This is a genomic window from Streptomyces sp. 7R007, assembly GCF_054850255.1.
This window is the reverse complement of sequence record NZ_JBTWMV010000022.1, coordinates 54,318-136,148: the sequence shown is the minus strand read 5'-3', so window position 1 is coordinate 136,148 and position 81,831 is coordinate 54,318. Positions and strand designations below refer to the sequence as shown.

77 protein-coding genes and 1 riboswitch (1 of these 78 cut by a window edge) are annotated in these 81,831 nt (G+C 71.8%); of the genes, 46 read left to right on the top strand and 31 right to left on the bottom strand.

Annotation, left to right across the window (positions count from 1 at the left end; genetic code table 11):
- Positions 1 to 109: 109 nt before the first annotated feature.
- The 10 genes from ACYF6T_RS27075 to ACYF6T_RS27030 all read left to right on the top strand — a co-directional run bounded on the left by ACYF6T_RS27075 (position 110) and on the right by ACYF6T_RS27030 (position 10,138).
- Positions 110 to 718 (top strand): CDP-alcohol phosphatidyltransferase family protein, encoded by a 609-nt coding sequence (locus ACYF6T_RS27075; protein ID WP_461699601.1) that lies wholly within the window; start codon positions 110 to 112, stop codon positions 716 to 718.
- A 114-nt stretch (positions 719 to 832) separates the two neighbouring features.
- Positions 833 to 3,328, top strand: a complete 2,496-nt coding sequence (locus tag ACYF6T_RS27070; protein ID WP_461699599.1) for a sugar phosphate nucleotidyltransferase — start codon at positions 833 to 835, stop codon at positions 3,326 to 3,328.
- A 98-nt stretch (positions 3,329 to 3,426) separates the two neighbouring features.
- Positions 3,427 to 4,326 (top strand): DUF881 domain-containing protein, encoded by a 900-nt coding sequence (locus ACYF6T_RS27065; RefSeq protein WP_461699597.1) that lies wholly within the window; start codon positions 3,427 to 3,429, stop codon positions 4,324 to 4,326.
- A gap of 12 nt (positions 4,327 to 4,338) precedes the next feature.
- On the top strand, positions 4,339 to 4,671 hold the full coding sequence (locus tag ACYF6T_RS27060) for a small basic family protein (RefSeq protein WP_003988855.1): 333 nt from the start codon (positions 4,339 to 4,341) through the stop codon (positions 4,669 to 4,671).
- Positions 4,672 to 4,676: 5 nt separating this feature from the next.
- Positions 4,677 to 5,543, top strand: a complete 867-nt coding sequence (locus tag ACYF6T_RS27055) for a DUF881 domain-containing protein (protein WP_461699587.1) — start codon at positions 4,677 to 4,679, stop codon at positions 5,541 to 5,543.
- A 130-nt stretch (positions 5,544 to 5,673) separates the two neighbouring features.
- Positions 5,674 to 6,486: an FHA domain-containing protein gene (locus ACYF6T_RS27050; RefSeq protein WP_461699586.1), complete on the top strand. Its 813-nt coding sequence runs from the start codon at positions 5,674 to 5,676 to the stop codon at positions 6,484 to 6,486.
- 42 nt (positions 6,487 to 6,528) lie between these two features.
- A complete protein-coding gene (gene ftsR / locus ACYF6T_RS27045) occupies positions 6,529 to 7,266 on the top strand; it encodes a transcriptional regulator FtsR (RefSeq protein WP_461699585.1) in 738 nt (245 codons plus the stop codon).
- Between the two features lie 90 nt (positions 7,267 to 7,356).
- Positions 7,357 to 7,830 (top strand): bifunctional nuclease family protein, encoded by a 474-nt coding sequence (locus tag ACYF6T_RS27040; protein WP_004002801.1) that lies wholly within the window; start codon positions 7,357 to 7,359, stop codon positions 7,828 to 7,830.
- 261 nt (positions 7,831 to 8,091) lie between these two features.
- Positions 8,092 to 8,733 carry a MerR family transcriptional regulator gene (locus ACYF6T_RS27035; protein WP_461699583.1) on the top strand — a complete coding sequence of 214 codons (642 nt, stop codon included), beginning with the start codon at positions 8,092 to 8,094 and terminating at the stop codon, positions 8,731 to 8,733.
- 49 nt (positions 8,734 to 8,782) lie between these two features.
- Positions 8,783 to 10,138, top strand: a complete 1,356-nt coding sequence (locus ACYF6T_RS27030; RefSeq protein WP_461699582.1) for a DNA polymerase IV — start codon at positions 8,783 to 8,785, stop codon at positions 10,136 to 10,138.
- A gap of 344 nt (positions 10,139 to 10,482) precedes the next feature.
- Here ACYF6T_RS27030 and ACYF6T_RS27025 read toward each other — a convergent pair whose 3' ends face one another.
- On the bottom strand, positions 10,483 to 10,872 hold the full coding sequence (locus ACYF6T_RS27025; RefSeq protein WP_461699581.1) for a PRC-barrel domain-containing protein: 390 nt from the start codon (positions 10,870 to 10,872) through the stop codon (positions 10,483 to 10,485).
- Between the two features lie 113 nt (positions 10,873 to 10,985).
- Positions 10,986 to 11,082: riboswitch (glycine riboswitch) on the top strand.
- Positions 11,083 to 11,258: 176 nt separating this feature from the next.
- Between ACYF6T_RS27025 and gcvP the strand changes: the two genes are divergently transcribed.
- Positions 11,259 to 14,144 carry an aminomethyl-transferring glycine dehydrogenase gene (gene gcvP, locus ACYF6T_RS27020; protein WP_461699579.1) on the top strand — a complete coding sequence of 962 codons (2,886 nt, stop codon included), beginning with the start codon at positions 11,259 to 11,261 and terminating at the stop codon, positions 14,142 to 14,144.
- Positions 14,145 to 14,216: 72 nt separating this feature from the next.
- Here gcvP and ACYF6T_RS27015 read toward each other — a convergent pair whose 3' ends face one another.
- The 4 genes from ACYF6T_RS27015 to ACYF6T_RS27000 form a co-directional block, all read right to left on the bottom strand.
- Complete coding sequence (locus tag ACYF6T_RS27015; protein WP_461699577.1) at positions 14,217 to 15,464, bottom strand: ABC transporter ATP-binding protein; 1,248 nt, start codon at positions 15,462 to 15,464, stop codon at positions 14,217 to 14,219.
- Complete coding sequence (locus tag ACYF6T_RS27010; RefSeq protein ID WP_461699576.1) at positions 15,461 to 16,435, bottom strand: ABC transporter permease; 975 nt, start codon at positions 16,433 to 16,435, stop codon at positions 15,461 to 15,463. Before ACYF6T_RS27010 ends, ACYF6T_RS27015 begins: the two co-directional genes overlap by 4 nt.
- A complete protein-coding gene (gene modA / locus ACYF6T_RS27005) occupies positions 16,432 to 17,250 on the bottom strand; it encodes a molybdate ABC transporter substrate-binding protein (RefSeq protein WP_461699575.1) in 819 nt (272 codons plus the stop codon). The genes ACYF6T_RS27010 and modA overlap by 4 nt, the downstream gene beginning before the upstream one ends.
- A 217-nt stretch (positions 17,251 to 17,467) precedes the next feature.
- Positions 17,468 to 17,863 (bottom strand): TOBE domain-containing protein, encoded by a 396-nt coding sequence (locus ACYF6T_RS27000; protein WP_461699573.1) that lies wholly within the window; start codon positions 17,861 to 17,863, stop codon positions 17,468 to 17,470.
- 110 nt (positions 17,864 to 17,973) lie between these two features.
- On the opposite strand from ACYF6T_RS27000, the gene ACYF6T_RS26995 reads away from it, so the two are divergent.
- Positions 17,974 to 18,582, top strand: a complete 609-nt coding sequence (locus ACYF6T_RS26995) for a DUF1707 SHOCT-like domain-containing protein (RefSeq protein WP_461699572.1) — start codon at positions 17,974 to 17,976, stop codon at positions 18,580 to 18,582.
- 562 nt (positions 18,583 to 19,144) lie between these two features.
- Here the strand turns inward: ACYF6T_RS26995 and ACYF6T_RS26990 are convergent.
- A complete protein-coding gene (locus tag ACYF6T_RS26990) occupies positions 19,145 to 21,100 on the bottom strand; it encodes an APC family permease (protein WP_461699571.1) in 1,956 nt (651 codons plus the stop codon).
- 834 nt (positions 21,101 to 21,934) lie between these two features.
- Between ACYF6T_RS26990 and ACYF6T_RS26985 the strand changes: the two genes are divergently transcribed.
- The 5 genes from ACYF6T_RS26985 (at position 21,935) to ACYF6T_RS26965 (ending at position 27,799) form a co-directional block, all read left to right on the top strand.
- Positions 21,935 to 23,395 carry a glycoside hydrolase family 43 protein gene (locus ACYF6T_RS26985; protein ID WP_461699570.1) on the top strand — a complete coding sequence of 487 codons (1,461 nt, stop codon included), beginning with the start codon at positions 21,935 to 21,937 and terminating at the stop codon, positions 23,393 to 23,395.
- A 181-nt stretch (positions 23,396 to 23,576) separates the two neighbouring features.
- The gene (locus tag ACYF6T_RS26980; protein ID WP_461699569.1) at positions 23,577 to 24,869 is read left to right on the top strand and encodes an extracellular solute-binding protein; all 1,293 of its coding nucleotides are present in this window, start codon (positions 23,577 to 23,579) and stop codon (positions 24,867 to 24,869) included.
- A gap of 9 nt (positions 24,870 to 24,878) precedes the next feature.
- Complete coding sequence (locus ACYF6T_RS26975) at positions 24,879 to 25,877, top strand: carbohydrate ABC transporter permease (RefSeq protein WP_461699568.1); 999 nt, start codon at positions 24,879 to 24,881, stop codon at positions 25,875 to 25,877.
- The gene (locus ACYF6T_RS26970) at positions 25,874 to 26,695 is read left to right on the top strand and encodes a carbohydrate ABC transporter permease (protein ID WP_461699567.1); all 822 of its coding nucleotides are present in this window, start codon (positions 25,874 to 25,876) and stop codon (positions 26,693 to 26,695) included. Before ACYF6T_RS26975 ends, ACYF6T_RS26970 begins: the two co-directional genes overlap by 4 nt.
- Before the next feature lie 51 nt (positions 26,696 to 26,746).
- Entirely contained in the window at positions 26,747 to 27,799 is a 1,053-nt protein-coding gene (locus ACYF6T_RS26965) for an endo-1,4-beta-xylanase (protein ID WP_461699566.1), read from the top strand.
- Positions 27,800 to 28,180: 381 nt separating this feature from the next.
- Here ACYF6T_RS26965 and ACYF6T_RS26960 read toward each other — a convergent pair whose 3' ends face one another.
- The 3 genes from ACYF6T_RS26960 to ACYF6T_RS26950 all read right to left on the bottom strand — a co-directional run bounded on the left by ACYF6T_RS26960 (position 28,181) and on the right by ACYF6T_RS26950 (position 30,647).
- Positions 28,181 to 29,230, bottom strand: a complete 1,050-nt coding sequence (locus ACYF6T_RS26960; protein ID WP_461699564.1) for a LacI family DNA-binding transcriptional regulator — start codon at positions 29,228 to 29,230, stop codon at positions 28,181 to 28,183.
- Positions 29,231 to 29,445: 215 nt separating this feature from the next.
- Entirely contained in the window at positions 29,446 to 29,652 is a 207-nt protein-coding gene (locus ACYF6T_RS26955; RefSeq protein WP_461699562.1) for a DUF5999 family protein, read from the bottom strand.
- Positions 29,653 to 30,062: 410 nt separating this feature from the next.
- Positions 30,063 to 30,647, bottom strand: coding sequence for a hypothetical protein (locus tag ACYF6T_RS26950; RefSeq protein ID WP_461699561.1), 585 nt, complete (start codon positions 30,645 to 30,647; stop codon positions 30,063 to 30,065).
- Positions 30,648 to 31,197: 550 nt separating this feature from the next.
- Between ACYF6T_RS26950 and ACYF6T_RS26945 the strand changes: the two genes are divergently transcribed.
- The gene (locus tag ACYF6T_RS26945) at positions 31,198 to 32,715 is read left to right on the top strand and encodes a glutamate--cysteine ligase (protein WP_461699560.1); all 1,518 of its coding nucleotides are present in this window, start codon (positions 31,198 to 31,200) and stop codon (positions 32,713 to 32,715) included.
- 21 nt (positions 32,716 to 32,736) lie between these two features.
- On the opposite strand, the gene ACYF6T_RS26940 is transcribed toward ACYF6T_RS26945, so the two are convergent.
- Entirely contained in the window at positions 32,737 to 34,509 is a 1,773-nt protein-coding gene (locus ACYF6T_RS26940; RefSeq protein WP_461699559.1) for a substrate-binding and VWA domain-containing protein, read from the bottom strand.
- Between the two features lie 188 nt (positions 34,510 to 34,697).
- Between ACYF6T_RS26940 and ACYF6T_RS26935 the strand changes: the two genes are divergently transcribed.
- On the top strand, positions 34,698 to 35,498 hold the full coding sequence (locus ACYF6T_RS26935; protein ID WP_461699558.1) for a CPBP family intramembrane glutamic endopeptidase: 801 nt from the start codon (positions 34,698 to 34,700) through the stop codon (positions 35,496 to 35,498).
- On the opposite strand, the gene ACYF6T_RS26930 is transcribed toward ACYF6T_RS26935, so the two are convergent.
- Positions 35,488 to 36,300, bottom strand: a complete 813-nt coding sequence (locus ACYF6T_RS26930; protein ID WP_461699557.1) for a PhzF family phenazine biosynthesis protein — start codon at positions 36,298 to 36,300, stop codon at positions 35,488 to 35,490. The genes ACYF6T_RS26935 and ACYF6T_RS26930 overlap by 11 nt on opposite strands.
- A 136-nt stretch (positions 36,301 to 36,436) precedes the next feature.
- On the opposite strand from ACYF6T_RS26930, the gene ACYF6T_RS26925 reads away from it, so the two are divergent.
- Both ACYF6T_RS26925 and ACYF6T_RS26920 read left to right on the top strand, forming a co-directional pair.
- Positions 36,437 to 37,222, top strand: coding sequence for a cyclase family protein (locus tag ACYF6T_RS26925; protein ID WP_461699556.1), 786 nt, complete (start codon positions 36,437 to 36,439; stop codon positions 37,220 to 37,222).
- Positions 37,219 to 38,844 carry a thiamine pyrophosphate-binding protein gene (locus tag ACYF6T_RS26920; RefSeq protein WP_461699555.1) on the top strand — a complete coding sequence of 542 codons (1,626 nt, stop codon included), beginning with the start codon at positions 37,219 to 37,221 and terminating at the stop codon, positions 38,842 to 38,844. Before ACYF6T_RS26925 ends, ACYF6T_RS26920 begins: the two co-directional genes overlap by 4 nt.
- 20 nt (positions 38,845 to 38,864) lie before the next feature.
- Here ACYF6T_RS26920 and argG read toward each other — a convergent pair whose 3' ends face one another.
- Positions 38,865 to 40,319: an argininosuccinate synthase gene (argG, locus tag ACYF6T_RS26915; RefSeq protein ID WP_461699610.1), complete on the bottom strand. Its 1,455-nt coding sequence runs from the start codon at positions 40,317 to 40,319 to the stop codon at positions 38,865 to 38,867.
- Positions 40,320 to 40,454: 135 nt separating this feature from the next.
- Here argG and ACYF6T_RS26910 point away from each other — a divergent pair, with 135 nt between their 5' ends.
- Positions 40,455 to 41,102, top strand: coding sequence for a PadR family transcriptional regulator (locus ACYF6T_RS26910; RefSeq protein WP_461699554.1), 648 nt, complete (start codon positions 40,455 to 40,457; stop codon positions 41,100 to 41,102).
- A 97-nt stretch (positions 41,103 to 41,199) separates the two neighbouring features.
- Here the strand turns inward: ACYF6T_RS26910 and ACYF6T_RS26905 are convergent, their stop codons facing one another.
- Positions 41,200 to 41,628 (bottom strand): type II toxin-antitoxin system Rv0910 family toxin, encoded by a 429-nt coding sequence (locus ACYF6T_RS26905; protein ID WP_461699553.1) that lies wholly within the window; start codon positions 41,626 to 41,628, stop codon positions 41,200 to 41,202.
- A gap of 118 nt (positions 41,629 to 41,746) precedes the next feature.
- Positions 41,747 to 41,935 (bottom strand): hypothetical protein, encoded by a 189-nt coding sequence (locus ACYF6T_RS26900; protein WP_461699611.1) that lies wholly within the window; start codon positions 41,933 to 41,935, stop codon positions 41,747 to 41,749.
- Positions 41,936 to 42,134: 199 nt separating this feature from the next.
- Between ACYF6T_RS26900 and ACYF6T_RS26895 the strand changes: the two genes are divergently transcribed.
- The 3 genes from ACYF6T_RS26895 to ACYF6T_RS26885 all read left to right on the top strand — a co-directional run bounded on the left by ACYF6T_RS26895 (position 42,135) and on the right by ACYF6T_RS26885 (position 44,958).
- On the top strand, positions 42,135 to 42,689 hold the full coding sequence (locus ACYF6T_RS26895) for a Clp protease N-terminal domain-containing protein (protein WP_461699552.1): 555 nt from the start codon (positions 42,135 to 42,137) through the stop codon (positions 42,687 to 42,689).
- Between the two features lie 46 nt (positions 42,690 to 42,735).
- Positions 42,736 to 43,791, top strand: a complete 1,056-nt coding sequence (locus ACYF6T_RS26890) for an EamA family transporter (protein ID WP_461699551.1) — start codon at positions 42,736 to 42,738, stop codon at positions 43,789 to 43,791.
- A 222-nt stretch (positions 43,792 to 44,013) separates the two neighbouring features.
- Positions 44,014 to 44,958, top strand: coding sequence for a DMT family transporter (locus ACYF6T_RS26885; protein WP_461699550.1), 945 nt, complete (start codon positions 44,014 to 44,016; stop codon positions 44,956 to 44,958).
- Here ACYF6T_RS26885 and ACYF6T_RS26880 read toward each other — a convergent pair.
- Positions 44,940 to 45,626 carry a pyridoxamine 5'-phosphate oxidase family protein gene (locus ACYF6T_RS26880; RefSeq protein ID WP_461699549.1) on the bottom strand — a complete coding sequence of 229 codons (687 nt, stop codon included), beginning with the start codon at positions 45,624 to 45,626 and terminating at the stop codon, positions 44,940 to 44,942. The genes ACYF6T_RS26885 and ACYF6T_RS26880 overlap by 19 nt on opposite strands.
- Before the next feature lie 64 nt (positions 45,627 to 45,690).
- On the opposite strand from ACYF6T_RS26880, the gene ACYF6T_RS26875 reads away from it, so the two are divergent.
- On the top strand, positions 45,691 to 47,022 hold the full coding sequence (locus ACYF6T_RS26875) for an aminotransferase class I/II-fold pyridoxal phosphate-dependent enzyme (RefSeq protein ID WP_461699548.1): 1,332 nt from the start codon (positions 45,691 to 45,693) through the stop codon (positions 47,020 to 47,022).
- On the opposite strand, the gene ACYF6T_RS26870 is transcribed toward ACYF6T_RS26875, so the two are convergent.
- Entirely contained in the window at positions 46,999 to 47,985 is a 987-nt protein-coding gene (locus tag ACYF6T_RS26870; protein WP_461699547.1) for a DMT family transporter, read from the bottom strand. The genes ACYF6T_RS26875 and ACYF6T_RS26870 overlap by 24 nt on opposite strands.
- Positions 47,986 to 48,059: 74 nt before the next feature.
- Here ACYF6T_RS26870 and ACYF6T_RS26865 point away from each other — a divergent pair, with 74 nt between their 5' ends.
- Positions 48,060 to 48,962, top strand: coding sequence for a LysR family transcriptional regulator (locus ACYF6T_RS26865; protein ID WP_461699546.1), 903 nt, complete (start codon positions 48,060 to 48,062; stop codon positions 48,960 to 48,962).
- A gap of 10 nt (positions 48,963 to 48,972) precedes the next feature.
- Here the strand turns inward: ACYF6T_RS26865 and ACYF6T_RS26860 are convergent, their stop codons facing one another.
- Positions 48,973 to 49,440, bottom strand: coding sequence for a pyridoxamine 5'-phosphate oxidase family protein (locus ACYF6T_RS26860; RefSeq protein WP_461699545.1), 468 nt, complete (start codon positions 49,438 to 49,440; stop codon positions 48,973 to 48,975).
- A gap of 139 nt (positions 49,441 to 49,579) precedes the next feature.
- Between ACYF6T_RS26860 and ACYF6T_RS26855 the strand changes: the two genes are divergently transcribed.
- Positions 49,580 to 50,230 carry a cysteine hydrolase family protein gene (locus ACYF6T_RS26855; protein ID WP_461699544.1) on the top strand — a complete coding sequence of 217 codons (651 nt, stop codon included), beginning with the start codon at positions 49,580 to 49,582 and terminating at the stop codon, positions 50,228 to 50,230.
- Between the two features lie 2 nt (positions 50,231 to 50,232).
- Here the strand turns inward: ACYF6T_RS26855 and ACYF6T_RS26850 are convergent, their stop codons facing one another.
- The gene (locus tag ACYF6T_RS26850) at positions 50,233 to 50,730 is read right to left on the bottom strand and encodes a Rieske (2Fe-2S) protein (RefSeq protein ID WP_461699543.1); all 498 of its coding nucleotides are present in this window, start codon (positions 50,728 to 50,730) and stop codon (positions 50,233 to 50,235) included.
- Positions 50,731 to 50,848: 118 nt separating this feature from the next.
- Here ACYF6T_RS26850 and ACYF6T_RS26845 point away from each other — a divergent pair, with 118 nt between their 5' ends.
- The 7 genes from ACYF6T_RS26845 to ACYF6T_RS26815 all read left to right on the top strand — a co-directional run bounded on the left by ACYF6T_RS26845 (position 50,849) and on the right by ACYF6T_RS26815 (position 56,929).
- Positions 50,849 to 51,613, top strand: a complete 765-nt coding sequence (locus ACYF6T_RS26845) for a HipA family kinase (protein WP_461699542.1) — start codon at positions 50,849 to 50,851, stop codon at positions 51,611 to 51,613.
- On the top strand, positions 51,610 to 52,059 hold the full coding sequence (locus ACYF6T_RS26840; protein ID WP_461699541.1) for a DUF3037 domain-containing protein: 450 nt from the start codon (positions 51,610 to 51,612) through the stop codon (positions 52,057 to 52,059). Before ACYF6T_RS26845 ends, ACYF6T_RS26840 begins: the two co-directional genes overlap by 4 nt.
- A 125-nt stretch (positions 52,060 to 52,184) precedes the next feature.
- On the top strand, positions 52,185 to 52,946 hold the full coding sequence (fabG, locus tag ACYF6T_RS26835) for a 3-oxoacyl-ACP reductase FabG (protein ID WP_461699540.1): 762 nt from the start codon (positions 52,185 to 52,187) through the stop codon (positions 52,944 to 52,946).
- Positions 52,947 to 52,957: 11 nt separating this feature from the next.
- A complete protein-coding gene (locus ACYF6T_RS26830; RefSeq protein ID WP_461699539.1) occupies positions 52,958 to 53,710 on the top strand; it encodes an SDR family oxidoreductase in 753 nt (250 codons plus the stop codon).
- Between the two features lie 207 nt (positions 53,711 to 53,917).
- On the top strand, positions 53,918 to 55,501 hold the full coding sequence (locus ACYF6T_RS26825; protein WP_461699538.1) for an ABC transporter substrate-binding protein: 1,584 nt from the start codon (positions 53,918 to 53,920) through the stop codon (positions 55,499 to 55,501).
- 106 nt (positions 55,502 to 55,607) lie between these two features.
- Complete coding sequence (gene ung / locus ACYF6T_RS26820) at positions 55,608 to 56,291, top strand: uracil-DNA glycosylase (RefSeq protein ID WP_461699537.1); 684 nt, start codon at positions 55,608 to 55,610, stop codon at positions 56,289 to 56,291.
- Positions 56,292 to 56,407: 116 nt separating this feature from the next.
- The gene (locus ACYF6T_RS26815; RefSeq protein ID WP_461699609.1) at positions 56,408 to 56,929 is read left to right on the top strand and encodes a hypothetical protein; all 522 of its coding nucleotides are present in this window, start codon (positions 56,408 to 56,410) and stop codon (positions 56,927 to 56,929) included.
- A 17-nt stretch (positions 56,930 to 56,946) separates the two neighbouring features.
- Here ACYF6T_RS26815 and ACYF6T_RS26810 read toward each other — a convergent pair whose 3' ends face one another.
- Together ACYF6T_RS26810 and ACYF6T_RS26805 are read right to left on the bottom strand one after the other, a co-directional pair.
- Positions 56,947 to 57,432, bottom strand: a complete 486-nt coding sequence (locus tag ACYF6T_RS26810; RefSeq protein WP_461699536.1) for a hypothetical protein — start codon at positions 57,430 to 57,432, stop codon at positions 56,947 to 56,949.
- Positions 57,433 to 57,583: 151 nt separating this feature from the next.
- Complete coding sequence (locus tag ACYF6T_RS26805) at positions 57,584 to 58,105, bottom strand: DinB family protein (RefSeq protein WP_461699535.1); 522 nt, start codon at positions 58,103 to 58,105, stop codon at positions 57,584 to 57,586.
- A gap of 111 nt (positions 58,106 to 58,216) precedes the next feature.
- Between ACYF6T_RS26805 and ACYF6T_RS26800 the strand changes: the two genes are divergently transcribed.
- Positions 58,217 to 59,122, top strand: coding sequence for a Gfo/Idh/MocA family protein (locus tag ACYF6T_RS26800; protein WP_461699534.1), 906 nt, complete (start codon positions 58,217 to 58,219; stop codon positions 59,120 to 59,122).
- Here the strand turns inward: ACYF6T_RS26800 and lnt are convergent.
- Both lnt and ACYF6T_RS26790 read right to left on the bottom strand, forming a co-directional pair.
- On the bottom strand, positions 59,046 to 60,611 hold the full coding sequence (lnt, locus tag ACYF6T_RS26795) for an apolipoprotein N-acyltransferase (protein ID WP_461699533.1): 1,566 nt from the start codon (positions 60,609 to 60,611) through the stop codon (positions 59,046 to 59,048). The genes ACYF6T_RS26800 and lnt overlap by 77 nt on opposite strands.
- Before the next feature lie 66 nt (positions 60,612 to 60,677).
- Positions 60,678 to 61,151: a nuclear transport factor 2 family protein gene (locus ACYF6T_RS26790; RefSeq protein WP_461699532.1), complete on the bottom strand. Its 474-nt coding sequence runs from the start codon at positions 61,149 to 61,151 to the stop codon at positions 60,678 to 60,680.
- A gap of 194 nt (positions 61,152 to 61,345) precedes the next feature.
- Here ACYF6T_RS26790 and ACYF6T_RS26785 point away from each other — a divergent pair, with 194 nt between their 5' ends.
- Positions 61,346 to 62,086 (top strand): SDR family oxidoreductase, encoded by a 741-nt coding sequence (locus tag ACYF6T_RS26785; RefSeq protein WP_461699530.1) that lies wholly within the window; start codon positions 61,346 to 61,348, stop codon positions 62,084 to 62,086.
- 92 nt (positions 62,087 to 62,178) lie between these two features.
- Here the strand turns inward: ACYF6T_RS26785 and ACYF6T_RS26780 are convergent, their stop codons facing one another.
- On the bottom strand, positions 62,179 to 62,358 hold the full coding sequence (locus ACYF6T_RS26780) for a hypothetical protein (protein ID WP_461699529.1): 180 nt from the start codon (positions 62,356 to 62,358) through the stop codon (positions 62,179 to 62,181).
- Positions 62,359 to 62,542: 184 nt separating this feature from the next.
- Between ACYF6T_RS26780 and ACYF6T_RS26775 the strand changes: the two genes are divergently transcribed.
- Positions 62,543 to 63,238: a restriction endonuclease gene (locus tag ACYF6T_RS26775; protein ID WP_461699528.1), complete on the top strand. Its 696-nt coding sequence runs from the start codon at positions 62,543 to 62,545 to the stop codon at positions 63,236 to 63,238.
- Here ACYF6T_RS26775 and ACYF6T_RS26770 read toward each other — a convergent pair.
- The gene (locus ACYF6T_RS26770) at positions 63,171 to 64,325 is read right to left on the bottom strand and encodes an acyltransferase family protein (protein ID WP_461699526.1); all 1,155 of its coding nucleotides are present in this window, start codon (positions 64,323 to 64,325) and stop codon (positions 63,171 to 63,173) included. The two genes, ACYF6T_RS26775 and ACYF6T_RS26770, sit on opposite strands and share 68 nt — an antisense overlap.
- A 34-nt stretch (positions 64,326 to 64,359) precedes the next feature.
- Positions 64,360 to 64,656, bottom strand: a complete 297-nt coding sequence (locus tag ACYF6T_RS26765; protein ID WP_461699607.1) for a winged helix-turn-helix transcriptional regulator — start codon at positions 64,654 to 64,656, stop codon at positions 64,360 to 64,362.
- Between the two features lie 179 nt (positions 64,657 to 64,835).
- On the opposite strand from ACYF6T_RS26765, the gene ACYF6T_RS26760 reads away from it, so the two are divergent.
- The gene (locus ACYF6T_RS26760) at positions 64,836 to 65,435 is read left to right on the top strand and encodes a carboxymuconolactone decarboxylase family protein (protein WP_461699524.1); all 600 of its coding nucleotides are present in this window, start codon (positions 64,836 to 64,838) and stop codon (positions 65,433 to 65,435) included.
- On the opposite strand, the gene ACYF6T_RS26755 is transcribed toward ACYF6T_RS26760, so the two are convergent.
- Both ACYF6T_RS26755 and ACYF6T_RS26750 read right to left on the bottom strand, forming a co-directional pair.
- Entirely contained in the window at positions 65,404 to 66,279 is an 876-nt protein-coding gene (locus tag ACYF6T_RS26755) for an undecaprenyl-diphosphate phosphatase (RefSeq protein ID WP_461699523.1), read from the bottom strand. The genes ACYF6T_RS26760 and ACYF6T_RS26755 overlap by 32 nt on opposite strands.
- A 147-nt stretch (positions 66,280 to 66,426) precedes the next feature.
- Entirely contained in the window at positions 66,427 to 66,897 is a 471-nt protein-coding gene (locus ACYF6T_RS26750; protein WP_461699522.1) for a winged helix-turn-helix transcriptional regulator, read from the bottom strand.
- A gap of 115 nt (positions 66,898 to 67,012) precedes the next feature.
- On the opposite strand from ACYF6T_RS26750, the gene ACYF6T_RS26745 reads away from it, so the two are divergent.
- The gene (locus tag ACYF6T_RS26745) at positions 67,013 to 68,185 is read left to right on the top strand and encodes a thiolase family protein (protein WP_461699521.1); all 1,173 of its coding nucleotides are present in this window, start codon (positions 67,013 to 67,015) and stop codon (positions 68,183 to 68,185) included.
- Between the two features lie 16 nt (positions 68,186 to 68,201).
- Here ACYF6T_RS26745 and ACYF6T_RS26740 read toward each other — a convergent pair whose 3' ends face one another.
- The gene (locus ACYF6T_RS26740; RefSeq protein WP_461699520.1) at positions 68,202 to 68,963 is read right to left on the bottom strand and encodes a TVP38/TMEM64 family protein; all 762 of its coding nucleotides are present in this window, start codon (positions 68,961 to 68,963) and stop codon (positions 68,202 to 68,204) included.
- Between the two features lie 309 nt (positions 68,964 to 69,272).
- Here ACYF6T_RS26740 and tuf point away from each other — a divergent pair, with 309 nt between their 5' ends.
- Positions 69,273 to 70,442, top strand: a complete 1,170-nt coding sequence (gene tuf, locus ACYF6T_RS26735; protein WP_461699518.1) for an elongation factor Tu — start codon at positions 69,273 to 69,275, stop codon at positions 70,440 to 70,442.
- Positions 70,443 to 70,472: 30 nt separating this feature from the next.
- Complete coding sequence (locus ACYF6T_RS26730; RefSeq protein WP_461699517.1) at positions 70,473 to 71,318, top strand: spermidine synthase; 846 nt, start codon at positions 70,473 to 70,475, stop codon at positions 71,316 to 71,318.
- Here the strand turns inward: ACYF6T_RS26730 and ACYF6T_RS26725 are convergent.
- Both ACYF6T_RS26725 and ACYF6T_RS26720 read right to left on the bottom strand, forming a co-directional pair.
- A complete protein-coding gene (locus ACYF6T_RS26725) occupies positions 71,280 to 72,578 on the bottom strand; it encodes an MFS transporter (protein ID WP_461699515.1) in 1,299 nt (432 codons plus the stop codon). The two genes, ACYF6T_RS26730 and ACYF6T_RS26725, sit on opposite strands and share 39 nt — an antisense overlap.
- A 46-nt stretch (positions 72,579 to 72,624) precedes the next feature.
- Entirely contained in the window at positions 72,625 to 73,665 is a 1,041-nt protein-coding gene (locus ACYF6T_RS26720; protein WP_461699514.1) for a hypothetical protein, read from the bottom strand.
- 167 nt (positions 73,666 to 73,832) lie between these two features.
- On the opposite strand from ACYF6T_RS26720, the gene ACYF6T_RS26715 reads away from it, so the two are divergent.
- A complete protein-coding gene (locus tag ACYF6T_RS26715; protein WP_461699605.1) occupies positions 73,833 to 74,270 on the top strand; it encodes a DUF4442 domain-containing protein in 438 nt (145 codons plus the stop codon).
- Positions 74,271 to 74,500: 230 nt separating this feature from the next.
- Here the strand turns inward: ACYF6T_RS26715 and galU are convergent, their stop codons facing one another.
- Positions 74,501 to 75,454 carry a UTP--glucose-1-phosphate uridylyltransferase GalU gene (gene galU, locus ACYF6T_RS26710; RefSeq protein WP_461699513.1) on the bottom strand — a complete coding sequence of 318 codons (954 nt, stop codon included), beginning with the start codon at positions 75,452 to 75,454 and terminating at the stop codon, positions 74,501 to 74,503.
- 390 nt (positions 75,455 to 75,844) lie between these two features.
- Here galU and ACYF6T_RS26705 point away from each other — a divergent pair, with 390 nt between their 5' ends.
- The 3 genes from ACYF6T_RS26705 to ACYF6T_RS26695 form a co-directional block, all read left to right on the top strand.
- Complete coding sequence (locus ACYF6T_RS26705; protein ID WP_461699512.1) at positions 75,845 to 77,797, top strand: RICIN domain-containing protein; 1,953 nt, start codon at positions 75,845 to 75,847, stop codon at positions 77,795 to 77,797.
- A gap of 882 nt (positions 77,798 to 78,679) precedes the next feature.
- Positions 78,680 to 81,151: a beta-glucosidase family protein gene (locus ACYF6T_RS26700; protein ID WP_461699511.1), complete on the top strand. Its 2,472-nt coding sequence runs from the start codon at positions 78,680 to 78,682 to the stop codon at positions 81,149 to 81,151.
- Positions 81,148 to 81,831, top strand: the beginning of a protein-coding gene (locus ACYF6T_RS26695; RefSeq protein WP_461699510.1) for a carboxylesterase/lipase family protein. It continues 870 nt past the right edge of the window; the window shows 684 of its 1,554 coding nt (coding positions 1-684); the start codon lies at positions 81,148 to 81,150; the stop codon falls past the right edge of the window. Before ACYF6T_RS26700 ends, ACYF6T_RS26695 begins: the two co-directional genes overlap by 4 nt.

Below are 81,831 nucleotides of genomic sequence, written 5' to 3'. Positions count from 1 at the left end.
TCCTTTTAGAGCTCTGGCTCTTGGGCACGCAGCCCAAGAGCCAGAGCTTTTTTGCGTTGAGGTAAGGTCAGGGGGCATCGTCGGTACGTTTCCCACAGGAGGCCCCCGGGTGGAGGTCCAGGAGACCCGCGTCCAGACGGACCGGGTCCTCACCATCCCCAACATCCTCAGCATGGCGCGGCTCGTCGGCGTGCCGCTCTTCCTGTGGCTCATCCTGAGGCCCGAGTTCGGCGGTCCCAAGAGCGACGGCTGGGCGCTCCTCGTCCTGGCTCTGAGCGGCGTCAGCGACTACCTGGACGGCAAGCTGGCGAGGCGGTGGAACCAGATCAGCAGCCTGGGCCGGCTGCTCGACCCGGCGGCCGACCGGCTCTACATTCTCTCGACCCTGGTCGGCCTCACCTGGCGCGAGATTCTGCCTATCTGGTTGACCGCTGTACTTGTCGCGCGAGAGCTGGTCCTGCTGGTGATGGTGGGCATCCTCAGGCGTCACGGCTATCCGCCGCCGCAGGTGAACTTCCTCGGCAAGGCGGCCACGTTCAACCTGATGTACGCCTTCCCGCTGCTTCTGCTCAGTGACGGAAGTGGATGGATCTCGTCACTCGCTGCTATTTTCGGATGGGCGTTCGCAGGATGGGGTACAACCCTCTACTGGTGGGCAGGAGTCCTCTACGTGGTACAAGTCCGCCGCCTGGTCCGTGCGGACGCCATGGCCGACTGAACTCGTCGAGTATCCGGTCGTAGTGGCTCGATGGCCCCTGGCGGAAAAGTGCGCGACAATCTGGACGGGTGAAGTCGGCTAGACCGTCGTCTCTTAGAGGAGGACGCTTCCGACATGAAGGCCGTCGTGATGGCCGGAGGCGAAGGCACGCGCCTTCGCCCCATGACCTCAAGCATGCCCAAGCCGCTCCTGCCGGTGGCCAACCGGCCGATCATGGAGCATGTGCTGAGGCTGCTCAAACGGCATGGGCTGAACGAAACTGTCGTCACTGTCCAGTTCCTGGCCTCCTTGGTCAAGAACTATTTCGGTGACGGTGAAGAGCTCGGAATGGAGCTCTCCTATGCCAATGAGGAGAAGCCACTCGGTACCGCCGGAAGCGTCAAGAACGCCGAAGAGGCGTTGAAGGACGATGCTTTCCTCGTCATCTCCGGTGATGCCCTGACCGACTTCGACCTCACCGAGCTGATCAATTTCCACAAGGAAAAGGGCGCGCTGGTCACCGTCTGCCTGACGCGTGTGCCCAATCCGCTGGAGTTCGGCATCACGATCGTCGACGAGGAGGGCAAGGTCGAGCGCTTCCTCGAGAAGCCGACCTGGGGGCAGGTCTTCTCCGACACCGTGAACACGGGCATCTACGTCATGGAGCCCGAGGTCTTCGACTATGTCGAGCCCGACGTTCCCGTCGACTGGTCCGGCGACGTCTTCCCGCAGCTGATGAAGGAAGGCAAGCCGATCTACGGCTATGTCGCCGAGGGCTACTGGGAGGACGTCGGCACGCACGAGAGCTACGTGAAGGCGCAGGCCGACGTCCTGGAGGGCAAGGTCGACGTCGAGATCGACGGTTTCGAGCTCTCTCCCGGCGTGTGGGTGGCGGAGGGGGCCGAGGTGCATCCGGACGCCGTTCTGCGCGGGCCGCTCTACATCGGCGACTACGCCAAGGTGGAAGCCGGCGCCGAAATCCGTGAGCACACGGTGGTCGGCTCCAATGTCGTCGTCAAGAGCGGGGCCTTCCTGCACAAGGCCGTGGTGCACGACAACGTGTACGTCGGGCAGCACAGCAATCTGCGCGGCTGCGTCGTCGGGAAGAACACCGACATCATGCGGGCGGCGCGGATCGAGGACGGCGCGGTCATCGGCGACGAGTGCCTGATCGGTGAAGAATCGATCGTGCAGGGCAATGTGCGGGTCTACCCGTTCAAGACCATCGAGGCCGGTGCCTTCGTCAACACCTCGGTGATCTGGGAGTCCAGGGGACAGGCGCACCTCTTCGGCGCCCGTGGCGTCTCCGGGATCCTCAACGTGGAGATCACTCCCGAGCTCGCCGTGCGGCTCGCCGGCGCCTACGCGACGACCCTCAAGAAGGGCTCGACCGTCACGACGGCGCGCGACCACTCGCGTGGTGCCCGTGCCCTCAAGCGGGCGGTCATCTCCGCGCTCCAGGCCAGCGCCATCGACGTACGGGACCTGGAGAACGTACCGCTGCCGGTGGCCCGGCAGCAGACCGCGCGCGGCAGTGCCGGCGGGATCATGATCCGGACCACGCCCGGGGTGCCGGACTCTGTGGACATCATGTTCTTCGACGGTCAGGGCGCCGATCTGTCGCAGGCCAGCCAGCGCAAGCTGGACCGGGTGTTCGCGCGGCAGGAGTACCGGCGGGCCTTCCCGGGAGAGATCGGCGACCTGCACTTCCCGGCCAGCGTCTTCGACTCGTACACCGGCTCGCTGCTGCGCAACGTGGACACGACCGGCATCTCGGAGTCCGGGCTGAAGGTCGTCGTCGACGCGTCGAACGGCAGCGCCGGCCTCGTGCTGCCCAGCCTGCTCGGCAAGCTGGGCGTGGACTCGCTGACCATCAACCCCGGTCTCGACGAGTCCCGGCCGACGGAGACCGCGGACATGCGGCGCTCGGGGCTGGTACGGCTCGGTGAGATCGTGGCGTCGTCGCGGGCCGCGTTCGGCGTCCGGTTCGATCCGGTCGGCGAGCGGCTGTCGCTGGTCGACGAGAAGGGCCGGATCATCGAGGACGACCGCGCCCTGCTCGTGCTGCTCGACCTGGTCGCCGCCGAGCGGCGCAGCGGGCGAGTGGCCCTGCCGGTGACGACCACGCGTATCGCCGAGCAGGTCGCGGCGTATCACGGCACGCAGGTGGAGTGGACGACCACCTCGCCGGACGACCTCACCCGGGTCGGCGGCGACGACTCGACCATCTTCGGCGGCGACGGCAAGGGCGGCTTCATCGTCCCCGAGTTCAGCAGCGTCTTCGACGGCACGGCGGCCTTCGTACGGCTCATCGGCCTGGTGGCGCGGACGCAGCTCACGCTCAGCCAGATCGACGCCCGCATCCCCAGGGCGCACGTCCTCAAGCGCGATCTGGCGACTCCGTGGGCCGTCAAGGGGCTCGTGATGCGGCGGGTCGTCGAGGCGGCCGGAGACCGCTTCGTGGACACCACGGACGGCGTGCGGGTGGTCGAGACGGACGGGCGGTGGGTCATGGTGCTGCCCGACCCGGCGGAGGCGGTCACGCATCTGTGGGCCGAGGGGCCCGACGACGCCTCCGCCCAGGCCCTGCTCGACGAGTGGTCGGCCGTCGTGGACAGCGCCGGCCGCTGAAAGACGCGGCACGCGTGCGTGCCGGACAGGTGTCCCCAAGGGGCCCTGTCCGGCACGCCGGTGGGGCCATTCGGAGGTAGTGGTCGCGACGTGCGACGATGTGCGGCATGCCGCAGCAGCCCCCCGTTCGGAGCACACCCACGCGCCCCTCGCGGCCGGACGCGTCCATGTTCCTGCTCACCAACGTCATGGACCACAGCCTCGACGACGGATACGCCGAGGCGGCCGCCCGCAAGAAGGCCGCGGGGGCCGGCGGCATGCCGAAGACCCTCCGGGCCCGGCTCGGTCTCGCGGCGGGTCTGGTGCTCGCCGCTCTGGTCGTCACGGTCGGGGCGGCGCAGGCGCGGGTGGCCGCTCCCGTCGTGGCCAAGGAGCGCCAGGAGCTGATCGACCGCATCGACCGGGAGACCTCGGCGGCCGACAAGCTCGAACACTCCGTCGACGAGCTGCGCGACGACGTGAGCGCCCGCCAGCGGGAGGCCCTCAAGCACAGCGGCGGCAGCGACCAGACGGAGCTGGTGAGCATCCTGTCCGGTGCGGTCGCCGTGCACGGCCCCGGGGTGAAGCTGGTCGTCAACGACGCCAAGGAAGCCTCCAGCGGCGGCAACGGCAACCCGCGCGAGACGGACGGTTTCTCCGACACCGGGCGGGTGCGCGACCGGGACATGCAGCGCGTGGTCAACGGGCTGTGGGAGTCGGGCGCCGAGGCCATCTCCATCAACGGGCAGCGGCTGACGGCGCTGTCGGCGATCAGGGCCGCGGGTGACGCGATACTGGTCGACAACAGGCCGCTGGTGCCGCCGTACACGGTGCTCGCGGTGGGGGACGGCAACAGGCTGAGCACCAGGTTCCAGAACAGTGCCGACGGCCTGTATCTGCACGCCCTGCAGGAGAACTACGGCATCCGGACGGCCATCTCCACCGAGAGCGACCTCCGGCTGCCCGCCGCGCCGAGCGTGATCGTACGTACAGCACAGCCGAAAACCGAGAAAAACTGAGAAGGGCACATCGTGATCGCCGTACTGGGCCTCGTCGTGGGAGTCGTGGCCGGACTGTTGGTCCGGCCTGAGGTTCCGGCGGTCGTCGAGCCTTATCTGCCGATCGCCGTGGTCGCGGCGCTCGACGCCGTCTTCGGAGGTCTGCGGGCCATGCTCGACGGCATTTTCGACGACAAGGTCTTCGTGGTGTCGTTCCTGTCGAACGTGGTCGTGGCCGCGCTGATCGTCTTCCTGGGCGACAAGTTGGGCGTGGGCGCCCAGCTGTCCACGGGTGTCGTGGTCGTCCTCGGGATCCGGATCTTCTCCAACGCCGCGGCGATCCGCCGGCACGTGTTCCGGGCGTGAGGCCGATGAGCGACAAGGAAGAGACGCCGGGGAACCCGCTGCGCAGGGAACTGCCCGAAGAGGTGCCCGCCGAGGTGCAGGTGCCCGCCGAGGCGGCGGAGGAGGCCCCCGAGGCCGTGGCGCCCGCCCCCGGGGACACACAGCCCGAGCTGACCGGGCGGCAGCGGCTGGTGAAGGGGCTGTGGCCGCCGCGCGTGAGCCGGGCCCAACTCATCGTCGCCGTGCTGTTGTTCGGCCTCGGTTTCGGTCTGGCCGTGCAGGTCGCCTCGAACAGCGACAGCGACAGCGCGCTGCGCGGGGCCCGGCAGGAGGATCTTGTCCGGATCCTCGATGAACTGGATGACCGTACGCAGCGTCTTGAGGACGAGAAGCAGGGGCTGGAGAAGCAGCGCGACGAGCTGGAGAACAGCTCCGACCAGGCCGAGGAGGCCCGTAAGCAGACGGTCGAGAAGGAGAGGCAACTCGGCATTCTGGCGGGCACGGTGGCCGCCCAGGGACCCGGCATCACGATGACGATCGAGGACACGAAGGGAACGGTCGAGGCGGACATGCTGCTGGACGCGATCCAGGAGCTGCGCGCGGCGGGCGCGGAGGCGATCCAGGTGAACGGTGTGCGGGTGGTCGCGAACACCTACCTCACCGACTCCGGCAAGAGCGTGGACGTCGACGGGAACAAGATCAACGCGCCCTATCGTTTCAAGGTCATCGGCAAGCCGGAGGACCTCGAACCGGCGCTCAACATCCCTGGAGGCGTGGTGCAGACTCTCGAGAAGGAGCAGGCCACCGTTACCGTCGAACGGTCGACCAAGATCGTCGTGGACGCCTTGCGAGCGGCGAAGCAGCCTGACTACGCTCGGTCGTCCTCCCAGTGAACCGGGGGTGCATGGGGGACGTCCGGCGAGGGCATGAGGTTGCGGGGGGTCGGCGCACCGAAGAGGTGGTGCGTGGTGGAAACTGTCTGGTGGATACGGACGTTGTGAGAATGTCCGGGTCGGCCGGTGTATGCAATCAGGGTTCGTCCTGCCCCACGGGCGGGTCTGTTTCGGTCAAGGGGAATCGCCCGTGAAGTTGTTTGCGAAGTTGTTCGGCAAGAGCGCGCGAGAGGGCAGCGACAACGCCACCGCTCGCCATCGCGCACAGCCAGACGCGGAAGGCCAGCGTCCGCTGTTCCGGGACCAGGTCGCGGGTCCGGGCGCGCCGTCGGTTGACCCTGCACAGTCCGGAGGCATAGGTTTCGGGCAACCGTCAACCTCAAGTACGGGTGGAGGGTTTTCCCCTATGTCGGCCCTTGTGTGTACGAGGTGCGGTAACCGCAACGCGGAGAACAGCCGCTTCTGCTCCAACTGCGGCGCGCCGCTGCGGGCGGGCGCCGCTGCCGAGCGGCCGTCCGAGACCACGTCAACGATCTCCATCTCCGGCCTGGAGGCGTACGACGCCGAGGCCACCGGCCAGACGCAGCTGCCGGCGCTCTCGCCCGAGGCGCAGGCCGCCGTCGACGCGCTGCCGCTGGGCTCCGCCCTGCTGGTCGTGCGCCGCGGTCCGAACTCCGGCAGCCGCTTCCTGCTGGACGGCGACCTGACCACGGCCGGCCGTCACCCGCAGAGCGACATCTTCCTGGACGACGTCACCGTCTCGCGCCGGCACGTGGAGTTCCGCCGCGCCCAGGACGGGTCGTTCACGGTGGCCGACGTGGGCAGCCTCAACGGCACCTACGTCAACCGCGAGCGCATCGACCAGGTCGCCCTGCACAACGGCGACGAGGTGCAGATCGGCAAGTACCGGCTGGTGTTCTACGCGAGCCAGCGGGGCTACTGACCCTCCCCCAGACTCCGTCCGGGGAGACCCCAGGGAAGGTCCATGCTTCGAACACCGAGCGGCGGTGCCGGCCACGGTACCGCCGCCACGGACAGTGGGCTGATGAGCATCGGCACAGTGCTGAACGTGCTGCGCGACGAGTTCCCCGAAGTCACCATCTCCAAGATCCGCTTCCTGGAGTCGGAAGGGCTCATCGAGCCGCAGCGCACCCCGTCGGGGTACCGCAAGTTCAGCGCGGACGACGTCGAACGTCTCGGTCACGTGCTGCGGATGCAGCGGGACCACTACCTGCCGCTCAAGGTGATCCGGGAGCACCTGGACGCCATGGAGCGCGGCGAGGCCCTGCCCCTGCCCGCGGTGGGCCGCCAGCGGGACGGCGAGCCCGTTCCGGAGCCCGCGGAGGGGCCCACGGCGGCCCGGATCGGCCGCTCCGAGCTCATGGCCGCCGCCGGGATCGGCGAGGCGGAGCTGGCGGAGTGGGAGTCGTACGGGCTCCTGGCCCCGCTGCCGGACGGCGCGTACGACGCGGAGGCGGTCACTGTCGCCACGCTCGTGGTGGAACTGGGCCGGTTCGGGATCGAACCGCGTCACCTGCGGGTGATGAAGGCCGCCGCCGACCGCGAGGCCGGCCTGGTGGACCAGGTCGTCGCCCCGCTCAAGCGGCACCGCAATCCGCAGACCAGGGCCCATGCGGAGGCCCGCACGAAGGAGCTGGCGGCGCTCACCGTGAGGCTCCACGCGGCGCTCGTGCAGACCGCTCTCGGCGTGCGTCTGCCCTGAGCCCGGCCCACGCCCGTGCCGGAGGCCGGATCGGGGTCCCGTTTCCTGCCCGACTACCCAAACGTCCCGGGCACGGCCTAGGGTTGCTGTGTGAACGAGCTCGATGTCGTAGGTGTCCGGGTCGAAATGCCCTCCAACCAACCGATCGTGCTCCTGCGTGAAGTGGGAGGCGACCGCTACCTCCCCATCTGGATCGGGCCGGGGGAGGCGACGGCGATCGCCTTCGCCCAGCAGGGCATGGCCCCCGCCAGGCCGCTGACCCACGACCTGTTCAAGGACGTGCTGGAGGCCGTCGGCCAGGAGCTCACCGAAGTGCGCATCACGGACCTGCGTGAGGGCGTCTTCTACGCCGAGCTGGTCTTCGCCAGCGGCGTCGAGGTGAGCGCCCGCCCGTCCGATGCCATAGCGCTGGCCCTGCGCACCGGAACGCCGATCTACGGCAGTGACGGCGTGCTCGACGACGCGGGCATCGCGATCCCTGACGAGCAGGAGGACGAGGTGGAGAAGTTCCGCGAGTTCCTCGACCAGATCTCGCCCGAGGACTTCGGCACCAGCAGCCAGTGAGACGGGACCGGCCCGGCGGACGTATGACTTCGTGACGGGCCGGTTCACGGGCGGTTACGCCTCAAATGCCGGCAATTGCCAGCGGCGAGTGAGAGCGTCTTGCGGCCTGCTTGCAGCGCATTCGGCTAGCCTTTCCCCGCGGTTGGGTACGGGAAACCACTCTCAGGGTGATTATCACTCGGCGTGCCGAGTGTGGCGGTCGTTGACGCACCCCTGGTGGCTGCCTACCGTCGAGAAGGCAGGTCAAGGACGGAGGTCGGCGTGAGCAGCAGCGGCGACGGTACGGCTGGGGGTGCCCCCGGACGGAGTTCGGGGGCGAGCGGTCCGTATCCGCTTCACAGCAGTGCGGCCGGTCACGCTCCGCAGCGACCGACGGCCGTGCCGAGCGGAGGGGCGACGTCCATGGCGTCCGAGCAGATCGGCTATCGCGGCCCGACGGCCTGTGCGGCCGCCGGCATCACCTACCGGCAACTCGACTACTGGGCGCGCACCGGGCTGGTCGAGCCCAGCGTGCGGCCCGCCTACGGGTCGGGGACGCAGCGGCTGTACAGCTTCCGGGACGTCGTCGTCCTGAAGATCGTCAAGCGGTTCCTGGACACCGGTGTGTCCCTGCAGAACATCCGCACCGCCGTCCAGCACCTGCGCGAGCGGGGCTTTCGCGACCTGGAGCGCATGACGCTGATGAGCGACGGCGCCACCGTCTACGAGTGCACGTCGCCGGACGAGGTGCACGCGCTGCTCCAGGGCGGCCAGGGCATCTTCGGCATCGCCGTCGGCGTGGTGTGGCGGGACGTGGAGAGCGCGCTGTCGCAGCTGCACGGCGAGCGCATCGACACCGGCGAGACGCTGGTCGGTCACAACCCGGCGGACGAACTGGCGCGGCGGCGCAACCGGGCGGTGTGACGCCGGCGCCGAGGGGGCGTTGTCAGTGGCGTAGGGCAGCATCGGATATGTGAGAAACGCGCCCACCATCCTGCATCTCGACATGGATGCCTTCTACGCCTCGGCGGAGCAGGCGTCCAAGCCGAGTCTGCGCGGGAAGGCCGTCATCGTGGGCGGGCTGGGGCCGCGCGGGGTGGTGGCCACGGCCTCGTACGAGGCGCGGGTCTTCGGGGTGCGGTCCGCGATGCCGATGGCCCAGGCGCGGCGGCTGGCGCCGAACGCCGCGTACCTGGTGCCGCGGTTCGGGTTCTACCGGGCGATCAGCGAGCAGGTGATGGGGCTGCTGCACGAGCTGTCGCCGCTGGTGGAGCCGCTGAGCCTGGACGAGGCGTTCGTGGACCTGGAGGCCGGGGGCGCGGCCTGGGACGAGGCGTCGGCCCGGCTGGTGGGCGAGAAGCTGCGCGCCGACATACGGGCGGTGACCGGGCTGACGGGGTCCGTCGGGCTCGCCGCCTCCAAGATGCTCGCGAAGATCGCCTCCGAGGAGGCCAAGCCCGACGGGCTGGTGGTGATCCAGCCGGGGACCGAGCGGGCGATGCTCGGGCCCATGCCGGTGCGGACCCTGCCGGGGGTGGGGCCGGCGACGGGGGACCACCTGCGGCGGGCCGGGATCACCACGGTGGACGACCTCGCGGAGGCGGGCGAGGACGAGCTCGTACGGCTGCTCGGGAAGGCGCACGGGCAGGCGCTGTACGCCATGGCGCTCGCGCACGACGAGCGGCCCGTGGTGGCCGAGCGGGAGGCGAAGTCGGTGTCGGTCGAGGACACCTACGACGTGGACATCCACGACCGGATCCGGGTGGGCATGGAGGTGCGGCGGCTGGCGGACCGGTGCGTGCGGAGGCTGCGCGGGGCCGGGCTGTCGGGGCGGACCATCGTGCTGAAGGTGCGGCGGTACGACTTCTCGACGCTGACGCGGTCCGAGACGTTGCGGGGGCCGACGGATGATCCGGCGGTGGTGCGGGAGGCCGCGGCGCGGTTGCTGGAGTCCGTGGACACGACGGGTGGGGTGCGGTTGCTGGGGGTGGGGGTGAGCGGGCTGGCCGACTACACGCAGGAGGACCTGTTCGCGCAGGCGGCGGGGGAGAGCGTGGAACTGGATGTGGAGGAGGCGGAGGAGGAGTCCGCCGAGGTGCGGGATGTCGTGGTGGAGCGGCGGTGGCCTGCGGGGCATGACGTGCGGCATGCCGTGTTCGGGCATGGGTGGGTGCAGGGGAGTGGGCTGGGGCGGGTGACGGTGCGGTTCGAGACGCCGGGGTCGGAGCCGGGGCGGGTGCGGACGTTTCGGGCCGACGATCCTGAGTTGACGTTGGCTGAGCCGTTGCCGTTGGTCGTGGATGTGGGTGCCCACCCGCACCACCCATGACAGTTTCGTCGTCGGGTGCGGGTGGCCCTTGCGGGGGCTGAGCGCCGCCGGCGGCTGCCGGAGGGTGAGTGGGGCGGCTGCGGCTCGGCCTTGCGGTCAAGCGGGCGGGTGGAGTCGGCCGGGGGCCGGGGGCCGCAGGTGGTGGGTGGAGTCGGCGGGCGTCGGGTTCTTGGCTGCCGTGGTGGGTGGAGGCGGCCGGGGCGCGGGTCGTAGGCCGCCGGGGTGGGTGGAGGCGGCCGGGGGGTGGGTTGTGGGCCGTCGTGGTGGGGGAGTCGGCCCGGGGGGCGGTTGTTGGGCGGCTGTTGTAGGGGGAGTCGGGTGGGGGCCCTCGGATGGTGTGGGGGTCAGGGGTCTTCTGGGGTGGTTGTTACGTCTTCTGTTGTTGCCAGGGTGCCGAAGTCCCGGTCTGTGGGCGGGGGTGGGGGCGTGTGGAGGCCGTAGTGGTGGTAGAGCTGGAGTTCCTGGTCGGGGGAGAGGTGGCGGCCCACGCCGAAGTCGGGGGCGTCCCTGATGAGGGAGCGGTCGAAGGGGATGTGGAGGGTGCCCTCGACCAGTTCGCTGGGCTCCAGGGGGACGAAGGCGTCGCGCGAGAAGAGGCCCGTGCGTATGGCCGCCCACTCCGGCACGCCGGTCGCGTCGTCGAGGTAGACCTCGTCGATGGTGCCGATCTTGGTGCCGTTGCGGTCGAACGCCTTGCGGCCGATCAGGTTGCGCGGATCGATGTCGGTCTGCACGGGCCCTCCTCTTGGTCGCAACTCATTCGTAAGCACTACAAAAGAGCACATTGGAGCAAGCGGCCACTCGAAGTCCGGTCCGATGTGCTCACTGGTAGGCTGACAGCGGCTGCTGACCCCGTGCGGGAGAGTCCTCCGGGCACTGTCCGGAGGCGCCGAAGGAGCAAATCCTCCCCGGAATCTCTCAGGCCCACGTACCGCACGGACGAGGTCACTCTGGAAAGCAGGGCGGGTGTCGACGGCTTCCGCTCTCACCGACGGTGAAAGCCGGGAGCTCTCGGGCGACCCGGTGAAGCTCTCAGGTTGAGATGACAGAGGGGGAGGCCGTCCGGGTACCCGCGCCGTGGTGCCCCTCGAAGGTCGCGTCAGACCAGGAGGCCTCCGCAATGACCGCCCACCGCACTCCGCTCTCCGAGCTTGAGAAGGGAATCCCCTTCGAGCAGCGTCACATCGGTCCCGACCACGAGGCGCGGGCCAAGATGCTCGCGCACGTCGGGTACGGCTCGCTGGACGAGCTGACCGCCGCCGCCGTGCCGGACGTGATCAAGAACGCCGATGCCCTGGAACTGCCGCAGGCCCGCACCGAGGCCGAGGTGCTGGCCGAGCTGCGTTCGCTCGCCGACCGCAACCAGGTGCTCGACTCCATGATCGGGCTCGGCTACTACGGCACCTTCACGCCCCCCGTCATCCTGCGCAACGTGATGGAGAACCCCGCCTGGTACACGGCCTACACGCCGTACCAGCCGGAGATCTCGCAGGGCCGCCTGGAGGCGCTGCTCAACTTCCAGACCATGGTCGCCGACCTCACCGGCCTGCCCACATCCGGCGCCTCCCTGCTCGACGAGGGCACGGCCGCCGCCGAGGCCATGGCGCTGTCCCGGCGCATGGGGAAGAACAAGAAGGGCCTGTTCCTGGTCGACGCCGACGCCCTTCCGCAGACCATCGCCGTCATCGAGACGCGCGCCGAGCCGACGGGCGTCGAGGTCGTCGTCGCCGACCTGAGCGACGGCATCCCGGCCGACATCGCCTCGCGTGAGATCAACGGCGTGCTCCTCCAGTACCCCGGCGCCTCCGGAGCCGTACGCGACATCAAGCCGGTCATCGACCAGGCGCACGAGCTCGGCGCCCTCGTCACCGTCGCCGCCGACCTGCTCGCCCTGACGCTGCTGAAGTCGCCCGGCGAACTGGGCGCGGACATCGCGGTGGGCACCACCCAGCGGTTCGGCGTGCCGATGGGCTTCGGCGGGCCGCACGCCGGCTACATGGCCGTACAGGAGAAGTTCGCGCGCAGCCTGCCCGGACGGCTCGTCGGGGTGTCCGTGGACGCGGACGGCCACCAGGCGTACCGACTGGCGCTGCAGACCCGTGAGCAGCACATCCGGCGGGAGAAGGCCACCAGCAACATCTGTACGGCGCAGGTGCTGCTCGCCGTGATGGCCGGGATGTACGCCGTCTACCACGGGCCCGAGGGGCTCAAGGGCATCGCGCGGCGCACCCACCGGTACGCCACCATCCTCGCCGAGGGCCTGAAGGCCGGCGGCGCCGAGGTCGTGCACGGCGCCTACTTCGACACGCTGACCGTGCGGGTGCCGGGCAGGGCCGGCGACGTCGTGGCCGCCGCGCGCGAGAACGGCGTCAACCTGCGTCTCGTCGACGCCGACCACGTGTCGATCGCCTGCGACGAGACGACAAGGCGGGCCCAGCTCGCCGCCGTGTGGGCGGCCTTCGGGGTCGAGGGCGACGTCGAGTCACTGGACGCGGTCGCCGGGGAGACCCTGCCGGGCGGCCTGCTGCGCGACGACGACTTCCTCACCCACCCCGTCTTCCACCAGCACCGTTCCGAGACCGCGATGCTGCGCTACCTGCGCCGGCTCGCCGACCGGGACTACGCGCTCGACCGGGGCATGATCCCGCTGGGCTCCTGCACGATGAAGCTCAACGCGACGACCGAGATGGAGCCGGTCACCTGGCCCGAGTTCGGGCAGCTGCACCCCTTCGCGCCCGCCGAGCAGGCGCAGGGGTACCTGACGCTGATCCGGGAGCTGGAGGAGCAGCTCGCCGAGGTCACCGGCTACGACAAGGTGTCCCTGCAGCCCAACGCCGGTTCGCAGGGCGAGCTGGCCGGACTGCTCGCCGTCCGCGGATACCACCGGGCCAACGGTGACGAGCAGCGGACCGTGTGCCTCATCCCCTCGTCCGCGCACGGCACGAACGCCGCCAGCGCCGTGATGGCCGGGATGAAGGTCGTCGTCGTGAAGACCGCCGAGGACGGCGAGATCGACGTCGAGGACCTGCGGGCGAAGATCGAGCAGCACCGCGACGAGCTGGCGGTGCTGATGATCACGTACCCGTCCACGCACGGCGTGTTCGAGGAGCACGTCGCCGACATCTGCGCGCAGGTGCACGAGGCCGGCGGCCAGGTGTACGTCGACGGCGCCAACCTCAACGCGCTGGTGGGGCTCGCCAAGCCCGGGCACTTCGGCGGCGACGTCTCGCACCTCAACCTGCACAAGACCTTCTGCATCCCGCACGGCGGCGGCGGTCCGGGCGTCGGCCCGGTCGGCGTGCGGGCGCACCTGGCGCCGTATCTGCCGAACCACCCGCTGCAGCCGGAGGCCGGGCCCGAGACGGGCGTCGGGCCCATCTCGGCCGCGCCCTGGGGGTCCGCCGGCATCCTGCCGATCTCGTGGGCGTACGTCCGGCTCATGGGCGGCGAGGGGCTGAAGCGGGCCACGCAGGTGGCGGTCCTCAGCGCCAACTACATCGCCAAGCGGCTGGAGCCGCACTACCCGGTGCTGTACACCGGGCCGGGCGGGCTCGTCGCGCACGAGTGCATCATCGACCTGCGGCCGCTGACCAAGGCGACCGGCGTGAGCGTCGACGACGTGGCCAAGCGGCTCATCGACTACGGCTTCCACGCGCCGACCATGTCGTTCCCGGTGGCCGGCACGCTGATGATCGAGCCGACCGAGTCCGAGGACATCGTCGAGCTGGACCGGTTCTGCGACGCGATGATCGCCATCCGGGCGGAGATCGAGAAGGTCGGCACGGGGGAGTGGCCGGCCGACGACAACCCGCTGCGGGGCGCTCCGCACACGGCCGCCGCGCTGGGCGGGGCGTGGGAGCACGCGTACACGCGCGAGGAGGCCGTCTTCCCGGCCGGTGTGTCGGCGGCCGACAAGTACTGGCCGCCGGTGCGGCGGATCGACCAGGCCTTCGGTGACCGGAACCTGGTGTGTTCCTGCCCGCCGTTGGATGCGTACGAGGACTGAGGTCGCGGACGAGAAAGGGGCCCCGCTCAGGCGGGGCCCCTTTCGTCTGCCGTACGCCGTTGCCGTCGCGCGTTACGCCGGATAGGCGTGTGTCTGCGTCGCCTTGACCGTCGCCCACACCTCCGCGCCGGGGTGCAGGCCGAGTTCGGCCGCGGCGACCGTGGTGAGGTCGGCGGCGAGGGGGAGTTCGCCGGTGAGGTCGGCGCGGATCTGGTCGCCGTGGGTTTCCAGGCCGGCGACCTGGCAGCGCCAGAGGTTGCGCGCGCTGGAGCCGGTGGGGCGGTCGCGGTAGAGGGTGACCGCGCTTGGGGGGAACGCGACGAAGACCTCGCCGGAGAGGGTCTCGGTGGTGGTGATGGACGGGCCCGCGTCCAGGGTGATGGTGTGGCCGTCCGAACGGCCCTTGTAGAGGTTCAGGCCGACGAGCTGGGCGATGTAGTCCGTACGGGGGCGGCGGGCGATGTCGGACGGGCTGCCCTCTTGGACCACGCGGCCGTGTTCGATCACCACGAGACGGTCGGCGAGGACCATGGCGTCCAGGGGGTCGTGGGTGACGAGGATCGCCACGGCGTCGAACTCGGCCAGGTGATGGCGGAGTTGGGCGCGGACTTCCAGACGGGTGCGGGCGTCGAGGGCGGCGAGGGGTTCGTCGAGGAGGAGCAGGCGGGGGTGGGTGGCGAGGGCTCGGGCCAGGGCGACGCGTTGGGCCTGGCCGCCGGAGAGGTGGCGGGGCTTGGTGCCGGCGTGGTCGGCGAGGCCCATGCGGGTGAGCCAGGCGGTGGCCTGGGCGCGGGCTTCTGCTCGTGTGGCGCCCTGGCAGCGGGGACCGAAGGCGACGTTGTCCAGGGCGGTGAGGTGGGGGAAGAGGAGGTAGTCCTGGAAGACGACGCCCACGGGGCGGGATTCCGGGGGTGTGTGGGTGAGGTCCGTGCCGTCGAGGTGGAGGTGGCCGTCGGAGAGGGGGAGGAGGCCGGCTAGGGCGCGCAGGGCGGTGGTCTTGCCGGCGCCGTTGGGGCCCAGGAGGGCGAGTACCTCGCCTTGGGTGGCGGTGAGGCGGAGGTCCAGGCTGAATCCGGGGCGGGTGAGGAGGAGGCGGGTGTCGAGGGCGGGGGACGAAGGCTGGTGCGGGTGAGGGGTGGGCGCCCCGCCTTCGGCCGGGCTGTGGTTTCCACCCGCACCGCCCGTGCCGGTTTCGGATGCGGGTGCGGCTGGCCCTTGCGGGGGCTGAGCGCCGTCGGCGGCTGCCGGGTGGGTCTTCTTCATCGTGCCGCCAAGCTGTCCTCGTCCGTCTCGTGCCGCTGCCTTCTTGTCCGTGCTCATGCCGTCATCCAGCGGTCCCGCAGACCTGCCAGTACCGCGATGGAGACCGCCAGGAGGGTCAGGCTGAGGGCGATCGCCGCGTCGGGGTTGTTCTGGAGGGCCAGGTACACCGCCAGGGGCATGGTCTGGGTGCGGCCGGGGAAGTTGCCGGCGAACGTGATCGTCGCGCCGAACTCGCCCAGCGCTCGGGCCCAGGCCAGGACCGCGCCGGCGGCGATGCCGGGGGCGATCAGAGGGAGCGTCACGCGGCGGAACGCCGTGAAGCGGGAGGCGCCCAGAGTCGTGGCCGCCTCCTCGTAGCGGGGGTCGGCCGCCCGCAGCGTGCCCTCCACGCTGATGACCAGGAACGGCATCGCCACGAACGTCTCCGCGACGATCACCCCTGCCGTGGTGAACGGCAGCGTGATGCCGAACCAGGAGTCCAGCCACTGGCCGACCACGCCGTTGCGGCCGAGGGCGAGCAGGAGGGCCACGCCGCCCACCACGGGGGGCAGCACGAGCGGCAGCGTCACCAGGGCGCGGACCAGGCTGCGGCCGGGGAACTCCGTGCGGGCCAGCAGCCAGGCCAGCGGGACGCCGATCACGAGGCTCGCCGCGGTCGACGCCGTCGCGCAGACGAGGGACAGGCGCAGGGCCTCCCAGACCTCGGCGCTCGTCAGCTGGTCGGGGAGCGTGCTCCAGGGGGCGCGCACGAGGAGGGCGATCAGGGGGAGGAGCAGGAAGGCCAGGCCGACGAGGGCGGGGAGGAGGAGGGGGAGGGGGACGCCTCGGAAGGTGCTTCGGGGGGCGCCCCGGAAGGTGCTTCGGGGGAGGCCCCGGAAGGTGCTTCGGGGGAGGCCCCGGAAGGGGTTTCGGGGGACGCCCCCACCGCCCCGGCCGGGGCGTCTTTCCGCCGGTCCCCGTCCACGGCGTCGCCGCGGCGCGCCCTCCAGGGTCTCCGCCGGGGTGTCCGTCCGGTCCTCGGAGGTCATGGCTTGAGGAACCCGGCCCCGGTCAGGACCTTCTGGCCCTCGGCGGACCTCACGAGCGCGATGAACGCCTTGGCGGCCGTGGCGTTGGGCGCGTTCTTGAGGAGGGTGATCGGGTAGTCGTTGATCGCGTCGGCGGACTCGGGGAACTCCACGCCCTCCACCTTGTCACCCGCCGCGTTCACATCGGTCCGGTACACGACCGCCGCGTCGGCCTCCTTCAGTTCGACCTTCGTCAGGGCGCTCTTGACGTCCTGCTCGTAGGAGACCGGCGTGAGCTTCAGATCGCCGGCCGCCAGGGCCTTCTGCGCGGCGGCGCCGCAGGGCACCGTCTTGTCGCACAGCACGACCTTGAGGCCCGACTTGGCGAGGTCCTTGAGGGAGGAGACCTTGTCCGGGTTCCCCGGCAGGGTCGCGATCTCGAGCTGGTTGCGGACGAAGGTGACCGGCGTGGTGGCGTTGTCCTTCTTGTCGGTCACGAGCGCCATGGTCTTGGTGCTCGCGGCGGCGAAGACGTCGGCCGGCGCGCCTCCGGTGATCTGCGCGGCGAGCGTGTCGCTGCCGCCGAAGCTGAAGTTCACCTTGGTGCCCGGGTGTTCCTTCTCGAACTCCTTGCCCAGGGTGGTGAAGCTCTCCTGCAACGAGGCCGCGGCGAACACCGTGACCGTGCCCGACAGCTTCGGCGACGAGGAGGCGTCGGACGCGCCGGAGCCGGAGTCCGAGTCGGAGGAGGAGCAGGCGGTCAGGGCCAGCAGTGCCGCGGCTCCGGCACCGGCCACCTGCAGGGTCCGGCGGGTCCGGCGTACGGGTCGGGTCATCACGGGGCCACTCCCTCTGTCACTCCGGTGGAAGAACCCGCAAGGGCTCCTGTGCGCCGATCATACTGGCGCATATGCAAGGTGTAAGTCTCCTGTCGCATCGCATGAGCTGGAGTGAACAGGGGATGGGGGGTGCATGTGCGTTCGTACGGGTGGGCGTGTGGGCCCCTTGTGGCCGGTGGGTCTCGTGGGTCAGGGGGGCCGGGGGGGCAGAGGGTCAGGTGCGGTCGATGTGGACATTTGTCGACTTCACTCGGGCCGTGGCCTCCATGCCCACCTCCAGGCCCAGTTCCTCGACCGCCTCGCGGGTCAGCAGCGACACGAGGCGGTGCGGGCCGGCCTGGATCTCGACCTGGGCCGCCACGTCGCCGAGCTTGATGGCGGTGACGATGCCGGGGAACGCGTTGCGGACCGAGGTGTAGGAGGTCTCTTCCTCCGTGCTGCCGGACCTGGCCAGTTCCACCGAGAACGCCGCCAGGTCCCGGCCGTCGATCAGTCGCCGCCCGCCCTCGTCGCGGTGGGTCGCCACCCGGCCGGCGTCCGCCCAGCGGCGCGCGGTGTCGGGGCTCACGCCGAGCAGTCGTGCTGCCTGGCCGATGGTGTAGGACTGCATGCGGCTCACGATAGGGCCGGGAACCGGGCGTCGGGGATGCGGGGTTGAGCCTCGGGTGTAACGCGATATAGCGTTAGTTCGAGGTGGCGGTCGGCGGGATCGGAGTGATCATGGCGAGTGAGTCGTCGGGGACCGGTGAGGCGGCGCTCTCGCTGCGCGCCTCGCACGCGGACCGGGACCGGGTGGTGGAGGTACTGCGCGTCGCGGCCGGGGACGGCCGGCTGACCGCCGAGGAACTGGACGAGCGGGTCGAGGCCGCGTTGACCGCCCGTACGGTGGGGGAGCTCGCCGCGCTGACGACGGATCTGCCGGCGGTGGCGGGCGGGGCCGCGGTCGCGGTGAAGGACGTCGACCGGATCCGTCAGCAGGGGGGTTCCGCGCGGCGCGGCGACGGCTGGGCGGTGCCGCGGCGGCTGGAGGTCGAGTCGGAGTGGGGAGACGTGACGCTCGACTTCACCGATGCGGTGATCACGTACGACACCCTGAACGTCGATCTCGACATGCGGGGCGGGACGCTGCGGCTGGTGACGCGGCCGGGGGTCGTGGTTGACACGGACGGGCTGGAGATCGGCTACGCCAAGATCAAGTCCCGCCCGGCGGGCGACGCGGTCGGGCCCGTCGCACTGCGGGTCGTGGTGAGCGGCCGTATGAGCTTCGGCCGGGTGGTCGTACGACCGCAGCGGCGCGGATGGGGCAGAAAACCCTCACCGGCGCCCTGACGGGTTCGGCAGGCGGGACGTGACTGGCGGGCGCAGCCGGTCCTCGCGCGACGCCCCGGGCTCGTTCGGTACGTCCGCCGCGACGCGGACGCAGCCGGTACGGCCTGGGCGTCCGGGCTCACCTCGTGGGGACTCGGCGATGCGGGCTCAGCTCGCGGGAACCCGGCGGCCCGGGCTCTGCCGGTGGGCGTGTGGTGGTGTGGAGTCTGCTGGTCCCGGTACGGCGATGCGGGGTCAGCCGGTGCGGCTTGGGGGCGGATGCTCCGCTGGTTGGAAGTCGGTGGTGTGGGCTGAGTCGGTGGGCGCGTGGTGGCGTGGAGTCTGCCGGTCTTGCTACGGGGGTGTCAGCCGGTGCGGCTTGGGAGGCGGAAGCTCAGCCCGTTGGAAGACGGCGGCCCGGGCTGTGCCGGTGGGCGTGTGGTGGTGTGGGGTCGGGCGGGAGGGCTGGGGAGGGGCGGATGCTCAGCCCGTAGGGAGCGGCGGTGCGGCCTGGGAGGCGGGGTTCAGTCCGCGGAGAGTTGGCGGTGTGGGCTGGAGGCCGTACCGCTCGGCGGGGCGGGGGTCAGCCTGTGTGGACGCGGGGGCGGCGGGCCCTGTCCGGTTCTGCTTCGCGTAGGACCTCTCGGGTGACCGGGGCGACCTCGCCCTGGCCGAAGAGGAAGAAGCGCAGGAAGTTGGAGAAGGGACTGCCCTCGGTCCACTCGAAGTAGATGTGCGGGGTGCACCCGGTCGAGTCGCGCACGTGCAGCAGCAGCGCCGCGAGGGCGTTGGGGATGGACGCGGACTCCACGGTCAGGACCCGGTAGCGGTTGTGCAGGACCTCGCCACGCACCGTCAGGCTCGCCTCGAACTCGGACGGGTCGGTGACCGTGACCTCGACGAAGACGAAGTCATCGTGCTCGGGAAGGTCGTTGTCGGCGCGGATCTGGTCGACCTTGTCGCGGTACTCGGCCTTGTCCCGCCGCCCGGGCTCGTTGGCGATGAACCGTATCTTCCGGCTGGCCATGTCCCGCACGAAACGTTCCGCCATCGGGTCCAGGGTCACGCTCGTCACGCGCAGCTCGAAGGCGCGGGCCAGCCGGGACAGCAGGGAGACCAGGATGATCGCGGCGATGAAGCAGGCGCCGATCTTCACACCGTCGGGGCGCTCGATGACGTTCACGACCGTGACGTAGAGCAGGACCGCGGAGACCAGCCCGAAGCCGACCGTCCAGCCGCGCTGTCCGGCGCGGCGGGCGGCGATGGTCACCGCGATCCCCGCGGAGGACATCAGCACCAGCACACCGGTGGCGTACGCACCGCCCTGGGCGTCGACGTTCGCGTCGAAGACCCAGGTGACCAGGAAGGCCGTCAGGGTGAAGACGATGACCATCGGCCGGACCGCGCGCGCCCAGTGCGGGGCCATGCCGTAGCGGGGCAGGTAGCGCGGCATCAGGTTGAGCAGGCCCGCCATGGCGGAGGCGCCGGCGAACCACAGGATGGCGATGGTGGAGATGTCGTAGACGGTGCCGAAGGCGTTGCCGAGGTACTCGTGCGCCAGATAGGCGAGGGCGCGGCCGTTGGCCTGGCCGCCCGTCTTGAACTCCTTCTCCGGAATCAGCACCGTGGTGATGAAGCTGGTGGCGATCAGGTAGACGCTCATGATCAGGGCGGCGGCCGTCAGCAGCTTCTTGGTGTCCCGGATGCGTCCCTTGGGGCTCTGCTCGGTGTCGTCCGGGTCGCCCTGGACGTGCGGCATCACCGCCACACCGGTCTCGAAGCCGGAGAGACCGAGGGCCAGCTTGGGGAAGACGAGCAGGGAGACGCCGATCATCGCGAAGACGTTCCCGTGCTCGGCGGTCAGGGCGTGGCTCCAGTCGGTGACCACGTGCTCCGCGGTGATCACGTGCCAGAACCCGACCGCCACGACCACGGCGTTGAGACCCAGGTAGGTCACCACCAGGGCGACCGCGACGCCGATCGCCTCCAGGAAGCCCTTGAGGAAGACGGCGCCGAGCAGGGCGATCAGGACGAGCGTGATCAGCATCTGCTTGTCGTGCAGGACGCTGGTGAGGTGCGGGTTCTCCACCAGGTGGGTGGAGGCGTCCGCAGCCGAGAGGGTGATGGTGATCAGGAAGTCGGTGGCGGCGAATCCGAGCAGTGTCAGGACGAACAGCTTGCCCTGCCAGAACGACAGCAGCCGCTCCAGCATCGCGATCGAGCCCTCGCCGTGCGGGCTCTCCTCCGCGACCCGCCGGTAGACCGGCAGGGCGCCCGCCAGGGTGACGATCACGAGGACGACGGTGGCAACCGGGGAGAGCAGGCCAGCGGCCAGGGCGGCGATGCCGGGCTGGTAACCGAGCGTGGAGAAGTAGTCGACGCCGGTCAGGCACATGACCCGGTACCAGCGCTGTCCTTTGTGCGGGGGCTCGGGTTCCGCGTGCGGGCCCTGCGGACCGTGCCCCTTGCCCATGTCGGACAGGCCCTCCAGCATCCAGGTGCGCAGGCGACTGGGCGCGGGTTGTTCCGTCGTGGCCATGGGGGTGCTCCTGATGTGCGTCTCAGCGTGCGGTCCGGCCTCACGCGGACGGCGGCACCAGCGTAAGCGGAGCGTGACGCACGGGCCCACGGATGACGGGCCCGCAGGCGTCAAGCTTGCGTTAAGACTGGTGATGTCGGCCTTGGGAGGACATGGGGCGAGCGCGCTGCGTCACGGTGGACGCCGACTGCGCTGCACGGGGGACCGGGGCGCGCGCCTCGGACGCCCGCGAGCCGGGCCTGCTCCAGGTCCAGGGGCGCCGGAGCCGGCGGTGGGCCAGGTCGTCGGAGGGGACCGGCAGGCCGTGGCCGTGGTGGCCGGCCAGACGGTCGCGGTCCGCGCCGAGACGGGCGGCGAGGCCGCGGCGCGTTCGGCGTGATCGAGTTCCGGGTCGATGCCTGAGCGGCGGACCGCGGGCGCGAGGTCGAAGTCCTGGGCGACGAGGGTGACGACCACGACCGACGTCGGCAGGACGAGGACCAGGGGCCGTTCGGACAGCGCGGTGCCGGACCGGGTCGCCTTCGGCACGCACAGGGCGGCGGGCGACGGGCGGCGGGGCGACTCGCCGGGTGCCGGCCCAGGTCGGCACGGGCGAGCACACCACCGTGCCGTACACGGCGTGCAGGTAGGGCCGGATGCGGGCGCAGATGAGCCGGTCGCCCCGGCCGGCCGGACTTCCCGGCACGCCGCTTCACCCTGCTCGGTCCCGGCACGCCGCATCACCCTGCTCGGTCCCGGCTATTCGCACAGCATGGGGTGTTTACGGGATCCCCGGGGCTTCGTAAGGTTCGTCCGCGAGATCGAATGTTTCGATCGTTCGGAGGGCCGAGGCGTATGCGAACGTACGAGAATCCCGTCATCGGAGGTTTCCACCCCGACCCCAGCGTGTGCCGGGTCGGCGCGGACCACTACCTGGTCTGCTCCAGCTTCGAGTACTTCCCCGGCGTCCCGCTCTTCCACAGCCGCGACCTGGTGCACTGGCGCCAGATCGGCAACGTCCTCGACCGGCCGGGGCAGTTGGACCTGCCCGACGGCACCCGGCCTTCGGGCGGCATCTACGCCCCCACGCTGCGGCACCACGCCGGCCGCTTCTACATGATCACCACGAACGTCGACGCAGGCGGCACCTTCCTGGTCCACGCCGAACGGCCGGAAGGCCCGTGGTCCGACCCGGTCTGGATCGACCTGCCCGGCATCGACCCCGACCTGGCCTGGGACGAGGACGGCTCCTGCTGGTGCGCCGTCTCCGGGGTGCGGCTCGCGCGCATCGACCCGGCGACCGGGAAGGTGCTGGAAGGACCGTTCCCGGCCTGGTCCGGGACCGGGATGCAGCATCCGGAGGCACCGCACCTCTACCGGATCGGCGGGTGGTGGTACCTGCTGCTCGCCGAGGGCGGCACCGCCCACGGCCACAGCGTCTCCGTCGCCCGGGCGCGCTCGGTGCGCGGCCCGTGGGAACCGGCGCCGGCCAACCCCGTCCTGTCCCACCGCAGCACCGACCTGCCCATCCAGTGCACCGGCCACGCCGACCTCGTCCAGGCGGCGGACGGCACCTGGTGGATGGTGCTGCTGGGCACCCGGCCACGCGGGTACTTCCCGTCCTTCCACGTCCTGGGCCGGGAGACGTTCCTGACGCCGGTCGAGTGGGTCGACGGCTGGCCGACGGCCGGTCCGGTGCGGGAACGGCACACCGCGCCGGCGGCCTGGCACCCGTTCCCGCCCGAGCCGGCGCGGGACGACTTCGACGCCCCCGCACTGGCGCCGCACTGGATCTCCCCGCGCAGCCGGCCGGCCGGCTCGTGGTCGCTCGCCGAGCGGCCGTCGTGGCTGACGCTGCACGCCACCGGCGACAGCCTCGACCGGCCGGGGCACACCTTCGTCGGGCGCCGGCAGCAGCACCCGCGGTGCCGGATCACCGCCCGCCTCGACCCCGGGACGGCGCGCTGCGGGCTGTCGGTGCGCATGGACGAGGGCCACCACTACGACCTCGAGGTCGCCGGGGGAGCGGTGCGCGTGATCGCCCGGATCGGACCCGTGCGGCAGGAACTCGCCCGGCGGTCCCTGGCGTCCGGGCCGGTCACGCTGGTCGTCGAGTGCTCGACGGAGGCGTCCTCCGTCGCGCCCGACACGATCGCCCTCGGCGTCGAAAACGACGAGCCACTCGCCGAGTTGGACGGCCGCTACCTGTCCACACAGGTGGCCACCGGCTTCACCGGCCGGGTGATCGGCATGTACGTCACCGAGGGCAGCGCGGCCTTCGACTGGTTCGCCTACGAGCCCCGCAGCGGCGACTGACCGGGCCAACGCCCCACACCACCGCGCGTCTTGACCGCAGATTCACCGCGTACAAGGGGTTGCCACCCTTTGGGAGCTGTCTCTAGGGTGCGGCAACAACGAAGCTTTCTGGATCATCTCCGAAACTTTCGGTCCCAGCGGACGGTCGTGGACGCGCCGTCCCTACCCCAAGGAGCGCACAATGGGCGACCGGGCACTGTCCCGCCGCGGGTTCCTGGCGGCCTCCGCCGCGGCCGGTCTGGGCATGACGGCACTGAGCGGATGCGGCGGAGACTCGGACGGAGGGTCGTCGGACGGGACGACCACGATCGAATGGTGGAACATCTCCACCACCGAGCCCACCAAGACCGTGTGGGCCGGACTGGCCAAGAAGTTCGAGGCGCAGAACCCCAAGGTCAAGCTGAAGATCGTGCAGTTGGAGAACGACGCCTACAAGTCGAAGATGACGGCGCTGACCGCCTCCGGGAAACTCCCGGACATCTTCCACACCTGGGGCGGCGGCGTGCTCCAGCAGCAGGTCGACGCCGGGCTCGTCGAGGACCTCTCCGACAAGACCAAGCCCTGGTCCGACGGCCTGCTCTCCGTCGCGAAGCAGCCGTACATCATCGACGACAAGCTCTACGGCATCCCGTTCGACATCGGCATGATCGGGTTCTGGTACAACAAGGCGCTGTTCAAGCAGGCCGGCATCAGCGAACCGCCCACCACGTGGGGCGGCTTCCTCGAAGCCGTCTCCAAGCTGAAGTCGAAGAACATCACCCCCATCGCCCTCGCGGGCAAGGAGAAGTGGCCCGGCATGTACTACTGGGCCTACCTCGCCATGCGCACCGCCGGCATCGACGCCCTGAAGAAGGCCAACGACGACAAGGACTTCACCACCCCCGGGCTGGTCCAGGCCGGACAGCACCTCCAGGACCTGGTCAAACTCCAGCCGTTCCAGAAGGGGTTCCTCGGCGCCGCGTACTCCACCCCGACCGGGCAGGCCGCCACCATGGGCAACGGCAAGGCCGCCATGGAGCTCATGGGCCAGTGGGCGCCGGTCGTCGAGGCCGACTCCGGCAAGGGCCTCGGCTCCGACCTCGGCTTCTTCCCCTTCCCGGCCGTCGAGGGCGGAAAGGGCGCCATCACCGAGGTGTTCGGCGGCGGCGGCGGACACGCCCTGCGCAAGGGCGCGCCCCAGGCGGCGTACGACTTCCTGAAGTTCTTCGCCTCCGAGGCGACCGACCTGGAACTGGTCAAGAAGACCAACACCCTGCCCATCGTCTCGGGCGCCGAGAAGGGACTCTCCGACCCCAACACCAAGGCCGTGCAAGCCCAGTTGAAGGCCGCCACCGGCTTCCAGCTCTACCTCGACCAGGCGTACGCCCCCGCCGTCGGGCAGGAGGTCAACGACAGCGTCGCCGCCCTCATCGCCGGCTCCAAGTCCCCCGAGCAGGTCACGCAGTCCATCACCAAGACCGCGAAGGAAGCGTAGTAGCCGGCGATGACCTCCACTTTCCTTCCGGACAAGCGGACGGGCCCCGACGTCGCCCTCGCCTCCCCCGCCGCCGGGCGGGGACGGGGACGGGCGCGCCGGCGCCTGGTGAACTGGCTCACCGCGGTCGGCTTCCAGGCGCCCGCGCTGGTGTTGTTCATCGGCCTGGTCCTGCTGCCGATGCTGTTCGCGCTGTACGCCGCCTTCTTCCGCTGGGGCGGCTTCGGCATGCCCTCCGACTACGTCGGCGGCGACAACTTCACCCGCCTCTTCCAGGACGACGTCTTCCTCGGCGACCTGTGGCGGTGCGCGCTCCTGGTCGGCCTCTCGCTCGTCCTGCAACTGCCGTTCGCACTGGCCATGGCGGTGGCGCTGAACCAGAAGCTGCGCGGCCGGGCCGTCTACCGCATGCTCTTCTTCGCCCCCTACGTCCTGTCCGAGGCGATCACCGGCGTGCTGTTCAGCATGGTCTTCGCCCCGGACGACGGGCTCGCCGACCACTTCCTGGGGGCCGTCGGCCTGGACGGGCTCGGCGGCGAGTGGTTCGCCGACCCCTCCTACGTCATGGCGACCCTCTTCCTCGTCATGATCTGGAAGTACTTCGGCTTCCACATGATGCTCTACCTGGCCGGACTCCAGTCCATCCCGGCGGAGTTGACGGAGGCCGCGCTGATCGACGGCGCGGGCCCCTGGCAGCGCTTCCGCAACGTCACCCTGCCGCTGCTCGCGCCCACGATCCGCATCAGCGTCTTCCTGTCCGTGATCGGGTCCATCCAGCTCTTCGACCTGGTCTGGGTGATCACCCAGGGCGGACCCGACCACCACTCCGAGACGATGGCCGTGACCATGTTCCAGTACGGCTTCAAGCGCTACCAGGTCGGCTACGCCAGCGCGATCAGCGTGGTCATGTTCGGCATCTGTCTCGTCTTCGCCCTCGCCTACCAGCGGTTCGTGCTCCGCCGCGACCTCGAGGGAGCCACCACGAACATGAGGGGAGACGGCAGGTGAAGACCCTGCGCAAACTGCCGCTGCACGTCGTCCTCGTCGCGGTCGGCGCGGTGGTGGTCGTACCGCTGCTGTACGCCGTGCTGTCCGGCTTCAAGTCGACCGACGAGCTCTCCCGCAACCCCTTCGGGCTGCCCGAGCACTGGCTGACCGGGAACTACACCGACATCCTCGGCTCGGGCGACTTCTGGCGGCTGCTCGGCAACAGCACCCTGGTGGCGGTGGCGACGACCGTGCTCGTGGTCGCCGTCTCCGCGCTCGCCGCCTTCTCCTTCGCGCGGTTCGCGTTCCGTGGGCGGGAGGTGCTGTTCACCTTCTTCACCATGGGGCTGATGTTCCCCTTCGCGGTCGCCGTCCTGCCGCTGTTCCTGATCCTGCGGTCCATGGACCTGCTGGACAACCCGCTCGGCGTGATCCTCCCGCAGGCGGCCTTCGGGCTGCCGATGACGATCATCATCCTGCGCGGCTTCTTCCGGCAGATCCCGGGCGAACTGGAGGAGGCGGCCACGCTCGACGGGTGCAGCGCCTTCGGGTTCTTCTGGCGGATCCTGCTGCCGATGGCGCGGCCGGCCCTGGGCACGGTCTCGGTGCTCGCCGTCGTCGCCAGCTGGAACAACTTCATGCTGCCGCTGCTGGTGTTCACCGACTCCAAATGGTGGACGCTGCCCCTCGGCGTCGTGCAGTTCCAGGGCCAGTACTCGGCGGAGTACGCCCGTGTGTTCGCCTACCTCGTCCTGGCGATGGTTCCCGCCCTCGCCCTCTACTCGGTCGCCGAGCGCCAGCTCGTCGGCGGCCTGACCGCCGGCTCCACCAAGGGATGACACCGCCGGCGGACGTACGGCCCCACACCACACACCGTGAGGAGTCGCACCATGCGCACGACCACCCGACTGAGACTCACCGGAGCGCTCGCCGCCGTCCTGGTGGCGGCCGGCCTCGCCGCCGGACCGTCGGCCCAGGCGAGTCCCAGGCAGCCGACGCTCGCGGAGCTGGCCCAGCGCCACGGCCGCTACTTCGGCAGCGCGACGGACAACCCCGAACTGACCGACAGCGCCTACACCTCCCTGCTCGGCAGCGAGTTCGACATGATCACGCCCGGCAACGGCATGAAGTGGTACGCCACCGAGCCGCAACAGGGCGTCTTCGACTGGACCAACGGTGACGAGATCGTCGACCTCGCCCGGAAGAACCACCAGCGGGTACGCGCCCACACCCTGGTCTGGCACAGCCAGCTGCCGGACTGGCTGACCAGCCGCGACTGGACGCCGGACGAGCTCAGGGCGGTCCTGAAGAAGCACATCCAGACCGAGGTGCGGCACTACCGGGGCAAGGTGTACTCCTGGGACGTCGTCAACGAGGCGTTCAACGAGGACGGCACCTACCGGGAGACCATCTGGTACAAGACGCTCGGTCCCGGCTACATCGCCGACGCGCTGCGCTGGGCCCATCAGGCCGACCCGCACGCCAAGCTGTACCTCAACGACTACAACATCGAGGCCGTGGGCCCGAAGTCCGACGCCTACTACCGGCTGGCGCAGGAGCTCAAGGCGCGGCACGTCCCGCTCGACGGCATCGGCCTGCAGGCCCATCTGGCCCTCCAGTACGGCTATCCGGCCACCCTGGAGGACAACCTGCGCCGCTTCGCCAAGCTCGGCCTCGACACCGCGCTCACCGAGGTCGACGTGCGGATGATCCTGCCGGCGACCGACGAGAAGCTGGCCGAGCAGGCGGACTGGTACCGGGACCTGACGTCGGCGTGCCTCGCCGTGCGGCGCTGCGTCGGCATCACGATCTGGGACTACACCGACAAGTACTCCTGGATCCCGGCGTTCTTCGAGGGCGAGGGCGCGGCGCTGCCCTGGGACGAGCAACTCCAGCCGAAGCCGGCCTACTTCGCGATCAGGCAGGCGCTGGGCGGGAAGTAGCGGAACCAGGAGCGGTACCTGGGCCGCGACGCAGCGCGACGAAGCGCGACGGAGCCGGGGGAGAGGCGCCTCGCCGCGACAGGGTGGCGGCGAGGCGCCTCGTCGTACCGTCCCGGGCCGCGCTTGGTCGTACTGTCTCGGGTGGCGCTTGGTCGTATCGTCCCGGGCCGCGCTTGGTCGTACTGTCTCGGGCGGCGCCTGGTCGTACTGTCTCGGGCGGCGGGTCGTACCGCCCGGTTGGCGCCTGGTCGTACCGTCCTGGGCGGCGCCTGCTGATGCCGTCCTGGGCGGCGCCCGGTGATGCCGTCCCGGGGGCGATCCGACACGGCTCCCGGGCGGGGGCTCGCCGTGCCGGGCGCCGGGCCTGCGCGGCGTCGGGGTTCACGTCGTGCGGGATGCCGTGCTGGAGCGGATCACCAGTTCCGTGCCCAGCTCCACCCGTGCGGCGTCGGGGCGTTCGTCGCGGGCCAGGCTCAGGACCGTGCGGACGGCCAACTTGCCCATTTCGGCGAGGGGTTGGCGGACCGTGGTCAGCGGCGGGGCCGACCAGCGGACCTCCGGGAGGTCGTCGAAGCCGACCAGGCTCAGGTCCTCCGGGACCCGCAGACCCCGCCGGCGCAGCGCCTCGATCGCGCCGAGGGCCATCTGGTCGCTGGCCGCGAAGACGGCGGTCGGCGGCTCGGGCAGGTCCAGCAGGGCGTTGCAGCCGGTGAAGCCGGACTCGGGGTGGAAGTCGCCGGGAACGACCAGGCTCTCGTCGACCGCGATGCCGGCGCCCTCCAGTGCCGCGCGGTAGCCGTCGAACCGGGCCCGGGAGCACAGCAGCCGGGGCGGGCCCGCGATCAGACCGATCCGGCGGTGGCCCAGCGAGAGCAGGTGCTCCGTGGCCGCCATGCCGCCGGCCCAGTTGGCGGCGCCGATGGTGGGCACGTCGAGGGCGGGGGAGCCCGCCGGGTCGACGACCACGAGCGGCACGCCCAGGGCGCGCAACTCCTCGTGCAGCACCGGCTCCAGGGCCGAGGTGACGAGGACGACGCCGTCGGAGGCGCGGGCCCGGAGGTTGCGCATCCACTCGCGGGCGTCCCCCGAGCGCCCGTGGATCGCCGACACCACCGTGCCGACGCCGGCCGCGTGCGCGACCTCCTCCACTCCGCGGATGATCTCCACCGCCCAGGGGCTGTCGAGGTCGTTGAAGACCAGGTCGAGCAGGGTGGCGGCCCGGGCGCCCGGAGCGGCGGGCCGTCTGCGGTAGCCGTGCCTGAGGAGCAGGTCCTCGACGAGTGCCCGGGTCCTGGGCGAGACGTCGGAACGGCCGTTGACCACCCGGGAGACGGTCGGCACCGACACCCCGGCCTGCCGGGCGATCTCCGTGATCGTCACCCTGCCCCGGGCCCCGGCCGGCTCCTCGGCGCCGGCCTCCCGTGCTGCCACGTCCCCCACCTCCGTCGACGCCCCCGCGAAACTTCCAGGAGTCTTCCGGAAGACAGGCGTTGGTGGGAAGGGTGATCACCGCCGTGACCCCGGTGGGCACACGGGACTACGGACCGTGATCGCCGCCCGACACGCGTCGGGGCCGGCTCGCGGCGTGTGTCCGCGACCGGCCCCGCAAGTGCTCCGGGCGGCTGTGGTGCGCCGCCCGGCGGTGCTCAGGCGGCCGTCATCACCTGGCTGGCGCCCAGTGGGCGGTGCGGGTCGATGATCTGGCCGTTCGGCAGGAGCTCACCGGTGTCCTCGAAGAGCAGAACTCCGTTGCACAGCAGGCTCCAGCCCTGCTCCGGGTGGTGCGCCACGAGTCGGGCGGATTCCCGGTCGGCGGAGTCTGCTGAGGGGCACGGTGGCTGGTGCTGGCACATTGATGGGATCTTTCGCTCTGTCGTGATGTGTGTGATGGCTGTCGTGTCTGTCTCGCGGCTTGAAGCTTCGTTCATGGCCGCCCCCCGTTGAAGATAAGTCGGTCTGCACCCAGTGTTGCCCTACGGGCGTCAATCCGCAGGGATTTCGCCGCACCGCTTCTCACAGGTTGAGGACGCGTCACCCGGCCGGACGGTTCAGTCCAACTGCACTGTCACTTCGGGTGGTTCGACGTGGTCGCATGGGGCTAGTCCGGACCGGTCGGAGACGTTTTCCGGCTCTTCCGAGCAACTAATCGCTCGGACGAGCGCATAGGTGTCGATCGCCGTTTCGACGCCGCCGGAAAAACGCGTCGTACCCCGCACCCGGCAATTCCGGGTGCGGGGTACGAGGGCCTGCGCGCCGGGTGCTGTCAGGCCGTCGGACTGAGCAGCGACGCGGGAGTGACCCGATGGGTGAGGACCGGGAGCAGGTCGGCGACGCGGTGCGGACGGTGGGCGGCGATGCCGGGCGGGGCCGGCGCCAGCGGGACGAGCAGGTCCGTGGCGGCGGGGTGGCCGGTGGTGGCGTCCGCGGTGCAGTCGCCGTGCAACCACAGGGTGAGCATGTACAGGCTCGGCACCGACAGCAGGCGCGGCTGGTAGGGCTGCTTCATCGTCTCGGCCTGGCGCAGCGCCCGTTCGGTGGAGGGGATGTAGGGGCCTTCGAAGAAGTGCGAGAAGGCCCAGCCGTCGGGGGTCAGCATGGTCTCGGCCGCGGCCACCGCGCGGTCGCCGCAGCGGATCAGGAACCGCCATCCGGTCAGCCGGGTGACAGTGGCTCCGGCAGGGGTGATCTCGTCCAGGACGTGCACGGGCAGCGGAAGCTCGGGAGTGGCGGGACCCTGAGCGCGCAGCAGGGAGGGGGTTCGGGCTTCGTGGACCGCGGTGGGTGAACCGAGTGCGGTGAGGACGGTGCGAAGGGCGGGCGCGGGAGCCGGGGGGAGGTGCAGCGGCATGGTGGGTCGCCTCTCATTCGACAGGCACGGTGGCGCGAGGGCGGGGGCGGACGGCGCTGTCTGCTCACGAGGCGAGAGGGGCGGGGGCCGGGTCGGGGAACGAGGGGTGTGGGTGAGGCCTGCCGCACGTCACCTCGACGGCAGGTTCCATGACCGGGGGTGCCAACCCTCTGCCTTGTTCGCGGAGTTTATACGACATGTGTTCAGACGGTGTTTCGTCTAGCCGTATCCGGTGCACTCGGCAAGGGCGCATTCGGTCGGCGATACGCGGGAATCATCCCGATTCCGCGTGACCTCGCTGCGGTGACCTCGGTGAATACCGGGTCGGCGGACGGCCAATTCTCGTCGGCGTTTTTCACGAGTTCGTCAGACGCCGGAAACTGCGCTGTGCGCCATGCCCGGTGAATGTGCCGCCGGTCACGTCCACCAGAGTAGCCGCAGTCGGGCCCGCGTGGGGACGTTACCGATCGGCTTCGCGGGGCATCATCCCACGTGACCCCGGACACCGGCGGACGATCTTCGGTCCGCCCATTCGAGGAGGGATGCTTCCATGGGGGAGAAGGTCGTGGCAGGTCAGTTCGATCTGTCCGATCGGCAGGCCTACCGCGACAAGCTGCGCCGGTGCCTGACGGGACTGGAGCGGCTGCTGGACCAGAGGCGGTTCGACCGGCCCAGGAACCTCATGGGGCTTGAGATCGAATTGAATCTCGTCGGGGCCGACGGCATGCCGAAAATGCTCAACGCGCAAGTGCTGGAACGGATCGCCAGCCGAGACTTCCAAACAGAACTTGCCATGTTCAACCTGGAAGTCAACATAGCCCCACACCGATTGGACGGCCGCGTATTCGACCGGCTCGCCGAGGAACTCCGTACGTCTCTGGCATATGCCGACCGAAAAGCGGGTGAGGTCGACGCGGGAATCGTGATGATCGGCATTCTGCCGACGCTCGACCGGGACGACCTGGTCTCCTCCAACCTCTCCGCCGTCGACCGCTACACCCTCCTCAACGACCAGATCGTGGCCGCCCGCGGCGAGGACTTCGCGCTCGACATCAAGGGCGTCGAACACCTCATGTGCACGTCGAAGTCGATAGCCCCGGAAGCCGCCTGCACCTCCGTGCAACTGCACCTCCAGGTCACCCCGGCCCGCTTCGCCGACGTGTGGAACGCCGCGCAGGCCGTCGCCGCCGCCCAGGTCGCCGTCGGCGCCAACTCGCCCTTCCTGTTCGGCCGCGAACTGTGGCGCGAGTCCCGGCCCCCGCTCTTCCAGCAGTCCACCGACACCCGCCCGCCCGAGCTCCAGGCCCAGGGCGTGCGCCCGCGCACCTGGTTCGGCGAACGATGGATCTCCTCCGCCTACGACCTCTTCGAGGAGAACCTGCGCTACTTCCCGGCCCTGCTGCCCATCTGCGACGACGAGGACCCGCTGGAGGCCCTGGCCGCGGGCGACGCGCCCAAGCTCGCCGAACTCGTCCTGCACAACGGCACCATCTACCGCTGGAACCGCCCCGTGTACGGCATCGCCGACGGCGTCCCCCACCTGCGCGTGGAGAACCGCGTCCTGCCGGCCGGCCCCACCATCACGGACGTCATCGCGAACGCCGCCTTCTACTACGGCCTCGTGCGCGCCCTCGCCGAGGAGCCGCGGCCGGTGTGGACCCGGCTGCCGTTCGAGGCGGCCGCCGCCAACTTCGACGCGGCCTGCGAGCACGGCATCGACGCCCGCCTGGAATGGCCCCGCCGCGGGCGGTACGGCGGCACGTCGACGGTCGACGCGGTGACCCTCGTACGCGACGAACTGCTGCCGCTGGCCGCGGCCGGGCTGGACGCGTGGGGCATCGAGCCCGCCGACCGGGACCTGTACCTCGGCGTGATCGAGGAGCGCTGCCGGCGCCGGGTCAACGGCGCCTCCTGGCAGGCGACGACCTTCCACCGGGCCAGGGAGCACGGGCTCAGCCGCGAGTCGGCGCTGGCCGCCACCACGCGCCGCTACTGCGAGCTGATGCACATGGGCGACCCGGTCCACACCTGGCCGGTGGGCCTGCCGGAACCGGTCCCGCTCGGCTGAGACCCGCCGCCCCTGCTCACCTCACCCCGAGCTGTCACCCCGGGTGCTCGCCGCCACGATCGCCTTCAGGATCACCGCGTGGATCTGGGCGGGGTCGTTCACCGACTGGCCCGAGCCGCCGGTCGCCTGCGCGATCTCCCGGGCCTCCTCCCGGTCGGCGTCGGGGCCCACGGCGATCATGATCAGCGGCACCGGGCGTTCGGGGTCGGTGAGCTTGCGCAGCTGGCTGATCAGGGTGGTGCGGGAGATGCTGCCCGGATCCTGGTTCTGGCCGTCGGTGAGGATCACCAGCGCGTTGAACTTGCCCTTGGTGTAGGAGGAGGTGGCCGCCTTGTACGCGGCGAGCGTCGTGTCGTACAGGCCGGTCGCCCCGTTCGGCACCGGCTTCAGGGCGCTGAACGCCGCCGACAGCCGGTCGCGCTGGGTGCCGCCGTCCTTCTGGTCGCCGAGGCGCTCGGTCGGCACCAGGACGCGGTAGTCCTTGTCGCCGTCCAGCTTGGTGGAGAACTCCCACAGCCCGATCTCGTCCTCGGGCGTGAAGGTGGCCAGCGCCTGCAGCAGCGAGGCCTTGGTGACGTCCATCCGGGTCTGCCCGGTGCCCGGCACCGGGTCCGACATGGAGGAGGAGGCGTCGACGACCGTCGTGATGCGGGCGCTCTGCACGGTGATCGTCCAGATGCCCAGGGCCTCCTGCAGCGCGCTGTCCTCGGCCGGCTTCGGCGCGGGCTCGGCGTACGGCTGCGGACCGGCGCCGCCGGCCTTGGCGACCACGGACTTCGGCGCGTCGTAGTCGTCGGTCCGGAAGCCGTACTTCTGCAGCAGCGTGCGCTGGGCGGGCTGCCCGAGGTAGTTCAGGAACCGCAGCGCCGCCCGGCTCTGGTCGGTGGTGAGCTCGCCGATCATCGCGTACGGGTAGTCGAGCCGGGGCGAGCCGTCCTTGGGGTAGAACATGTCCAGGCTCGTGTCCCCGTCCGCCTCCGAGGTGTTGTACGCGTACGCCGCCTGCTCGGACAGGACGAGTGCCTGGTTGCGCTTGGGGTTGCCCTGTTCGGTGCCGGAGGAGTCGCGGGGCAGCGTCTCCAGCACCTGGCCGTCGGAGTCGGAGATGCGCTGCGACAGCGTCTTCATCATCGCCGCGGCCTGCGTGTCCCCGCCCTTGACCTGGCTCGCCGCCGCGGTCAGCTGGGTCAGCGCGAGCAGCCCGGTCGCGCTGCGCGCCGGGTCGGCCGCGCCGAGCCTGAGGGAGTCGTCCCGCAGCGTGGCGCCGGCCAGCTCCGTCCAGCTGTACGTCTTCTGCGGCCACCCCAGCGACTTCGCGGCCGCCGGCACCATCGCCACCCCGACCGGCGTGGAGGCGACCGTGCCCGCCGGGGCCACCTCGGTCTCGCTGGTGGCCTGGGTGAGCGGGTCCACCCACACGTCCGAGTCGGGCACCCACACCTGCACGTCGCTCGCGCGCCCCGCGCCGAGCGCGTCCGCGACCTTGTACGAGTCCTGCGCGGTCACCGTGACGGCGAGGCAGCTGCCGTCGGAGGTGATGCCGGCCTCCCTGGCCCGGCGGGCGAGGGCACCCAGCGCGGGCGCGATGTCGGGGGAGGCGGCGAGCTTCAGCTTCACCGGGTTGTCCTGACAGGACGAGCCGAAGGACAACAACCCGCTCTTCACGGCCCCGGCCGTGCCGCCGGCCACGGTCAGGACCAGGACCGTGGCGATGGCCACCGAGCGGCGGCGGGCGCGTGGACGGGGGTCGCTGACGCCCGCCCCATACTGATTGGGCAAGCTGTGACGTCCCATGACGGTGGTGCCCCTCCCCTGTGTGAACCCGTGCGGCAGGACAGCCGTAGGCACAGCGAAGGGGGAGGTACGCCCCGTACGGCGTCCGTCCCCCCAACGGCCTGTCACGCACGATCTTCGTAACTTCTTTCGAGACCCTAGCGGGGCGAGGATGGGCATGAGGCGGGATTACTCAACTGGAGGCAGGTGTGCAGGCAGAGGCGGGTCCGGTGGCCGATTCTTTTCCCGAGGAACGGCCCTCACGACGGATCCTCCGTGACGAGACACTGCTCGTTCTGGGGCTTTCGCTCGGTGCGAGCGGAGTGTCCGCCCTGATCAGCTTTGTCGGATCGGTCACGAAACCGGGAGGTCTGAAGGACCAGGCGGCGACGCTCAACGCCTCGGCCGCCCCGGGGCGGCCCTGGCTGGATCTCGCCTGGCAGCTCTTCGGGATCGCGACCGCCCTGGTGCCCGTCGCGCTCGTCGCGCACTTCCTGCTGCGCGAGGGGCGCAGTCTGCGCACGATCGGCTTCGACCGCACCCGGCCCTGGCCGGACCTGGGCCGCGGGGCGGGGATCGCGGCCGTCATCGGCAGCACCGGGATCGCCTTCTACCTGGCCGCCCGTGGCCTCGGCTTCAACCTCACGGTGGTGCCGGAGGCGCTGCCCGACGTGTGGTGGAAGTACCCGGTGCTGGTCCTGTCGGCGATGCAGAACGCGATCCTCGAAGAGGTGATCGTCGTCGGCTATCTGCTGCGCCGGCTGGACCAGCTGGGCTGGAGCGCGGGGACGGCGCTGGTGGCCAGTTCCGTACTGCGCGGCAGCTACCACCTCTACCAGGGCGTCGGCGGCTTCGTCGGCAACATGGTGATGGGCGTGGTCTTCGTCCACCTCTACCGCCGGTGGGGCCGGGTGGGCCCCCTGGTGGTGGCGCATTCCCTGCTCGACATCGGCGCGTTCGTGGGCTACGCGCTGCTGGCGGGCAAGGTGGGCTGGCTGCCTACAGCGTGAGCAGTTCCCCGTCGATGACGGTGACGGCGCTGCCGGTCAGCAGGGTGCGCTCGCCGCGCAGTTCGGTGCGCACGAGACCGGAGCGCGCGGAGGCCTGCAGACCGGTCAGCACGGCGCTGCCGAGGCGCTCGGACCAGAAGGGGGCCAGCGCCGTGTGCGCGCTGCCGGTGACGGGGTCCTCGTCGATGCCGACGTTGGGGAAGAAGCAGCGCGAGACGAAGTCGTAGCCGCGGGAGGGGTCCTCGGCCCGGGCGGTGGCGATCAGCCCGCGCTCGGAGTAGGCGCCCAGGGCCCGGTGGTCCGGGGTCAGGGCGCGGACGGTCTTCTCGTCGGCGAGCTGCACGACCAGGTCCCCGACGTGCGGGCCGGTGTCGAAGGCGACGAGGGGCTCGGCGCCCAGCGCCCCGGCGACCCCCTCCGGCACCTCGATGCGGGTGAGCGGGGCCGTCGGGAAGTCCAGCGTGATCGACCCGTCCGCCCGCGGTGTCGCGACGAGCACGCCGCTGCGGGTGGCGAACCGGACCGGCCCCTCGTGGGCGCCGGTGGTGCGCAGCACGTGGGCGGTGGCGAGCGTGGCGTGGCCGCACAGGTCGACCTCGCAGGCGGGGGTGAACCAGCGCAGCGCCCAGTCGGCCTCCCCGCCCCCGGGCAGCCGGTGCGCGAACGCCGTCTCGGCGTGGTTCACCTCCAGGGCCACCTTCTGGAGCCGGTCGTCGTCCGGGAAGGAGTCGAGCAGCAGGACGCCCGCGGGGTTGCCGGCGAAGGGACGGTCGGTGAAGGCGTCGACGATTCGGATACGCATGACTCGACGCTAGGGGCGCTCTGGCATCCCCGGCCAAGGCCAATCGGCGTTCGCTGGACTGATTTCGCAACCGGCCGCCGGCTGACACCCTGTACGGACAGGCGTTGACAGTCCCGCCCCGTCCCAGGAGGCCGTCATGTCCCAGCCGTCCGTGCTCGCCGCCCTGCTGTCCGGGGTGCGCGGTGGCACGATCGAGATCGTCGACCTCACCTCGCCCCTGTCGTCGTCCACCCCCGTCATCCAGCTGCCGCCCGAGTTCGGGCAGACCCAGGTTTTCGAGCTGGAGGAGATCAGCCGGTACGACGACCGGGGCCCCGCCTGGTACTGGAACAACTTCCGCAGCGGCGAACACACCGGCACCCACTTCGACGCCCCGGTGCACTGGGTCACCGGAAAGGACCTCGCCGACGTGGCGTCCGTGCCCGCGAGCCGGCTCCTCGCGCCGGCGGCCGTGCTGGACTTCTCCGCGCAGGCCGCCGAGGACCCGGACTTCCTCGTCGAGGTGGACGACATCAGGGCCTGGGAGGCCGAGCACGGTCCGCTGCCCGACGGGGGCTGGCTGCTGCTGCGCACCGGCTGGGACGCCCGCGGCGACGCGCAGGAGGCCTTCCTCAACGCCGACGAGCACGGCCCGCACACGCCCGGCCTGTCGCCGGAGTGCGCCCGCTGGGTCGCGGAGGAGTCACCCGTGATCGGCCTCGGCACCGAGACGGTCGGCACGGACGCGGGCCGGGCGCACTCCTTCGACCCGGCGTTCCCCTGCCACTCCTACCTGCTGGGCGCCGACAAGTACGGGCTGACCCAGCTGCGCAACCTCGCCGCGCTGCCGCCCACCGGCGCCGTGGTCGTCGCCGGACCGCTGCCCATCGTCGCCGGCTCGGGCGCCCCCGCCCGGGTCCTCGCCCTGGTGGAGCGGTCGTGAAGGTCGCGGAAGCCGTCGGCCGGGCGCTCGCCGGCGCCGGGGTCGACCACGTCTTCGGGGTGGTGGGCTCGGGCAACTTCCACCTGACCAACGCCCTGGTGGCCGGCGGCGCCCGGTTCGTCGCCGCCCGGCACGAGGGCGGCGCGGCGACCATGGCCGACGCCTACACCCGCGTCAGCGGCCGGCCGGCCGCGCTCAGCGTGCACCAGGGGCCGGGCCTGACCAACGCCCTGACCGGCATCACGGAGGCCGCCAAGAGCCGGACGCCGCTGCTCGTCCTGGCCGCCGAGGCGACGGCCCCGCACTCCAACTTCCGGGTCGACCAGGCCCTGGCGGCGCACGCCGTCGGTGCCGTCACCGCCCGGGTGACGACCGCGCACGACGCCGTCGACCAGGCCCGCGCCGCGCTGCACCGGGCCGTCCGGGACCGGTGCACCGTCCTGCTGAACCTGCCGCTGGAGGTGCAGGCGCTGGACGTCCCCGACGGGACGCCGCTCACCATCCCGCCGCCTGCCGGACACACCCCGCTGGAACCGTCCGAGGCCGACCTGACGCGGCTCGTGGGCGCCCTCGAAGCCTGCGCGCGCCCGGTCTTCGTGGCCGGCCGGGGCGCGCGCACCCCCGCCGCCCGCGACGCCCTCACCGCCCTCGCCGACCGCTACGGCGCCCTGCTGGCGACCTCGGCCGTCGCTCACGGCCTCTTCCACGGCAGCCCCTGGTCGCTCGGCATCTCCGGCGGCTTCGCGTCCCCCTCGGCCGCCGCACTGATCCAGGGCGCCGACCTGATCGTGGGCTGGGGCTGCGCCCTGAACATGTGGACCATGCGGCACGGCGGGCTGATCGGCCCCGGCGCCACGCTCGTGCAGGTCGACGACGATCCGCAGGCGCTCGGCGTGCACCGCCCGATCGACCTCGGGGTCACCGGCGACGTCACGCGCACCGCGCGGCGGGCCCTGGAGCTGAGCGGTCCGCCCCGCGAGGGCTACCGGGCCAAGGCGCCGACCGGGGTGCGGATGCGGGACGTGCCGTACGAGGACGAGGGCGGCCGGGACCGGATCGATCCGCGGACGCTGAGCATCGCGCTGGACGACCTGCTGCCGGCCGAGCGGGTGCTCGCCGTGGACTCGGGCAACTTCATGGGCTACCCGAGCGCGTATCTGTCCGTCCCGGACGAGCAGGGCTTCTGCTTCACGCAGGCGTTCCAGTCGATCGGCCTGGGACTCGCCACGGCCATCGGAGCGGCGCTGGCGCGTCCGGACCGGCTGCCCGTGGCGGCCCTCGGCGACGGCGGGGCGCTGATGAGCGCCGTCGAGCTGGACACCGTACGCAGGCTGGGGCTGCCGATGGTGGTCGTCGTCTACAACGACGACGCCTACGGCGCCGAGGTGCACCACTTCGGGCCCGACGGGTTCCCGCTGCGGACGGTGACCTTCCCGGAGACGGACATCGCGGCCGTCGCCCGCGGTTACGGCTTCGAGGCGGTGACCGTGCGCACGCCTGCCGACCTCAAGGCGGTCGGGGACTGGGTCGCCGGACCGCGCTCGGCCCCGCTGCTCGTCGACGCCAAGGTGGCGGCGCGGCGCGGGGCCTGGTGGCTGGAGGAGGCGTTCCGGGGGCACTGACGCCCCCGGAAACGGGTGGCTCAGTCCGTGCCGGACTCCATCGCCGCGCGGTCCAGCAGCGCCTCGTCCTCGGAGACCTCGCCGCGGGAGGCGATGGCCTCGGCGCCGCCCTCCGGCAGCTCCGGCATGGTGCCGATCAGCCCGGTCGCGGCGGCCTGGGAGGCGCCGATGGTGGGGCTGCCGGTGCCGATCAGACCGAGACCGGCGTACTGCTCCAGCTTGGCGCGGGAGTCGGCGATGTCGAGGTTGCGCATGGTCAGCTGGCCGATGCGGTCGACGGGGCCGAACGCCGAGTCCTCGGTGCGCTCCATCGACAGCTTGTCCGGGTGGTAGCTGAACGCCGGGCCCGTGGTGTCGAGGATCGAGTAGTCCTCGCCGCGCCGCAGCCGCAGGGTCACCTCACCCGTGACGGCGGCGCCGACCCAGCGCTGCAGCGACTCGCGGATCATCAGCGCCTGCGGGTCCAGCCAGCGGCCCTCGTACATCAGCCGGCCCAGGCGGCGGCCCTCGTTGTGGTACTGGGCGAGGGTGTCCTCGTTGTGGATGGCGTTGACCAGACGCTCGTAGGCCGCGTGCAGCAGGGCCATGCCGGGCGCCTCGTAGATGCCGCGGCTCTTGGCCTCGATGATGCGGTTCTCGATCTGGTCGGACATGCCCAGGCCGTGCCGGCCGCCGATGGCGTTGGCCTCCATCACCAGGTCCACGGCGGAGGCGAACTCCTTGCCGTTGATGGTGACCGGGCGGCCCTGGTCGAAGCCGATCGTCACGTCCTCGGTGGCGATCTCGACCTCGGGGTCCCAGAACCGCACGCCCATGATGGGCTCCACGGTCTCGATGCCGGTGTCCAGGTGCTCCAGGGTCTTGGCCTCGTGGGTGGCGCCCCAGATGTTGGCGTCAGTGGAGTACGCCTTCTCCGCGCTGTCCCGGTAGGGCAGCCCGTGGGCCACCAGCCACTCCGACATCTCCTTGCGGCCGCCGAGCTCGGTGACGAAGTCAGAGTCCAGCCACGGCTTGTAGATGCGCAGGTGCGGGTTGGCGAGCAGGCCGTAGCGGTAGAACCGCTCGATGTCGTTGCCCTTGAACGTCGAGCCGTCACCCCAGATCTGGACGTCGTCCTCCAGCATCGCCCGCACCAGGAGCGTGCCGGTGACGGCGCGGCCGAGCGGGGTGGTGTTGAAGTAGGCGCGCCCGCCGGAGCGGATGTGGAACGCCCCGCAGGTCAGCGCGGCCAGGCCCTCCTCCACCAGCGCCGCACGGCAGTCGACCAGGCGCGCGATCTCGGCGCCGTAGGTCTTGGCACGGCCGGGCACCGAGGCGATGTCGGGCTCGTCGTACTGGCCGATGTCGGCGGTGTAGGTGCACGGCACGGCGCCCTTGTCGCGCATCCACGCGACGGCGACGGACGTGTCGAGACCGCCGGAGAAGGCGATGCCGACGCGCTCGCCGGCCGGGAGGGAGGTGAGGACCTTGGACATAGGAAGAGTATGCATGCTCTCGCATGATCATGCAAAGCCCGCGAAGGCTTCCGTTCGGAGGGGCTTGCCAACCGAAGCTTTCCGATATATCGTCGAAGCATCGCGACTGATCAACGATGGAATGGAGTGATTGCGATGCGCACCCATGGTTCCGAACATGGACACGGTGGACACGGCCGTCGCGGCCGGGGCGGTTTCGACGGCCTGCGTGAGGCCTTCGGCCCCTTCGGGCCGGGTGGCCCGGGCGGCCCCGGGGGACCCGGCCGCGGCCCGGGCTTCGGATTCGGGCCGGGCTTCGGTCCCGGTCCCTGGGGCCCGAGGGGCCGCGGTGGGCCGAGGGGAAGGGCACGGCGCGGTGACGTACGCGCGTCGATCCTGGCCCTGCTCAAGGACCGCCCGATGCACGGCTACGAGATGATCCAGGAGATCGCCGAGCGCAGCGGCGGGGCGTGGAAGCCCAGCCCCGGCTCGGTGTACCCCACCCTCCAGCTGCTGGAGGACGAGGGCCTGATCGCCAGCGAGAGCGAGGGCGGCAAGAAGCTGTTCGCGCTCACCGACGCCGGCCGCACCGCGGCCGACGAGGGCCCGGACGCGCCCTGGGAGGAAGCCTCCCGCGGCATCGACTTCGAGGCGCTCGGCGAGATCCGCCAGGCCGGCTTCGGCCTGATGGAGGCCTTCGGCCAGGTCTGGAAGACCGGCAGCAAGGAGCAGCGCGAGAAGGCGCTGACGGTCATCAACGACGCCCGCAAGAAGCTGTACCTGATCCTCGCCGACGAGGACTGAGCGCAGCCGGCGAGCACCGGCGAGTACCGGCGGCCTCCCCGCCGTGACGAAGACGCCCCGTGGCACGTCCACGGGGCGTCTTCGTGCGTCCGTGCGCTCAGGCCACCCGGCCGGCCAGCTTGCGCAGCGACTCGTTGAGCGCTGCCGTCGCCGAGTCCTTGAGCTTGCCCGCCATCAGCGACACCGCCGCGCCGGTGAACTCGCTGTCGATGCGGACCGTCGTGGCGTCGCCGTCGGGCGTCAGCGTGTAGCGGTTGACGAGGTTCACGGCCATCGGGCCCTTGCCCCGGGTGGCGAGGACCCGGGCCGGCTCCAGCTCGTCGACGGTCCACTCGACCTCGGCCGGGAAGCCCATCAGCTTCATGTTCTCCTGGTAGGTCGTGCCCACTTCCAGGGTCTCGGGGCCGCCCTTGGGGAAGCTCGTGTGGGTCGCGTTCCACTCGCCGTACGCGGACCAGTCCGTGAGCTGTGCCCACACCTTCTCGGCGGGGGCCTGGATGCGTGCCTCCGCGCTGACCTCGGCCATGCGACCACCTCTTCGTGTCGGGCTACGGTGTCGCGGAACGTAGCCGCAGGGGTCGCAACATTCAATACTGATGAACCGTCAGAAAATGTGAGGGAGGGGCGCCGACGGGCGCCGGGGGTCAGCTCACCCGCCGTATCAGGGCCGCGTCGAAGAGGTCCCACGCGCGCGGGTGGGCGCTCTCGTCGTGGCAGTGCCAGGCGTCCCAGAACAGGTCGGCGGGCAGCGCGTCCTCCGGGGCGTCCACCCGGTAGACGTACTGCTTGCCGTCGACGGCCGGCAGGGCCACCAGCCAACACCTGCTCCCCATGCACCTGTTGGACGTGCGACCGGGCGCCTCGGTTGCGCTCCCGGCGCACGGCGAGGCGGCGCGCGCCCCTGGGGGCAAAACGGCCTGATCTCATCCGCAGGGAGGAGATTCCGCCGCTGGGGGTCCACTTCCCGTGGGACGTGAAAATGCTTCCCTCCGGGGATGACCGGAGCCGGCCGGGACTGATGGGGTGGGGGATGTGCAACCCCGTATCCCCAGGCAGGCGGCCGACGAGCCGTCGTTCGGCCCCCGCGCGGACAACGATGCCAGGCTCGACGACGAACTGGCGGCGGTCGTCTCCGGCGCCCGGCGCCGGGCGGTGCGGGACGGGGACCGGCAGATCGACACCGCCCATCTGCTGCACTCCCTGCTGGAGTACGACGCCGAGGTGCGCGACGCCTTCGACGGCGAGGCCGAACTCGCCCGCCTGCTCGGCTATCTCGTGCAGCGCAGCATCGGCTACGGCCTGCGCTGGCAGGGCTCCGTCGAGGACTCCGGGGCGGTGCCCGTGGTGACCGCGGGCGAGGGTTTCTCGCCCCTGGCCGCGGGGGCGATGGAGTACGCCCGTACGCGCGCCGCCGGCCGGGGGGAGCCGGCCCGCGGGACCGACCTGCTCGCGGCGATCCTCGTGGACCCGCGGGCGCGCGCCGCCGAGGTGCTGGAGCACGCCGGCGTCACACCCGGCGCCGTGCTCGCGCGCGTCGGGTACCCGCCCGCGCGACCTCCCGGTGCCCGCCCGGCGTCCAGCGGCTGAGACAGGTGTCATCGGGGGTGACGCTCATGTCATCGCCTGTCATCATGTGCCGGTGCATACGTCTCACAGCAGCAAGGGCGTCGGGCTCGGCCTCGCGCTCGCGTCCGCGGTCGCCTTCGGCGGGTCCGGGGTCGCGGCGAAACCGTTGATCGAGGCGGGACTGGACCCGCTGCACGTGGTGTGGCTGCGGGCCGCCGGCGCCGCGCTGGTGATGCTCCCGGTGGCCTGGCGCCACCGCGCCCTGCCGCGCCGCCGCCCCGCCCTGCTCGCCGGGTTCGGGATGCTCGCCGTGGCCGGGGTGCAGGCGTGCTACTTCGCCGCCATCTCCCGCATCCCGGTCGGGGTCGCGCTGCTCGTGGAGTACCTCGGGCCGGCCCTGCTGCTGGGCTGGGTGCGGTTCGTGCAGCGGCGGCCGGTGACCCGGGCCGCGGCGCTCGGGGTGATCCTTGCCGTCGGCGGGCTCGCCTGTGTCGTCGAGGTCTGGTCGGGACTCGGCTTCGACGCCCTCGGTCTGCTGCTCGCGTTCGGCGCCGCCTGCTGCCAGGTCGGCTACTTCGTCCTGGCCGACCAGGGCAGCGACGCCGGCGAGGACGCGCCCGACCCGCTCGGCGTCATCGCCTACGGCCTGCTGCTGGGCACCCTCGTGCTGACCTTCGTCGCCCGCCCCTGGGGCATGCGCTGGTCCGTGCTCGCGGGCACGGCCGACATGAACGGCACCTCGGTCCCGGCGTTCGCCCTGCTGGCCTGGGTCGTGCTCGTCGCGACGGTCGTCGCCTACGTCACCGGGGTGCTGTCGGTGCGCAGGCTCTCCCCGCAGATCGCCGGAGTGGTGGCGTGCTTGGAGGCGGTCGTCGCGACCGTGCTGGCGTGGGTGCTGCTCGGGGAGCACCTCTCGCCGCCGCAGATCGCCGGCGGCGCGATCGTCCTGGTGGGCGCCTTCATCGCCCAGTCGTCGGCACCGGCCAAGGGCTCGGACGGGCCGGTGGCGAGCGGCGGCGCCCACAAGGCAAGCGGGGCGCCGGACGGCGGGGTGGCGGAGGGCGGGTCGCCGGAGAGTGGGTCGCCGGAAAGTGGGTTGCCCGCTCGCGAAACGGCCGCCTAGGCTCCGGTACGTGCATTCGATCATCCGCGTCATCGTCTCTCCGCCGGCCGCCTGAGGCGGGCCCCCGAGATCCGCGCCCCGGCCCTCGTGCCCGGGCGCTGACGGTGTGTCGCCCGCAGACGGAGTCCGAGGACCCGCCACGCGTCCGCGTGCGGTCCGCTTCCCTGACTTCCGCGCGGCCGCCGCCTGCGGGCCGCCGCCGCGCGCCTGCGGAGAGAACTCGTGTCGAATGCTGTCACCGGCCTGCCCGTCGGGCGTGGCCTTGGCTGTCTTGTCGTCGCCGGTGCCGTCTGGGGCACCGCGGGCGCGGCCGCTTCGCTGGTCTACCGCACCAGCGACATGGGGCCCGTCGTCCTGTCCTTCTGGCGCTGCGCGGCGGGACTCGTCCTGCTGCTCGCCGTCCGCGCCGTGCGCCGCCCGGTCCGGCCGGCCGCCCGCGCGCCGCTCGGCCGCCGGCTCGCCCGGACCGCCGCGAGCGGACTGGGCCTCGCCGTCTTCCAGGCGGCCTACTTCGCCGCCGTCTCGGCCACCGGACTCGCCGTGGCCACCGTCGTCACCCTGGGCACCGGTCCCGTCCTCGCCGCGCTGGTCGCCCGGCCGCTCACGGGCGAGCGGCTCGGGCGCGGCGCCGGCGCGGTCGCCGGGGCGCTGCTCGGGCTGGGGGTGGTCGTGCTCGGGGGCGCGGGGGCGACGGTACGGCCGTGGGGGGTGCTGCTCGGGGTGCTGTCCGCGGGCGGCCAGTGCGCCATGACACTGCTCGCCCGCCGGGACCGGGCGGGCGATCCCTCGGCGGCGGCCGTGGCCACGTTCGCGGGCGCCTCCCTGTGGCTGCTGCCGCTCGCGCTGGCCGCGGGCGTGCTGCCGCGGATCACCGAACCGGCCCCGTTCCTGCTGCTGTTCGGCTATCTCGCCCTCGTGCCCACGGCCCTCGCCTACACCCTCTACTTCGCCGGCGCCGCCGTGGTGCGGTCGGCCACCGTCGCCGTGATCATGCTGCTGGAGCCGGTCGGCGCGACCGTCCTCGGCTGCGTTCTGCTCGGCGAGCGGCTGACCGGGCTCACCCTGACCGGCATCGTGCTGATGCTGGCCTCGGTGGCGGGTCTGGCGCGGGCGGAGACGCGGGAGCAGGACACCGCGGCGGACCGGCCCTACAGCGCCGCGAGGTAGTCGGGGACGCCGACCCCGGGCGCCAACCGCTCGTCGGCGACCGGGGTCCCGTACCCCTTGCGCAGCGGGACGACGCCGGCCCAGTGGGGGAGGGCGAGGTCCTCGGGCTCGTCGTTCACCCCGCCGGTGCGCAGCTTGGCCGAGACCTCGTTCAGGTCGAGGCGGATCACGGCGGTGGCGGCGAGTTCCTTCCTGTTGGCGGGCCGCGCGTCGGCGGCCCGCCCCGGCACGACGTGGTCGACCAGCGCGTCCAGGGCCGCCCGCTTCTCCTCGGGGTCCGTCACGTCGTACGCGAGGCCGTGCACCACCACCGACCGGTAGTTGATCGAGTGGTGGAAGGCGGAGCGGGCCAGGATCAGCGCGTCCACGTGCGTGACGGTCAGGCACACCGGCAGTCCCGGGTCGGCCTGTCCCGTCATGCGCAGCGGGCGCGAGCCGGTCGAGCCGTGCACGTAGAGCCGCTCGCCGACCCGTCCGTACAGGGTCGGCAGCACCACCGGCGCACCGTCGCGCACGAAGCCGAGATGGCAGACACAGCCCTCGTCGAGTATCGAGTGCACCAGCTCCTTGTCGTACGACGCCCGGTCGGCCGAGCGGGTGGGGACGGTGCGGTCGGTCGGCGTGTAGGCGGCGGGCTGCGACGTCGGCTGTGCGGCGGTCCCCTGCATGGCGCTCTCCAAGGGTCGGGGGTCGGTGTTGCGCTCAATATTGCACTAGTGCATAATCTGCTTTGTGCTAGGAGGATATCGGATCGAAGGGCGTCGCGCAGCCGAGATCGCGGCCAGCGTCGAGCGCGGGGTGGGCTCCGGGGAGCTGGAGCCGGGGCAACTGCTGCCGCCCATGCGGGAGTTGGCGGCGGACCTCGGGGTCAACCCGAACACCGTCGCGGCCGCGTACCGCACGTTGCGGGAGCGCGGTGTGATCGAGACCGCCGGGCGCCGGGGCAGCCGGGTGCGCTCCAAGCCGGCCACCACGGGGCGCGAGTACATCAGGACGGACGTGCCCGAAGGGGTGCGCGACGTGGCGAACGGCAACCCGGACCCGGCGCTGCTGCCGTCCCTGGCGGAGGCCTTCGCGGCGGCCGGCGAACGGGGCGACCGGGAGCCCGTGCTGTACGGGGACGCGCCGGTCGAGCCGGAGCTGTCCCGGATCGCGCGGGCCCGCCTCGACGCCGACGGGGTCCCGGAGGGCCCGCTGACGGTCGCCTCCGGCTCGCTGGACGCCATCGAGCGGGTGCTCGCGGCGCACCTCAAGCCCGGCGACACCGTGGCGGTGGAGGATCCGGGCTGGGGGAGCCTGCTGGACCTGGTCCCGGCGCTCGGCCTGCGCACGGCCGCGGTCGGCGTCGACGACGACGGCCCGCGGCCCGGGGACGTGCGACAGGCCCTCGCCGCCGGAGCGCGGGCCCTGATCGTCACCGACCGCGCCCAGAACCCGACCGGCGCGGCCGTGAGCGAGACCCGCGCCCGGGACCTGCGTGCCGTCCTCGCCGACCACCCCGACGTCCTGCTGATCGAGGACGACCACGGTCACGGCATCGTCGACCTCCCCGTGCACCCCCTCGCCGGCACCAGCCGCCACTGGGCCTTCGTCCGCTCGGTGGCCAAGGCCTACGGCCCCGACCTGCGCCTGGCCACCCTCACCGGCGACCCCGTCACCGTCGACCGGGTGGCCGGCCGCCACCGCCTCGGCCCGGGTTGGGTGAGCCGCCTCCTGCAGCGGGCGGTGGTCCACCTGTGGACGGGCGGCGCGCACGACGCGCGGGCGGTGGCGGCGGCCTACCGGACCCGCCGCGACCTCCTGATCGGTGCCCTCGCCGAACGGGGCGTCGCGGCCCACGGCCGCAGCGGTCTGAACGTCTGGATCCCGGTCCCGGACGAGACGGGCGCGGTCGCCCGCCTCCTGCACGCCGGCTGGGCGGTGGCCCCCGGAGCGCGCTTCAGGATGAGCGCGCCGCCCGGCATCCGGATCACGACGGCGACCCTGCGGCCGGACGAGGCGGCGCCGCTGGCGGACGCGGTGGCCACGGCCCTGGGTCCGTCACCGGCCCGCGTTCACGTCTAGGGCGGCCACCGGCACCCGCGCGTCCTCCTCGACTGCGTTGTCCGCGGGCTTCTTCCGTCCCCGCGTCTGCGTGAGCGCCGCCCCCGCCAGGACGACCACCGCACCGGCCGGCGTGGACCAGCTCAGCGACTCCCCGAGAACCGCCACCCCCGCCGCCGTGGCGATGACGGGAATGAAGTAGGTGACCATCTGCGCCATGGTGGGCCCGACTTCGGCCACGAGCCCGTACTGGATGAGCACCGCGAATCCCGTCCCCAGGGCGCCGAGCAGCGCGACGGCGAGGAGGGGGAGGAGGGGAAAGTGGCCCGGCACGGAGGTGAACAGCGGGGTGACGACGGCCAGTTGCGCGGTCGCCAGCAGCAACTGCGCCCAGGTCAGCGAGAGATGCGAGTGCCCGGACCCGGCCAGGGTGCGGCGGACGTAGATCCACCCCACCGGGTAGCAGAGCGAGGCCAGCAGGGCCATCGCCGTCCCCGTGGCGGCCAGGCCGTGGAAGCCCTGCCACGCCCCGAGCACCGTCAGCACGCCGAGGAAACCGAGGCCGAGGCCGGCGACCCGGATCCGGGTGGGCCGGTCCTCGGAGAGGGCGACCAGCGACAGGGCCATGCCCCACAGCGGCGAGGTCGCGTTGCAGATGCCGGCCAGCGTGGAGGGGATGGTCAGCTCCGCACAGGCGAAGAGGGAGAACGGCAGGGCGTTCAGCAGCAGCGCGGCGACCGCCAGATGCCCCCACGTCCGCGTCCCCCGCGGCAGCCGCTCCCGCCGCACCGCCATCGCGGCCGCGAGCACCGCCGTGCCGAACACGAGCCTGCCGAGGGTGACCTGGAAGGGGGCGTAGCCCCGGGTGCCGACCTTGATGAGGAGGAAGCTGAAGCCCCAGACCAGCGAGAGGGCGCCGAAGCGCAGACGCCAGTCGAGGGCGGGGCGGCGGGAGGCGGTGGCGGCGGGTGCGGCGGTGGTCATGTCCGTAACCCTGATGCACATGATCTCGTAGCACAATCGAGAATTCGCCCCAGATATCTCGTAGCATCGCTTACATGTTGAACCTGGAGCGCCTGCGCACCCTCGACGCCCTCGCCCGCCACGGCTCGGTCAGCGGTGCCGCCGAGGGGCTGCACATCACGACGTCGGCCGTCTCGCAGCAACTGGCCAAGCTGGAGCGGGAGGCCGGCCAGCAGCTCCTCGCCAAGAACGGCCGGGGCGTGCGGCTCACCGACGCGGGACGACTGCTCGCCGAGCACGCGGCGCGCATCCTGTCGCAGGTCGCGCTCGCCCAGTCCGATCTGGAGGCACAGCGCGGCCAGGTGGTCGGCGAACTGCGGCTGGTCGCCTTCCCCACCGCCCTGCGGGGGCTCTTCCCGGCCGCGCTCGCCGCCCTGCGCGACGGTCATCCGGCGCTGCGGGTGCGCTCGCGGGAGCTGGAGCCCGAGAACGGGGTGGACGCGGTGGTCCGGGGCGACGCCGACCTCGCGGTCGTACTGGACTGGTACAACAAGCCGCTGCCCATGCCGGAGGGGCTCGTCAAGGCGCCGATCCTCGACGACCCCGTGGAGGTCGCCATGCCGGCGGGGCATCCGCTCGCCGGCCGGGACGAGGTCGACCTGGACGACTTCACCGAGGACGAGTGGGTGGTCTGGCCCGAGGGCGAGTTCTGCCACGAGTGGCTGCTGTACACCCTGCGCACCAAGGGCATCGAGCCCCGCATCGCCCACCGCGCCGAGGAACACCACACCCAACTCGCCCTGGTCGCCGCCGGGTTGGGCGTCTGTGTGGCGCCGCGCCTGGGCCGCGACCCGATGCCGGCCGGCGTCCGGGCGGTCCCCGTGCGCCACCGCGTCCACCGCTACGTGTACGCCGTCTGGCGCGCGGACGCCGACCGCCGCCCGTCGATCCGGGCGGCGGTGGAGGCGCTGCAGGAGGCGGGCAGGAAGCTGGGCTGACCCGACCCGCCTACACGCCGCCCAGTTTGCGGAAGTCCCAGGACACGATCTTCTCCGGCGTCAGCTTGATCCAGGCGTGCCGGCCGTCGTGCGGCATCTCCTCCAGCCCGAAGTTCTTGCGGGCGAACAGCGTCTCCGGCACGTCCAGTTCGGCGCACAGCTCACCGGTGCGCGGGAACTCGCCCACGAACTCGACGGTCCCGGACAGCTCGACGCCGCGCAGCTCGTCGTACTCCTCGCCGGAGTCGACCACGATCGCGACCCGCGGGTCCCGCCGCAAGTCGGTCCACCGCTTGCTGCGCACCACCGAGTACAGCCAGACGGAGGTGCCGTCCCACGCGAACCACAGCGCGCTGACGTGCGGGGCCCCGCCCGCCGACACGGTCGCCACCCGGCAGGTGCGCTGACCGGCGAGGAACTCGTCCAGCTCGCCGGGCGTCATCATGATCTTGCGGCCGCGGCGCTGAGTGACGGTCATGCGTCCCCCTCTTCTCTCACGAAGCGCCAGAGGTTCGATGATCCTCTGACATCACGTCAGAAAAGCATGGGGTGTCTTCCGTCCGCGCGCAATGGCCGTTAGCCTCGCGGCTCCAGCCGTCGGCCACGAGGGGGGAACCGTGCCGTCGTACGAACAGCTCAGCGAACTCCTCGATCCGGCCGGCACCGTGCTGCTGACCGTCGAGTGCCAGCAGGGCGTCGTCGGCCCGGACAGCGCCCTGCCCGAACTGGCCCGCGCGGCCCGCGCGTCGGGGGCGCTCGCCAACGTCGCCCGGCTGGTCGCCGCGGCCCACGCGTGCGGTGTCCAGGTCGTCCACGCCCTCGCCGAACGCCGCCCCGACGGCCGGGGCGCGAGCCGCAACGCCCGCCTCTTCCGCGCCGCCGAACGACTGCCCGTCCAGCAGCTGTCCGGCACCACGGCGGTCCGCGTGGCCGCCCCCATCGAGGTCGCCGAGGAGGACTTCGTCGTACGGCGGCTGCACGGCCTGTCCCCGGTCCAGGGCACCGAAGTCGACGCCCTGTTGCGGAACGTGGGCTGCCGCACGCTGGTCGTGACGGGTGTCTCGGCCAACGTGGCGATCCCCAACGCCGTCTTCGACGCGGTCAACCTCGGCTACACCGTCGTGGTGCCGTCCGACGCCATCGCGGGGGTGCCCTCCGACTACACCCCGGCGATGATCCGCCACACCCTCGCGCTGGTCGCCACGGTCGCGACCACGGACGAGGTGCTCGGCTGCCTCAAACGGCCGCCCCGGGCGACACGCGGGTGAGCTCAGGCCAGGGTGATCTCGTCCCCGGACACGGTAATCTTCACGGCGGGCAGCGGCTTGGTCGCCGGGACATGCTTCACGCTGCCGTCCTCGATCGAGAACTGACTGCCGTGACAAGGGCAGATGATCACGCCGTTCTCCACCTTCGTCACCGGGCAGCCCACGTGCGTGCACTTGTAGGAGAACGCCTTGAACGTCCCCGCCGTGGGCTGGGTGACGACCACACCGGAGTCGTTGAAGATCTTGCCGCCGCCCTCCGGGATGTCGGACGTCTTCGCCACCACCGTGCCGCCGCCGGCGGCGGCCGAGGCGTCGCCGCTCGCACTGGAGCCGCCTCCGCTCGCGTCCGCGCCGGCCTGCGTGTTCGACGAACCCGAGGAGTCCGCGGAGTCGTCGTCCGACCCGCAGGCGGTCAGCGCCACGGCGAGCCCCGCCGCCCCCATCGCCGCCATGACGGTACGGCGGGCTGCCGTGGCGGGCGGAATCGATTCGCTGGTCATGCTGACGTTCCCTTCCATGCAGGCGTCGTGGATCTGCCCAGGGGTACGGCGCGCGGGTGGGCGTTGTTCAGACGCGGGCCCGGGCTGTCGCTTCGCTGTCGGCCAGTAACCTGGGGCGATGCTCAAGGAAGTCATCGCGACCCGCTACATCACGCCCCTGCGTGAGGGCGGCTCGCTGCCGGGGCTCGTCGAGGCGGACGACTTCGGGACCTACGTCATGAAGTTCACCGGCGCCGGCCAGGGCCGCAAGACGCTGGTCGCGGAGGTCGTCTGCGGCGAACTCGCCCGCCGGCTCGGCTTCCGGGTGCCGCGCCTGGTCGCCGTCGACCTCGACCCGGTCCTGGGCCTGGGCGAGCCGGACCAGCAGGTGCAGGAGCTGCTGCGCTCCAGCGGCGGCACCAACCTCGGCATGGACTTCCTCTCCGGAGCCCTCGGCTTCGACCCGCTCGCCTTCACGGTCGGCCCCGAGGAGGCCGGGCGGATCGTCTGGTTCGACGCGCTCGTGGGCAACGTCGACCGCTCCTGGCGCAACCCCAACCTGCTGGTGCGCCGGGGCGAGCTGTGGCTCATCGACCACGGCGCCACCATGATCTGGCACCACAACTGGCCCGGCGCCGAGACCTCCGCCGCCCGCCCCTACGACGCCTCCGACCACGCCCTGGCCCGCTTCGCCCCCGACCTCGCGGGCGCCGCCGCCGACCTGGCCCCCCGCGTCACCGAGGACCTGCTGGCCGAGGTCACCGCCGAGGTCCCGGACGCCTGGCTGGCCGGTGAACCCGGCTTCGGCGCACCGGACGAACTCCGGCACGCCTACGCGCGCGTGCTGCTCGCCCGCGCCGCCGACATCCACACGCGCGTGACCGGCATCGAGGAGGGCACATGAGCGAGCGCCACATCCACATGGCCGGTGCCGTGGTGGAGCGGCACATCATCCGGGGCGGCGAGGCGAACGAGCGGGACGTCTTCGAGTACGCCCTGCTGCGGGTCGTGCCCCGCGTCGAACGCGGCGAGTGCATCAACGCCGGGGTGCTGCTGTACTGCCGCGCCCAGCGATACGTCGGCGCCCGCACCCACCTCGACGAGGCGCGGCTGCTCGCCCTCGACCCGCGGGCCGACGTGGCCGGTATCCGGGCGGCGCTCGGCGCCGTCGAGCGCGTCTGCGGCGGGGGAGAGGGCGCCGGGCAGGCCGCCGGTGACGACGCCGGACGGCGCTTCCGCTGGCTCGTCGCGCCGCGCTCCACCGTCGTCCAGCCTGGACCGGTGCACACTGGGCTCACCGCCGATCCGGCGGCCGAGACGGAGCGGTTGCTCGACCTGCTGGTGAGGTAATGGATCACACCGGGGCCGTGTGACGTTGACACCGGGTGCCATGGCTTCTAGCGTCACGTGCGACGAAGGTACTAAGCGGTCGCTCACCGGGCCGCGGGTTCTCTCAAGGGCGAGGAGAAGCAGCAATGTCCACCACTGAGCAGCGGGTAGCCGTGGTCACCGGCGGGGCGCGCGGCATCGGCGCCGCCACCGCCGTCCGCCTGGCCGCCGAAGGCCGCGCGGTCGCCGTGATCGACCTGGACGAGGCCGCCTGCAAGGACACCGTCGAGAAGATCACCGCGGCGGGCGGGAAGGCCATCGCGGTCGGCTGCGACGTCTCCGACGAGGCGCAGGTCGAGGCCGCCGTCGCGCGCATCGCCGACGAGCTCGGCGCGCCGACGATCCTCGTCAACAACGCCGGCGTGCTGCGCGACAACCTGCTGTTCAAGATGAGCGTCTCCGACTGGGACACCGTCATGAACGTCCACCTGCGCGGCGCCTTCCTGATGTCCCGGGCCTGCCAGAAGCACATGGTCGACGCCGGCTTCGGCCGCATCGTCAACCTGTCCTCCTCCTCCGCCCTCGGCAACCGCGGCCAGGTCAACTACTCCGCCGCCAAGGCCGGTCTGCAGGGCTTCACCAAGACCCTCGCCAAGGAGCTCGGCAAGTTCGGCGTCACCGCCAACGCCGTCGCCCCCGGCTTCATCGCCACCGAGATGACCAAGGCCACCGCCGAGCGCGTCGGCATGGGCTTCGAGGACTTCAAGGCCGCCGCCGCCACCCAGATCCCCGTCGCCCGGGTCGGCGAGCCGGACGACATCGCCAACGCCATCGCCTTCTTCACCGGCGAGGCGGCCGGCTTCGTCTCCGGCCAGGTGCTGTACGTCGCCGGCGGACCGCTCGACTAAGGATCACGGACATGACTGAACTCTCCGGCAAGGTCGCCCTCGTCACGGGCGCCAGCCGCGGCATCGGCTACGGCGTCGCCGAGGCGCTCGTCGCCCGCGGCGACCGCGTCTGCATCACCGGACGCAACGAGGACGCCCTGAAGGAGGCCGTCGAGAAGCTCGGTTCCGACCGGGTCATCGGCGTCGCCGGCAAGGCGCACGACCTCGACCACCAGACCGAGGCCGTCGAGCGCACCATGGAGGCCTTCGGCCGCCTCGACTACCTGGTCAACAACGCCGGAACCAACCCGGTGTTCGGCCCGATCGCCGACCTCGACCTGAACGTGGCCCGCAAGGTCTTCGAGACCAACGTGATCTCCGCGCTCGGCTTCGCCCAGAAGACCTGGCACGCCTGGCAGAAGGACAACGGCGGCGCCATCGTCAACATCGCCTCCGTGGCGGGCATCGCGCCCTCGCCGTTCATCGCCGCCTACGGTGTCAGCAAGGCCGCGCTGATCAACCTCACCCAGCAGCTCGCGCACGAGTTCGCGCCCAAGGTGCGGGTCAACGCGATCGCCCCGGCGGTGGTGAAGACCAAGTTCGCGGCGGCCCTGTACGAGGGCCGCGAGGCGGAGGCCGCCGCCTCCTACCCGCTCGGCCGGCTCGGCGTGCCGTCCGACATCGGCGGCGCGGCCGCGTTCCTCACCTCCGAGCAGTCCGCCTGGGTCACCGGCCAGACGCTGGTCGTCGACGGCGGCATCTTCCTCAACGCGGGCGTCGGCTGACCGCCGGACCTCCCCCCTTATCGGCCCACCACGCGGGCGCCGGTCCACCCGACCGGCGCCCGCGTCGGCGTACAGGAAGATCACAGATCTTTGACAACGTCGTCATAAAAGCGCTGATCAAGTGCCCCGCTGCGAAGGAGGTTCAGCCGGCCGGGGGCTGCGGTATGGTCTGCCGACCCTTGGTACGGCAGATCGAGGAGCGAGCGCGTGTTCAACCGGAAGCGACGCCTGCGTCAGGTGGCGGCCATCGCCTCCCTATCGTCCCTGGTGGCCGGCTGCGGAGTGCTGTCGGCGGACTCCTCCGACGACAAGGGGCCCATCGTCGTCGGGACGACGAGCGCCCCGAGCACCCTGGACCCGGCCGCGTCCTGGGACAGTTCCTGGGAACTGTTCCGCAACATTTACCAGACGCTCCTCAGCTACCCCAACGGCGCGACCACCCCGCAGCCCGACGCCGCCTCCAAGTGCCGCTTCACCGACGGCTCCAACACCACCTACAGCTGCGAGCTGCGCGAGGGACTGAAATTCTCCGACGGCCACCCCCTCGACGCCCACGCGGTCAAGTACTCGATCGACCGGATCCGGACCATCAAGGTCAACGGCGGCCCCGAGGGCCTGCTCGGCAGCCTCGACCGGGTCCAGGCGATCGGTGACAGACAGGTCGTGTTCCACCTCAACAAGCCGGACGCCACCTTCCCGTTCGTGCTCGCCACGCCCGCCATGTCGATCGTCGACCCCGAGGAGTACCCGGCCGACGCCCTGCGCAAGGACGGCAAGGTCTACGGCTCCGGCCCGTACACCCTGCGCTCCTACGAGGACGGCAAGAAGGCCGAACTCGTCAAGAACGACAACTACAAGGGCTACGCCGACCGCAAGAACGACGCGGTGACCATCCGCTACTTCCAGGACTCGGCGACGATGGTCGCGGCGCTGAGGTCGAGCAAGCTCGACGTCGCCTTCCGCGGCCTGAACGCCGACGACATCGTCACGCTGCAACGACACGACAACGACGGGCAGCTCCAGCTCATCGACGGCGCCGGCACCGAGATCAACTACCTGGTGTTCAACCCGAAGGACAAGTGGGCCGGAAACCTCGCCGTCCGCAAGGCCATCGCCCAGGTCGTCGACCGCGCCGCCCTCGCGCACAAGGTCTACAAGGACACCGTCGAACCGCTGTACTCCATGGTCCCCAAGGGCCTGACCGGGCACACCACGGACTTCTTCGACGACTACGGCAACCCCAGCACCGCCAAGGCCCGCAAGATCCTCGCCGACGCGGGCATCAAGCAGCGCGTCCCGCTCACCCTCTGGTACACCAGCGACCGCTACGGCTCCGCCACGCGCCTGGAGTTCGAGGAGCTCAAACGGCAGCTCGACGGCTCCGGACTGTTCAGCGTCACCCTCAAGAGCCGGCCCTGGAAGACGTACGTCACCGGCTACCAGAACGGCGAGTACCCGGTGTTCGGGCGCGGCTGGTTCCCCGACTTCCCGGATCCCGACAACTTCGTCGCGCCCTTCGTCGGCGACCAGAACGCCCTCGGCACGCCCTACCCGGCGCCGGAGATCACCGGGCAGCTGCTGCCCCAGTCGCGCCGCGAGAGCGACCGCGCCAACGTGGTCAAGGAGTTCGAGCAGGCCCAGCGGATCCTCGTGAACGACGCGCGGCTGCTGCCGCTGTGGCAGGGCCGGCAGTACGTGGCCGCGAGCGACGACATCTCCGGCGCGGAGCAGGCGCTGGACCCGTCGACGATCATGATGATGTGGACGCTGTACCGCAAGACCAGCTGGTAGGTCGCCGGTTGTGCGGTCCCCGGGCCGATTGTCAGTGGCCGCCTGTAGGTTCTGAGACCTGCAACCGACCGCACGCCGTTTTGAGCGACACCGTAAGGACGTTGACGTGACCGACATCGCCATGCTGCCCGAGTCCTGGCGCGGGGTTCTGGGTGACGAACTGCAGCAGCCCTACTTCAAGGAGCTGACGGAGTTCGTCGAGGAGGAGCGGGCGAGGGGTCCCGTCTACCCGCCCCGCGAGGAGGTCTTCGCCGCGCTGGACGCCACGCCGTACGAGCGGGTCAAGGTCCTGATCCTCGGGCAGGACCCGTACCACGGCGAGGGCCAGGGGCACGGCCTGTGCTTCTCGGTCCGCCCCGGGGTGCGCATCCCCCCGTCGCTGCGCAACATCTACAAGGAGATGCACGAGGAGCTGGGCACGCCCGTCCCGGACAACGGCTACCTGATGCCGTGGGCCCGGCAGGGCGTGCTGCTGCTCAACGCGGTGCTCACGGTCCGCGCCGGGGAGGCGAACTCGCACAAGGGCCGGGGCTGGGAGAAGTTCACCGACGCGGTCATCCGCGCGGTCGCCGACCGCCCGGACCCGGCGGTCTTCGTCCTGTGGGGCAACTACGCGCAGAAGAAGCTCCCGCTCATCGACGACAGCCGGCACATCGTCGTCAAGGGCGCGCACCCCTCGCCGCTGTCGGCGAAGAAGTTCTTCGGCTCCCGTCCGTTCACGCAGATCAACGCGGCGATCGCCGCCCAGGGACACGAGCCGGTCGACTGGACGATCCCGAACCTCGGCTGACCGCGGGGTGCCGCCGGGCCGGTTCCGCGCGGGGTCGGTCCGGTGCCGCCTGAGGGGGAAAGGCGGTGGCTGCGGTTACGGTCGCCACGGGGGCCGACGAGTGCGTGGAGGACGCGGTGACGGAGCGACAGGAGCAGGCGGCGCCGGATGCCGTGATGACGCGGATCGGGCAGGTCGTCATGCTGCACCACGCGGGTGACCGTGAGGAGGCCCGGCACCGGTTCCTGCGGCTGTGGGCCGAGATCGGCGAGCACGGGGACGCGCTGCACCGGTGCACGCTGGCGCACTACATGGCCGACGCGCAGGACGACCCCGCCGACGAACTCGCCTGGGACCTGCGTGCGTTGACGGCCGCTGAGGAACTCACCGACGAACGGCTCGCCGAGCACGAGGGGGCCCTCGCGGTACGGGCCCTGTATCCCTCGCTGCATCTGAATCTGGCGGCCGACTACGTGAAGCTCGGCCGCAGCGGGGCCGCGCGCACGCATCTGCGCCGGGCCCGGCGGGCGGCCCAGGCCCTCGGGCACGACAGCTACGGCGACGGGGTGCGGGCGGCCATCGGCAGACTGGAGCTGCGGCTGGCGGAGGAGGGCGGCTCGGAGAACGGGGGCTGGGGACCACCGCGCCAACGGCCCTGACCGGGCGCCGCGCGGCGTCAACGCCCGTACGTCTGCTTGCAGATCACCGACTCCGGGCTGTCCCCGCGCCAGCCGCCGTACGCGCGGCCCAGGGTGCACACGTCCGCCGCGTTCGTGGGGACGGGCGGGACGTCGACGTGCGGCGGTCGCTGCGGGTGGTGACGGGGTTCCGGGTGCGCTGCCCGCGGGTGCGGATGGTGGGGGTGCGGGCGGGGGTTCGCGGGCTGCCGGGCCGGGGCCGGAGCGGCCGCCGTGGGACGCGCCCGCCGCGGCTCGCCCGGCTCCGCCCGCCGCGTCGACTCGATCATCTTCAGCGCCTCGCGCGCCGGCGCCTGCACGATCTGCGGCTCCGCCTCGCCGTCCGGACGGGCCGCCGAGGGCAGGGACGGAGCCGCGGTGGGCGGTGGCCCGGACGCCGGCGGGCGCTGGACCGTCACACAGCCGGAGAGGGCCGAGACAGCCACGGTGACCAGGAGCGTTGCGGTGGTCGTCGTTCGATGCACCCGCGCAACAATGGCGTCTCGGGCCCCCGGAGAACAGCGGACAAGCGCAGGATGCCCCACACGGGTGATCTCCGGCCCCGTATGGAGGGAGCGCGGAGGTCGCGGCTGACGGCGGAGCCGGTCCCCGCAGGGGTGCGGCTGACCAGCCGGTTCAGTCGCCCGTGGCCCCGTCGATGCGTTCGCGGAGCAGGTCGGCGTGGCCGTTGTGACGGGCGTACTCCTCGATCATGTGGGTGTAGATCCAGCGGAGGTTGAACCGCTCGCCGGTGCGGCGGTGGCGGCCCTTGGAGGTGTCGTCCAGGCTGAAGCCGGCCGCGTGGCGGCGGGCGGTGTCGATCTCGGCCTGCCAGGTCGCGTGGGCCTCCGCCCAGGTGTCCGCCTCGGTGAGGTGGAACTCGCCGTCCGGGTCGTCGGCGCTGTGGTAGATCGGCCCGGCGACGTCGTCGGACTCGTCCGCGAGGACCCGGCGGAACCAGGACCGCTCGACCTCCGCCATATGCCGCACCAGCCCCATCAGGGACAGCGTGGACGGCTCCGCGGAGGCGGTCCTCAGCTGCGCGTCGGTCAGGCCCTCGCACTTCCAGGCCAGCGTCTGCCGGTGGTACTCCAGCCACCCTTCCAGCATCGTGCGTTCGTCGGCGTCGGTCGCGGGCTCACGGCGTTCGGTCGTCATGCCCGCATCCTTGCCCAAGCCGCCCTCCGCCACCAGCGGTTTCCGCGCCCGAACCGCCCCCCGTATGCTGCCCGTCGAAGCAGGTGCGGGCACACGTGAGAGGGATCCCCCGTGAAGGTCGGCTGTATCGGTCTCGGCGACATCGCGCAGAAGGCATACCTCCCCGTGCTCGGCGCCCTGCCCGACGTCGACCTGCACCTGCACACCCGCACGCCCGCGACGCTCACCCGCGTCGCCGACGGCCTCCACCTGCCCGAGGCGCAGCGCCACCGCGACCTCGACGCCCTCCTCGCCCAGGGCCTCGACGCCGCCTTCGTGCACGCGCCCACCGCCGTCCACCCCGAGATCGTGACCCGGCTGCTGACGGCGGGCGTACCGACGTACGTCGACAAGCCGCTCGCCTACGAACTCGCCGACTCCGAAAGGCTGGTGACGCTCGCCGAAGAGCGCGGCGTCTGCCTCGCCGTCGGCTTCAACCGCCGTTTCGCGCCCGGCTACGCGCAGTGCGCCGACCACCCGCGCGAGCTGATCCTCATGCAGAAGAACCGGATCGGGCTCCCCGAGGAGCCGCGCACGATGATCCTGGACGACTTCATCCACGTCGTCGACACCCTGCGCTTCCTGGCGCCCGGCCCGGTCGACGACGTCACCGTGCGGGCCCGCGTGGAGAACGGGCTGCTGCACCACGTCGTCCTGCAGCTGGCCGGGGACGGCTTCACCGCCCTCGGCGTGATGAACCGGCTCAGCGGCTCGGCCGAGGAGATCCTGGAGGTGTCCGGGCAGGACACCAAGCGCCAGGTGCTCAACCTCGCCGAGGTGATCGACCACAAGGGCCAGCCGACGGTGCGCCGGCGCGGCGACTGGGTGCCGGTCGCGCGCCAGCGCGGCATCGAGCAGGCGGTGTTCGCCTTCCTGGACGCGGTGCGCGCGGGCAAGGTGCTCAGCGCCCGGGACGCACTGGCGACTCACGAACTGTGCGAGCGGGTGGTACGTGCGGTTCGGGAGCGGGCCGCCTGAGCCGCACCGCGCGCAGCCCCTCCGCCGCGCACCAGAGGGCCAGCACCAGGATGGCCCCGTGCACCGGCCAGTCGCCGTAGCGGACGTACGGGGTGATGCCGTGGGCGAGCGGGACGTCGTACACCCGCGTGGTGCTGTCCTCGGTGCCGAGCCAGGTGCCGACGCGCTGCCCGCCCGGCCCGTAGACGGCGGAGACGCCGGTCAGGGTCGCGTGCACCATCGGGCGGCCCGTCTCGGCGGCGCGCAGGGCGGCCAGCGAGGCGTGCTGCTCGGGTGCCCAGCTCCGCTGGAACGACGAGGTCGAGGACTGGGCCACGAGCACGTCGGCGCCGTCCTGGGCGAGATGGCGGCTCATGTCGGGGAACGCCGACTCGAAGCAGACCATCGGACCGACGCGCAGCCCGTGGCCGACGTTCATGACGACCTGCTCGCTGCCGCGCCGCCGGTCCTCACCCGCCGCCTTGCCCACCGAGGTGGCCCAGCCGAGCAGGGAGCGGGCCGGTATGTACTCGCCGAAGGGCACGAGCCGCATCTTGTCGTACCGGTCGCCGGTCAGCCCGTCCGGACCGACGAGCACCGAACTCTTGTAGATGCCGGGCTTGTCGGAGCGCCGGGCGTCGACGTTGACGAGGATGTCGGCGCCCGTGGCGCGGGAGAGCGCGGCGATGCGCCGGGCGAGGTCGGGCCGGTCCCCGAGGTCGTAGCCGACGCTGCTCTCACCCCAGACGATCAGGTCGGGATGCTGCCCGATCAGCTGGCGGGTGAGCTCTTCCTCGCGGTCGAAGCGCTGGTCGGCGCCGTCGACGACGCCGGGCTGGACGACGGCGATCCGCACCCGGCCGTCGGTGTCGGGGCGCGGTGACCACACCCAGGCCGCGGAGGTCGCGGCGGCGGTCGCGACGAGCCCGGCGACCGCGGGCACCCGGGCCTCGCGCACCGAGGCGAGCACGGCGACGGCGACGTTGACGGCCACCACCAGGAAGCTGAGCAGCCACACGCCGCCGACCGAGGCCAGCCGCAGCGCCGGTTCCACCTGCCACTGGCTGGAGCCGAGCATGCCCCACGGGCCGCCCAGCCCCTGCCAGGAGCGGACGAGTTCGACCATCAGCCAGCCCGACGGCAGCACGAGGAGGGCGGCCAGGCCCCGCCCGGGCCCGGGCACCCCGCCCAGGAACCGGCGCACCAGCCAGCCCCAGGGCGCCCACAGCGCCCCGAGCAGCGCGGCGATGACGAAGATGAACACGTTGAGGCTCGGCAGCAGCCAGTGGTGGACGGCGACCATGTACCCCCAGCCGCCGCACCAGCCGTCGTACGCCGCCCGTTTGCCGGTCGGCGCCGAGCGCACGAGCAGGATCCAGGGGACGAGGGCGACGTAGGCGAACCACCACAGCGAGGGCGCCGGGAACGCGAACACGGGAAGGGCGCCGGCCAGCGCGGCGAGCGCCGACCGACGCCAGGGAGAGGCGAGCCAGTGACCGAGGGTCTTCATATGGCACCCCTTCTACCCAGCGGTGGCTCCAGTGTGCGTCCTTTCGGTGATCCGGAACAGAGGACCTCAGTCCCGGGCCCGTTCCGGCAGTCGCCGCCACTTCTCCCGTACGACCACCTCGGTCAGCCGCCAGCCGTCCCCGGTACGGCGCAGCGCGAAGGCGTAGCGTCCGCCGCACACGAAGTCGGGAGCGGCGGACCCGGCGCCGTCCGCGGCGAACCGCATCGGGTTGACGTAGTCGGCCTGCACCCGGCAGGTGTCACCGGTGTCCTGCTCCAGCGTCCCGAACCGCAGCCGCCGGTTGACGATGAGATGCTGCCGCATCGGGAACAGCCGCATGCTCTCCGCGAGCCACTGCGCGACCTTCCCCGCGTCCCCCTCGATCCCCCCGGCCGACCGGTAGTCCGCCCGCCCGTCCGGCGTGAACAGTTCCCGGTACGCCTCCCAGTCCCCGTCGTCCACCGCCACCGCGTACGCGGTGACCACCTCGTCCACGGCCAGCCGGTCCAGTACGGTCGCGAGCTCCACACGCTGCGTCATCGGCTCAGTGTTGGGCATGGGGCGGGGCGGGCCAAGGGCCGTGCGGGCACGAGCCGGCGGCGCGGTCGGTGAAGCGTGGACGCCGGTGCGTCGAGCGCTTCGTACACCCTTTCGGAGGGTTGCCATGGGGAGTAACGTGATCGATGATCGATCATCCGGCCCTGCCTGATGCCCGTGAACGCGAGGAGGCAACCATGACCCGTCCCGTCACCGTGGTCACCGGCGGCAGCCGGGGGATCGGCGCCGCGACCTGCCTGCGGCTCGCGGCGGACGGGCACGACGTCGTGGTCGGCTATGTGCGCGACGCCGGCGCCGCCGGCGAGGTGGCGGACGGGGTGCGGAAGGCCGGCGGGCGGGCGGTCGCCGTACGGGTCGACACGGCCGTCGAGGCCGACGTCGAGCGGCTCTTCGAGACCGCCGAACGTGCACTGGGTCCGGTGACCGGGCTGGTGAACAACGCGGGTGTGACCGGGCCGCTGGGCCGCCTCGCCGACACGGACACCGCCGACCTGCGGCGGGTCGTCGACGTCAACCTGCTGGGTGTCCTGCTCTGTTCACGCCGCGCGGCGCGGCTGATGACGGCACGGGGGAGCGGGGTGATCGTGAACGTGTCCTCGGGCGCCGCCACTCTGGGCAGTCCGGGCGAGTACGTCCACTACGCGGCGACCAAGGCCGCCGTCGACGCGCTGACCGTCGGCCTGGCCAAGGAGCTCGGGCCGGACGGCGTCCGCGTCAACGCGGTGGCGCCCGGCGCGATCGACACCGAGATGCACGCGGCGATGGGCGACCCCGACCGCGCCCGGCGCATGGCGGCCACGATTCCGCTCCGGCGCCCCGGCCGCGCCGACGAGATCGCCGCGGCCATCGCCTGGCTGCTGTCGACGGAGGCCTCTTATGCGACGGGGGCGGTGCTGCGGGTGGCGGGCGGACGATAGGCGGCCGAGGATCTGACGACCGGCGGGGCCTGTGGCGGGTGAGGATCTGCGGCGGACGGGACGTCGGGGGGCGCGTGGTCAGGCGGTGCGTCTCATGCCGCCTCGATCACATCGCCCCGTATCGCGGTCGCCCACTCGACGACCAACAGCTCGTACTCCGCGCGCTCCTGAGCCGACAGGGAGCCGCCCGCGCGCGTCCACAGTGCGCGGATCTGCTCGTTCACCTCGGCAGCAGACCGCACGGAACCAGGGGTCACGGAATCGGGGGACATGCGGACAAGCCTAGGGGCAAGCACTGACACTGCGCTACCGGACGGCTACTCGACTCGTATGTGATGGGTCACGGTTTTCCCGGAAGGGGTTTGAGGTCGGGTGCGTCGCTCTTGGCCGGTATGCGCCCTTTCCGGCCGTACGGACGCTGTTCACACTGCCGTTGGGGGACGGACGGGGGTGCGCATGGCCGTACGGCGCAAGAGACGACGGAAGACGGCGCGGCGCGGGGTGCGGGCCGGCGGGCTGCTGCTGGCCGGGGTCGTGGCCATCTGGGCGTTCTGGTCGGCGATTTGGGTCTACGTCGTCGCGGTGTCCGCCGGTGCCGCGGTCGCCGGTCTCGGGTGGTGGCTGTGGCGGACGGACCGTGCCGTGCGCGCCCGGGACCGGGCCTGGCAGGAGGAGAACGCCGTCGCCGCCGGGCGCCGTTCGCTGGCCGAGGTGGACGTCATGACCGGCACCCGGTTCGAGGACCACGTGGCCGGACTGTGCCGTCGGGACGGGTGCGCCGAGGTGCGGCGCGTGGGCGGCGCGGGGGACCACGGCGCCGACGTGGTGGGGCGGTTGCCGGACGGGCGCAGCATGGTCGTGCAGTGCAAGCGCTACGCGCCGAGCGCCACCGTCGCCGCCCGCGAGATGCGCGATCTGCTCGGCTCCAAGGTGCACTTCCGGGCCGACGTGGCGGTCTTCGTGACGACGACCCGGTTCAGCCGCCAGGCCACCGCGTTCGCGGTCGAGCACGGCATCCTCGCCGTCCACCGCGACCACCTGGGCCTGTGGAACAGCGGAGCCCCGCTTCTCTCCCTGCTCGACGTCAACGGCTCGGGACAGGGCGACGCACGTCACCGCGCACGCTGGCGCAAGACGTACGGCCGGAGGTGAACCGGCGAAAGGCCCACGCCGCCTCCGGCTCCACCACGCACCGCAAGACCCGCCGCACGGGCCGGGTGCACAGCACGGTCACCGCGGCCGCGGCGACGATCGTGACGGCGACCGCGCCCGCGGGCCCGTGCACCCACGCGGGGTCGTACCAGCCCCGGAACTTGGCGCCCTGGGCGAGGAAGCCGTGCAGCAGATAGCCGTAGAGCGTGCCCGCGCCCAGCGCCGTGCACCACATCCGCCGCCCCGGCACCCAGGAGAGGAAACACGCCACCAGCACCAGCGAGCAGCCGAAGAGCGCCGCCGTCATCAACGGCCCGCTCCAGGCCGGCGCCCCCAACTCCGGTGCGCTGTCGCGGTGGTAGAGCCAGGCACCGCTCACCCGGGGCACCGCCCAGTACGCCCCGGCGAGCGCGCAGCAGAACACCGGCACGGCGAACAGGCGCACCTTCCACCGGCGCACCAGCCGGAAGTGCTCGGGCCGCAGACACAGACCGAGCACGAAGTACGGCAGGAACTGCAGGGTGCGCTGGAGGTCCAGGTCGTTGCCGATGGACGGCGAGAGGGTCGCGAGCATGGCGATGCCCAGCGCGACCGGCAGCGGCCGGCGCAGGGCCTGCCACAGCGGGGTCGTCAGCCGCCAGACGAACAGCGCCGCCAGGAACCACGTCAGATACAGCGGGTCCAGCAGACTGACGGGGCGGTCGGGCACCTGGTCGGTCCACCGGGTGAACAGGGTGTACGCGGTCTCGAAGACGACGTACGGGATCGCGACGCCGGTCACCAGCCGCCTGATCCTCGCCGGGCTCGCGTCGAAGGACCGGGAGAAGTAGCCGGAGATCACGATGAACGCCGGCATGTGGAAGGCGTAGACGAGCAGGTAGAGGGCGGTGACGGCCCGGCTGCCGTCCCGCAGCGGTTCCCAGGCGTGCCCCACGGCCACCAGGACGATTGCCAGGTACTTGGCGTTGTCGAAGAAGGCGTCGCGCTGTTTCGCCGGCGAGGGGGATGTGCCGGGAGAGGCGGTTTGAGCGGAGGGAGCGGAGGGATCGGAGGGAGTGGCGGGGGCCGTGGGGACGGGGTGGGGCATTGCCGTCGCCTCACCCCTTGGCGGCGACTTAAACCTACGGGTTCTCCGGGGGCGTGACCCCTCGCGTGTCCGCCCAGACCCGCGACCACTCCAGCAACGGCCCCATCGCCGTGACCAGGCCGGTGCCGAGCGGCGTGAGGGTCCAGGCGCCGTCGGAGTCCGGCGCGGCGATGCCCGCCTCGCGCAACTCGGCCAGACGGGTGGACAGGACGCTGGAGGACATGCCGTCGCAGTGGCGCTGGAGGTCGCGGAAGCCGGTGGGGGCGTGCCGGTGGAGTTCCCAGATCACGCGCAGGGTCCAGCGCCGGCCGAGCAGGTCGAGCGCGGCCATGACGGGGCGGCCGGTGGTGGAGCCGCGTACAGAGCGGCCCGGAGCGGGCGTCGGTCCCAAGAGGTCCTCCTTTCGCGGGATGCGCTGCCGGGTGCGCCGTCGGTCTGCGGTGGCGGGTCTGCCCTGGCGCGTGCCCCCACTCTTGCGCTTCGATTTCAGAAGCGCAAGAGTGGGCGGCCATGACCACACGGCAGCGCATCGACGGCGTCGTCCCGCCGTACACCCCCGAGACCGCCCGCGCGCTACGACGCTGGATGCCGCCCGGCGTGACGCGGGAGCCCCTGACGCTCTTCAAGGTGCTGGAACGCCACCCCGAACTGGCCTCCCGCATGCGGGCGTTGGGTGCCGGCCTGCTGGTCCACGGCACCCTGTCCGACGCCGACCGGGAACTCGTGATCGCCCGCGTCTGCGCCCGCTGCGGCTGCGCCTACGAGTGGGGCGTCCACATCGCCGTGTACGGCGAGGCGGCCGGCCTCACCCGGGAGCAGGTCGCCCTGACCGCCGTCGGCGCCCCGGACCACCCGGCCTGGTCACCGCGCCAGACGGCCCTGCTGCGCGCCGTGGACGAGCTGCACGCCACCGCACGGCTGACCGACGCGACGTGGGACGCCCTGCGGCGGCACCTCGGGGAGCCGGAGGCGATCGAGTTCCTGGTCCTGGCCGGCTGGTACCGCACGATCGCGTACGTCGCCGACGGTCTGCGGCTCGAACCCGAGCCCTGGGCGGCCGACTTCCCCGGTGCCGGCGTCAGCCCGCCGACTCCGCCGCGTGCGGGCTGAGCGCGCCCGCCGTCACGAGCGCGATGATGACGATGCCGAGCGCGATCCGGTACCAGACGAACGGCATGAAGCTCTTGGTCGAGATGAACTTCATGAACCACGCGATGACCGCGTACCCGGACGCGAACGCGATCACCGTCGCGAACAGCGTGGGCCCCCAGGCCACATGGTCGCTCTCCAGCGCGTCCTTCACCTCGAAGAGACCGGAAGCCAGCACCGCGGGGATCGCGAGCAGGAAGGAGTAACGGGCCGCCGCCTCGCGCTTGTAGCCCATGAACAGGCCGCCGCTGATCGTGGCGCCGGAGCGGGAGACGCCCGGGATCAGCGCCATCGACTGGCACACGCCGTAGATCAGACCGTCCTTGACGCCCAGGTCCTCAAGTCGCTTGCGCTGCTTGGGCGCACGGTGTCGGCCGCCGGTCTCGTCGCGCGCCGCCAGCCGGTCGGCGACCCCGATGACGAGGCCGACGACGATCAGCATGGTGGCGGTGATCCGCAGATCGCGGAAGGGTCCCTCGATCTGGTCCTTGAACAGCAGTCCCAGGACACCGATCGGGATCGAGCCGACGATGACCAGCCAGCCCGTCTGCGCGTCGTGGTCCTTGCGCATCTCCTTGCTGACCAGCGAGCGCGACCAGGCGCCGATGATCCGCCCGATGTCCCGGCGGAAGTAGATCAGCACGGCCGTCTCCGTGCCGATCTGGGTGATCGCCGTGAAGGCCGCCCCGGGGTCCTTCCAGCCCGAGAAGGCCGCGGTCAGCCGCAGATGCGCGCTGGAGGAGACGGGGAGGAACTCGGTCAGCCCCTGGACGAGTCCGAGGACGAGGGATTCAAACCAAGACATGAAGGCAGGAGGTCCAAGTGCCGATCGCGGGAGGGGAGTCGACGCACCGGGCCCACCATGCCGGGGCGTGGTGATCACGGGTGTCCAGGGCAGCCTAGCGTCCGCCGGTGACAGCCCTCGCACAGGGGTTTGGCGCGGCCGGCCCGCTCAGGCGGCCGTCGGCCCCGACACCGTCCAGCCCTCCGTCTGCGGATGGGCGGTGAGGTCCTCGTGGTGGACCGGGGCGCCGCAGGCCCGGCAGGTGACCACGGGCACGAGTTCGTTGCCGCAGGTGTGCTCGATCACCATGGGCAGGTCCGTGCCCTTGCGCAGGTGGCGGTCGCCCCATTCCTTCAGGGTCATCAGCACCGGCTCCAGTTCGAGGCCCGCCGGTGTGGCCCGGTACTCGAAGCGCTGCGGGCGTTCGCTGTAGGCCCGCTTGGTGAGGATCCCGGCGTCCACCAGCCTGCGCAGCCGGGTGGCCAGCACGTCGCGCGGGGCGCCGATGTTGCGCACCAGCTGGTCGAAGCGGCCGTTGCCCAGGCACACCTCCCGCAGGACGAGCAGGGAGTACTTCTCGCCGACGAGCGCGAGGGCGTCGGCGATGGAACAGGGGCGCGGGTCTTTCGTGGCGGCCATGGCGCCAGTCTAGGGGAGAGTTGGAAAATCCAACCTAGTGGGTTTGATTTTCCAACCCACAGGGCTAGGGTGAGTTCGGATTTCCTACTCGCCAGTAGTGCTGGAGGCCCGCACCATGCGCGACGCAGTCATCGTCGAAGCCGTACGCACCCCGGTCGGCAAGGGCAAGCCCAACGGCGCCCTCGCCCACGTCCACCCCGTGGAGCTCCTCGCCCACACCCTGCGCACCCTCGTCGAACGCTCCGGCGTCGACCCCGCCCTGATTGACGACGTGATCGGCGGCACCGTCGACCAGGTCGGCGAACAGGCCATGAACACCACCCGCTACGCCGTCCTGTCGGCCGGCTTCCCCGACACGGTCCCGGCGACCACGGTGGACCGCCAGTGCGGCTCCTCCCAGCAGGCCGTCCACTTCGCCGCGCAGGGCGTCATCTCCGGCGCCTACGACCTCGTCGTCGCCTGCGGTGTCGAGTCGATGAGCCGGGTGCCGATGTGGTCCAACGTCCCGCCCGGCAAGGACCCCTTCGGCCCCGGCGTCGCCCAGCGCTACCCGGAGGGCCTGGTCCCGCAGGGCATCAGCGCCGAGCTCATCGCCGCCAAGTGGTCCATCACGCGCGCGCAGATGGACGCCTTCGCCGTCTCCTCGCACCGCAAGGCCGCCGACGCCTGGGCCAAGGGCCGGTTCGACGCCGAGACGGCACCCCTGGAGGGCCTCGTCCGCGACGAGTGCGTACGGCCGGACAGCACCCCCGAGATCCTGGCCGGCCTCCGGCCCGCCTACCACGACCCCGCCTTCGCGGAGCGCTTCCCGCAGATCGAGTGGAACGTCACCGCGGGCAATGCCAGCCCCATCAACGACGGCGCCTCCGCGGTGCTGATCACCTCCGGCGAGACCGCCGCCCGCCTGGGCCTGCGCCCCCTGGCTCGCCTGCACAGCTTCGCCGTCACCGGCTCCGACCCGCTGCTCATGCTCACCGGCGTCATCCCGGCCACCGAGAAGGTGCTGCGCCGGGCCGGCCTCACCCTCGACGACATCGACCTGTTCGAGGTCAACGAGGCGTTCGCCAGCGTCGTCCTGGCCTGGCAGCAGGAGACCGGCGCCGACCTCGCCAAGGTCAACGTCAACGGCGGCGCGATCGCCATCGGCCACCCGCTCGGCGCGAGCGGCACCCGTCTGACGACCACCCTCGTCCACGCCATGCGCGAACGCGGCGCCCGCTACGCCCTGCAAACCATGTGCGAGGCGGGCGGACTGGCCAACGCGATGATCCTGGAGACCGTCGCCTAGGGCGGCGGCCGGACGCTCAGCGTCCCCGCAGGTGATGCCGCTTGCGCCACGCCACCACCGCGCCGCCCAGGGCCGGTACGGCGATGCAGGCCATCGCGATCAGGAAGGCGGGCGACGTCGGCGCCGAGGCACGCGCGCCGGCGACCACGTACGCGGCGGTGTTCGGGATCGAACCGAGCGCCGTCGCGAGCAGGAAGGGCACCCAGCCCATACGGGAGACGGCGGCGCAGTAGTTCGCCGCCCAGAACGGCACCCCGGGAAAGAGCCGCACCGCCATCATCGAGCGGAAGCCGTGCCGGCTGAACTGCCCGTCCGCCGCCTTCAGCAACCGCCCCCGCAGCAGCGGCCGCAGCGCGTCCTGCCCGAGCACCCGGCCCAGCCCGAAGGCGATCCCGGCGCCCAGCACCGTGCCCGCCAGGGTCGTGCCGAGCCCCAGCTGCGAACCGAACAGCGCGCCCGCCGCGAGGTTCAGCAGCGGCCGCGGCACGAACGCCACCGTGCACAGCCCGTACGCCGCCGCGAACACCACGGCCGCCGCCGCGCCGCCCAGCTGCGGCGGCCAGCCGTGCGCCAGCAGCCGCTGCGGCTCGAAGAGCAGCACGGACGAGGCCGCCCCCGCGAGCAGGGCGACGAGCAGGGACAGACGGGACCACGGCGACAGCAGCACTCTCGTGCAGCGCGCGGCGAGGCCCGGCGGGGCGAGGACGACGAGCTCCGTGGCGGCGGCCCGGGGAGAGGCCGTGGCGGTGCCCCCAGAGCGGGTGGTGGCATCGAGCATTCAGTGACGGTAACCGACACGGATGTGTGATCGCCGTACGAACGCCGTGCCTTGGGCGCACCGGGGCCACGAAAAACCGTTCGACGTGCGCCGACGCATGGGACATGATCTACGTCATGTTCCGGCACGCCTTCCTCCTCGCAGCATCCGCGGTCGCGGATGCGCCGAAGGCTGCCGTCCCCGTCGTCCTGGCCACCGTCGACGGCGCCCGAAGCTGACCCTCTCCGGATCGTCCGGCGGACCCCGCAGGGGGAGGGTCGGCAAGTCCTTGGGGTCCCCGCACCACTGACGAGGCTTCGAGGTACAGCCATGCCCAAGACGGCATACGTGCGCACCAAACCGCACCTGAACATCGGCACGATGGGTCACGTCGACCACGGCAAGACCACGCTGACCGCCGCCATCACCAAGGTGCTGGCCGAGCGCGGCACCGGCACCTTCGTGCCGTTCGACCGCATCGACCGCGCCCCGGAGGAGGCCGCCCGCGGCATCACCATCAACATCGCGCACGTCGAGTACGAGACCGACACCCGGCACTACGCCCACGTGGACATGCCGGGCCACGCCGACTACGTCAAGAACATGGTCACCGGCGCCGCGCAGCTGGACGGGGCGATCCTCGTCGTCTCCGCGCTCGACGGGATCATGCCGCAGACCGCGGAACACGTGCTGCTCGCCCGGCAGGTGGGCGTCGACCACATCGTCGTCGCGCTCAACAAGGCCGACGCGGGCGACGAGGAGCTCACCGACCTGGTCGAGCTGGAGGTCCGCGAGCTGCTCACCGCGCAGGGCTACGGCGGTGACAGCGTGCCCGTCGTACGGGTCTCCGGGCTCAAGGCGCTGGAGGGCGACCCGCGGTGGACGGCGTCCATCGAGGCGCTGCTCGACGCGGTGGACACCTATGTGCCCATCCCCGAGCGGTACCTGGACGCGCCGTTCCTGCTGCCCGTGGAGAACGTCCTGACCATCACCGGCCGCGGGACGGTGGTCACGGGCGCCGTCGAGCGGGGCACCGTGCGCGTGGGCGACCGGGTCGAGGTGCTCGGCGCCGGTGTCGAGACCGTCGTCACCGGCCTGGAGACCTTCGGCAAGCCGATGCGGGAGGCCCAGGCCGGGGACAACGTGGCGCTGCTGCTGCGGGGCGTGCCGCGGGACGCGGTCCGGCGCGGGCATGTCGTGGCGGCGCCGGGCAGTGTGGTGCCCGGCCGGCGGTTCTCCGCGCGGGTGTACGTGCTGTCGGCGCGCGAAGGGGGTCGTACGACACCCGTCGCGACCGGGTACCGGCCGCAGTTCTACATCCGCACCGCGGACGTGGTCGGTGACGTCGACCTGGGGGAGGCCGCGGTGGTGCGGCCCGGGGAGACGGTCACCATGAACGTCGAACTGGGGCGTGCGGTGCCGTTGGAGCCCGGCCTCGGGTTCGCCATCCGTGAGGGTGGACGGACCGTCGGGGCGGGGACCGTGTCCACGGTGGAGTGAGGGGGCGCCGGCCGGCCGCACAATGGTGAGGTGACCGAACCCGTCCCCGTGAGCAGAGCCACCGCGTTCGGCTCCGCCAAGCTCATGCCCGACGTCGACCGCGCGCGGGCCTGGCTGCTGACGGTCGACGGGGCTCCGCAGTCGTACGTCGATCTCGACGAGCCGGCGTACCTGGAGTTCGAGTACGCGCGGCGGCTCGGGCATGTGCTGGACATCGTGGACGAGCCGGGGCGGGCGCTGGACGTGGTGCACCTCGGGGGCGGGGCGCTCACCCTGCCCCGGTACCTCGCCGCGACCCGGCCCGGCAGCCGGCAGGACGTCGTCGAGGCGGACGCCGGGCTGCTGGAGCTGGTCGTCGAGCACCTGCCGCTGCCCGAGGGCGCGGGCGTCACGCTGCACGCGGCGGACGCCCGCGCCTGGCTGGAGGCCGCGCCGAGCGGCCGCGCGGACGTCATCGTCGCCGACGTCTTCGGCGGGTCCAGGGTCCCGGCGCACCTGACGACCGCGGAGTACGTCCGTACCGCCGCGCGGGTGCTCAAGGCCGACGGCGTCTACCTCGCCAACCTCGCCGACTCCGCGCCCTTCGCCTTCCTGCGCTCCCAACTCGCCACGCTCGCCGACGAGTTCGAGGAGCTCGTGCTGATCGCCGAGCCGGCCGTGCTGCGTGGCCGCCGCTTCGGCAACGCGGTGCTCGCCGCCGCGCACCGCCCCCTCGACACCGCGGCGCTGACCCGGCTCACGGCCGCCGACGCCTTCCCCGCCCGGGTCGAACACGGGCCCGCTCTACGGCGGTTCACCGGCGACGCGCGGCCGGTACGGGACGCGGACGCCGTCCCCTCACCCGAGCCCCCCGACGGCGCGTTCGGCATCGGCTGACTCCCCGCCCGACGCCGCCACGCCCCGGCCCCGCCGCCGCAGCCCGCGCACGTCCGGCACGCACAGCACCGCCCCCGTCACCACCACGACCAGCACCGCACACCCCCACAGCGCCGCCGGCCTCCCGAACGCCTGCTCCGCCGGCCCGGCCAGCGCGGTGGCGACCGGCACCAGCGCGATCGACCCGAACCAGTCGTAGGCCGAGACCCGGGACAGCTTGTGCTCGGGTATCTCCTGGTGCAGCGCGGTCATCCAGCTCACCCCGAACACCTCCACCGTCGCCCCGGACAGGAACATCACCGCGTACAGGACGCCCGCCGGGGCCGGGACGGCCAGGGCGGCGGACGGGAGGGCCAGGGGGAAGACGCAGAGGGTGCCGGCGAGGAGGAGCCGGCGCGGTTTCCAGCGGGTCATCAGCAGGGCGCCGGCGACCGTGCCCGCGCCGAAGCAGCCGAGGGCCAGCCCCCAGGGACCGGCGCCGCCGAGGTGGTCGCGGGCGACCAGCGGGCCGTAGACGGCGTCGGCGGCCCCGACCACCGCGTTGGCCAGGGAGAACTGCACGACAATGCCCCACAGCCAGGGCCGGCCGGCGAACTCCCGCCAGCCGTCGCGCAGATCGGTCAGCAGACCGCCGCCCGGCTCGCGCGGCGGGATGTGGCTCACGTCGAGGAGGGAGCGCAGCCCGGCGGCGACCGCGAAGGCCGCCGCGTCCGCCGCGAGCACCCAGCCCGGCCCCAGCGCGGCCACCATCGCGCCGCCGAGCGCGGCACCGCCCAGGGCGGCCCCCTGCATCGCCATGCGGAAGACGGCGAACGCCCGGCTCGCCTGCTCACCCCCGACCGACGACATGAGCATGCCCTCGGAGGCGGGGCCGAAGAACGCCTGGCCCGTGCCGCCGAGGGCGGTGAGCAGCATCATCTGCCACAGACGCGGCTCACCGGCGAGGACCAAGGCGGCGAACGCGGCCTGCGAGAGGCAGTTGAGGGCGTTGGCCGCGACCATCACCCGGTGCCGGGGCAGCCGGTCGGCGAGGGCCCCGCCGAGCAGCAGGAAGACCACCAGCGGAAGGGTCCGCGAGGCGGCCACCAGGCCCACGTCGCCGCCGTCCCCGCCCGCCTCCAGCACGGCGAACGCGGTGGCGACCAGCGCGCCGTTGTTGCCGAGGTTGGTGACGACCGCCGCGGCGGTCAGCAGACGGTGGTTGCGCCCCGCCCAGGTGAGGCGGGGCGGACGGCGGCGGGAGTCGGTGGGCTTGGTCACCTCCGCACTATGGACGGCGGCCCCTGCGCGCGCCACATCGTTCGCGTCACTGTTCCGTCGGCTCGCCGGACAGCCGCACCGTGCTGAGGATCTTCATGATGGTCGCGTCCGGGACCTCGCCCTTGACGCCGGTCGCCGCGTAGAGGTTCCAGGCGACGAAGTCCCCGTTGGAGTTCTTGAAGCCGAACGAGATGGCCTTGCCGTCACTGGCGCACTTCGACTTGCCCTTCTGCGGGCTGTTCTTGGAGCGGGCCCAGGCGTAACTGCCCTCGATCCCGGCGGTGGTGGTGAACTTCTTCGCCGTCTTGTCGAAGGTGATGCTCTTCTTGTCCGGCTGCGTGTAGCCGCCGTAGACCCACCACGGCACCTGGTTGACGGCGACCTCGTCCGTGCTCTTGGCGCCGTCCGCCCCCTTGGTGCCCACCGCGGCGAGCGGGGTGTCCTCCGTCGTGCCGTCCTTGTCGTCGTCGGACGTGCACCACTTGGACTTGTAGTACGCCGGCGCGGACATGGTGATCAGCGGCTTGCTGCCGGCCGGCTTGCTGTCGTCCTCGAAGCCGATCAGCACCCCGGAGGACTCGACCTCCCAGTCGGCCGGCACGTCGAAGGCCGTGCCCCACTTGGGGTTGACGACCACCTTCCAGCCGGCGATCGTCGCCTTCTCCGTCTCCCCGCCCCGGGGGTTGTCGTCCGAGCCGGTGGCGGACTCGCTCGGGTCGGCCGACGTGGTCGGCGACTGGCTGGTCTTCCTGGTGTTCGAGCCGCCGTCCGCCTTGTCGTCCTTGCCGCCGCCCAGGACCAGGAAACCGGTGACACCGGCGGCCACCACCACGGCGGTGGCCGCGATGATCGCGACGAGCTTCGTCCGGTTCCCGCCGCCGTCACCGCCACCGCCCGTGGGCGGCTGCGGGGCGCCCAGTGGCCCCTGCGGCCCCCACTGCGGCTGCTGCGCATAGGGGTTGGGCTGCTGGTAGCCGGGCTGCTGATACGGATTCGGCTGCTGGTACCCCGGCTGCTGGTACGGGTTGTGCTGCGGGTTGTTCTGCGGGTTCTGCTCGCCCCCGGGCGGCTGCTGTCCTGGCCACATGGCCAGCAACCCTAGTGCTGCCCCGGACACGATTCGGTCACCGCGTCTTGTCAGGGCCGTAGCAAAGCGGGGGAGACGCCGGGCGCCTCACCCGCACCCGGTCACGGTACGGGCCTGGTCAGGGGAGGCTACTCGTGGGTAACCTGGCGCCCATGAGCGCAGACCAGATGTCGATCGGCGAGATGCTCGCCGCGACGGTGCCGATGGCCCGGACCATGAACCTCCAGTTCCTGGAGACCACGCCCGAGAAGGCGGTCGTGTCCCTGCCGGACCAGGGCGAGTACCACAACCACGTGGGCGGGCCGCACGCCGGAGCGATGTTCACGCTGGGCGAGTCCGCCAGCGGCGCGATCGTGCTGGGCGCGTTCGGTGAACAGCTCTCGCGCGCCGTGCCGCTCGCCGTGCGGGCCGAGATCGCGTACCGGAAGCTGGCGATGGGGGCCGTCACCGCCACCGCGACCCTCGGGCGCCCGGCCGCGGACGTCGTCGCCGAACTGGACGCGGGGGAGCGTCCCGAGTTCCCCGTCACGGTCGAGATCCGGCGCGCGGACGGCGCCGTCACCGGCGAGATGACGGTCGTGTGGACCCTGCGGCCCAACGGCTGAACGAGCCGAGCGGTCGGACGAGGGTAAGGGCTGATCGAGCTCGTCGGCTGATCGAGCACAACGGCTGATCGAGCTCAATGGCTGATCGAGCTCAATGGCTGATCGAGCTCAATGGCTGATCGAGCTCAATGGCTGATCGGGTTCAATGGCCGAAACGAGCCGAACGGCCGCATGGCTGAGCATGCCGACGCAGGGCCCGGTCGCGCGATGACCGGGCCCCGCGCGCCTGATCAGGCCGCGAGCCGCCGCCTGTGCCCCGCGCTGCCGCCGCCCTCCAGGCCCGCCACGAACTCCTTGAGCCAGGCCGCGAACTCCGGGCCCAGATCGTCCCGGTCGCAGGCCAGCCGGACCACCGTGCGCAGGTAGTCGGCCTTGTCGCCGGTGTCGTAGCGCAGCCCGTCGAAGACCACGCCGTGCACGGTGCCGCCCTCGGCCAACTCCTGGAGAGCGTCGGTCAGCTGGATCTCGCCGCCCCGGCCCGGCGCGGTGTGCTCCAGGGTGTCGAAGACGGCCGGGTCGAGGACGTAGCGGCCGATGACCGCGTAGGTGCTGGGCGCGTTCTCCCGCGACGGCTTCTCGACGAGGCCCGTGACGCGGACGACGTCCTCCTCGTCGGTGGGCTCGACGGCCGCGCACCCGTAGAGGTGGATCTGCTCGGGCGGGACCTCCATCAGCGCCACCACGCTGCCCGAACGCCGGTCCCGTACGTCGAGCATCCGGCTCAGCAGCGTCTCGCGGGGGTCGATCAGGTCGTCCCCGAGGAGCACCGCGAAGGGCTGGTCGCCGACGTGCCGGCGGGCGCAGAGCACGGCGTGGCCCAGGCCCAGCGGCTCGCCCTGGCGGATGTGGTGGATGTTGGCGAGCCGGGCCGGATCGCGTACGGCGTCCAGGCGCACGGCGTCACCCTTGGCGGCGAGGGCCTGTTCCAGCTCGAAGGCGTTGTCGAAGTGGTCCTCGATGGCGCGCTTGTGCCGGCCGGTGACCATCAGGACGTCGTCGAGACCGGCGGCGGCCGCCTCCTCGACGACGTACTGGATGGCCGGCTTGTCGACCACCGGCAGCATCTCCTTCGGCGTCGCCTTGGTGGCGGGCAGGAAGCGGGTGCCGAGACCCGCGGCCGGGACGACGGCCTTGCGGACCGGGCGGGCGGGGGCGGGGGCGGATGCGGAGTGGGGGGCGATCATGCGGCCATGGTGGCGTGCCGGAATGGGCGTTCGCCGAGAGGGACCTCAGAGAAAGCTGTGGGTTCGGCGGACCCTCGGCGGACCCCGCGCGGCGGGCGCCGGGAAGTTGGAGATTTCGTGTGGCAGTCGCCTTTGGGCTGTCACAACTCGGCGGCACCGAGCGGACTTTTCGAAAGCGGGTGCGGATACCGTCGGTAACTTTTCTGAACTTTCCGAGTTTTGAACTTCGGTCACTCGAACTCCTTGTTTGCTGTGCGTCAATTGTGCGAAAGTGAGCGGCCCCACAGCCGGTCCTGACCAGGCACGGCATAGGTATGCACCAATCAAGCACCTGCTTTCCGAGGACGCGTATTGCGCTCGCCGTCCTGCGGCTTGGAAGGAAATGGTTCCGTGCAATCCCCTTACCCCCCACGACCGCCGTACCCGCCGCGCCCCGGAGCACGGCTCCAGGAATCCGACCGCAGCCTTCTCGCACAGTTGGGCCAGGGCGCGCAGGGCGCCCGCGCGGACGCGTTGCTGCTGGCCCGGCACTGGCGCGCGACCCACGAGTACGCGGTCATCTGCCTGGCCTCAAGCGAGGACGTGGCTTCGATGGCGGCGGCCGCCGCGTTCCACCGGGTGCTCGGCCGGGCGGACGGCGGCGCGCTGCGTCCCCGGCTCCTGACGGCCGTACGGGACACGGTGCGGGAGTGGGCCGCGGACGACCGTATGTCCGCCGTTCTGCCGGAACTCCGCAAACCGACCGGCGGCCGGGGACTGCGCGCCGCCCGGTCCGCCACGCCCGAAAGGCGGCAACTCGCCGAGCGCGCATTCCGCACCCTTCCCGGCGCCTCGCAATGCCTGTTGTGGCACACCGAGGTCGAGGCCGAACCCATAACCATACCGGCCGGTCTGCTGGGGGTGGACGAGCCCACCGCGTCGGCCGCCCTTCAGCAGGCGCGCGAGCAATTCCGCGCCGCCTGCGTGCGCGCCCACCGCGAACTCGCGCCCACGAAGGAATGCGAGTTCCACAACCGTCTTCTCGACGTTCCGCTGCGCCGGGGCGGGGCGCTGCTGCCGGACGTCCGGCAGCATCTGACGGAGTGCCGGTACTGCCGTCACGCCGCCGAACAGCTCAGTCACTTCGACGGCGGCCTCGACGTGCTGCTCGCCGAGGCCGTGCTCGGCTGGGGCGCCCACCGCTACCTGGACTCCCAGCCCGCCCGCACCCCCGCCCGGCCGGCGGGCGCCGGGCGTCCCGGCGGGGGCGGACGGCACCGCCCCGCCGTGCAGCGCCGGCCCACCAAGGCCGTGGTCGTCGGCGTGGCCTCCCTCGTCCTGCTCGCGACCGTGCTCGTGGCCAAGGGCTGGTCCGACGACGGCGGTGTCCCCGCCCCCGGGGTCACCTGGGGAGAGCCGGCTGTGAACGCCCCGCGTCCGAGCCTCACCACCGAGGCGCCGTCCGCCGTGTCGCCCTCGTCCGGCAGGCTCCGCAGCGCTTCCGCCGGCCTGTGCCTCGCCGTCGGGGACGGCCGAGCCGGGCGGGGTGCGGCGGCCGTCCTCGCGGGCTGCACGTCGGCCGGTTCCCAGCAGTGGTCGTACCAGGACGACGGTCTGCTGCGCAGCGTCACCGACCCCACCCTGTGCCTCACCGCCGACCCCGCCGAGCGCTCCGTCACGGTGGCGCCCTGCGCCGCGCACGCGGACGAGACCCGCTTCGACCTCACCTTCCGCGGCGAACTGCTCCTCCGCAACGGAAAGGGCCTGCTGGTCGCACCGGGCAAGGCAAGGACGGTGGTGATCACGGCACGGGACGGAACGGCAGGCCAGCGGTGGACACTTGAGGCGAGCGACGACCCGAAGAACGCCGGAGACGGCGAAAAGAGGGGAGCCGACGGGGGTGGGGAGCGCAGAGGAAGCGACGGGGGTGGGGAGAGCAGAGGAAGCGACGGGGGCGGGAAGAGCAAGGGAAACGGTGGGGGCGGGGAAAGCAAGGGAAACGGTGGGGGCGGGGAAAGCAAGGGAAACGGTGGGGGCGAGGAAAGCAGGGGGAGTGGCGAGGGCGGAGAGAGTAAGGGAAGCGGCGAGGGCGGGGTGGGCGCGGGAAGTAGCGGGGGCGGGGAGAGCACCAGCGGCTCGAAGGATCCCGCCCTGGAGAGCGGGGGACTGCAGGCGCCCCAAGGGCCCGCTCCGCGCCGGCACCCGGAGACCGGACGCTACGACGAGCGAAGCGCGAGGACCGTCGAGGGACGGACGTCTACGGGGTCGCCGCATCGCGTCATCACGGGGCCGACGTCTGCGGGGTCACCGCGTCTCGGCGGTGAGGGTCCGGCTCTTGCGAGGGGCACCGCGTCTCGTTGGTGAGGGTCCGGCTCCTGCGGGGGCGCCGTGTCTCGTCGTCGACAGGTCGGCTCCCGCTGGACCGCCGCGTCTCGTCGTCGAAGGTGGTGTCCCGCCGAGTGGCGCAGCCATCCGGACCATGCGGCTCCGTTCAGCGCTGTGGCGCAAGCGCCGGTCGGCCCGCTTCTCCGGTTCTTGGCGCCGCTCACTGGGTCATCACCGCCATCCAGCGCGGAAGCGACTACACCGCCCCATTGAGCTGCGGAGCCGCGAACTCCGTATCCCCACAATCCCCACACCACGTCGCGGGACGCCGCCTCGTCGAATGGTCGGTTCCCGCAGGATCGCCGCATCTCGTCGGTGAGGATCCGGCTCTTGCGAGGGGCGCCGCGTCTCGTCGGTGACGGTCCGGCTCCTGCGGGGGCGCCGCGTCTCGTTGTCGACAGGTCGGCTCCCGCTGGATCGCCGCGTCTCGACGTCGAGGGGTCGGTTCCCGCAGGCTCGACGGGTCTCGTCGTCGGGGGTCGGCTCCCGCAGTCGCCGTGTCTCGGCGGTGAAGGTCCCGCTCCCGCAAGCCCGCCGCATCTCGTCGGCTCCCCAACTCCCGGGTGACCCCGGTAGTAGACGCCGTCGCGGGTAGTAGACGCCGTCGCGCGACTCTGCCCCCTTCCCCCTACTCCCTCCTACTCCCTCCTTCGTCTCTTGTCGGCGATCGCCTTCATTTCTGTTCGGTTCATTGACACGAGTCACCGCCGGTCCTACGTTTCCGACGCGTCCGCGATGCTTCTGAGGGGCCGTCACATCCGTTCGGTATGCCGTGCGTTCAGTTGCCGAACGCGGCCCGGGGCGTCGCGGCCTGTCTGCGGTTCACAACGTCGTGCCCGCGCACCGAAGGAGTGACGGCTCATGACCGACACTGTCTCCCGGCGTTCCGCCCTGCGCCTGCTGGGCGGAGCGATCACCGTCGCCGCGGCGGCCACCGGTGGTCTCACACCCCCCGCCCAGGCCCACCCCCTGGCCAGACCCGACGCCCCGGCCGGCCGCCGCGTCGAAGCGCTCATCGGCAAGCTCACCCTCGACGAGAAGATCTCCCTCCTGCACGGCGCCACCGACCCGGCCTCCCTCGGCCAGGCCGGCTACGTCCCCGGAGTCCCGCGCCTGGGCATCCCCCCGCTGCGCCTGGCCGACGGCCCCGCCGGCGTCCGCGTCACGCGGCACGCCACCGCCCTGCCCGCCCCCGTCCTGCTCGCCTCCGCCTTCGACCCGGACCTCGCCCGCCGCTACGGACAGGTCATCGGACGCGAGGGCCGCGCCCTCGGCCAGGACGTCCTGCTCTCCCCGATGGTCAACCTCATCCGCACCCCGTACGCGGGCCGCAACTTCGAGACGTTCAGCGAGGACCCGCTGCTCGCCTCTCACCTGGTCGCCGCCGAGGTGAAGGGCATCCAGGGCGAGCATCTCATCGCCACCGTCAAGCACTTCGCGATGAACAACCAGGAGCAGGACCGCATGTCGATCGACGTGCGCGTGGACGAACAGACCCTGCACGAGCTCGAACTGCGCGGCTTCGAAGCGGCCGTCAACGCCGGTACCGGCGCGGTCATGGGTGCCTACAACAAGGTCAACGGCACGTTCGCGTGCGAGAACAGCACGTTGCTCACCGACGTCCTGCGCGAGCAGTGGAACTTCGACGGCTGGGTGATGACCGACTGGTTCGCCGCGCACAGCACCGTCGAGGCCATCACCGCCGGCCTCGACATGGAGATGCCGAGCGGCACTTACTTCGGTACGGCGCTGAAGACGGCCGTGCAGAGCGGCAGCGTCCCCGAGTCCTCCGTCGACCGGGCCGTCCGCCGCGTCCTCTCCGTGATGGACCGCTTCGGCCTGCTGGACGGCACCGTGCCACCCCGCCCGGACCGGGACGCGCAGGCCGGGGCCGCCGTCGCCCGGGAGGTCGCCGAGGCGGGCGCCACCCTGCTGCGCAACGAACACCGCACCCTGCCCCTGCGCCCCGGCACCGCCGTCGCCGTCATCGGCCCCACCGGCAGCGTCCCCTTCGTCAGCGGCGGCGGCAGCGCGCACGTCGTCCCCGACCACGCCGACAGCCCCCTGGACGCCATCAAGAAGCGGGCGGGGAAGGTCACGTACGCCCTGGGCGAGGACCTGTTCGGCAAGGCGGTCCCGGCGAGCGCCCTGAGCCCCGCCTTCGACAGCGAGGGACTGCGGGTAGCCGCCGGGAAGATCTGGACCTACGACGGCACCCTCACCGTCCCCGAGACCGACGAGTGGACCTTCGTCCTGCACTTCTCCTCCGCGCCCACCGCACGCCCCGAAGTCCTGCTCGACGGCACGGAGTTGTTCCCGCAGGCCGCCGGATACGGCGAGTACTTCCAGGGCGGGCTCGTCTCGGCCGCCCCCGACGGACTGTCCGTGCGCCGCAAGACCCTCACCCTGGCGGCGGGCGCCCACACCCTGCACATCGGCGCCCAAGGAGGCGCCGACGGGCTGCTGTTCCGGCTGCGGCGCAGCACCGGCGCGACCCGCGCCCAGGACGTCGCCGAGGCCGTGGCCGCCGCCCGCGCCGCCCGGGACGTCGTGCTGTTCGCCTACGAGGACGCCACCGAGGGCCAGGACCGGACGACGATCGCCCTGCCCGGCCACCAGGAGCGGCTGATCGAGGCGGTGGCCGCCGCCAACCCGCGCACCACGGTCGTCCTCAACACCTCGTCCTCGACGTCGATGCCGTGGCTGCCGGCGACCGGCGCCGTGCTGCAGATGTACTACCCGGGCCAGGAGGGCGCCGCCGCCACCGCCGCCGTCCTCTTCGGCGAGTGCGACCCCGGCGGCCGTCTCACCCAGTCCTTCCCGGTCGACGACGACCACCACCCGGTCGCCGGGGACCCGCGCCGCTATCCCGGAGTGGACGGCACCGAGGAGTACTCGGAGGGTATCCACGCCGGCTACCGCTGGTACGACGCCGAGGGCGTGCGGCCGCTGTTCCCCTTCGGCCACGGACTGTCGTACACGACGTTCTCCTACGACGGCCTCGGGGCCCGGTGGACCGGGCGCCGCCTGCGGGTGTCCTTCACCGTCCGCAACACCGGCCGGCGCACCGGGGTCACCGTGCCGCAGGTCTACGTCGGGCCGTCGCCCGCACTCCGGCTCGACCAGGCCGTACGGGTGCTGGGCGGTTACCGCAGGCTCACGCTGCGGCCCGGCGAGCGGCGCGCGGTCGTCGTGGACGTCGACGCACGCACATTGTCCTCGTGGGACCCGAAGCGTCACGATTGGGTGCTCGGTGTCGGCCGTCGCCCCGTCTGGCTCGGGGCGTCCGCACAGGACCTGCGGCTGCGGACGAGCGTGGAGGTGGGCCCGTGATCCGGCGAATCGCCATCGCCCTGACCGCCCTCGCGGCGGCGCTGGTCACCCCGGTGTCCGCGCGGGCCGCCGCCCACGACGACCCCCTGGTGCGCACCGACGCGGGCTGGGTACGCGGGCAGAGCACCGCCGAGGGGCGGCAGTTCCTCGGCATCCCGTACGCGCAGCCCCCGGTCGGCGCGCTGCGCTGGCACGCTCCCCAGCCGACGAAGCCCTGGAAGGGCGTGCGTTCGGCCCAGGCGTTCGGCAACAAGTGCGTGCAGACGTCGAGTTGGGACCCCGGCTACGAGCAGCCGTCGTACACCGAGGACTGCCTCGACCTGAACGTCTACGTCCCCGAGGGCTCGGCGCGCCGCGCGGTGCTGGTCTGGTTCCACGGCGGGGGCCTGACCGCCGGCGCCGGGCAGGACGTCGTCCCCGACTCCTTCGCCCGGCAGACCGGCACGGTCGTCGTGACCGTCAACTACCGCCTCGGCGCGATGGGTTTCCTTGCCACCGCCGGGCTCGACCGCGAGACGCGCGACGGGGTCTCCGGCAACTTCGGCATGCTCGACCAGCAGGCCGCGCTGCGCTGGGTGCGGGCCAACATCGGCCGCTTCGGCGGCGACCCGGGCCGCGTCACCATCGCCGGCGAGTCGGCCGGCGGCCGCTCGGTCTGCACCCAACTGGCCTCGCCGACG

What these genes read in the sequence shown, in the direction of transcription:
- ACYF6T_RS27070 (WP_461699599.1), top strand. Translation starts at nt 833, where the DNA reads ATGAAGGCCGTCGTGATGGCCGGAGGCGAAGGCACGCGCCTTCGCCCC.
- ACYF6T_RS27065 (WP_461699597.1), top strand. Translation starts at nt 3,427, where the DNA reads ATGTGCGGCATGCCGCAGCAGCCCCCCGTTCGGAGCACACCCACGCGC.
- ACYF6T_RS27055 (WP_461699587.1), top strand. Translation starts at nt 4,677, where the DNA reads ATGAGCGACAAGGAAGAGACGCCGGGGAACCCGCTGCGCAGGGAACTG.
- ACYF6T_RS27050 (WP_461699586.1), top strand. Translation starts at nt 5,674, where the DNA reads ATGCAATCAGGGTTCGTCCTGCCCCACGGGCGGGTCTGTTTCGGTCAA.
- ftsR (WP_461699585.1), top strand. Translation starts at nt 6,529, where the DNA reads ATGCTTCGAACACCGAGCGGCGGTGCCGGCCACGGTACCGCCGCCACG.
- gcvP (WP_461699579.1), top strand. Translation starts at nt 11,259, where the DNA reads ATGACCGCCCACCGCACTCCGCTCTCCGAGCTTGAGAAGGGAATCCCC.
- ACYF6T_RS27015 (WP_461699577.1), bottom strand. Translation starts at nt 15,464, where the DNA reads ATGAGCACGGACAAGAAGGCAGCGGCACGAGACGGACGAGGACAGCTT.
- ACYF6T_RS27010 (WP_461699576.1), bottom strand. Translation starts at nt 16,435, where the DNA reads ATGACCTCCGAGGACCGGACGGACACCCCGGCGGAGACCCTGGAGGGC.
- modA (WP_461699575.1), bottom strand. Translation starts at nt 17,250, where the DNA reads ATGACCCGACCCGTACGCCGGACCCGCCGGACCCTGCAGGTGGCCGGT.
- ACYF6T_RS27000 (WP_461699573.1), bottom strand. Translation starts at nt 17,863, where the DNA reads ATGCAGTCCTACACCATCGGCCAGGCAGCACGACTGCTCGGCGTGAGC.
- ACYF6T_RS26995 (WP_461699572.1), top strand. Translation starts at nt 17,974, where the DNA reads ATGGCGAGTGAGTCGTCGGGGACCGGTGAGGCGGCGCTCTCGCTGCGC.
- ACYF6T_RS26990 (WP_461699571.1), bottom strand. Translation starts at nt 21,100, where the DNA reads ATGGCCACGACGGAACAACCCGCGCCCAGTCGCCTGCGCACCTGGATG.
- ACYF6T_RS26985 (WP_461699570.1), top strand. Translation starts at nt 21,935, where the DNA reads ATGCGAACGTACGAGAATCCCGTCATCGGAGGTTTCCACCCCGACCCC.
- ACYF6T_RS26980 (WP_461699569.1), top strand. Translation starts at nt 23,577, where the DNA reads ATGGGCGACCGGGCACTGTCCCGCCGCGGGTTCCTGGCGGCCTCCGCC.
- ACYF6T_RS26975 (WP_461699568.1), top strand. Translation starts at nt 24,879, where the DNA reads ATGACCTCCACTTTCCTTCCGGACAAGCGGACGGGCCCCGACGTCGCC.
- ACYF6T_RS26965 (WP_461699566.1), top strand. Translation starts at nt 26,747, where the DNA reads ATGCGCACGACCACCCGACTGAGACTCACCGGAGCGCTCGCCGCCGTC.
- ACYF6T_RS26955 (WP_461699562.1), bottom strand. Translation starts at nt 29,652, where the DNA reads ATGTGCCAGCACCAGCCACCGTGCCCCTCAGCAGACTCCGCCGACCGG.
- ACYF6T_RS26950 (WP_461699561.1), bottom strand. Translation starts at nt 30,647, where the DNA reads ATGCCGCTGCACCTCCCCCCGGCTCCCGCGCCCGCCCTTCGCACCGTC.
- ACYF6T_RS26945 (WP_461699560.1), top strand. Translation starts at nt 31,198, where the DNA reads ATGGGGGAGAAGGTCGTGGCAGGTCAGTTCGATCTGTCCGATCGGCAG.
- ACYF6T_RS26940 (WP_461699559.1), bottom strand. Translation starts at nt 34,509, where the DNA reads ATGGGACGTCACAGCTTGCCCAATCAGTATGGGGCGGGCGTCAGCGAC.
- ACYF6T_RS26930 (WP_461699557.1), bottom strand. Translation starts at nt 36,300, where the DNA reads ATGCGTATCCGAATCGTCGACGCCTTCACCGACCGTCCCTTCGCCGGC.
- ACYF6T_RS26925 (WP_461699556.1), top strand. Translation starts at nt 36,437, where the DNA reads ATGTCCCAGCCGTCCGTGCTCGCCGCCCTGCTGTCCGGGGTGCGCGGT.
- argG (WP_461699610.1), bottom strand. Translation starts at nt 40,319, where the DNA reads ATGTCCAAGGTCCTCACCTCCCTCCCGGCCGGCGAGCGCGTCGGCATC.
- ACYF6T_RS26910 (WP_461699554.1), top strand. Translation starts at nt 40,455, where the DNA reads ATGCGCACCCATGGTTCCGAACATGGACACGGTGGACACGGCCGTCGC.
- ACYF6T_RS26905 (WP_461699553.1), bottom strand. Translation starts at nt 41,628, where the DNA reads ATGGCCGAGGTCAGCGCGGAGGCACGCATCCAGGCCCCCGCCGAGAAG.
- ACYF6T_RS26900 (WP_461699611.1), bottom strand. Translation starts at nt 41,935, where the DNA reads ATGGGGAGCAGGTGTTGGCTGGTGGCCCTGCCGGCCGTCGACGGCAAG.
- ACYF6T_RS26880 (WP_461699549.1), bottom strand. Translation starts at nt 45,626, where the DNA reads ATGCAGGGGACCGCCGCACAGCCGACGTCGCAGCCCGCCGCCTACACG.
- ACYF6T_RS26870 (WP_461699547.1), bottom strand. Translation starts at nt 47,985, where the DNA reads ATGACCACCGCCGCACCCGCCGCCACCGCCTCCCGCCGCCCCGCCCTC.
- ACYF6T_RS26865 (WP_461699546.1), top strand. Translation starts at nt 48,060, where the DNA reads ATGTTGAACCTGGAGCGCCTGCGCACCCTCGACGCCCTCGCCCGCCAC.
- ACYF6T_RS26860 (WP_461699545.1), bottom strand. Translation starts at nt 49,440, where the DNA reads ATGACCGTCACTCAGCGCCGCGGCCGCAAGATCATGATGACGCCCGGC.
- ACYF6T_RS26850 (WP_461699543.1), bottom strand. Translation starts at nt 50,730, where the DNA reads ATGACCAGCGAATCGATTCCGCCCGCCACGGCAGCCCGCCGTACCGTC.
- ACYF6T_RS26845 (WP_461699542.1), top strand. Translation starts at nt 50,849, where the DNA reads ATGCTCAAGGAAGTCATCGCGACCCGCTACATCACGCCCCTGCGTGAG.
- ACYF6T_RS26840 (WP_461699541.1), top strand. Translation starts at nt 51,610, where the DNA reads ATGAGCGAGCGCCACATCCACATGGCCGGTGCCGTGGTGGAGCGGCAC.
- fabG (WP_461699540.1), top strand. Translation starts at nt 52,185, where the DNA reads ATGTCCACCACTGAGCAGCGGGTAGCCGTGGTCACCGGCGGGGCGCGC.
- ACYF6T_RS26830 (WP_461699539.1), top strand. Translation starts at nt 52,958, where the DNA reads ATGACTGAACTCTCCGGCAAGGTCGCCCTCGTCACGGGCGCCAGCCGC.
- ACYF6T_RS26805 (WP_461699535.1), bottom strand. Translation starts at nt 58,105, where the DNA reads ATGACGACCGAACGCCGTGAGCCCGCGACCGACGCCGACGAACGCACG.
- lnt (WP_461699533.1), bottom strand. Translation starts at nt 60,611, where the DNA reads ATGAAGACCCTCGGTCACTGGCTCGCCTCTCCCTGGCGTCGGTCGGCG.
- ACYF6T_RS26790 (WP_461699532.1), bottom strand. Translation starts at nt 61,151, where the DNA reads ATGACGCAGCGTGTGGAGCTCGCGACCGTACTGGACCGGCTGGCCGTG.
- ACYF6T_RS26785 (WP_461699530.1), top strand. Translation starts at nt 61,346, where the DNA reads ATGACCCGTCCCGTCACCGTGGTCACCGGCGGCAGCCGGGGGATCGGC.
- ACYF6T_RS26780 (WP_461699529.1), bottom strand. Translation starts at nt 62,358, where the DNA reads ATGTCCCCCGATTCCGTGACCCCTGGTTCCGTGCGGTCTGCTGCCGAG.
- ACYF6T_RS26775 (WP_461699528.1), top strand. Translation starts at nt 62,543, where the DNA reads ATGGCCGTACGGCGCAAGAGACGACGGAAGACGGCGCGGCGCGGGGTG.
- ACYF6T_RS26770 (WP_461699526.1), bottom strand. Translation starts at nt 64,325, where the DNA reads ATGCCCCACCCCGTCCCCACGGCCCCCGCCACTCCCTCCGATCCCTCC.
- ACYF6T_RS26765 (WP_461699607.1), bottom strand. Translation starts at nt 64,656, where the DNA reads ATGGCCGCGCTCGACCTGCTCGGCCGGCGCTGGACCCTGCGCGTGATC.
- ACYF6T_RS26760 (WP_461699524.1), top strand. Translation starts at nt 64,836, where the DNA reads ATGACCACACGGCAGCGCATCGACGGCGTCGTCCCGCCGTACACCCCC.
- ACYF6T_RS26755 (WP_461699523.1), bottom strand. Translation starts at nt 66,279, where the DNA reads ATGTCTTGGTTTGAATCCCTCGTCCTCGGACTCGTCCAGGGGCTGACC.
- ACYF6T_RS26750 (WP_461699522.1), bottom strand. Translation starts at nt 66,897, where the DNA reads ATGGCCGCCACGAAAGACCCGCGCCCCTGTTCCATCGCCGACGCCCTC.
- ACYF6T_RS26745 (WP_461699521.1), top strand. Translation starts at nt 67,013, where the DNA reads ATGCGCGACGCAGTCATCGTCGAAGCCGTACGCACCCCGGTCGGCAAG.
- ACYF6T_RS26740 (WP_461699520.1), bottom strand. Translation starts at nt 68,963, where the DNA reads ATGCTCGATGCCACCACCCGCTCTGGGGGCACCGCCACGGCCTCTCCC.
- tuf (WP_461699518.1), top strand. Translation starts at nt 69,273, where the DNA reads ATGCCCAAGACGGCATACGTGCGCACCAAACCGCACCTGAACATCGGC.
- ACYF6T_RS26720 (WP_461699514.1), bottom strand. Translation starts at nt 73,665, where the DNA reads ATGTGGCCAGGACAGCAGCCGCCCGGGGGCGAGCAGAACCCGCAGAAC.
- ACYF6T_RS26715 (WP_461699605.1), top strand. Translation starts at nt 73,833, where the DNA reads ATGTCGATCGGCGAGATGCTCGCCGCGACGGTGCCGATGGCCCGGACC.
- galU (WP_461699513.1), bottom strand. Translation starts at nt 75,454, where the DNA reads ATGATCGCCCCCCACTCCGCATCCGCCCCCGCCCCCGCCCGCCCGGTC.
- ACYF6T_RS26700 (WP_461699511.1), top strand. Translation starts at nt 78,680, where the DNA reads ATGACCGACACTGTCTCCCGGCGTTCCGCCCTGCGCCTGCTGGGCGGA.